Origin of the sequence: Seonamhaeicola sp. (assembly GCF_028281565.1) — a bacterium.
GTDB lineage: Bacteria > Bacteroidota > Bacteroidia > Flavobacteriales > Flavobacteriaceae > Seonamhaeicola.
On sequence record NZ_JANQJQ010000013.1, the window covers coordinates 1 to 115,343 of the forward strand.

Genomic DNA, 115,343 nt, shown 5'->3' on the forward strand with positions numbered 1-115,343 from the left:
AAAAATAGATAAAAATTAGATTGTCATAATCTAAAGAATTTGTATATTTGCACCTCGATTTTAAGCAACAAAAATTTAAAGTTATATATAATGTCAAGAGTTTGTGAACTTACAGGGAAGAAGGCCATGGTTGGAAACAACGTGTCGCACGCATTAAATAGAACTAAGCGCAGATTTAACGCAAACTTAGTTAAGAAACGTTTTTATATTCCGGAAGAAGATAAATGGGTAACTTTAAAAGTTTCTACATCGGCTTTAAAAACTATTAACAAAATAGGTATATCTGCAGCAATCAAAGAAGCTAAAGCTAAAGGATTTTTAAAATAATAGCTGCATTTAAAAGTATTAAGAAATGGCAAAGAAAGGCAACAGAATTCAGGTGATTTTAGAATGTACAGAGCACAAAGCTTCTGGTCAACCGGGAACTTCAAGATACATTACTACAAAAAATAAAAAGAATACGCCGGATAGAATGGAACTTAAAAAATTCAATCCTATCCTTAAACGTATGACAGTTCATAAAGAGATAAAATAATTAAGTCATGGCAAAGAAAGCAGTAGCATCGTTACAAACAGGATCAAAAAGGCTAACAAAAGCCATCAAAATGGTTAAATCGCCTAAAACAGGAGCTTATATGTTTGTTGAGTCTATCATGGCTCCGGACCAGGTTAATGACTTTTTAAACAAAAAGTAAACACAAGCTTTTCTTAAAATATTACAAACTGCTTTCTAATTTAGAAAGCAGTTTTTTTATGGTTATATTTGAGCGTTTTTCTGCCAAAATTGCAGTAACTATTTGTGGTAAAGAAATTGCTATCAGATAAACATATCAACGAATAAACGTATAAAGAGTAAATGAGTCTTTTTAAAAAAATATTTTCTTCAGAAAAAAAAGAAACACTGGATAAAGGATTAGAAAAATCCAAAACAAGCTTTTTTGGTAAACTGAGTAAAGCCGTAGCCGGAAAATCTAAAGTAGATGATGAGGTTTTAGACAACCTGGAAGAAGTGTTAGTGACCAGTGATGTAGGTGTAAATACTACCTTAAAAGTTATAGAACGTATTGAAGAGCGTGTTTCGAGGGATAAATATCTTGGCACAGACGAATTAAATCAAATTCTTCGTGAGGAAATAGCCGGTTTATTGAGTGAAACCAATGTGGGCGAAGAAACGGAGTTCACCGTTCCAAAAGATAAAAAACCATACGTCATTATGGTAGTTGGGGTTAATGGTGTTGGTAAGACCACTACCATTGGTAAACTGGCGCATCAGTTTAAAAAACAGGGTTTAAAAGTGGTTTTGGGAGCGGCAGATACCTTTAGGGCTGCCGCAATAGATCAGTTACAGGTTTGGGCCGATAGGGTAGATGTACCTATTGTAAAACAAAGTATGGGGAGTGACCCGGCTTCCGTAGCATTTGATACCTTGCAGAGTGCTGTTACACAGGATGCCGATGTGGTGATTATTGATACGGCGGGAAGATTGCACAATAAGGTGAATCTTATGAATGAGCTTACCAAAGTAAAACGCGTGATGCAAAAGGTGGTTGAAGATACGCCAAACGATGTCCTCTTGATTTTAGATGGCTCTACCGGACAAAATGCCTTTGAACAAGCCAAACAATTTACGGCGGCTACCGAAGTAACATCATTGGCCGTTACCAAATTGGACGGAACCGCCAAGGGAGGTGTGGTTATCGGTATTTCTGACCAGTTTCAAATTCCGGTTAAGTATATTGGTGTAGGTGAAGGTATTGAAGACCTACAGGTGTTCAATAAATACGAGTTTGTAGACTCTTTCTTTAAGTAATTACTTTTAAAAATTTTGTAGCATTTTATCTATATTTACTTTGTTAAAGTGATTACCTTATCTATGAAAAACTCCATGCTGTTTGGCCTGCTCTTTTGTGTGGCCATTATAAATGCCCAAACCTCAAGTTTATTAAATTTAGCTTCCGGAGACATGCAAATGTTTACTCCAATTTATGAAGAAGATAACAATATTTATGGCTATTTCTCTCTTTTTAAACTTGATCAGCTAAGTAAAAATGAAGAGAAGTATGAATATGTCATACTGGATAAAAACCTGAATAAGGTAGCCAATGGTGAATTTGTTGATACTGAGTATGCCGGAGTTTATTCAAGGTACTATATGCCGGATAAAATTGGAGATAACCTTATTTTAACCAAGAGTTACGCGAATATGAACGGTTCTGTAGCTTTTACTTCAACCAGGATGTTATTGCTTAATGATAATACCATTCAAAAACCTTTTTATTTTGAAGATCAAAATTTGAAGAAAGGATTCAGGCCTGTTGAAAAGCTGAAAAAAGTGCAGAGGAACGTAAAATTTGTAAATGTTCCTATTGGTGTGAATAATGGCTATGTGGTTATTGAGTTAAGGAAGAAAATGACGAAAGAATATCCAAACAACATCTATTATTATAATCTGGACCACGAAAAAATCTGGGATTATAGTTTTGGAGATATTCAACGAAAGTCGGCCTATGGTTTAGAATCTTTTGACGAAGAGGTACTTTATTTTTCCTATACAACAAATGATCATAGAAATACCAATGTAAAGCTTTTGAGGTTTGATGCCAGTTCGGGGGAAGTAACTTTTGATTATTTATTGGAAGATATCCATTCAAAGTATAATTATGATTATACACTTAAAAGAATAAATGATAAGACGGTTTTAACGGGAAAAATAAGCCCTTACAGTGTAACAGGGTATGACTATAATAAAGCTGTCGGGTTGTTTAAAATTGTGTTGGATGCCCAGGGAAATGAAGTGTTTAAAAAGCACTTTTTATGGGAAGAGGCCGGTGAGTATATTGAAATGAGCAGAACAGGCCGACTGGAAGCCGGTTATAAACTCAGAGTTAAATCGTACTTTATTTTCAAAGACGAAAGTATAGTGGTGTTGGCTGAAAAGTTTAAGATTGGGCAAAACCTGTTGTTAGGAGCCATTGCAAAAACTACCGATTTCGTTTTAATGGAGTTTGATGAAAAATTTAATCTGAAGAATGCTCAGACCATAAATAAGGATTTAAGTAAATTTTCGTCTTCGGATTTCTTGTTTGCCCAATATTTAAATGATGAAAAAGACGCTGTTTTCTTTTATCAGGACTATCAGAAAGATTCAGAAACCAAAGACAAAAACTGGATTTTAGGAATTGTTTCCATTGTTGGAGGACAAATTAATCATGAAAAAATACCTATGTCTTCAGATGAGTTTTTTATTCATCCGTATATAGCGAAAGAAGGCTATATCCTTTTAAGGGAATTTAATAAAAATTCAGATTTTGACGAGATAAGACTAGAACAACTGAATTTAAATTAGGGTAAATAATAATCAGCTATTTTTTCTATTTCGTCTAATTTTAAATTCCACATAAAGCTAAGGAAGTTTTGATAGCTTTCACTTTGTTCATTTGGAGCCAGTCTGTCAATATATCTGTTCAATCTATAATTTTTCTTAGCGTCGTAAATAGCCTTAAAATTAACTCCCAGCCAATTTCTATAATAGGAGTTATCAATATTATCCTCCAGTCTTTTTAGGATCAAATAGGTGCTTAAGCCATATTCATTAAGGAGATACAGGTTCTCAACAGAGGCTTGTCTGGCAATGCCTTGGAGTTTGTAAAATGTGCTGTCTGTAGGTTTACCAGGAGATGCTTCCTTTAATTCTGAAAAAGAAGCCTGAAGCTTTGCAATGCGTTGTTCAATTTCCGGATGATCTTTTAAAGAGTCTCTATCTATTTTAGATTTATAATGATTGTAGTTATAATCATTAAAATCTTCCTGCTTTAACCATTTATTATTAAAAGCCAGTGTTGGGAGGTCAAACAACTTTCTGTAAATTAATGAGTCAACCGTTATTGAGGGAACGGAGTCGTATTTTTGTAATAATCGCAACGAATTAACGAATTCTGACTTTGGAGCGTTAGTATTTTTATATAAAATATACCCTAAGGAATCTGCTTCGATCTCTTGTTGCCTTCTTTCTTCTCCTTCGGCATATAATAAGTCTTTTAGTAAATTAAAGGAGCGTGTACCTCTTTTGTATTTTTTTGCCGTTATGGACCTGGATTCATAAGAGTTCCTGGATAATACCGTTGTATTGATCTCAGCCCGCTTTTCAATACTTTCTTTTGTATGCTCTAAAACTTGATGAGCCACTTCATGAGAGATTACCGATAGCAATTGATGCTCATTTTCCAAAAATGAGAACAATCCAATATTAAGGATCAGGGTGCCATCACCTATACTAAACGCATTTGGCATTGGGTTCTTAGCAAGGTACAAATTAACCGCTTCGTCATTTAACAGTACGTTGTTACTTTTTAAAACTAAAGCTAAACTATCAACATAGCTTTGAAAATCTTTCTCAAATAATAACTTTTTATTTTTAATAATCTCTAAAAAACTCGCTTGGGATTCCTTGTAAAAGCCTTGAACTTGTTTGCGCATGGCACCTTTGTATGAGACCTTTAAACCCTTATTGAAATGTTCATATTTAGTTTCAAATTGAGTCACTAAGCGTTTTCTTTTTTCATAATCTGTAGTGTCAATTAATTGTAGGTTTTGTGAAAAAGAAAGGGAAGTGATAAAAAGACCAATTAAAAAAAATGTGTATTTCATGTATGAGATTTGTTATTCAAAAATAGTAAATAATTGCGTGCTCTCCGCGTAATAGTATTTGAATAGAGCAATAGTAATAAAGGTAGTTTATAGCCGAAACCTGATTAGCTGAAAATTATTAAATTTGTTTAAAGCCATGGATGTATTATGAGTTTCACCATATATCACAATCTTGTCATAAATGTACCGTCTGAACAGGTGTTTGATGCGGTGTCTAAACCGGAACACTTAAATAACTGGTGGACACTCAAAAGTTCCGGTAAGGCCGAATTAGGTCAGGAATACAATCTAAACTTTACCGATACATATGACTGGTATTGTGAAGTTTCAGAATTGAAACACAATGCGTCCATTCATTTCAAAATGACCAGATCTGATACAGATTGGGATCCCACAACCTTTGGTTTCGATTTGGAAGAAACAGAACATGGGACATCCGTTAAATTTAGTCATGCAAACTGGCAAGAGACCAATGATCACTTCAAAATAGCATCTTTCTGCTGGGCCATGCTTTTAAACGGTTTAAAGAATTACCTGGAAAAAGGGATTATTATTCCTTTTGAGGACAGAAACTAACGGATTAACTTATTAAGCTTTCCCCACAATTCATTATCAAAATTACTGGGCCCAAATCTTGTTTTTTTGGCTTTATCACCCATCCTCACTATCACAAGGTTTTTACTCGGTATTACATATAATTTTTGGTCATTCTTACCCAAACCGGCAATAAGATCGTCAGGCGCGTTCGGTATGAGTTTGCCATTGAATGCTTTGGTTAATACAGGTAATCTATAACTATCCTTACCGTTAAGCCACCATAGATAGCCGTAGCTTTTGTTAAGGTTTTGAGACGTATTTGTCATGTCACGGAAATAATCAGCATCTTTTAAAATGGGTGTGCCATCCCAAACGCCTTTATTGAGGTTTAATAGCCCGAATCTGGCCATACTTCTGGCATTACTGTAGTAAGGTTTAGCGTATCCCAATCGTTTCCATTCGCCTTGCATACCTATTTTGTCACGTAATTTTTCATTAAAATAACTTTCAAAACTTTTACCTGCGGCCCCTGCAACGATGGCGTGTGTTTTGGTATACCCGGCATTATGGTAATACCAAAAGCTACCGGGATCGTTTTTGTATTTTAAACAACGGGGTGCCGTACAATTTTTATTAAAAACAGTATAATCCAGGCCTGTGGTCATGGTTAGGTGATGCCAGACGGTTATGCTGTTTTCCTGCTCGCCGGTTAAACTGGACCAGCTTGTTCCCAGGTAATCGCTTGACGGATTATGAATATTTAAATGGCCTTCATTCTGTGCAATACCGACAGTAAAAGCTGCCAGGGTTTTGGCGGCAGAATACCAGGGTGAATTGGTTGTGGCGTCAGCACCATTACCATACCATTCAACAACAATCTTCCCGTCTTTTAATATCATAAAGGCTTTAGTGCCTTTCTCTTCAATATACTCTAATAAGGGTTGAAGTTGTGGCACATGCCATCCCGTTTCAGTTATATCTGCTGTTTCCCAAATATCAGAATCTATAGGAGGAAAATATAAATCACCTTGATTATCACTTTGCGAAAAAGCATTAGCTAACCCCATAAGGATTAAAGTGAAAGATAGAAACGTTCTTTGCATAATATAACTTTTAACTTAAGACACACGAATATATTAAAGGTTTAACTTCAAAATATGCTATAGTATATCATAAACCATTCCGTATCTTTGCGCTCACATTTAATCACGGTATGAGAACTAAAACTCTAAAGAAAAATAAGATCAATGTTGTAACGCTTGGCTGTAGTAAAAATGTTTACGACAGCGAAGTTTTGATGGGCCAGCTAAAAGCCAGTGGTAAAGAAGTTGTTCATGAAGAAGAAGGTAACATAGTAGTGATCAATACCTGCGGATTCATTAATAATGCTAAAGAGGAGAGTATTAATACTATTTTAGAGTTTGTCCAGAAAAAAGAAGAGGGCGATGTTGACAAAGTGTTTGTAACAGGCTGTTTAAGTGAGCGTTATAAACCGGATTTGCAGAAGGAAATCCCTGATGTAGATCAATATTTCGGAACTACTGAACTTCCGGGACTATTAAAGGTTTTAGGGGCCGACTATAAACATGAACTTATAGGAGAGCGTTTAACAACCACGCCAAAAAATTATGCTTATTTAAAGATTGCCGAGGGTTGCGACCGGCCGTGCAGCTTTTGTGCCATCCCCATCATGCGTGGAAAACACAGAAGCACGCCTATTGAGGATATTGTTACTGAAGCTGAAAAATTAGCGGCTAAAGGTGTTAAAGAACTCATACTTATTGCACAGGATTTAACCTATTACGGATTAGATCTATATAAAAAGCGAAACTTAGCAGAACTCCTTGAAGCATTGGTTAAAGTTGAAGGTGTAGAATGGATTCGTTTACATTATGCCTTTCCAACCGGATTTCCAATGGATGTTTTGGAAGTTATGAAACGCGAACCAAAGGTTTGTAATTATATAGATATACCTTTACAGCATATCTCGGATACTATTTTAAAGAGCATGCGCAGGGGAACTACCAAAGAGAAAACTACGAAATTGATTCAGGAATTTAGGGAAAGGGTGCCTGAAATGACCATAAGAACCACCTTAATGGTTGGGTATCCAGGTGAAACAGAAGAAGATTTTCAACTGCTTAAAGCATGGGTCAAAGCCATGCGCTTTGAGCGTTTAGGCTGTTTTACTTATTCGCATGAAGAGAATACCCATGCCTATACCTTGGAAGATGATGTGTCTGAAGACGTTAAAATAGCACGTGCTAATGACATTATGGAGATTCAATCGCAGATTTCATGGGAATTGAACCAGGAAAAAATAGGGCAGACCTTTAAAGTGGTTATCGATAGGAAAGAAGGTAATTATTTTATAGGAAGAACCGAATATGATTCCCCTGATGTGGATAATGAAGTTTTAATTGATGCCACTACCACTTATTTAAAAACTGGTGAATTTACTACGGTTAAAATCACAGAAGCGGAAGATTTCGACCTTTACGGCGAAGTTGTAAATTAGTAGTTCTAAAAGTAGTTTCTATTGTCACCCTGAGCGCAGTTGAAGTATCGAAGTGTATACAAAGATTGAGCTATAATTTCACAAAAGGTTTATTTTATAGGCTTAGCCTATGGATTTCTGCTTTCGCTGGAGTGACAAGGATTTTTTCTAAATAATCCAACTTCTGTCATTCCTGCGAAAGCAGGAATCCACAAACAAAGTTGTGCTTTTCAAAGTGAAGTTGAAAAGTCAACTGTTTACTTAGCAATTTCTTATTTTTGAGCAAATGCATTTAAAAGACTTTTCAATTTTTTTAAAAACCATTAGTTCAGAACCACTTTATGTGTTAGATGCCTCCATTTCTAATTCTAAATATATCCTTATAGATTTATCCGAAACTAATGAAGCATTAAATCATGTTGATGTGTCTTCCACTTCAAAGTTGGGAACATTTGTAAATAACCTCATTAAAAAACATAATGCTACGGTAGCCTATGGTGGGTATTTGGAAGTGAGAAACATTTATAAAAGAAGCCGGCATTTTAATAAACAGGCTCAGGAAGAACGCAATATTCATTTAGGGATTGATTTGTGGTGTGGCGCTGAAACACCTATTTATACACCTTTGGATGCCATGGTACATAGCTTTAATAACAACACCAATTTTGGGGATTACGGGCCAACTATTATACTGCAACATACAGTAAATGGGGAGGTTTTTTATACACTTTATGGACATTTAAGCTTAGAGTCTTTTCACAATTTAAAAGTCGGACAAACCTTTAAAAAAGGCCAGCAAATAGCAACTTTGGGAGATGAAACCGTAAACGGAAATTATCCACCGCATTTGCATTTTCAAATTATTAAAGATTTGCAAGGTACAGAAGGTGATTATTCGGGGGTTTGTTCTAAAAAAGACCTGGATTTTTATTCAAAGAATTGCCCGGATCCTAACTTACTTTTAAAATTGAATATTTAATTGGGACTACCAAAGCAAGGGCCTTATTCTTTGTAGTATATTATGAAACGTCTCAAGAAGCGCGTTTGAAACACGTATTTATTCTTCCTCTTCAATAATATACAGTTCCTTGTAGTGCTCAGGAAAAGGAGCAAAATAATTGTCGGGACCAAGTGAACCGGTAATATTATTGAATTCTTTTAGGGGATGGCCGTAATCTTTATTATTAGAGTCCGTAACTACACTGCTGATATCGTTCCTATAGCTTTCATTTAAAAATTCTTCAACACGTTCTGTTCTAACAAGATCGAACCATCGAAGAAACTCACCGGCAAATTCCCAGCCTCTTTCCTGAAAAGCTAGCTCAACCAAATCACCGGAATGTACATCTACAGAAACATTTGGTTCATCAGGAGGGAGTAATTCCGCGCGTCGCCTGATTTTATTTAGAGCCTCCCAGGCTTCGGGCGAGCTGTTTCCTGCCCTGGCAGAGGCTTCGGCAAAAATAAGCAACACTTCAGCGTAGCGCATCATATAGGTGTTTCTGTCATTTTCGTGTGTCTCTCTAGAAATGTCTCCTTTTCCTGTAATTTTTGCAAACAGCGGGTCTTTTTGTTCCGGAAAGTTCACCCAATTTAGGGTTGGCCCGCCCGGGGGATTTGAATAAGGGTCGTTGAGTTCAAAGTCAGTAATATAAGTGGCATTTTTTCTGTGATTATCAGGAAAGGTTTCAAAAAACTTTATTTCTGCAAAGGTTTGCCCCCAACCGCCAAGTTCTGTTGGAATACCTATTTTCCCCGTTTTATAGTTGCCACCTTGCGGACAAGCGGTACAATGTACAACGGTATAAACAGATTCCTTATTAAACCTGTGTTCAATGGTCCATAAATCATCTAAATCGTTTACAAGGCCGAACCCATGGTCGCCATGAGCATCAATTACCTGTTTAGCCGTGGAAGCAGCCAGCTCATATTTACCGACATCTTTAACCGGATAACCTGCCCAATCCAAATATAATCTGGAAAGGAATGCCCTGGCGGAACCTTTATTGGGCCTTGGAGCACCCATTTCCGAACCGGGATAAATGGCAGGCAGCAGGCTGGCAGCTTTTAAATAGTCACTTTCAATATGGCGGTAAACATCAGCCGTGTTTGATATGGCCTTATCTATATCTATTTCAGTACCTAACTGCAGAGGTATCGTTTTAAAAACTCTAACCAAATGGTGGTACAGAACCCCCCGTATAAAATAAGCCTGGCCTAATAAGCGATCCTTATCTTCGGCATTGGCAACTTCAAATCCATTGGCATTGTACAGCATATTATTAATGTCAATAATGATATCATAGCTCTCTCGCCATATGGCATCTGTCCTGGAAAAACGATCCCATTGCTCTCGTTTGTCCATACCCCAATAATCTGCAATACTGGAAAGGCCAAAGGTTGTAATATCATCACCGGCCCAACTCAAAACAAAATAAGTGTTCCACTTGACCATATGGGCCACATCGACATGTAAGGTGTCTATGGCCGTTTCTAGATCTGTAATACTCTCAAAACCGAACTTCGGTACGACCTCATATTTCTCGATATCATTATTAGAACAGTTAAAGAAAAGTAAACTCAGCGTGACTATTGAAAAGAAAAATAACCTGGGTTTCATACTTTTGGAAGGGTTGGTTTTTGAAATAGGATTTAGCCTTCAACCAAGTTAGTAAAAATCAGGGAAATATAAAATTGCTAACCCTTTGACTTTAGTAAGCAAGCTTGAACCATTTTATTTTTTCATCAACCTTATCGGTGTTGGTGATGACAGGTTCCTTTTTAGTAGCATGTTCCCTTCGAAAGCGTTCTAATCTTACTTTGTTGTATCAATACATCCACTGTAAAACGGGTGAAATTCAAATAGTTCCACCTTAAACGTACCTCCGACAACTGACGAATCCTGTTTTGTGATTAATTCAGCTTTTTCGGCATCTTCTGCCTTTAGGATCATAAACCCCAAATTAGAATATCGGCCACCCACTAAAATTTTTCCTTGTTTTCTTAACCTTTGAAGATGACGTGTATGTGCTTTAAAATAGGCTTGTTCGGAAGTAGCTATGTTTTCATTCCATGCGTCCCCTTTAGAGTAGATCATAGCAAATAGCTTATCATTTTCTTGCGTGTATCCTATGTTTGAAAAGGCTAAGATTATTATAAAAGCGGATAGTAATGTTCTCATAGTTAGCATGGTGTTAATGAGGTTATTCATATGATGACAGCGGTCTAAGAGCACCTGATGATCAAAATATAGTACTTTTGTGTGGTAATTTACCAAATTAAAATGAAAAACGGCCGGAGTTAGTACCCGGCCGTTATTGCTTTTATACTATGTTAACGGTAGTTATTTTACTTTATACCAATGATTTTTTAAGAAAGAAGAAAAAGTAGTTCCGTCCATGGCAATATCAAAAGATTCTATAAATTCTGTTTCCGATTTTTTTTCGATTATTACTCTTGCTTTCCAGTCACCGGGATTATTTTCTATTTCACGTGTTATAAATACTAATTTGTCAGGAGTAGAGGAAGGGTCCAGGACAAATATATTTGTAAATCCTTCCACATTAAATGACCTGTAAATGATGGACGAATTATTTGAGTTATAACTAAAGACCCCGAAATCACGATGGACTTCTCCCATGGGTTTTTTTTCAGTTTTGGGAAAAGTAGATTGGTTTTTTTCAACAATATAGTTGTTGTTTAATTCGTAGTTATATGTTCTAAACCCAATGCCGTCACCGGCAACTCCGGATTCTACACCTTGCCAATTCCCAATTAAGAAATCGAACTTGCTAAAATGTGTTTGACTATGTGTTAAAACGGGCAGCATAAGAATGAAAGCGCCAATAAAATAATTTTGCATAAACGTACCTTTAATATTGATAGTGGTACAAAAGTAGCCTTAACACTTTAGAAAGTATTGTAAAAAATAGACATTCAAAAATCTGCAAAGCAGATATTATTATGTTGGTAATATGCTTTTGGGGTTAATCCTGAAAAAGCTTTAAAATCTCTTATAAAATGTGCCTGGTCGTAATAACCCAATTCATAAGCTAATTGAGCCATTGTTTTATTTTCATACTCTTGTAAATGATGACATAAGTAAAGAAAACGTGTTGTTCTGGAAAATGTTTTCGGAGTAGTTCCTACGGCTTTCAAAAATTTTCTTTCAAGTTGTTTTAAATTTAAATTTACTTTGTCGCTCACTTGTCTCACTGAACATTGTCCTTTCAGATCTCTGATCAGTTTAATGGCATCATCAATGGCATGGTCATCTTTCCTGTACTTAGACAAACACTTTGACAAAAACAGCTGGATGATATTCACTTTTTCATTGTTATTGACATTTTTAATTTGTTGCAAAACATTTTTATAGTCATCACCCCATAAATGATTTAATTCAATGGTATTATCTATGAATTCATTTACCGGTTTTTCAAAAAAATGATGTGCTCCCCAGGGATAGAAACGAACCGAAACAAAGCCGATAGCTCCGTTTGATTCAATTTCAATGAATTTTTGCATTTGTGAAATGGCAAATCCTTGTGGCTGTATTAATGTCTCACCCGCTGCGTTGTACGTAATAAAAGGATCCCCAAAATGAAAAACAATTTCTACAATACCATCCGGTAGTATTTTTTCTCTTGGATAGTGATCATCAGGTGACTCAGATTCTGCAATCCAAATCAACTGAATATAATCGGATAAAGGTTCTATGGGTTGATATTCCTGATAGATCATTAAGCGTTTTTATTTTTTTCGATATTTATAACTGCAGCCTTCTATACAAACAGGGCCACTTGTTGGCGTTACAATAAAAGAGTCTGATTCAAAAGTCAAATTGTAGGTAATAAACCCCTGCTCATTTTCCAGTTCCGCTTCAAACCCATTACAATTATATTTGAGGAATAATTCATTTTGTTCTCTCGAAAAAGTTCCGGTGGTACATTCCGTAAATCTATCCGAGTTGAATGTTCCATTTTCAAAAAAAGTCAATGTCTCTCCATTTTCCACATCTACCCAGTATTGAGGGCCTCCGGCACTTATATAGGCTTCGGTCAATTTCCATGCTCCAGTCAATTCTGAATTGATAATGTCATTTGTTTCATCTGAACCACAAGAGATAAGTCCGAAAAACAAAACAGGTAAACACATTAGGTTTCTCATAATAATTTTCCTTTTTCAGTTAGATGTTTAAACCTCTTAATGGTTGCGTTTTAGTGTTGCCAACGGACTGAATAAAGAGCGTTTTTAATGCGCTTTATTTTTCACTGATCCCATGGATTGTATGAACCAAAATTCCATAGGTACCCTTCCGGATCTTGACAGCTATACCCTCGGCCACCATAGTCCTCATCCTTTATATCTAATACTATTTTTGCTCCGGCAGCAATGGCTCTCTGATAATGTGCATCAACGTCTTCAACAACAATATATGGGGCTTGTGTATTAAATCCGTTAAGCGCTTTAGGGGTCCTTAATAATTTACCGTATTCATTATCGTTTTCGGACCCTAACATGATCATAGCATTATCAAAACTTAACTGGGCGTGGGTGATGGTTCCGTTTTCTCCCGGGACTATCAAATGTTTTTCAAATCCAAAAGCCGTACATAGCCACTCTATCGCTGTTGGAGCGTCTTTGTAGCGCATTGTTGGAATGATTACAGAGCCGTTTGGTTTCATTTTATTTCAATTTTGTTATGGCTTTAAGCTTACACACAATGGTGTGGTATAACCGTCAGTTACAGAACTAAAGATAGTGTTTTTCAGTTTAGGGCTAATGATAGTATTTACGAGTATGCTAATGTTTACTGTCAATATGAGTAATTGCAGATACGTTGCTGTACCCAGTTATTATTTTATAAATTGTTTTATTCTTTTCTCCCTCTTTTTCGAATAGTTTTAACTCTATACCTTTTTTTAAATCTCTACTCGCTGTAGCAGAAGAAATATCTTTAAAAACATTCATATAATCTTTTCGAGTGAATTGTAATTTGTTTAATGACACAAAATAGTCTAATCTGTCTTTTTCAGTCAATGTTCTATTATTAAAGTCTAATAAATCACTAAGTGATAAGTGAATTACAGTCAACATATATTCAATAAACTTTGTTGATTTCCCCTCTTTATCTGATGACGATAATGCTTTATAATATTGTTTTTGGTCATTACTAATAATAGTCTCAAAAGGTAAGAACTCAAAAACCGGATATTTATCCATTAATATTAAGGTTTGCCACAGTCTTCCCATTCTACCGTTTCCATCAATAAAAGGATGAATAAATTCCATTTCATAATGAAAAACACAACTTTTAATTAACTCAATTTCATCTGATTTTTTTAAATAACCAAATAGGTTTTTCATTAAAAAAGGAACATTGTCAAAAGGAGGCGCTAAATGCTCAACTTTTGAACCTTTTACAATTCCAACGCCTTGCTTTCTGTATTGTCCTTTGTTTTCAATTAGCCCATGCATCAAGGTTTTGTGAGCTTTTAAAAAGGACTTTTCACTTTTTGAATTGTAATCTTTTAATCTGTCATAAATCTCAATAGCGTTTAAAACTTCGATTACATCTTTTTTTGGTCCAATAACTCTTTTGTTTTCTAAAAGCGCAGTAATTTGACTTTCGGTCAGTGTGTTTCCCTCAATTTTCAATGAAGAATGAATTGTTTTTATTCTATTCTGTTTTCTCAATTTAGGAGGCGGTCTATTTAGAAAACTTGCATTTACTTCTCCGATTTTTTCGGAAATCGAAGAAGCTAATTTTAAAATTTCAGGTGTTATTTCGTAAGGAGGAGTTGTCATATTGATACTATCATTTGATACTATCAAAAGTACAATCATTAATCGGAACTATCAATTTTTTCGGAATCTTTATAATTGGGTACACCGTTTTTGTATAAAATTAGTTGCGGTTTTGTGTCTAAGTATTTTCAGAAGCGGTGCCCTAAGCTTGCCGAAGGGTAGGTGTGAATAAGCAATTAGTTAAAGCCATTGTTGTAGTGCGTTTTTCTTTTAATTATTTACATAACCCTGGTCCCAGGTTTTTTCGGGGTCATGATTTCTCAAATCGCAATTGAAGTCAGCTACTGCTTTGAGGTTCATTAGTACCGAAATCCACCCTGCATGTACCTCGGAAAAGTCACTTTCGGATACATTTTCATTCATTAAGGTTAAATCTGTTCCACCTTCTACGGAAGGTCTCAAAGTAAATTTTACCAAACTATCAAAATACTCAAGGTGAAACTCTTTGTGAGGCCTGGATACAAGTATACGACCATCATAGGTTTGTCCATTTGGAAAAGAGAAGTGAATGTTGTTCTGATCTTGTGTTGCTTTTTCAGTCCAGAATTTCATCCTTCCTTCAGGTGTATTGAGTAAATCAAAAACCACCTGTGGTTTAGATCTCAGATTTAATTTCCAGGTAATTGACTTCATTCACGTTTTGATTATTAATGAACTACAACGGTTCTTATAACCGTTCATTACGGGTTTAAAGTTAGTGTTTTTCAGTTTACCCTGAGCTTTGTCAAAGGGTAGTCGAATCCGTTGTAATTGAGACTATACAGTATTACCCAACGTTTTTTATTTAGCTTCTATTAATTTATTAAAATCCGTTTCTTTAAAGATGTCTGATATTGACTTTTTGTACTTTTCTCTAATATGTTTTTCGACCAATTTATTGTAACATTCCATTTCGGATTCTATTATACATCCCATTGAAAAGTATTCAATTTTATATTTAGATTTTAACAATTCTTTTGCTCCTATTATAGAGCCTAAACCAAAATGAAAATATTTAAGTTCATCTTTTTTTAAGTCAGTTTCGAATTGTTTTTGCATTTCTTCGCAAGTTTCAATTTCAGCATATTCAGCGTACACTTTATTAATCTGGACATATTCATAGATTTGGATAAATAGATATAAATTTAAAGCGAAACAAATTCCAAACGTTCCTAACATAATTTTCGTTAATACGTTCCGCCAATTTTTATTAGAAAAATATAGTCCAACACATAAAATTCCAATTCCGAAGAACCATTTAGAATATTTCAGTTCTACCGGGTCAAAACTGGTTTCCGTCAATGCATTATTGTGGTTATAATACAACAATGCAATTCCAAGAATTACCAAAATTAGAAGTATATATTTTGTTTTAGTCTTCAATCTACCTAATGTTGGGTAACCGGTTCGGCTATGATTTGTTACAAGGTTCGCTGCAATAGGAACGCATAGATCCACAGGATTTGTCCTGCTTAAGAAATTATGATTAAAAGTAAGAAAAGTTCTTTAGAATAAGCACTCAAACCGCAATGAATTGTACATTTTGTTGGCTGTAGTTTTTAATATATTCTTACTATTTCATTAACTGTTCTACACCAATTTTTGATTTGCCCATTTTCATTAAATTCCAAATGGTAAATGATATTTTGGTATTCATAGTTTTCGTGAATATTTACAAAAATCCGTGCACTTGTTCCATTTATTTCTTTATTAGGTGCCGTAATAAATAATCTTGGGTAATTACCTTTTCCGCTTCTTTTTATTTTAAACTTCTTTTTGTCCAAATTAGAAAAATCAAGCTCAAATTTATCTGAGTCAATATGCCATTGATTTTCCACATAGTCCTCTATTTCTTTGAATTGCTTATTGCTTTTCCAGGTTATTCCCAAACAGCGGGGATTTGAAAATACATACCCAGATAAATGAAAGTCCGTTACATAAGGGTACACCTTTATTTTCTTTTTTGATGGGAAAGAGTCTATTATTGTTGCTTTATAAAAGTCAAACGCAATTTGTTCATAAAATGGGTATTTAGTTTGCGATACTCCAATTGTACAATTGATTAGGAAAGTAAGAAGTATAACTTTTTTCAAATCACTTTTTTTATTCAGTCCCAATATAATGGGGTTAGTGTTTATGGAAAAGTCAAAATGAGTAAATGCTACTTTTCGTTTAGTTAATTGTCTGTCCAGATTGCAACCAATGGTCTCAGCCACTTGATTTATAAATTAAACTTTGATTTAAGTTGTTGCCAGAATGAATTATAGCCATTGTTCGCTACAGTTTTTTAGCCACGATTTTGCGCTTTTTGTTCATCAAACCGCTTTTCAATGCGCTCAACCGGATTTTTCTTTGAACCAAATTTTCTGTGATAGGGAAGAGGTCCATCATATTCTTTGTCAACATCATCTAACATCATATCCCTAAACCAAGAGTTTATTTTTTTAAATATGTTTTTCATTTTACTTTTTTCGAACTCTCAATTTTTCAACTTCCTCAATGGAGAGCCCTGTTGATAAGGCAATGGTTTCGTTATCAACGCCATTTCTTTTTAACTCTTTGGCTATTTCAACAGTTTTCTTTTTATTGGCAATGTCAGTAGCTTCTTTTTTTAATCGTTGCTCCAACACATATTTAGGAACGTATTTGGTGCTTTTTTTCAATTCGTCCAAAAGCCCGGTATCTGCAAAACTCAAATAACTTTTTGTGGAAATGATCAAATGGTCCAGCACCTCAGTGTCCACAATAATGCCTACCTGAATTAATCTGTCGGAAATATCTTTATCGGCTTCAGATGGTTTTAGTTCGCCGCTTGGGTGGTTATGGCATAAAATGATTCGCACGGCTCTTTTTTGCAGGGCAAAGCTAAAGACCTCCATGGGTTCCGCCAGTGCTTTATTTACGGTGCCTAAACTGATAAGTTCTATGAAAAGGATACGATTGTTGTTTTCCAGCCCAATCACCCAAAAATGTTCCCTGTTCTGATCAATTTTGTCTTCACGAAGCAAGATCTTTTGCATAATGCCGTAGATGTCATCGGAATTCAGGATCTTAATTTTTTCTTCTTCTGTCAGTTTGATGTCCATAACGTAAATGTAAGACTTTTTTTAGAACCTAAAACCACACTGAATTATAGCCGTTGTTAGGCACAGTTTTTTATTTGTTATACCATGAGTAAACTAATTCAGTTAATTCCGCCACATCGTTTTCATTTAAAGAGAGTCCATATGTGGTAATTAATTCACTTGAGATTACTCTTTTTATTTTTTCTAATTCGTAATCATTTTGCAAGCCAAGAATTAGCTTTTCACTTAACTTTTTAAAAGAACGACTGTTGCCAGATGGCATAATGTTCGTCTGATATAGCATTTTACTCAACGCATTAATATTATGTTTATCAAGAATTTTCATTCAGTTTCTTTTAGGTGCTTTAAATAATTAGTTAAAAGGCCTCTTATTTGTTCAGATGCGACTGGATTAGCAGAATGTACTTTAAATTCCAAATTTCGTAAATCAAGTCCAGATTCATAAACTAACCATTTTGCACAAGCCAATCCATCTAGCGCTACATTTCCGTTTTTATCAAGTCCGAGGTCATTATCAAAACTTATAAAATTCGGTAGTCCGTTTTCTTTAATGTATGTGACGAATTGGTCATAAGTTCGAACTATGTCAAATTCAGATTCCATTGATTTGTCATATATCATTTCGATAGTCCTTACATCATCTAAAAACAGTTTTTTCATTGTTTGTAAGTGTATTGGTTTTTATTTTTTAATCCGTTTATATTTAGCTCCTCTTCTTAATTTTTCCTTCGAATTCAAATAATAAAAAAATAATCTATTGTCGGATAATTTTACTTTCCAACTATAATCGGTTTTATTTCCGTTTCTGTATTCTGTCAGAACATAAAACTTACCACTATATTTGATTCTTCCCGAACTTACTTCAGGTTCGAAAGATTTATAGGATTTCCATTCTCGTTTTCTTATCGTTCTCCAATCCTTTCGGGTGAAAGTTGAGTCCGAATGAATGGTTATTTCTGAAACTTGATAGGAGTAAGTCGGGCCATAGTTATGGTCGTGAGCCAAAAAAGTACGATCAGTTTGGCCAGAAGCATGGGCTAAACAAAAAACAAGGATGAAAGTTAAAATTTCGTATTTCAATTATAAGTGTTTTAAAGGTTGTTGCTAAAGATCTTGGCTATGAGTAGTTATTCGGGTTCGTACTTAATTTTGTAAGTACACACCAAACTGAAAATCTGTAGCGGTTTTCAGAAGTAAGCGAGAACAAGCAAGTACTTATAGCCATTGATGTAGCTAGTTATTATAATAATTCTAGATTTTTATTTAATTTAAAGAATGTAATATCTTCATCCTTATTTTCACATACAACAATAACGTCACCTTGTTTGTCGATTTTAATTCCATAACCAGTAAGCCTATTATCGGGGTTAGAATTTTGAAAAGAATGCACATGATTTGTGTAAGAATTTAAATATTCTCCATTTGAATCAAATTTAGCAACACCAAGATAACCTGGCCCCCATACAATATCTTTTGTAGCATAGCCAGTAAAATATATGTTATTTTGATTATCAAGGGTTATGTCATAAATCTTTCGAAAAGTATAATAAGGAAGGAAATTCTCTAAATTGTCTATAGCCTTTGTCCATAAAACATTACCTTCTAAATCTAATTTAGTTAAAAAAGCTTCATGAGAAACAGACCTTTTGTTGTAAACGCAATATATACCATCTGTTCCTTTCCTTGAATAAAAAAGTACAGGATGGAATAAATCTGTATCTAATTCATTAATACTTGATTCCCATAGAATATTGCCCGAAGTATCAATATTTATAACAAATGGTTGTACTTTATTATACCCCATATCAAATGATTGCTCATCGTTTGCCAAAAATTTCGCAGAAGTTATTAAGAATGAATTTTCATCATATTTCTCAATATTATACCCTAAGGAGAAGTCTGCTAAGGTTTTATTGAAGATAATATCCCCATCTAGAGATATTTTACCAACATTAGTTATTAGGCTTGCAGCTCCATAACTCCATGTTTTATATGGCATTGCTATATAAAAATAATTATTCTGTAATTTAATGATATCTACAATTTGTACGTCAGAATAATCACCTACTAGTGTTTTGAACCATATTTTCTCTCCTTTAGAAGAATATTTGGCAATAATACATTGAGAATTATTCAAAGTACCAAAGATTAAAATATTGTTATTCTCTACTAATTTAGAAGATAGTTCGCCTCCATATATATTACCGTCAAAACTTAACTCGTCTGGCAATTCAAAATATTGTTTTGATAAAGTATCATTTGTGTTTAAAATGAATTTCCCCCATTTTTCATTCTTATTAATTCTTGTAATACCTGCAACAATATATTCATTTAAATCATTAACATGAAGTTTGAGATACATCAGAGCTTTTATCCTTTCTGGATCTAGATTTTCATGCTCAAGTACAAACTCTTTTTCTCCTAATATTTTTATTTCAGGCTCAGGTTCTGACGTAATTTGACTTAAACTTTCGTCATTTTTACTGCAAGAAAATAGAAAGACTGTTATTATAATAAATAAATTTAATTTTGTCATTTTTTATCTTATTTTAATTAGCTACAACTGGTTATAACTGTACATATATCACGTTTATCCCCCAACTAATCCGGGATAAATAAAGATTTACATTTGTTTTATACATGTGCTGAAATTAGCTAAATTTTCGTACAAAGTCAAGTTTATCCAAATGTATATACAAAAAACTCCCGATAATTCATTATCGGGAGTTTTTTGTCATTCTGAGCGCAGCGAAGAATCTCAATTATATAAAATGCTTCACTATGTTCAGCATGACATTATTCATCAACCAGAACCCAATCACCTTTGGCAATTAAGGGTTCGGCCTGTTTGTACTTTAAGGTTTTGTTTTCACCGTTAATGACGTGTTTGATAGTCACACGGTCATTACGTCCAATTTTTGGCTTGTCGCGTACAATGGTTTCTACTACCTGTTGCTGGCGTTGTGTGTTGCCGGCAGCCCTGTTTTGAGCCGTACGCTCATCCAGGTTAGGAATTTCCTCTTTGGTAGTCTGAACCTTTTCCTGTTTTCTGGCCCGGGCCTCCTGGATATTATTTTGCGTTTCCTGAGGTAGTTCCCCTTTAAATAAGAACGAGATCACATCTTTATTCACCTGGTCTATCATGGCTTTGAACAACTCAAAAGCCTCGAACTTATAGATCAATAACGGATCTTTTTGCTCATGAACCGCCAATTGCACCGATTGCTTTAACTCATCCATTTTACGCAAATGCGTTTTCCAGGCATCATCAATAATGGCTAAGGTGATGTTCTTTTCAAAATCGGTTATTAATTGTTTACCATTGGTTTCATAAGCTTTTTCAAGGTCGGTAACCACATTTAAGCTTTTTACACCATCGGTAAATGGTACCACGATGCGTTTGTATTTATCACGTTGGGTTTCATACACATTTTTGATCACCGGGAAAGCAATGTCTGCATTGCGCTCCATTTTTTCACGATAATGCTCAAAGGCTGCTTTGTAAATGATCGAGGTTATTTCCTGCTCTGATAAACTACCAAATTCTGCCTCGGTAATAGGGGAGCTCATGGAGAAATAACGGATCAATTCAAATTCAAAATTCTTATAATCATTAGCGCCTTTATTGGTTTGAGCAATACCTTCCGAAGTATCGAAGATCATATTCGCTAAATCCACACGAAGGCGTTCGCCATGCAATGCGTGACGGCGACGCTTGTAAACTACCTCACGCTGGGCATTCATCACATCATCATATTCCAATAAACGCTTACGAACCCCAAAGTTGTTTTCTTCTACTTTTTTCTGGGCACGCTCAATAGATTTGGAGATCATGGAATGCTGGATCACTTCACCTTCTTTTAGGCCCATTCTATCCATCATTTTGGCAATACGTTCACTACCAAAGAGTCGCATTAAGTTATCTTCCAACGACACATAGAATTGCGAACTACCCACATCTCCCTGACGACCGGCACGACCACGCAACTGGCGGTCTACACGGCGTGAATCATGACGCTCGGTACCCACAATGGCTAAACCTCCGGCTTCTTTAACTTCATCGGTTAATTTAATATCCGTACCACGGCCTGCCATATTGGTGGCAATGGTTACCTGTCCGCTTCTACCGGCCTGGTCCACAATTTCGGCCTCTTTTTTATGTTGTTTTGCATTCAGTACGTTATGAGGAATTTTTCTAATGCTTAACATTTTTCCTAATAACTCTGAGATCTCAACCGACGTTGTACCGATCAATACCGGGCGACCTGCCTTAGATAATTGGGTCACTTCATCAATGACGGCGTTATATTTTTCACGTTTGGTTTTGTAAACTAAATCCTCACGGTCATCTCTTGCAATAGGTTTGTTTGTTGGAATTTCAACCACATCCAGTTTGTAGATCTCCCAGAACTCACCGGCTTCCGTAACCGCCGTACCCGTCATACCCGATAATTTGCGGTACATTCTAAAGTAATTCTGCAGGGTTACTGTAGCAAAGGTCTGGGTAGCATCTTCAATCTTTACATTCTCCTTAGCCTCAATAGCCTGGTGTAAACCATCACTATAACGACGTCCGTCCATAATACGGCCCGTTTGCTCATCCACGATCATCACCTTATTGTCAATAACAACATACTGCGTGTCCTTTTCAAACAGCGCGTAAGCCTTAAGCAATTGGTTTAAGGTATGAATACGCTCGGATTTCACGCCAAATTCTTTGAAAAGCTCTTCTTTAAGGTCGGCTTCCTCTTCAGGGGATAACCCCTGGCTTTCAATTTTTGCAATTTCCATCCCGATTTCAGGCATTACAAAAAAGTTAGGATCGTCTTTACCTGATAAGTACTCAACTCCTTTATCGGATAGTTCTACCTGGTTATTTTTTTCATCGATCACATAGTATAATTCGGCATCAACCTTAGGCATTTCACGGTTGTTATCTTGCATGTAGAAGTTTTCGGTTTTCTGCAAGAGCATTTTAACACCTTCTTCTGATAAGAACTTGATAAGGGCTTTATTCTTTGGCATACCACGATAAACACGCAACAACTGGAAACCACCTTCTTTACTGTCGCCTTCCTTGATCAATCTTTTTGCTTCGGCTAAAACACCGGTTAAATATTTACGCTGAACACCTACAATACTATCAACCTTTGGTTTTAGTTCGTTGAATTCATGGTGGTCCCCTTTTGGAATAGGGCCGGAAATAATTAACGGTGTACGGGCATCATCAACCAATACGGAATCCACCTCATCTACAATAGCGTAGTGGTGTGGGCGTTGTACTAAATCATCCGGCGAATGCGCCATATTATCACGCAGGTAATCGAAACCAAATTCGTTATTGGTTCCATAGGTAATATCCGCGTTATAGGCTTTTTTACGCGCTTCAGAGTTAGGTTGGTGGTAATCTATACAATCCACACTCAATCCGTGAAACTCAAAAATAGGGGCCATCCACGCGCTATCACGTTTTGCCAGGTAGTCATTCACGGTTACCAGGTGCACCCCTTTACCGGAAAGGGCATTTAAGTATACAGGCAAGGTGGCCACCAGGGTTTTACCTTCACCCGTTTGCATTTCGGCAATTTTACCCTGATGCAAGGCAATACCTCCAATTAACTGCACATCATAGTGGATCATGTCCCAGGTAATAGGCTTCCCGGCTGCATCCCAGGAATTGGCCCAGGTGGCATCATCACCTTCCAGGGTAATATAATCCTTGGTTCCTGAAAGTTCCCTGTCAAAAGTGGTAGCCTTTACGGTAATGGATGTATTGTTTACAAAGCGTTTAGCCGTTTCTTTCACCACGGCAAACGCTTCTGGTAATATATCGTTTAAAACGTCTTCAGTAGTGGTGTATACATCATCGTGTAATTTGTCAATATCCTGGTAGATATCTTCACGTCTGTCAATGTCTTCGGTATTTTCAGCTTCTTCCGTAAGCTTTGTTATCTGGTCGTTCAGATCTTTAGTAGCTTGTGCTATTTTATCTTTAAACTCGGCTGTTTTATGTCTTAGTTCGTCATGCGATAACTCTTCTAAAGCAGACTCAAAGGTTTTTACTTTTTCAACAAGTGGCATTAAAGCCTTAACGTCCTGTTTAGATTTGTCTCCTACAAATACTTTTAAGACAGAATTTAAAAAACTCATGGTTTTATGTTTTATATATTTTAACCGGGTTTCCCCGGGATGTTTTTGTTTACTTTTTGGTGTATCCTGAAACGTATTCAAAGATACATTTTGTTTGGTGTTTTGGAGCGTTCAGAATAAAAAAAAAGCCTCGAACAGAGACTTTTTAACTATGCTTTATGCTTTTATTTAATATTCATCTTCATTCCAGAGATAATCTTCATCTGTTGGATAATCAGACCAGATCTCTTCAATAGAATCATACGAATCTCCTTCATCCTCTATAGACTGTAAATTTTCAACAACTTCCAAAGGAGCACCGGTTCTAATGGCGTAATCAATTAATTCGTCTTTGGTAGCCGGCCAGGGGGCATCACTTAAATAAGATGCTAGTTCTAAAGTCCAATACATTTCTTATAGGTTTAATTTTTTTGCAAAAATAATTTTTTAGTTTAAACGTGCAAGAAAAAATTGAATTATTTCATTTTCCTTTTATCATTAATTAAAAGAGCGTATTCTGAGGCCTTCTAAACGTTTGCTATTTTACTTTTACAAGGTTCATACTTTTGCAAATAAATTTTTGGGCGTTCCCTTTCAGGTCGGGCTTTCCACTATATCTTTCTGCGAAGCAGTCCCGAACTTGTTTCGGGATCTCACTGCAGGTTAGTTTCCTCCCGGAACAAGAAGTTTCTCATTTGTAAGGTTTCGCACAAAGGATGCCGTTACAATCCCTAACGCGAACCTGTCTGCGATATTCAGTTTCAGAACTTCACGTTTCAAACTTCGGTCTTCAAGCTTCAAGCTTCAAACTTACCGTTTCTCAGGAATCCATTTAACTTCATTTGCTTGTAAGTCCTGTGTCAACTTTCGTGCCAATACAAAAAGGTAGTCAGAAAGGCGGTTTAAGTATATTAAAGCGTTAGATTCTATAGGGTCTGTTTCGTTAAGGGCAGTCGCTAAACGTTCGGCTCTGCGGCAAACACAGCGTGCTACGTGACAGAATGACACCGTTTGATGTCCGCCGGGTAATACAAAATGGGTCATTACGGGTAACACTTCGTTCATGGCATCCATTTCATGCTCTAACTGCTGGATATCGTCATTAGAGATCTTATCGATGTTTAAGCGTTCCTTGCCGCTTTTTAAAATGGCCTTTTCCGGATCGGTAGCCAGAATAGCCCCTATAGTAAAGAGTTTGTGCTGAACGTCAATAAGCACCTCTTTATAATGTTGGTCAATATCCTGATCTCTGATTAAGCCTATATGAGAATTTAGTTCATCAACCGTTCCATAACTCTCAATACGAATATGATATTTTGGTACACGTGTGCCGCCGAATAGTGCTGTGGTGCCTTTATCGCCTGTTTTAGTATATATTTTCATGCTACGCAAGTTAAAAGTTAAAAGTTAAAAGTTAAAAGTTTTTTGAGCCTAATCTCTTAATAATAGCTAAAGGACTTAACAACTAAACGATCATACTCTTATCGTAAAGTGTTCTTTAGCCTGTTCTTTTCTAAAAAACACAAACCCCCAATAGAAGGTATCGATGGTAACCGTTACTTTAGGGTGTTGTTTGATGGTTTCCCAGGCTTCGGTCATGCCTTTGGACCAATAAATATCGTCAAAGATAAATACGGTATGGTTGTTAGCAGCAGGTAAAAGCGTTTCAAAATAATTTAGGGTAGCCTCTTTTTGATGGTTGCCGTCAAAGAAAACAAGGTCGTAGCGGTTCTTTGTTAAATTGGGTAAAACAGTATTAAAGTTCCCCGTTTTAATTTCAATATTCGATAATTCGCTTAACCTGTTTTTTGAAAACTCTGAAATATTTGAGCAGCCTTCTATGCTTATAATGTTTGCGTCCGAATGTCCCAAACTTAAAGCTTGTGTTGCAATGCCTAGCGAGGTGCCAAGTTCTAAAATGTTATTCGGTTTAAAATAGTTCGATAATCTAAATAAAAGTTTAGCCCTTTTTAGAGTAGTCCCGGATGTTTTGGCTATATCACAAACGCGTCGTTCATTGTCTTTAGTTTTTTTTGAGCCCGGGCCTAAATCGTTGACATTTATAAGGTTTTTGTTTTTTAGAAGTTGCGTGCGGTATTCTTTGAGGTTATCATATTCCGAATACTTCTGCCTGTCATAAAAGCACTTTGTGACTAAATCATAAACAAAAGGGGAGTGCACGCCATGTTGGTTGGTGGATTTGAATAAGAATTTTATGTATTGAACGACTTGATACATATCTTAAGTTCCGAGTTCCGAGTTCCGAGTTCCGAGTTTAGGGTTTAAAGTTTCAATGTCCTAATATTTTAAATCAAATCTCATGCTTCGATCTTCCGTCTTCCGTTTTCCGTCCTCGGTCTTTGGTCTTCTGTCCTCGGTCTTCTGTCTTCCGTCCTCTGTCTTCTGTCCTCGGTCTTTATTTTGCACCTTAGTGAGCACATCACCCTTCCAGTTTTTCAGATAACTCAAACCAACGCTCTTCTTTAGCTTCAATAGTCTCAATAATACCCTGAAGTTCTTCAGACAGTTTATTGATATCGTCTTGTGATAAATCGGGATTGAGAAACTTATCTTCCAGCTGCTTTTTATCATAAGCCAAAGACTTTAGTTTACTTTCAATATTCTTAAGTTCTTTTTCTTCGTTATAGGACAATTTTGAGGCTTCGTTCTGTTTCCAGGACTGTTTTTCCTTTTTGTCTTCGGAAGCTTTCGGAACTACCGGCTGACTATCCTCATAAACGCGATAATCCGTGTAATTTCCAGGAAAGTCTTCAATAATACCATCGCCCTTAAATACAAATAAATGGTCAACAACCTTATCCATAAAATACCGATCGTGCGATACTACAATAATACACCCGGGGAAGTCCAAAAGAAAACTTTCCAATACATTTAGAGTGACAATGTCCAGATCATTGGTAGGCTCATCAAGAATTAAAAAGTTGGGGTTTTGAATTAAAACCGTACATAAATATAAACGTTTGCGTTCACCTCCGCTTAGTTTTTCAACAAAATCATATTGTTTTTTTCTGCTGAATAAAAACCGTTCCAATAATTGTTGTACACTGATTTGCCGTCCTTTTTTTAAAGGAATATAATCGCCAAACTCCCTGATAACGTCAATAACTTTTTGCTCTGGTTTAATAGTAATACCATCCTGCGTGTAATAGCCAAACTTAACAGTATCCCCTTTGACTACTTTTCCGGAATCCGGTTGCGCCGTTTGAGTTAAAATATTTAAGAACGTGGTCTTACCGGTACCGTTTTTACCAATAATACCAATACGTTCGCCCTTTTTGAAGGTGTAGTCAAACCCTTTAAGAATGGTTTTATCTTCAAACGCTTTGGAAACATTATGGAATTCAATGATCTTGCTGCCTAAGCGCTCCATATTAAGTTCTAACTGAACCTGATACTCTTTCCTGCGTTGATGGGCTTTATGTTTTATTTCGAAGAAATCGTCAATTCTGGATTTCGATTTGGTGGTGCGGGCTTTGGGTTGCCTGCGCATCCATTCCAACTCCTTTTTAAAGAGTTGTTTAGTCTTTCCGGCTTCCACAGCTTCACGCTCTTTTCTTTCATCCCGCTTTTCCAGGTAATAAGAGTAGTTCCCTTTATAGCTGTAGAGTTTACCCTCATCCAATTCAATGATCTCATTGCAAACACGCTCTAAAAAATAGCGGTCGTGAGTGACCATGAACAACGTGATATTTTCTTTGGCAAAAAAGGCTTCCAACCATTCGATCATTTCCAGATCCAAATGGTTTGTAGGCTCATCAAGAATAAGTAGATCGGGTTTGTTAATTAAGGCATTAGCCAGCGATAACCGCTTTTTTTGCCCGCCGGATAGCAAACCTACTTTTTGATCCAGTTCTTCAAGTTTTAATTTGAAAAGTATTTGCTTGTATTGCGTTTCAAAATCCCAGGCATGATGTTGCTCCATAGCCTCAAAAGCCTTTTGATACCCTTCGGTGTCTTCAGGATTTAAAAGGGCTTGTTCGTAATTGCCAATTATTTTCAGGATGGGATTGTTTCCTGTGAAAATGGTTTCCTCAATAGTTAGATTATTATCGAATTTAGGATCCTGGGATAAAAAGGAAACCTTAATACCTTTTCTGTAAATAACATTGCCGGAATCAGGTTCGTCATCACCGGACAGTATATTTAAAATAGACGTTTTTCCGGTGCCATTTTTGGCAACAAAGGCTATTTTCTGGTCTTTATGGACACTAAGGGACAGGTCTTCAAAAAGCACCAATTCACCAAATGATTTCGATATGTTTTCTACTGTTAAATAATTCAAAATCCTGCTTTTTGCAAATAAAGAACAAAAAACTATAAAATCCGATTAAAGTTTTATTATTCACGATGAAAAACTATATTTGCGATAACTCAAATTGCTTTGAATGAAACATCAATTTTGGTTTTGTATTGCATTGTTTAGTTTGTTACTCAGTTCCTGTATTACAAATAAAGACATTGTTTACCTCCAGGATAAAGGAACCATTGCCAATGATTCGCTTCAGATTAAAGAACTTTCCAAGCCTTACAGGGTTCAGGTAAATGATATTTTAAGTATTAATGTAAAAGCACTGGACGAGGAACTAGTCAGCATTTTTAATCCTGTTGGAGCCACTGGAGTAAATGCGGCTCAACAAGGTCAGTCTTCACTTTATTTTAACGGGTTTACTGTTGATTTACATGGCAACATAAAGTTCCCTATTTTAGGTGAAATAAATGTTCTTGGTTTTACAATTAAAGAAATTGAAGAGAAGGTTAAAACCGAATTATTGAATCAATATTTTAAGGAAACGGCTGAAATATTTGTGACCGTTAAGTTAGCCGGATTGAGATATACGGTAACCGGAGAGGTTGGGGGAACAGGTGTTTATACCTTATATCAGGACAGGGTCAATATTATTGAAGCCCTTGCTAATGCCGGTGATATTAAAACAACCGGTGATAGAACAGATGTTTTGGTAATCAGGCAATATCCTGATAGTCAGAAGATCCACCATATAGATTTGACCGATGTTGCAGCTATGAAATCGCCTTATTATTTTATTCAACCAAATGATATGATTTTGGTGAAACCTTTAAAACGTAAAGCTATAGGAGCGGGAGAAACAGCCTCTCAAACCATAACCACTGTGGCTTCTATTTTTTCGGTGTTAGTGTCTACTTATTTCTTAACTCGAAATCTTTAATGGTAAAATTATGACAGACGAGTTTGAAATATCCGAATCTGGTTCAAGTTTTGATATCAAAAAGTTTTTATTCAGGGCTTTAAGCTATTGGAAGTTGTTTGTATTACTTCTTGCCGTGGCTATTTTTTATGTGTATCAAAAGAATATTAGAGAGGAGTTTTCCTATCGCCTTGGAACTAAAATATCTGTTGAAGACGATAGTAACCCCCTGTTTACTTCAAATGCCAGTTTAACCTTTAATTGGGGAGGCGTTACGGCCAAGGTTCAAACCATGGTGGTAACCCTTAAATCACGTTCGCATCATGAAAAGGTAGTAGAGCGCTTGGAGTTTTATAAGAGTTATTTAAGACAGGGTAGATTCAGAAAGCAAGACATCTATAAATCAGCACCTTTTAGATTTAACCATGATTATAACTTTGCTCAACTAATAGGGAAACCCATTAAAATAACTTTTTTAAGTGATGATACGTATGAACTGGAAATTGAATTTACAGGTAATACGGCAGCAGCTCAAAATTATGTGACAAAAAAAACAGAAACAGTTGATGTAGCTCCCGGCATTTTTAAAAGGCAATTTAAAATAGGGGAGGCTCTAGAATTACCCTTTTTAAAAGGAACTGTTGTTTTAGCTGAAAACCGTACAGTGACCCCTAACTCAAGCTATTTTGTTCAGTTTAATAATTTTGACGGTGTAGTTGCCAGTTATAAAGGAAGAACATCGGTTTCTAACGCTGCTAATTCCCCTATTCTGGATATTGCTTTAATAGATAAAAACACCGAAAAAATTGTTGATTATTTAAATACGGTAGTAGCTGTTTTAAGAGAAGATCAATTGAATAGAAAGAATCAATACGCTACAAATGCCATTAAATTTATAGATGAGCAAATATCCAGAGTGAAAAATGAATTAAGTAAAAATGCGGAAGACTTAAATGATTACAGAAAAAAGAATAAATTCTATAGTTTGGATGATGAAAGTGTCTTATTGAATCAAAAATTAACAGAGTTGGATTCGGAAAAAGAAGGCATAAACAGACAGTTAAACTATTACTCTAATCTTGAGAATTATTTGGCTGCCAGTAGTTCATTCACGGAAATTCCGGCACCTTCAATTGCAGGCATATCAGATGGCAATATTTTGAATAATGTAGCAAAAATTAATGAACTTTCTGTTCAAAAATCTAAGCTGCAGTATTCAGTGAGAAGCGACGCCACTATTTTTAATGATTTAAACAGACAAATCGAAGGCCTAAAAAATGTGTTGCTTGAAAATATTAAGGCGGCAACTGATGTTTTAAACAGAGAACTTAAATTAGTAAATGGCAGATTGAGCAGGGTTGAATCTCAGTTCAGTAAGTTGCCGGAAGATCAACAACGTTTGATAACTATTGAGCGCCAATACTCTTTGAGTGAGCAAACTTATAATGTGTTTTTGGCTAAGCGTGGTGAGGCAGAAATTATAAAAGCATCAAATGTATCTGATATTTTAATAATAGATTCCGCAAAGAATACCGGAGCTCAGGTTTTAGGAAGGAATTTAAATATCCGTTACATTTTTGCCTTCTTTGCAGCCTTGCTCGTTCCGTTGTTATTGGCATTTATACTTACTTTTTTAGATAATAGTATCCATAGCCCTATGGATATTGAACAATTATCACCTATTCCAATTTTAGGGGTCATAGGTAAAAACCCTTTGAATGATAACTTAATTGTTCATAGAAAGCCAAAGTCGGCAGTGGCGGAAGCCTTTAGATCGATTCGTTCTAACCTTCAATATTTTTATAAATCTAAAAATTTAGAAGGCGCTAAGACACTTTTGGTTACGTCTTCAGTAAGTGGGGAAGGGAAAACATTTTGTTCCATTAATATTGCGACGGTTTTTGCTTTAAGTGGAAAAAAGACGGTATTAGTTGGACTGGATTTGAGAAAGCCTAAGATATTTGGCGACTTTAATATTAAAAATGATATCGGCGTAGTTAATTATTTAATAGGCCAGGAATCTTTGGATACTGTTGTTCAAAAAACCGATGTGGAGTTTTTAGATGTCATTACTTCGGGACCAATTCCTCCCAACCCATCGGAGTTACTAATAAATTCCAGGCTTGGTGAATTAATAGGGATTTTGAAAAAGCAGTATGATTATATTGTTTTAGATACGCCTCCTATGGGTCTTGTAGCTGATGCTATGGAGTTGTTTGATTACGTGGATACCTCTTTATATATGGTAAGGCAAGACTACACTAAAAAGGGGATGCTGAATTTCATTAACGAAAAATATAAAAACAAACAAATACAAAATATAAGTATTGTTTATAACGGCTATGATCAGAAAGCTAAATACGGATACGGTTATGGATACGGTTATGGATACGGCTATGGTTATGGTAATTATGCCAATGGGTATCATGATGACGTAGGTCCAAAAACAAAGGTTTTAGCAAAATTGAGATCTGTTTTCAAAAAGTAAGCCTGCTAATATTTAAATTTAATAGTAAAGTTTTTGAATAAGAATAATACAAACGAGTGGCTGTTTACCATTTCCTCTAAACGAAAACTTATCGATTTCAATTTTAAAGAGGTATGGCGTTACAGGGATTTGTTACTGCTTTTTGTAAAGCGGGATATTGTAACAATATATAAACAAACCGTATTGGGACCTCTTTGGTATCTAATTGAGCCCCTGTTCACATCTTTGATCTTTACTTTAATTTTCAACAACGTAGCGAATATTTCCACAGGAGCTGTACCACCATTTTTATTTAATTTGGCCGGAATTACCATATGGAACTATTTTAAGGTATGCTTTATGTCTACTTCCAATACATTTTCTGCAAATGCGGGAATTTTTGGAAAAGTGTATTTCCCACGTATCATAGTGCCATTATCTGTTGTGATTTCCAATTTACTCAGGTTTGCAATTCAATTGCTTGTTTTTACCTGTTTCTTTGTTTATTACTATAATCAAGGGTATCAAATTTCCTTAAATAACCATACTTTTTTATTTCCTCTTATAATAATTGTCATGGGTATGCTAGGCCTGGGCTTAGGCATGATAATTTCCTCTTTAATAACAAAATACAGGGATTTAAAGATATTGATAGGATTTGGATTGCAATTACTGATGTATCTTTCGGCGGTCATGTATCCTGTTTCTTATTTTAAGGAAAAGTTACCGGATTATGCTTGGATTATAGAATACAATCCATTAACGTTTGTCATAGAAAGTGTTCGGTACATGTTGTTAAACACGGGTAGTTTTAATATAAATATGTTTATCTATACAGTTGTCGTTACCTTAGGCATCTTTTTTATGGGCATAATTATGTTTAATAAAACAGAAAAGAATTTTATAGATACAGTTTAAGTATAGTTGTTTTGTAGTGGATGACGTAATTCTAAAAATAGAGAACTTAAGTAAACAATACCGATTAGGATTGGTTGGTGCTAATACCATTAAAGATGATCTAAAACGTTGGTGGTATGGTATAAGGGGAAAAGAGGATCCTTTTCTTAAAATAGCAGAAGAAAACAATAGAAAGGAAAAAGGAGGTTCTAATTATGTATGGGCACTTCAAGATATAAATTTTGAAGTAAAACAGGGGGAAGTACTTGGAATTATAGGTAAAAACGGAGCCGGTAAATCAACCTTGCTAAAAATATTGTCAAAAATTACCAGTCCCACAACCGGAAGTGTAAAATCTAAAGGAACAGTTGCATCATTGTTAGAAGTAGGAACGGGTTTTCACAGTGAACTTACCGGTAGAGAGAACATATACCTGAATGGGGCTATTTTAGGAATGACTAAGAAGGAGATTGCTTCAAAAATAGATGAAATCATAGAATTTAGCGGATGCCAACGTTATATCGATACCCCGGTAAAGAGGTATTCATCCGGAATGACCGTTAGGCTGGCATTTGCTGTAGCAGCTTTTCTAGAACCTGATATTTTAATAATTGATGAAGTTTTAACCGTAGGGGACGCAGAATTCCAGAAAAAGGCTATTGGTAAAATGCAGGATATAAGTAAAGGTGAAGGAAGAACCGTTTTATTTGTGAGTCACAATATGGCTGCCGTGGAAAGTCTGTGTACCAGAGTTCTTCTTTTAAGGAATGGTAAAATTTTTAGTGAAGGAACTCCAACAGAGGCTATTAATACTTATCTAAGTAGCTATTCATTTTCTAAACGTATTCAGGATTTTGAAGCAGAAAACAATATTCCAACGCAAAATGGTATATCATTGTATTATGCCGCAGTTGAAAATGCCAGTGCCTCAAAAAAAACAGAAATAATAGATATAACATCAGATATTGATATATGCTTTAGAATAAAGAATGATACAAAAGAGTCAACATTGTCAGTGGGCTATGATTTGAAAAATACGCGAGATCAGGTAATATTTGGTTCAGGAAGCAAGTTTGAATGCCCAGTAAATAAGGTCTCTGAGGTGTCCTGTAGGATACCGGCACAATTTTTAAACGATGACGTATACCAGATACATTTATATGTGCATTCTGCCAGTATGATTACTTTATTTTCCGATACAGAAATATTAAGTTTTGAGGTTAAAGATGTAAAAAGAGAATCAGGTTATTTGGGTAAAATAAATGGTCTTATAAGGCCTAATTTTGATTGGAGTTTAAAAACGTATTAACTGTGTTTATGAAATGGTTTAATAAACTATACGAAAAAAAAATATCTGCCACAGGTTTATCAGTTTTCAGAATAACTTTTTTCTTAAATCTGTTTTTTGAAGTACTTCATTTGTTTAAGTACAGACACCTTTATTTTGATTCAATTCCTTATATAGAATTAAGTTCGGCGAATGAGTCTCTTTTTATTTTAATTTGGCTCGTGGTGTTAGTGTGTATTGTATTGGGGCTGTTTACCAGAGTACTAACAATAATCAATTACATATTTTGTGTAACCATACTTTCTTCATTCACAGATTTTGAATATCATATGCATTATGTATATGTTGGAATTAGTTTTATAGCCATTTTGTTGCCTTTGTCCAGGTCGTTCACTATCCAAAATATTTTTTTTAAGGAAGGACAAAGAGAGCAAAAAGTTTCAGTACTATATTATTATCTGCCTGTAGTGGTTGGTATTGCATTTGTTTATTTTGATTCGGTTTTTCATAAAATAACATCTCAAATATGGATAAACGGTTTAGGAGTTTGGTTTCCTGCCTCTTTGCCACAAATAACCATCATTAATGATCAATGGCTGTTAAACCAAAAAGGATTCATGTTGTTTTTAGGATATTTAACCTTTGTTTTTGAAGCCTTGTTTCTTTTCGTATTTTGGATGAAAAAAATGAGAATACCAATGTTTATAATTGGTATGGGGTTACACGTGGGAATTTTGCTAGAGTTTCCAATACCGAATTTTGCCTTTGGGATGATGACATTGTATACACTGATGTTGCCTGTATCCTTTTGGGATAGATTAAAAAGTAAAATAAGTATTTTTAAGCCCAGAGAACATCTTTATTCTATAAAGCAAATATTTAACCTGGATAAAAAGTCAGTGTTGATGACCGTATTTATCATACTGACATTCTTTCAAATCAATGTTACTTTACAGTCTCCTTTCATTAGACCACAGCTTTATAAGTTAATAGGGAAAATTGGAATAGAAGATTATTTTGATCCGGTATCTTACCCATTAATGAACTTTTCAACAAAAGCATTTGGTATTACAAAACATCCTGTATTTATGGATAATCACTTTAAGGGATATAACCATATTTTATCGATATCTTATGTTGACAATTCAAATGGAGAAACGTTATTACCTATTATAAATGAAAAGGGTATGGTTGGTACCTATTTAAGAGGGAGTGTTTGGGTTAACTGGTCCTATAGGGTTAATAGCCCTGAAGTTGATCAAACACAATTAAAAAATGGGCTATTTGCTTATAGCGCATATTGGGCCCATAAAAATAACATTGATTTAACTGATGCGGTTTTTAAAGTTAAAGTCAAGAAAATAGAATTGCCAAACTGGAAGTGGGAGGAGGATTATTTAACAAAACAATTACATAAACCATGGCAAAATGCAGGTTCTGTTTTGTGGAAGGATAAGAAGCCGGAATTAACCTTGATAAAGCCTATTGAGGAATTTTAAATGTTGGTTTAGTAGGGAATAAAGATTATAACAGGTTTAATGGGGTGCAATTTATGCAAGCTTGGGAGTTTTAGTTCATATTATAAACGAATATGATAAAGTATTGATATATAATTTTTTACTCTATGGAATGACCATATTTTTGACTATTTTGGTCAGTCATATATCGTTTAAATATTTTGAAGGATATTTTTTGAAACTTAAAAGGCAATTTTCTGTTACCAAACCAAATTTTAAAACTTAACCGTTTTTGTGAAAAAGAAGTTATTAGTATTACAATCAAACTACGTTCCCTGGAAAGGCTATTTTGATGCTATAAATAAGGCAGACGTATTTGTGATCTATGACGAGATGCAGTACACAAAAAATGATTGGAGAAACAGAAATGTAATTAAAACAAAACAAGGACTCCAATGGTTGACTATTCCTGTAAAAATGCATTTTGGACAAAAAATTAATGAAGCAGAAGTTAGTCAACAATTTTGGTATGTCAAACATTGGAAAACTTTAGTACAGAATTATAGCAGAGCGTCCTATTTTAAAGAGATAGAAGCTTTATTGCGGCCATTGTATGCAAATCTCATTTCCAATAACTTATCTGAAATTAATTTGGCGTTTATAAAACGAATAAATGAATATTTAGGGATTACAACTAAAATAGTAAGAAGTAGGGAACTGGTTTTTAGTGGTGATAAAAATGAGAGGCTAATTCAAATATGTCAGCAATTAAGTTGTAATCATTACATTTCCGGGCCGGCAGCTAAGTCTTATATGGATATACAGTTATTTGAAAGCAATAATATTTCAGTTGAGTTTTTAGATTATTCGGATTATAAGGAATATAGACAAATGTTTGGCAACTTTGAACACCATGTTAGCATATTGGATTTGTTATTTAATGAAGGGCCAAATGCCTTGAGCTACATTGAAAATAAGATATGTTAATTAGTACAAATATTAAAAAATAGAGGTGGATTTTCAAGAGATAAAGAAATATTATAAGGATAAATTTGAGTCTTTCGGGCATACGGCACAAGGTATGGATTGGAAAGACAAAGCATCCCAATACTTGAGGTTTGAAATCATTTCTAAGTACATGGATTTTAACAGTAGCCCTACTATTCTTGATGTAGGATGTGGGAGTAGTGAATTTTTGAATTTTTGTTTAATAAACAAGTTACAATGTAATTATAAAGGCTTAGATATAACCGAAGAAATGGTGGCTTCCTCTAATAATAGATTTGGTCCTAATACCGCCGTTTTGGGTGATCTGTTTACTTTTCAATCCAATGAGCAATTTGATTATGTTATTGCTTCCGGAACATTTAATGCAAAATTAAATTCAGATAATGAAAACTGGAAGCTCTTTTTTTATGACAATCTGTTGAAAATGTTTGAAAAAAGTAAAAAGGGAATTGTGTTTAATTGTATGTCTGAGCATGTAGATTGGACTTATGATAGGCTTTATTACCCAAATATCTCTAACTTAACTGCGTTTATTGTAGAAAAATTATCAAGAAAATTTGTTATTGATCACTCATACGATTTATATGAAATGACGGTCTATATCTCTAAGTAAATATGGAAAAATTACTAATTATTGGGACGGGTGATTATGCTGATATGGCATCTTATTATTTGTCCGAAAAGTACCGAATAATTGGCTTTGCCGAAGAAGCAGCCTATAGAACTCTTGAAGAGTTCAAAGGATTGCCAATAATGAATTTTGAAGATATCCATAGCTTATATAGCCCTAATGATATTAAAGTATTGGTTGCGGTTGGTCCTAATAAAGTCAATTCTGTAAGAGAGCGATTGTTTTTAGAAATAAAGGAAATGAAATACGAATGTATTACCCATATACATCCAAAGGCATATGTTTGGGATGAGCAAGCCATAGGAGAGAACTCTTTTATTTTTCCTAATGTAACGGTTGAACCTTATGCTACGGTGGGTAAGAATTGTGTTTTGTGGAGTGGTGCTATATTATCGCATCATTCAAAATTAATGGATCATAGTTTTATGGCTCCGGGTTCAACAGTGTCTGGTAGAACAACCATTAAGAATAATTGCTTTTTAGGAATAAATTCAACAATTAGAGATAATCTGGTTATAGAAAGCCATTGTATAATTGGCGGCGGGGCTATAATTAAAAAAAATACAGTGCCTAATGGTGTATATTCAGATATTGGGACAGCGTTGTATAATACAAACAGTAAGAACACAAAAGTATAGTATTTGATGTTGATACCATTCAATAAGCCTTTTTTAACAGGAAAAGAAACGCTGTATATTGAAGAAGCCGTGGCTTCTGGAAAAATTTCAGGTAATGGAGATTTTACCAAGAAATGCCAAACTTTTTTTGAAAGAAAGTTTAAAATAAAAAAGGCATTGTTAACATCCAGTTGTACTGATGCTTTAGAAATGTCTGCTATATTACTGGATATAAAAGAAGGAGATGAAGTCATTATGCCTTCTTTTACTTTTGTATCAACCGCAAATGCTTTTATACTTCGTGGAGCAAAAGTAAAATTTGCCGACTCTTATTTTAATAGCCCCAATATAAATGCCGATTGTTTGGAAGATTTGATTACTTCTAAAACTAAAGCTATTGTTGTTGTTCATTATGCCGGTATTGCCTGTGATATGGATGAAATAATGCGTATTTCTAAGAAGCATGATTTATTTGTTGTTGAAGATGCTGCTCAGGCTATTGATAGTTTTCATAAAGAAAGACCTTTGGGGAGCATTGGTCATTTAGCAACATTTTCATTTCATGAAACAAAAAATATTATTTCGGGTGAAGGAGGGTTACTAGCCATAAATGACGAACGGTTTATAGAACGGGCAGAAATTATTTGGGAAAAAGGAACAAACCGTTCAGCTTTTTTTAGGGGTGAGGTTGATAAATATGGATGGATTGATATTGGCTCATCATTTTTGCCGTCAGAAGTTATAGCAGCTTTTTTGTGGGCGCAATTAGAACAATTGGATACCATTCAAGATTGCAGAAAGCAAATTTGGAATACCTATTATAATGGTTTAAAAAGCCTGGAACAGCAAGGTAAAATTAAGTTGCCTTACATACCTGAATACGCAACAAATAATGCGCACTTGTTTTATATATTATGTAGCACTAATGAAGCGCGTAATTCACTAATAGGGCATTTAAGAAAGAACAAAATTCATGCAGTATTTCATTATTTAAGTTTACATAAATCGCCTTATTTTTTGAATAAACATGACGGTAGGGTTTTACCATATTCAGATAGTTATTCGGACGTACTATTGAGACTCCCTTTGTTTTTCGACTTAGAATTAGAAAAAGTCCGTTATATTGTTTCTAAAATAAAAGATTTTTTTGATGAGGTCTAAAATTCTGTTTGTTGTTTCAGATTTTTATCATGGCGGTGCCCAGCGTGAAATGTATGAAATTGATCGTGCCCTTAAAAGAGAGAATATTGAGATTGTTATATTGTGTCTTCTGGATTTAAAATCTTCGCGGCATTTTTCTGATTATTTCTATGAAAAGCATGTGGCTTTAAACACAAAAATTATTTTTTTAAAAGACATTATAAAACCTTATAAAAAAACAATTTTTAATAAACTGTTAAATAAATTAGGGTTGTTCAGTATTAATAGTACAAATGCAAACGTATTAACTACTTTTTTAAAGGATTATAAAGAAGTTTTTTTTATGGGTGAATACACTTATAAAAAAATAGAGCACTACATTCTAGCTGATTATAATAGAAGGAAAAATATATTTATAATGAGTGCCAGATTTCAGGGGGAACATTATCGTAATATCAACAAAAATAACAAGTATAACTTTATTAGTCCTTTTGATACAAAAGAACAAATAGAATATGAGTTTGAAGGGTTTACAGATTATAGTCATATTCATTTTCCTTTGAGTTTGTCAATTGACACATCAATGAATAAATGGTCTTTTAAGAATAATCAAGTAAAAAGGATTGGCATATTTACCAGATTAAGTAAATCAAAACCTTTGGATCCGTTTTTTTATGCATTTCATTTACTATTAAAAGATATGCCTGATACAGAATTGCACGTGTACGGTGCCGGAGATTATAAAGAAGCTGAATATGATAGGTACATAAATCATTTGGATTTGCATAAAAATGTTTTTTTCAGAGGGCATCAAAAAGATATAAAACAAACTTTAAATGCTGATGACATAGATTTGGTCTGGTTCCAAGGGTATTTAAATAGACCGGCTGGCTATGCCGGACAAGATGTAATCATTACCGGTACACCAATACTGCTTTGGGATTTTTATTTAGGAGAAAATAAAAACCTAAATAATATGGATTATGTATATCCGCACTTTAAAGATTTAAGTTCATTTGCCTTGGCTAGTAAAGCTGTTCTACAGGACCAAAAATTAGCGAACCAAATAGCGCAGAAACAATTTTCAGATATTGTAAATACAAGGGATATAAACAAAAATATTGAAAGAATAAAGCACATATTTTCATAATTATGGCTAATGATTTTATAGATATACAACTAACTTATAGGAATCTGGACAGATATTATATAAGGACATCAATATTTGAGGCACTAAAACGTCATATTCCTTTCTTTAAAGGAGCGTTATTAGACATTGGCTGTGGAAAAATGCCATATAAAGCGTATATTTTGAAAAATTCGGAAATTACTGATTATGTTGGGTTAGATATAGAGACTGCTTTAATTTATGATGCCAAAGTAAAACCGGATGTTACGTGGGATGGGAAAACAATGCCCTTTAAAGATGAAAGTTTCGATTGCGCCTTTGGTACAGAGGTTTTAGAGCATTGTCCGGACCCCGAAATAGTGTTAAAAGAAGTAAATCGTATTTTAAAACCCGGTGGTATGTTTTTTTTCACAGTGCCTTTTTTGTGGAATTTGCATGAAGTGCCAAATGATGAATTTAGATATACACCATTTTCATTAGAACGTTATTTAAAAAAAGGAGGTTTCAAAGATATCGATATAAAAGCTACCGGAGGTTGGCATGCGTCTATGGCACAAATGCTGGGACTTTGGGTTAAAAGAAGTGAAATGTCTGATTTTAAGAGAACTGTTTTTTCAAGGGTTTTAAAACCAATAATGAGATATTTGATTAAGCATGACAAGCCAGCTAATGTTATATTTAAAGAAGGGCAAATGATAACAGGGTTATATGGTACGGCAAGAAAATAGAATAGCAATTATATCGCCGGCTGAAAACGCCTATTCCGAAACGTTTATACAAGCTCAAAAGAATGGATTAAGAGGTAAGGTTTTTTATTATTATAATGGAGAACTACCCGGATATCTGGAAGGTTTTGGAAGTTTGTTAAACAAAAGGGATGGTTTGATTTTTAAAGTAAAACGAAAGTTAAAGTTGACCAAATTTAACGTTCATGAGAATGCTTTTATAAAATCATTGAAGGATAATAAAATTCAAGTTATATTGGCACAATACGGCCCAACAGCCCATCGAATAGCCCATATATGTTCCTATTTGAAAATGCCACTCGTAACACATTTTCATGGTTATGATGCAAGCGTAGACCAGATTATTGACAGTTATAATTCATATAAAAGAGTTTTTTCACAGAGTTTTAAAGTCATAGCTGTTTCAAAAGTTATGGAGCGTAAACTTTTAAGTATCGGATGTCCAAAAGAAAAAATAGTATACAATGTATGTGCTCCTAGAAAAGAGTTTGAAACCGTAGTGCCAACATATAGCAAAAAGCAATTTTTAGCAGTAGGAAGGTTTACAGATAAAAAAGCCCCATATTACACAATAATGGCATTTAAAAAAGTGTTGAAAAAACATCCGGATGCTAAGTTATTAATGGCAGGAGATGGGGTATTACTTAATATGTGTAAGAACTTAGTTAACCATTTGAAATTAGAAGATAATGTAGTTTTTTTAGGAGTAATTACACCCAAGGAATACATAAACCTGCTTGAAGAATCTTTAGCTTTTGTCCAACATTCTATAGTGGCTGATAATGGTGATATGGAGGGGACACCCTTATCTGTTTTAGAAGCCAGTGCAGCAGGTTTACCTGTAATATCAACATACCATGCGGGTATACCGGATGTAATTGAACATACTAAAACGGGGTTGCTTTGCAAAGAACATGATATAGAAACTATGGGTGAGCATATGCTAAACGTTTTGGATAATGTGGCATATGCCAGGCAATTAGGGTTAGAAGGCAAAAGAACGATTAAAAAGCAATTTAGCATGGAACGCCATATTAATAGGCTGGATGAAGTACTATTTGAAGCCAGCAAAAGTATTGTTTGAAAAATAGCTAAGCAAAATTGGCAATTGAAGTAAATATGAACCCTTTAATTTCAATAATAATTCCCACTTACAACAGAGCATCTTTTATAGGAAAGACCTTAGACAGCATTTTGGCCCAAACTTATAAAAACTGGGAATGCATTATTGTGGATGACGGTTCTACAGATAATACAGCCAAAGTAGTTGCTACTTATTGTGATAAGGACGATAGATTCCAATACCATTCCAGACCGGATAATAGAACAAAAGGAGCCAATGCCTGTAGAAATTATGGGTTTGAATTAAGTAAAGGAGATTATATTAATTGGTTTGACAGTGATGACATAATGATGCCACAAAAGCTGGAACTTCAAATTAATGGATTACATAATTCTAATTTTGACTTTTCAATTTGTCAAACTTTAATATTCGATGTTGTAAAGAATAAAGAAAAGGGGTTAAGAGCGCCAAAATTAAAATCTGACAACATTTTTGAAGACTACATAACCTATAATATATTTTGGCTTACCGGGGCACCTGTATGGAAAAAAGCGTTTTTAAAAAAGTATGATCTGAACTTTGACGAAGAATTACAGCAGGCTCAGGATTACGATTTTCATATGCGTGCATTGTACGTTTCTGAAAATTATATCGAGAATGAAACACCTTTGGTTCAATTTAACATTCATGAGGACAATATGTCTAAAACCATATATGACGATCCTCAAAAGACATTCTCAAATATAAAAGTCAAGTACAATATTCTTAAGAAATACGGTGCAACTTTAAGCAAAGACGTCAAAAAAAATACCTTAGAAGAATTAACAAAACTTTACAGCTATGTTATAAGGGAACGACACAAGAAAATATCATATAAAACCTGTAAATTTATACTTTCGCTTTATAAAGAAAACAAAGCGTTGTTTTCACTAAATAAATTTAAAACATCGGTTTATGCAATGGTTCCTTTGTTTTATGTGTATTTAGGAAAAGGGTTCAAGTTAACTAAGCTGGCTAATCAAATTATTTCTAAATAATGCCCCTGATATCTGTTGTACTTCCGGTTTATAATGTTGAGACTTACATAAGTGACGCCATTACTTCTGTATTGAATCAAACGATCCAGGATTTTGAGATCATAGTGATCGATGATTGTTCAACAGATAATACCTTGTCGGTTGTAAAGTCTTTTGAAGATAGCAGGATAAGGATCATTGAAAAACCAAAAAACAAAGGCTTGATTGATAGCCTGAATATGGGATTTAGCGAAGCGGAAGGTCAATTCATCGCACGTATGGACGGTGATGATATAAACGTTCTAAACCGTTTTGAGAAACAATTAAAGATATTACAGAACCGCCCTGATATAAAAGCTTGCGGATGTTGGTTACAATGTTTTGGTGCCAGTTCAAAAATTATAAAGCATAAAAGGGAACATGAACAGATTCAGGCACAACTATTACTGGGTAATCCCATGAGTTTAGGGGCTACTATGTTAAATCGTGAGGCCTATAAGGCGTATAACTTTGACGCAAGTAAAGAACATGCAGAAGATTATGATTTTTGGGCAAGATCGGCCTGGGATTGCAAAATGTATAATATTCAGGAGGTTTTATACCATTATAGAACTCATCAAGACCAAGTTTCCAGCTTATATAATGACATTCAAAAAAATCAGGACATTGGCATTAAATTGAGCCTATACCATAAGATAGGTTATGATAAAACCGAGTTTTCCGATGCGTTTTTAAAAAAAATGTTGTTTTCAAATGAGCAAATCTCCATAACCGACTGTAAACAATTCTTTAAGTGGTTGAGTCAAATATCGAGAGTTAATAAAAAACAACAAATTTTTGGACATAAAGAACTTTTAGACGTTGTTGAGCAGTTAAAAAGAAAATTTGTTTTTGATATCTTTTTCACGAATAACAGGGAAGGAATCCATTATGAAACCCGGAAGCAGATTTTAGGTGTGTTACCCTTTAAGCAGAAGTTATTCATTGTAAGGAAAAAACTGAAAGAGCGGGTTTCTTTATTAAGAAAACGAGAAGTAACAGGATAAACCTCTGAAAGGATGAATTTTAATAAAAAGAATGTATTATTGGTTTTTCAGGGAGGCAATCTGGGAGGTGCTGAAAGGCAAGGGTTGGGGTTGGCTAAATTCCTGGCCGATAAAAAAGGCTGCAAAGTTGATATTCTATTTATTTATTCAAATGTACTTTCCCAAGAGTTTAAAGAAGTATTAAAAAACTCAAATATTAATAAAACCTATTTTTTTGGTGAACCTTATATGTTTTTAAAGCGGGAAGTTTCCATTAAAAATTTAAAGAGGTTAAAATGGTCTTTACAGTATTTGTTGAAGCTAAGAAAAGGTTTAAAAGCATCTAAGCATCAGGTCATTATTCCTTTTCAAAATACGCCTTCTAAAATTGCCTATTATTTATACAAATTATTGCCAACTGCTAAATATGCATTTTGGCATCAGCTGGGATTGGATATATTAAAACATGATGTATTGGAAAGTATAGCGGTTAACAATATACCGTGCATTATTGGTAATGCCGAAAACTGCTTGGATATTTTTAAATATGACTATAAAGTTAAGAGTCATAAATTAAACCTGCTTCCTCAATATGTAAGTTTACAAAAACAAAACAGAGATGTATATAAGATAAAAAAATCGTTTAAAATACCTTCAGATAAATTTATCTTTGGTATGATTGCTCACTTTAAGAGTTTTAAATACCATGATTTGTTATTAACTGTATTTGAAAGCATAAACCAAAAGTACCCCAATACCCATTTAATTCTTATGGGAAATAAGGAGCATGATAATGAAACTTTAAAAACGTATAACCAGTTAAATAAGCATATCTTTGATAAAGATTTGCGATCCAACGTTTCGCTGCTTAGTAACTGGGACGTCTCAGATGTTTTGAATATCCTGGATGTAGGCATGTTACTATCTTTAACAGAAGGGACGCCCAATGTGGTCATGGAGTATATGCTCTACGGATTACCTGTAATATGTTCTAACCATCCCGGTTGTGTACATTTGTTGAAAACATCAACACTTTTGGTTGATAATAAAGCGGACGAAATTTACAGCGCTATGGAACGTATCATAGAATCAAAAACTTTATACCAAAAAGAATCTGAAGCTAATTTGGAACGCATAAAAAGATTCAATGTTGAGAATTACGTGAAAGATCTTGAAAACATCTTAGATAAAAGTTTTAATTAAATGCTCCAAAGAAATGATCATTTAATAAGTATTGTTTTACCATGTTACAATGGTGAAAATCATTTGCGGGACGCTATTGAAAGCTGTTTATGTCAATCCTATGAAAATTTCGAATTGATCATAGTCAATGATTGTTCTGTTGATGACACACTAAATATAGCAAATCACTTTGCGGAGAAGGATAACAGGGTCACGGTCATAAATAATAAAACTAATAGAAAGCTACCGGCAAGCTTAAACATTGGTCATATAAAAGCTAAAGGTGATTTTGTTACCTGGACTTCAGATGATAATAAACTGAACCCAAATTTTTTAGAGCGTTTATTAGAGGATCTTTTGAATACTGAAGCTGATATTGTTTTTTCTAATTACAATGTCATTAATGAACAGGGAAATTTTATAAGAGCACATAAAACAGGGCCCATAGAGCATATATTATTCGGGAATAAAGTGGGCGCTTCGTTTCTTTATAAAAAGAAAGTATTCGATGAGTTAAACGGCTATGATGAATCCCTGTTTTTATTAGAAGATTATGATTTTTGGTTAAGGTCAAGCCTAGAATTTAAATGGGTTCATGTAGATCAAGTTCTGTATCAATATAGATTACATGCCGAAAGCTTAACTGCCAACATTGAATTCAAGAAGGAGTCAAATGCAAAGCACAAAAAAGGAGCTTTAAAAATGTTTAAAAAGATTTCGGATACGTTATCTTGGAGCGCGGAAACCCTTGATCTGTTAACAGATCACTTTTTAAAAGAATCCGTGTCGGTGAATGACTACCTCAATAATAAGCAAAACATTGATGCCAATATTCTGTCTTTTAAATCAGATTATTTTAATGAAGATGAGTTAATATTTGGTTTAAACATGCTATTGCGTAACCATCTGTTATCCGATAATTGTAATCAAAACATTAAAACTCTTTTTAAAGTCTTAATAAGAGAAAAACTACTTTTGTTTCACAAGTCGTATAGTAAAAAAGCCACTTTTAAATATGTTCTTAAAAGTCTATTTAATGTAGCATGAGCAACAATTCCCAACTAATAAGCATCATAATGGCAACATATAATAGAGAACATTATATAGTTGAAGCATTGAATACCATTAGAAAACAAACCTATACAAACTGGGAATGTTTAATTATTGATGATGGATGCACTGACAATACGGAAAATAAAATAGCATCAGTTTTAAAGATAGATTCGAGATTTAAGTTTTTAAAAAGACCTCATACGCACAAAAAGGGACTCCCCGGTTGCAGAAATTACGGGCTTGAAATGGCCAAGGGTGATTATATCATTTTTTTTGATGATGATGATATGGTGCATCCTTTGAATTTAGAGATCTGTTTATCGGCATTAGCAAAAAACAGTAAGGCCTCTTTTTGTAATTATAAAAAGCAATCGTTTACAGGAACATTTGATTATGAAATAGATCTTGGCTTAGATTTTAATTATAAAGAAACCGATAGTACGTTATTAGAAGACGTAGTCACGCAGGTAGTACCTTTTGCTTCTTGTACAGTGTTATGGAAAAGGAATTGTTTTGAGGAAAACAGGTTTAATGAAGATTTAATGTATGCTGAAGAATGGGAATGCTATCAACGAATTCTAAGTGAAAGGATTATGGGAATAATAATAGATAAGGTCCTTTATTTTAACAGGAAACATGAGGCCTCCAATACAGGCCAGTTTTGGAGTAATGCTCCCGCAAGAGTAAATTCTAAAAAGAGTGCCATAGAATTGGTAACTTTTAATTTAGTAGAAAAAGTGTTGCTAACCCCAAGATTGTTTAAATACTTAGTAAATTTAGCCATTGGATTTAGAGATCTTAAATTGGTGAAAAACGTTCTTAAAATATCTAAAGCCAATAGGAGATCAAGATTGTTTATCACTTTTAAATATTGGCTTTTTCCTGTTTGGGTTTTTTATAAGAATAAAATAAAAAAGACATAAAAAATTGAAATTACTTCTATTAAAAACTATTAAACATATCCCTTTTAATTTTTTTAAGATCTTCTTATATAGGAACCTATTCGGATACCAAATAGGAAAAGGGGTTAGAATAGGAAAAGTTATTATTAGATGTAAAAAAGTAAACATTGCCAATAATGTTTACATAGCAAATAATAATGTGTTTTCTTGTGATGAAATTAGTATAGGTTCTAGTACCAGTATTCACTCGGGAAATACATTTATTGGAAAAGGAAAGTTTGTTATAGGAGCTAATTCCAGGATCATTAACAATCATTATTTTGATTTATGGAACTCGATAGAAATAGGCAATAATACTTGGATTGCCGGTAGAAACAGTGAATTTTGGACCCATGGCTCCATAAAAACTAAAGTGAGTAAAGATCTGTCAATAAAAGTTGGGAACGATGTTTATATTGGGGCATCATCAAAATTTGCGCCTGGGACAAAAGTCGCCTCTTTAAATTTAATAAGCCTGGGAAGCATGGTTTCAGGTGATTTTAATGAAGAAAAAACCATAATAATGGGAAATCCAGCCCGTGTGGTTAAAGAAAATATTGACTGGAGAGAAAATTGGTAGTAAGTTAATGAGTAAAAAAATAATTGTAGTAGTAGACTCAATTGATGTAAACGATAGCAGTGGTTCCAAAGCTAATGTCGCTCTTATAAATAACTTTGTTCATCTTGGTTACCATGTTTTGGTTTATCATTATACCCGAAAGCCAATTGAAATTCAAAATGCAACATGCATAGCTATTAAGGAAAAAAAGGATAACTGGTTATATGTCCTTAGTAGAATACAAAGAGTAATTCAGAGGGTCTTAAAAATAAACTTAGCTAAATATTTAGAGCCACTGTTTGGATTCTCTTTTACTTTTTATAATGATGTAAAGAGTATTAAAGCAGAATTAAAGAAGCTTGATGCCTCAAAAATAGATATGGTTTTAACGCTTAGTAAAGCAGCTAGTTTTAGACCACATTATGCCGTAAATAAATTGTCTGAAATGCATGTTAAATGGATGGCATATATTCATGATCCTTACCCATTTAGCAGATACCCTAAGCCTTACGATTGGAAAGAACCGGGACATAGGATAAAAGAGCGCTTTTTTAAGGAACTGTCTAAAAATGCTAAATATTCTGCGTTTCCAAGTTTGTTGTTACAAGAGTGGATGGGATCGTTTTTTGAAAATTTCAATAAAACAGGAATAGTTATTCCACATCAGATCATAAATTTGGATTTAGAAGGATTTAAACCTAAAATCAATTTTGAAAGTGATAAGTTCAATATTCTGCATGCCGGGAGCTTACTCAAGCAGCGTAATCCGGAAAACTTGATTATAGGATATCAGTTATTTTTAGAAAATAATGTCGAAGCTAAAGAAAATTCCAAATTGATCCTTTTAGGAAGTGCTGATTATCACAAGGATATGATAGAAGATTATGCTAAAAGTATCCCACAATTACAAATAAACTTGTCTAATATCCCTTTTAAGGATGTGGTTTGGCTTCAAAGCAAAGTGTCCGCAAATGTTATCCTGGAAGCAGATGCTAAAATGAGCCCTTTTTTACCAGGTAAATTTCCTCATTGTGTATCAGCAAATAGACCAATTGTTCACTTAGGTCCCGAAAAGAGTGAAACTAAAAGGTTATTGGGAGATGCGTATGTTTATAGTGCTGGGGTCAATGATATAAAAAAGATTTCAGAAATACTGGGGCAGCTTTATAAAAAATGGACAAATAATAACGGGGTTTTAGTGTTTGACAGGTTAGATTTAATAAATTATTTAGGAGAAAATTATTTAAAAGAACAAATTGAAAAAAGTCTGCATGAACATTAAATACAGCATATTAATTTCTACAAAAAACCGCTTACAGGATTTAAAGATTACTTTAAAGGCGATTAGTCATTTAATTGACAGAAAGGATGTTGAATGTTTTGTTTGTGACGATGGTTCTACTGACGATACATCACTTTTTGTTGCAAATAATTACCCTGATATTCAGTTGATTACCCATGAAAAAAGTAAAGGCTATATATACAGCAGGAATTTAATGCTGAGTTTAACAAAAGCACCGTATGCTATCTCTTTAGATGATGATGCCCATTTTATTACTGAAAATCCTTTAGAACAAATAGGTGCTTATTTTAAAAGTAATTCAAGTTGTGGTGCCCTAGCATTCAGGCTATATTGGGATGAAGAACCTCCAAAGCATACTAAGACAAATGATAAGCCCCAGCACGTTAGAAGTTTTGTGGGCTGCGGCCATGTTTGGAATATGGAAGCCTGGAAATCAATTCCTGATTACCCGGAATGGTTTGTTTTTTATGGAGAGGAAGAGTTTGCATCTTACCAATTGTTCAAAAATAAATGGGAGATACATTATCTTCCATCAGTTTTAGTAAACCACCGGGTCAATATAAAAGGGCGTAAAAGAAATAAAGATTATAGGATCCGTTTAAGAAGATCATTACGATCGGGTTGGTACCTTTATTTTTTGTTTTATCCCCATAATACAATTCCCAGAAGGTTTTTTTATACGTTGTGGATTCAAATGAAAACCAAAGTATTTAAAGGTGATTTTAAAGCTTTTTTAGCCATTTTACAGGCCCTTGGTGACATAGTTGTTAATGTTCCACGTTTAGTAAAAAATGCTAACAGATTATCAAAAAAAGAATTTATAGAATACTCAAAACTTTCGGAAACCAAATTATATTGGACTCCAAAAGATTTATAACACAAAGACTTAACAAAATTGAAATTAGATATAAGGACATTTAATAATAGAGCAGAATTTGCAAAAGCAATGTTGGATAAATATATATCGCATGCCCCAAAGAAAGTTGTAAGCGATGTAGGCGCAGGATTTGGGCATATGAAATCACATATTGAAGGTTTGAAAGCAAAATGGCAGCCCTTTGATTATATTAGGAAAATTGATGAATCTGTTATTTGGAATTTAAATGACGCGGCCCCGGAAGATGTTGATAAAGCCGGAATGGTTATATTTTTAGAAGTTTTAGAACATTTAGATAATCCTTTACTGGGGATTCAAAATATTTCTAACCATATGGAGCTCAATGGCATTTTGATTTTGACTACGCCTAATCCACAATCTAGCAAAAATACCTTAAGTTTGTTTTTAAGAGGATCGCTTTATGCTTTCCAGGAAAAACACATAAAGGAGAACCATGTTTTTACACCGTGGAAACATGTAGTATATGAGTTTTTAAAAAGAAGTGGTTTTGAGGTATTGGAATATGCCATTGTGGATATGCAATATAAAAACAATAAAACGTCTTCTTTAAAGGATTGGTTCAAGTCTAAAATAGAGTCTTATATAGAGTATAAAAACCCATTGGCTAAAGGAATGAGCTATGGTATCGTTGCCAGAAAAACAGAACAATGAGCGTAAAATTAATTGCAGAAATAGGGCAGGCACATAACGGAAGTTTACATAAAGCTCATGATTATATTGAGGCCATAGCAACTACCGGAGTAAATGCCATAAAGTTCCAAACTCATATTGCAGAGGCCGAAAGTAGTATTTATGAGCCTTTTAGGGTGAAGTTTACAGATAAGTACGCCACCAGGTTTGATTATTGGAAAGCCATGCAGTTTACACTTGAACAATGGCAAGAGTTAAAGGCGCATTGCGATGATGTTCAGATAGAGTTTATGAGTTCACCTTTTAGTAATGCGGCGGTTGATTTGTTAGAAGAAGTTGGAGTGGCTTGCTATAAAATTGGTTCGGGGGAAGTCAATAACTTTTTATTATTGGAAAAAATAGCCCAAACAAGTAAACCGGTTATTCTATCTTCCGGGATGAGTTCTTACGAGGAGTTGGATAAAACAGTAGATTTTTTGAAATCAAAAGAAGTTGTGTTTTCAATCATGCAATGCACTACGGCTTATCCAACGCAACCAGAACAATATGGACTTAACGTTATTCAGGAACTGAAGGCAAGATATGGTGTTCGAGTAGGGTTTTCAGATCATTCAGCCAGGGCAGAAACCGCCATTGCAGCAGTGGCTTTAGGTGCTGAGATTTTGGAGTTTCATACTGTTTTCAGTAAAAACGATTTTGGACCCGATGTAAGCTCTTCATTGACAATTAATGAGATTAAAGCGCTTACAGAAGCGGTACGTAATATTGAAAAAGCACTAATAAGTCCGGTTGATAAATTTGATAATTCTAAGTTTGCAGAACTCAAGTCAATTTTTGAAAAATCATTATCCATTAATAAAGATTTAAAGGCGGGGCATGCCATTCAATTTTCAGATTTAGAAGCAAAAAAACCGGCAAATAAAGGAATACCGGCTTCAATATTTAAAGAAGTGATAGGTAAAAGACTAGTAAAGGATATGAAACAATGGGATTTTTTAACCGAAGATGATATTAAATGAACAAAAGAAAAATTTGTGTTGTAATTACGGCAAGGCCTTCATATAGCAGGATAAAAACCGCTTTGATAGCAATAAAAAAGCATCCTGAATTAGAATTACAATTAGTTGTTGCCGGATCTGCATTGTTGGACAGGTATGGAAATGCCATTGATTACATAGAAAATGATGGGTTTAAAATAGACGCGAAGGTTTTTATGGTATTAGAGGGCGAAAACAAAACCTCCATGGCTAAAACTACCGGTTTGGGTGTTATGGAATTAGCCAATACCTTTTATAATTTAAAACCTGATGCTGTGGTTACCATTGCAGACCGTTTTGAAACCCTGGCAACATCAATAGCCGCGTCGTATCAAAATATCCCTTTAATCCATATCCAAGGTGGAGAGGTTACAGGGAACATTGATGAAAAAGTACGTCACGCCAATACCAAATTGGCAGATATTCATTTGGTAGCTTCAGAAGGTGCCAAAGCCAGAGTTATAAGGATGGGTGAGGACGCCAATTATGTTTTTAATACGGGTTGCCCTTCCATTGATATAGCACATGCAGTTAGTAAATCTTCCAATTTAAATTTTGACCCTATTGAAAAATACGGAGGTGTTGGAAACAGAATTAACTGGCAGGACGGCTATATTGTGGTTATGCAGCATCCTGTTACTACAGAATACACAAAGGCTAAGGAAAATGTTTTGGCAACATTGAAAGTGGTGCATAAATTGGGCATTCCTGCTTTCTGGTTTTGGCCAAATGTGGATGCCGGTGCAGATGGTACTTCAAACGGGATCAGATCTTATAGAGAAATTTATAAACCGGAGAATATCCACTTTTTTAAAAATATGATTCCGGAGGATTTTCTTCGATTGCTTATTAACAGTAAGTGTTTGGTGGGTAACTCCAGTGTTGGTATTAGAGAATGTGCTTATTTAGGAGTGCCTGTTGTTAATATCGGAACGCGTCAAAACGGAAGAGCACGAGGCGCTAATGTTATAGATGTTTCTTATGATGAAGCTGATATTGAATCAGCTATTTTAGACAGAATAGAGCAAAAAAATCCTATGGTAAGCGATTCTATTTATGGTGAGGGCAATTCGGGAGAAAGCATTGCCGATATTTTAGCTGAAATTGAATTGCGATTTCATAAAACCATTTCGTATTAATGCAAATTTTAGGACTCATACCGGCCCGGGGCGGCTCAAAATCCATTCCTAAAAAGAATATAAAAATTCTTAAAGGTAAACCCTTAATTCAATATACGGTTGAAGCAGCTAATGATTCAAAGAAACTGACGCGTTTAATTTTAAGCTCTGATGATGAAGCCATTATTAAGGTGGCTAAACAACTAAAGGTTGACGTACCATTTGTAAGGCCTAAACACCTGGCAGAAGATAGTTCACCAACTTTAGGAGTTATTCAGCATGCCTTAAAATTTTACGAAGAACAACATATACACTTTGATGCCGTATGCCTGCTGCAAGTTACAAGTCCTTTTAAAACGGGAGCGTTTATTGATAAGGCTATAGATAAGTTTGTAGAATCCGGTTGTGATGCATTAGTTTCAGTCCAAGAAGTACCTAATGAGTATAATCCGCATTGGACTTTTAAAGAAACTATGGATGGGCATTTAGAATTGGTTACCGGTGAGGAAAGTATAATTTCCAGACGTCAGGACTTACCCAAAGTATATCATAGAGACGGGCTTATCTATATAACAAAAACCAATGTCTTATTGGAACAAAATTCATTGTACGGCTCAAAATTGGCTTATATAAAGTCACCCTTAGATCATACCATTAATATCGATACTATGGATGATTGGGAACGGGCAGAAGCATTTTTAAATTCTAAAAACACTTAGAATGTGCGGAATTGCTGGCATTATTGGCGCTGAACACTTTCAATTTCAAATAAATAACATGTTGGAATCTCAGGCGCACAGAGGACCTGATTTTACCGGAACTTATTTTGACAATGGCTTTGCCACCTTAGGACATAACAGGCTTTCTATTATTGATTTATCTTCGAATGCTAATCAACCTTTTACAGATACTACCAGGAGATTTACTATTGTTTTTAATGGCGAAATTTATAATTATTTAGAGCTTAGAGACAGTTTAAAAGACGATTATGATTTTAAAACCTCGTCTGATACAGAAGTACTATTAGCTGTATTTATTAAATATGGCAAGGCGTGTTTAAAAATGCTAAATGGTATGTTCTCTTTTGCCATTTGGGATAATTTGAACAAAGAACTGTTTGCTGCCAGGGATAGATTTGGTATCAAACCGTTTTATTATTCACACTACAATAAAAACCTGATTTTTTCCAGTGAAATTAAAGCAATCCATAAAGTTGGGATTGAAAAAGTTCCAAATGAGTACGTGTGGTCCGGTTATTTCGTAAATGGTAGTTATGGGGCACCCAATGAAACATTTTGGGAAGGTATTAACCAATTGCCGGCAGGGCACTTTTTAGAATATTCCAATGGCAGCATAAAAGTTGAAGAATGGTATGATTTTGTTGCCAGGGTACAGGAACAACCTAAACTAACAAACTATCAGGACGCTAAAGCCATTTATACTAAGTTGTTAATTGATAGTATTAAATTAAGATTCAGGGCTGATGTTCCGGTAGGATTCAACGTTAGCGGTGGATTAGATAGTTCGGCCCTTTTGGCTTTGGCCAATATTTCTCAAAAAGATATTTCAAAAATAGAGGCTTTTACGTTTTATACCAATGATGAGAACTATGACGAATTACCATGGGTTGAGCAAATTATTGCCGCTTACAAAAATCCGTTAAACAAAATTCTGCTGTCTTCAAATCAAGTATCGGAAATATCGAAAAGTATATCCGATTTTCAGGACGAGCCCTATGGAGGGATCCCTACCCTGGCGTATTCCAGGTTGTTTGCTTCGGCATCAAAAAAAGGCGTAAAGGTATTATTAGATGGTCAGGGCATGGATGAGCAGTTAGCCGGTTACGATTATTATAGGAATACATCAAATGCCACCATACAAGGTGTTGGTAAAAGCCCGTTCAGAAAAAATATGCTAAATAATGTCTTTATGGGGCTTGCTTTAAAAAAGGACTATCCAAAACCTTTTAATTCGTCAATAAAAAATACACAATACAGGGATTTGTTTTATACAAAAATACCCAGGGCATTACGTTTTAATGATAGGGTGTCAATGGCGCATTCAACGGAGTTAAGAGTGCCCTTTTTAGATTACAGATTGGTTGAGTTTGCATTTTCATTACCTATGGAATTCAAACTAAAAAATAACCAGGGGAAGCAGCTTTTAAGAGATGTTATTTCTAAATATGTAGATGAAAAAGTTACCTACGCCCCTAAACGCCCTTTACAAACACCTCAGCGAGAATGGCTGGGCGAAGATCTGAAAGAGTATGTTCAAAATTGTATGAACAGCATTAAATCTTCAAAATATAAAGCATGGTTTAACGAAAGAGAATTGGATTTGGAGTGGCATAGGTATTTGGCAGGAGATAATCAATCAAGTTTTCATATCTGGCAGTTGGTTAACTTCTCATTGTTAATGACTTAACAGCTTATGTTTTATTGCTAAAAATGGTATCTTTAAGGTTTTAAACTAACAACAAAAAATTGCAAAAAAAAGAATCAAAATTAGCTCTTGTAATTACAGACGGAGTTGGCTTTAGAAATTTCATTTTAAGTGACTTTTTAAAATATGCAAACCAGGCCTTTAATGAGGTAGTTATTCTATCCTGTTTACCAAAATCCATTTATAAAGAACATACGGAGTTAAGGGTTGTTGAGCTAAATGTTTTTGTAGAAACTTTTAAAACATGGTTCTTCAGAAAGGCAAAAGAAATAGCGCATCTCAAATTACATAAAAAAGAAAATTTTGGTATCCTGGATAATTTAAATGCCAATTACTCAAGGTTTAAAACCAGTAGAGGATATGCTACGCGATTCATCTACAGACTTACGGCTTTGTTTCATAGTGAGTCAAATATCCAACAGTTCCAGAGGTTGCAAAATGTTACATTCAGGCATCATAAAATAACTAAGGAATATGTATCAATATTAGAAGAAGAACAATTTAATATGTTGTTCTTTACCCACCAACGGCCTCCTTATATAGCACCTTTGGTGTATGCAGCAAATCGAAAAAAAATAAAGACGTCTGCATTTATTTTTAGTTGGGATAACCTGGCTTCCAAAGGAAGAATGGCTTCGAACTTTGATTATTATTTAGTGTGGAGTGATTTGATGAAACAAGATTTGTTAAAATTTTATAAGGCAATCAAAGAGGAACATATTAAAGTAGTTGGAACACCCCAGTTTGTGCCCTATGTCATGGAAACATATAAAATATCGAAAACAGACTTTATTGATCAATTCGATTTAGATCCAAATTTAAAAACGATCTGTTTTAGTTGTGGGGATATTTCAACAAGTAAAAATGATGAACTTTATATTGAAACTATGGCTAATGCCATTTTAGAGAAGACAGTGGAGCCCGTTAATTTTATTGTAAGAACATCGCCGGCTGAAGACCCCGTTCGTTTTGAAGAACTGGTTGAAAAATTCCCTTTTATAAAATGGAATTTCCCAAAATGGAAACAAGTAAGGCCCAATCATCAGGAATCCTGGTCGCAACGTATTCCAACAGTGGAAGATGTTAAACAATTAAGAGCCTTATTAGAATATTCCGATTTGAATATTAATATGCTTTCAACGATGAGTCTTGATTTTATGATGTTTGATAAACCTGTTATTAATCCGGTATTCGGAAATGCTGATAACGGATTATATGATGACCAGCGCTTTTTGGGTTATGAGCATATTCAGCATTTGGTCAATAGCAAATCAACCAGAGTTGTAAAGAACAAGGAACAGTTGCTGGAGGCCATATCTGCTTATTTATCAAATAATTCAGGTACAAAAAACAGAAAGGCATTCATTGACCAGCAGGTTGGAGTACCTTTAGAAGAAACCAATAAACAACTGGTAAAAAGTTTAGCCTCATGGGTGTAGATAGAAAGCAAATTGCCGTCATATGTAATTATAAATTACTTCCGGACAGGGTAGGGGGCATGGATTATTTTTTCTGGGCATTTGATAAGAAATGCAAAGAAAATAATGTGGAGGTCGATTGGTTTTTTCCTAATTATTCCAACCATGATTCCTACACGGATTTAAATATTATTTCGTCGAAACAGGAGTCTGCTTTTGAAGTTTTTGTCCTTAATAGTCTTGAAAAAGATTATAGCCTCATTTTTACACACTTCGTTGAACTTTGTACATCGTTTTACTGTAAACTTAAAAAACAAACAGCCGCTAGGGTCATTGCTGTAGATCATAACCCAAGGCCTTTAAAGGGCTATCCTTTAAAAAAAAGGATTAAAAAGCGTTTGAAAGGTTGGTTATACTCAAAATGCATAGATCAGTTTATAGGAGTTTCCACCTATACAACCCATGAAATATTGAAAGACTTTGGTAGCTCCTTAGAGCAAAAAACTTCAGTAATTTATAATGGGATTTTTATAGATCATATACAAACCAATACAGATAGAAGTGATAAGTTTCCTAAGTTTTTAGTGGCTTCACATTTAAGGGAATCTAAAGGTGTTCAAGACCTTATAGAAGCGGTTGGTCTGCTACCCGAACCTGTTAAAAGTAAACTTACCATTGACGTTTACGGTGAAGGACCCTATGAAGATGTGCTTAAAGCAAGAGTTAATGCACTTTCATTGACTAAAGTATTCGCATTTAAAGGAAGTGTTTCAAATCTTAATCAAATATATGGTCAGTATGACTATATGTTACAGCCTACCCATATGGAGTGTTTTAGCTTGTCAATTTTAGAGAGTTTAGCGGCAAATGTTCCGGTAATAACTACTAATGTGGGTGGTAATGAAGAAGCAGTTACTCATGGGGAGAATGGTTACATCTTTAAGGCAAAAGACATCTCAAAATTAAAAGATATTATTGAGGACGTCTTTTCAGGTGAAAAGTATATAAAAGTAAACACAAGGACATTAATTGAAGCATCCTTTTCAATTCGGAACATGGTTGAAAATTATTTTAAACTTATATCATGAAGATTGCATTTTTAACTCCGGAGTTCCCGCATGCCAAGACAACCCCTTCAGGAGGTATTGGTGCAAGTATTATGAGTTTATCAAAGGGCTTGATAAAGCTTAAACATAGCGTTTCGGTTATTGTTTACGGGCAGGATAAAGATGATGTTATTGAAGAAAATGACCTTGTAATACACAAAGTGAAGAATGTGAAGTTTAAAGGACTATCTCTTTATTTAACACAGAAGAAGGTCCAACGTCTGATTAACCAAATGCATGCTTCAGGAAATATAGATATTGTTGAAGCACCTGATTGGACCGGATTTACGGCTTTTATAAATTTAAGATGTCCCTTAATTTTAAAACTTCATGGAAGCGATACTTATTTTTGTTATCTGGATAGACGAAAGGTAAAACCCAAAAACAGATTCTTGGAGAAAAGCGCTTTAAAAAAAGCTAATGACATTATTGCCGTTAGTGATTATGTGGGCAAATTAACCAATCAGGTTTTTGATTTAGACCTTAAGTTTAGGGTGATACCAAATGCCATTGATGTAGAATTATTTCAGCCGAAACAAGATAAAGAGCATGCTGATAGGATTTTATATTTTGGAACATTGATACGGAAAAAAGGTGTTTTGGAAATACCCGAAATATTTAATAAGATCGTTCAACAGCAATCGGAAATAGAACTTATTTTGGTAGGGAAAGATGCATCGGATATAAAAACAGGAGCAAGTTCCACCTGGAACCTGATGAAAGCTAAATTTAGTGAGAAAGCCAGTAAACAGGTTAGTTATTTAGGGCAAGTGCCTTACTCGGAAATAAAAGACTATATAAATGCTTCCGATTTATGTATATTTCCGTCATTTGCTGAAGCACTTCCCGTGTCCTGGTTAGAGGCTATGGCGATGAAAAAACCTATTGTTGCTTCCGATATCGGCTGGGCAAGTGAAATGATAGTCCATGGAAAAGAAGGCTATTTGGTTGACCCTAAAAATCATCAGGCCTTTTCGGATGCTATTTTAAAGATATTAAATGATACCGCTTTGCAAACCACTTTGGGAACAGCTGCTAGAAGTAAAGTAAAGAACGTGTTTGATATAGAGGTTGTTGCCCAAAAGAATGTAGATTTTTATAAAACAGTACTTGAAAATGCCTGATCAGCAATTAGTTTTAAAAGAATATATAACCAAATCTAATGAAACCCTGCTATACGTTGGTAAGCCGAATTTGGAGCTACTTGATGATTTGGCATCTACGCCGGGTGATGTATGGCATAGTGCTTTAGATCAGGGATTTAAAGATTGCTTTCAGGAAATTAAATACCAAACAGCGGTGTATTGGTGGTTTTTAAATGATTTTGAGGGTCGTGAAGTTTGTGTAAACTGGCGAATTAATATACATGCGTTTGTAGTTAGAAAAAGCGTTTGGGAAGTCTTCAAAGATTCTATTTTTATATATGAGAACCTTTTGGTTTCGGGCTTGGATTTTGGCTTCAACCTGTTGCGTTACCAGGGCGGAATACCTTTATACATAAAAGATCTTTTCCCAAATGTCAGGCAAACTAATGTTGAAATTTCAACATCTGACAGATATTTATTCTACCTAAAGAATTTTAAGAGGCACCATAGTTATTATATGCTTTTAAGAAAAGGTGTTTTTCGCTTTTTCAAGGAGTTAAATGCTCTAAATAAGGCTAAAACCAAAATAAGGACAGGAGGCACGCTTCAAACTTTTGTATCATTAAGGGCATTAAAGCCACTATCAGGTAGTCCGTCGGTTAGTTTGGTAATACCAACAATGAAGCGCCAAGCGTTTACGGAGTTGCTATTGCAAGATCATAATGCCCAAACCTGTTTAATTAAAGAAGCGGTCATTGTAGATGCAACGCCCGAAAGTGAGCGAGACGATAAGTATTATCAACAGGAAAATTTCAAATTTGATATTAAAGTAAAATGGCAAACTACAAAAGGTAGTTGCAGAGCAAGAAATGAAGCCATAGCCATGTGTACAGGTGATTATATCATTTTTGCAGATGATGATATACGAATATTGCCCGATTTTGTTGAAAATCATTTAAGGTTTTTACAAACATATCAGGCCGAAGCTGCCAATGGGTTAGACATTATGGCTTCTCATCAAGCCCAGGATTTGACTGATTTGAAACAACGTTTAGACGATTTGGGAGAAGAAAGATGGAAAGGCGGCGTGTCTCAATCATTTAGTAATGCTAACTCTATAGTTAAACATAACCTGGTAGAACAGCTAGCAGGCAATGATATTAACTTTGATGGAGGCTATGGAGAAGACTCTGATTTTGGGTTACGTATTTTAAAAGCCGGAGGGGTTTTGTTACATAACCCGTTTTCACCTAATTTACATTTAAAGCCGCCTCAGGGAGGTTATAGGTTTTGGGGCCAGCAGGCTAAAATAATAGGGAAACAACGCAAAACCCAACCCTGGGAGCTTGATAACCCGGTTAAATTTGTAAAACCGGTCCCAAGCCCTACAATTACCTATGGCATATTAAAGCATTTTAATAAAGACCAAATTAAGGAATGGAGACATAAACATTTTTTCATCTATTTATTTAAAAATGATAAAAAAGCATTGCCGTTGAGATTATTAAAGTTGCCTTATAAACAGTTACAGTTTACAAAGTCGCTTCAATATGCGAAACGCTTAATAGCATTAGGCCCAAGATATCAATAACATGACCTTTTCATTAATTATCTGTACATATTTGAGATCCAAACCCCTTTTAGAATTATTGAATTCTGTAAGGACGCAAAGTATGTACCCTAATGAGATTTTGATTATTGATAGTTCTACAGATAATGAGACTGAAACGATTTTAAAAGAAAACAGTTTCAAAAACCTCAAATACTTCAAGGTAGGGGATGAACACCGGGGTTTAACAAAGCAACGCAATTATGGCATTACTAAGGTTGATAAGGACTCAGAGGTTATTTGTTTTTTAGATGACGATGTTGTATTAGAAACGGATTATTTCCAAAATCTTATAGCTACCTATGAAGGAAAACCCAATGCCATAGCTGTAGGTGGTTATATTACGAACGAAGTCCAATGGAGTATTTCGGATAAAAATAATAACCCGTCAAGGTTTTATTTTGATGGTTATATGAGAAATGAACCTTTTAGGTTTCGGGTGAGACGTATATTTAATTTATTGCCCGATATGGCCCCAGGGTTTATGCCAAGTTTTTCCCATGCCAGAAGCATTAGCTTTTTACCACCTTCCGGTAAGGTGTATCCCGTTGAATTCTTTATGGGCGGTGTTTCTTCGTATAGGAAGGATGCATTTAAGAAAATTAATTTCTCAGAGTATTTTGATGGATATGGTTTGTATGAAGATTTAGATTTTTGTTTAAGAGCCTCTAAATTTGGGGCATTGTATGTTAATACACGGGCACAATTAGAACATTTTCATGAAGCAGCGGGGAGGCCTAATAGGTATAAATACGGCAAGATGGTCGTTAGGAATGGGTGGTACGTATGGCGCATAAAGCACAATCAGGTAACTATTAAAACTAATTTAAAGTTTCATGCAACAACATTATTGCTTATGGGTATTCATTTTATTAATGCCTTTCAAGGCTCCAATAAAGTACAATCATTTACTGAGACGCTAGGAAGATTTTCTGGTTGGATATCTTTATTTTTCAATAAACCAATAAAAAAATAATGAAGTTAGAATTTTTAAAGAAAAACCTAATTAATCCAATATCAAAAGAAGATTGTGCCGCTATTGAGCCGTCTGAAATTGTTTTTAACTGCGGTCATAAATATGAGACAGTCAACAATATTCCTGTAATAATTGATGAGTCAAGAAGTATATTCAGTGTATGTGATATATTAGAAAAAGTACCTACAGCACAAAATTCTAACTATAGGAAGGACAATTTAAAGAATATAATTAGAAAAAAGGTTTTACCATCACTTTCTAAGGATTTTGGATTCAGGAAGCGCTATGAGCAACTTGCTGATAAATTTAAAGGAAAGAAAGTTCTAGTTGTTGGTGCCGGTGATAAGGTAGCTTTTTATAATAAGACATTTAAAGATTCGTTAGTCATTACTTCAGATGTTCATTTGCAGTTTAATCCGGATATTGTATTTGATGCCCACCACATACCTTTTAAAAATGAAAGTTTTGATTTGGTATTAGTACCTCAAGTTTTAGAACATACCTTTAGACCATGGGAAGTTGCTAATGAGCTTCAGCGTGTTACCAAACTTTATGGTAATTTGTTAATTGAAACCCCTTTTAATTTTCCGTATCACAGTCCCCCATACGATTTTTTTAGATTCACTTTTACTGGTCTAAGAAGTTTGTTTCCTTATTGCGCTTTAGAGAAATTTGAAGCCAATGAAGGAAGCGCAAGTGCCGTAGCCACTTTTAATGCGCAATTTTTAATAGATTTATTTTCTAATAGATACCTCAGGATGCTTATGTTATTTGTTTCAAGATTTATGTTTGGTTGGATAAAATATTTAGATGTTTTTAAAAAAAGAACGGCCTATTTGAGTATGTTTTCACCCATGGGGCTAAGCATGATTTTCAAAAAGGATAATTTAAAAAGGGGGGATGTTGAATTACTAAACGACTCTTATAAACTTAAGCAATAAATGGGGTTTCTCGTATTAACACACGTTGTACATAAAAAAAAAGGAAATGACTTTTATGGTTATGCACCCTACGTAAGAGAGATGAATTTATGGTTTAAATATGTAGACCGTGTAGTCGTGGTTGCTCCCTTGTGCAATGAAGCCCCTTCCAATATAGATTTAGCCTATAATCAAGAAAATCTGGATTTTGTAAAAATACCTGAAATAGCTTTTATATCGGTTAAAAGTGCTATAAGGGCACTTTTTAAATTGCCAATAATTTTCTTTAGCATATTTCAAGCCTGTAGAAAGGCAAGTCATATCCATTTAAGGTGTCCAGGAAATATTGGTTTGCTTGGTTGTTTGGTTCAAATGCTGTTTCCTTCTAAAATTAAGACCGCGAAATATGCCGGTAACTGGGACCCTAATTCCAAACAGCCACTAAGTTATAGGATTCAGAAGCGTATTTTAAGCAATACCTTTTTAACAAAAAGAATGAAGGTTTTGGTGTATGGCAAATGGAAAAACCAAAGTAAAAACATAAAAGCTTTTTTCACTGCAACATATACCGAAAACGAGATTGAACCTATTAAAAAAAGAAATTATTCAGAAAAGTTGAACTTTATTTTTACCGGTAGTTTAGTAGAAGGGAAAAGACCACTACTTGCTATTAAAGTCATAGAGCAATTAAAGGATATGGGAAAAGATGTGACTTTAGAGCTATTCGGCGATGGCCTTTTAAAACAACAGTTGCAAACTTATATAATTGCGAATAAGTTACAAGAGCACGTTAAAATCCATGGCAATAAGCCTAAGTCAGAAATAAAGGAAGTTCTAAAGCGGGCCCATTTTTTAATGCTAGCGTCAAAGTCGGAAGGTTGGCCAAAAGCAATAGCGGAAGCTATGTTTTTTGGAACCATTCCTATTGCTACTAAAATATCCTGTGTACCCTATATGTTAGATGAAGGTAAAAGAGGGATTTTAATTGATCCGAACGTGGAGCATATAGTTAATAACATATTAAATTGTTTGTTAGGGGCGGATTTGTTGATTGAGATGTCTGAATTAGCGGCACAATGGTCGCAAGAATATACTTTGGATTTATTTGAATCTGAAATAAAAAAACTGCTTATCTAGTTATGCGCGTACTTCAATTGGTAGATTCTTTAGAACTTGGAGGAACCGAACGGGTAGCGGTAAATACCGCTAATGCCTTATCTCATAAAATAGATAAATCCTTTTTATGTGCTACTCGGAAAGAAGGATTATTAAAAGAAAGTCTTAATGATAAAGTTGAATATTTATTTCTTGACAAGAATAAGACCCTTGATTTTAAGGCCATTAAAAGGTTGAAAGGGTTTATTAAAGTCAATGAAATAGGTGTTGTTCATGCGCATTCCAGTTCATTTTTTTTGGCGGTCCTAGTAAAGTTGTTTCGTCCTAGGCTTAAAATAATATGGCATGATCACTACGGTAATAGTGAGTTTTTAGAGCAAAGAAGGTCTATGGTCTTGTCTATTATATCTGTTTTTTTCTCTCACATTATAAGCGTAAATGAGCTTTTGAAGAATTGGGCAGAAGACCATCTTAAATGTGCAAGAGTAGACTATTTACCAAATTTTGCAATTCCAGATAATAACAAGCCATTAACTAAATTAAAAGGAAATGAAGGGAAAAGGATTGTTCATCTGGCTAATTTAAGGCCTCAAAAAAACCATAAAACGTTGTTGAAAGCTTTTAAAGCGGTAATTGAAGTTTATCCCGATTGGACCTTGCATTGCATCGGCAAAGATTTAGAAGACAAGTACAGTCAATCCTTGAAGTCCATGGTAGATGAATTTCAACTAAATAATAAGGTGTTTTTTTATGGAAGTAGACAAGATATATCACATATACTTAAAGGCTGTGATATCGCCGTTCTTTCCTCTAAATCAGAAGGTTTACCCATAGCGTTATTGGAATATGGTTTTGCAAAATTACCCACTGTGGTAACCAATGTAGGTGATTGTAGCAAAGTTATTTCATCATCCAACGAAGGATTGATTATTAATAAAGCTGATATAAGTGCCTTAACGGAAGCTTTAGTTAAATATATTAGCGATGAAAGACTTAGAAGTAAAAAGGGGAGAAATTTGTTTTTGAAGGTGAATGAATTCTATTCAGAAAATGCAATAATTAATAAGTTAATAAACATATATAAGCTTCACGTAGTATGAGACTATCTCTATATTTTAAGCTACTTTTATTACATGTGTTATTAGGTTTAGCTGTTTTTGTTTTTAAGCCCTTAGCTACGCTGTATTTTTTGTTTATTACGTTTTTCTGTCTTTATAAAATTATAAGAGTTTCAAAAAAGAATAAAGCTTTCTATGTTTTATTAGCCTGCGCATATATTGTAGGCATTGAGGTGTTTTTAAGGATGAATGGAGGGACATTTTTTTATGAGGCCAGTAAGTATTTAGTAATTGTTTTCATTTTATTAGGAATGTTTGGCGTTAGCTTTACTAACAAAGCATTAATATATGTGCTTTATGTATTAATGCTGATACCTGGGATTTTTGTGGCTGTTTCAGAAATGGGGTTTGAAACTGATATCCGCAGAGCCATAGCCTTTAATTTAAGCGGGCCGGTATGTTTAGGGCTTGTAGCGATCTTTTGTTACCGTCGCAGAATAACATTTAATCAAATTAAAATAATTCTCTTAGGATTTTTGCTACCTCTGATAAGTATGACCGTGTATTTATTTCTTTATACGCCTGATATTAAAACGGTAATTACAGGAACAGCTTCAAATTTTGCAACATCAGGCGGGTTTGGCCCCAACCAGGTAGCAACCGTTTTAGGATTGGGAATGTTTGTTTTATCAGCACGTTTTTTCATGTCAAAAGATACTATCATGCTAAGGTTTATAGATTTGGGTATTTTAGGGTTGATGGGATTTCGGGCTGTCGTGACTTTTAGTAGAGGTGGGGTTATTACTGCTTTAATAATGATCTTAGGCTTTCTAATGTTATACTATTTAAAGGTTAACAGGCAAAAGAAGCTTAATATTAGATTGTCAATTTTTTTCTTTTTGGGAGTAGTTTTGTTTACCTGGTTTATAAGCTCTATTCAAACCAGTGGTTTTATTGATAAACGATATGCTAATCAGGATGCTGCAGGGCGTTCTAAAGGTGATGTGACAACAGGTAGAGCCGATTTATTGACTTTTGAATTTAAGGAGTTTATAAATAATCCATTTTTTGGAATTGGTGTTGGTAAGGTAAAAGAGGTTCGTTTTAATGAAACAGGCATTGAAGCTGCTTCTCATAACGAGATGAGCCGAATTGTTGCAGAGCATGGTTTGTTCGGTATTTTTGCATTTCTTATTTTACTCATAGTACCGTTAATTTTGCGTTTAAAGAACAAGTCGAATATTTTTTTCTATTCGTTTTATGCGTTCTGGCTATTAACAATAAATCATTCGGCAATGCGCATTGCGGCTCCGGCTTTTGTTTATGGCTTGTGCCTATTAAATATTGTTTATGAAACATCAAGTGGAAAGAAAACACTGCAAAGTCAACAATTATCATCTTGATGTTACATGTGACATTTGAGAAACAATAACAAAGAACACATGAAACGAGCATTAACAAATTTTAAAAATTTCTTAATAAAAAGGTAATGTTTAAAATTTTTAATGTGAGAACGGAGTGGTTGCACACGTTCTCAATTTTATAATTAACATATTATCAGATAATTACTAAAATTTAAACGTGTGAAAAATCTCCTGTACATAGGAAACAAGTTACAGCAAACTAATAAAACGTTGACTACCATTGATACCCTGAGCAAAAATTTGCAAAGGGAATCATACCATGTTATTTCAGCTTCAGGTAAAAAGAACAAGCTCTTTCGGCTGTTTGATATGTTGTATCATATTGTAAAGCATAGAAAAACTACGGATTATGTATTAATAGATACCTACAGTACTTTAAACTTTTATTATGCTTATTTGTGTAGTAAGTTATGCGTCTTTTTTAAATTGAAGTACATACCCATGCTACATGGAGGTAATTTACCGGAGCGATTAAAGTCATCTCCTAAATTATCAGCATCAATTTTTAACAAAGCTCACGTCAATATCGCTCCATCACTTTATATTAAATCCAGTTTTGAAGATTCTGGCTTTGAGAACGTGGAATGTATACCGAATGCTATCGAAATAGAAAATTACCCTTTTAAAAAAAGACATTTTGATAAAGTAAAATTATTATGGGTACGTTCGTTTTCAAAAATTTATAATCCAACATTAGCGATAAAAATCGCAAAGATTTTAAAAGATAAGCATATGGACGTTGCGCTTTGTATGGTAGGACCTGATAATGATGGAAGTTTAGACGAAGTAAAAACCCTGGCAAAGAAGTTAAATATTACAGTTCGTTTTACAGGCAAATTACCAAAAGAAGCATGGATTAAACTATCGGAAGACTATAACATTTTTATCAATACAACTAATTTTGACAATATGCCGGTTAGTGTTATTGAAGCTATGGCTTTGGGCCTGCCTGTGGTGTCCACAAATGTAGGAGGTATGTCTTTTTTAATAGAGGATGGTGTTGATGGCATTTTGGTAAGACCAAATGATGAACGGGCATTTGTGGAGGCTGTTAATAAGGTTATTAGTAGCATAGAAGATATAGAGAAAATGACACTTTTAGCTAGAAAAAAGGTTGAAAATTTTGATTGGGAAATTGTGAAGCACCAATGGATTTCAGTTTTAAAATAGTAGCTTAATTAAATTCCTTGTATCTTTACAACCCTAATTTCCCAGTCTGAAATAAAATGCCTAAAAGCAGTATCCATTTCAATATATCAGAGCGTAAAGTATTACTGCGTATTTTTGATATCGTTTTTGTCCTGTTTGTACTTTATTTTGTGGGGGATACCTTTGAATTTGACTACTTTTCCATAACTAGGGAAAACTGGAGATGGGTTTTCGTATTGATCCTTTACATTTCAATTTTTGGCTCTATTTTCGAGCTATATGACTTACAGAAATCAAGTAAAATAGAAAAGATATCAACCAGTATTGTTTTTACAGTATCAGTTACGGTTTTATTCTATTTTTTAACGCCGTTTTTCACACCGATTTTACCTGATAACCGTTTACAAATCGTTTATTTTTATTTCGCTATTCTTTTTGCATTGGTTTTATGGCGATTAGCGTATATTACCTTTATAGTATCACCAAGGTTTTATAAAAAGGCCCTTATAGTTGGAGAAATTTCAAGTATTGAGACTATCATTGAAGCTTTCAAACTTGCCGATCCTAATTATAAGATCGTTGGGTTTGTTAATTGTGAGCTAAGTAAAAAAGAAAATATAAAGTTTAATGGAATAAAAGAATACAGTCCGAAGCAGTTAAGGCAAATTGTAAAAGACGAATACATATCTGAAATTGTAGTTGCCAGTTACAATTCGGAAACCATCACGTATGAGATATATTATGCTCTTATTTCGCTTTTGGAAGACGGGGTACCCATCAGGGAATATACCCAGGTTTATGAAGATTTAACCCAACGTATTCCAGTGCAGTTTGTTGGTAGGGATTTTTATAAATATTTCCCTTTTAGCCGAAGCAACCAGAACAAAATGTATCTCTTCTTTCACCGTTTGTTTGATATTTTAATCTCGATTGTGGGACTTGTTTTTGGTGTTGTGTTTTTCCCCCTGATTTTACTTGGAAATATTATAGCTAATAGAGGGCCGCTTTTTTACACACAAGAGCGTATTGGAAAAAACGGACGTCGTTTCAAAATTATCAAGTACCGCACTATGATAAAGAATGCAGAAAAGGATGGTGTGGCATGGGCCAAGAAAAAAGATTCAAGGATAACGCTGTTTGGAAGATTTTTAAGAAATACAAGGCTGGATGAGATTCCACAGTTTATAAACATTTTGAAAGGAGAAATGAGTTTGATCGGTCCAAGACCGGAACGTCCGTATTTTGTGAAAGAGTTGTCTCAAATGCTTCCTTTTTATGAAACACGACATATCGTAAAACCAGGACTTACAGGTTGGGCACAGGTTAAAACAAGATACGGCTCTTCTGTAGACGATAGTTTACTTAAACTGCAATACGACTTGTATTATATAAAACACCGAAGCTTTTTACTGGATTTAAACATTCTCATCAAGACACTTAGTACAGTGATTTTCTTTAGAGGGCAATAGACTTCTTATAATAAGAAACCAGATAAAAATATCTGATAAGTAAAGCTATTAACAGTGGAATCAACCCTATAGCGAAGACCTGCACGCCAATAATCCAGTGCAATGTCAAAAGACATAGCATAATTATCAAAAACTTTAAATACTTAATAAACCAGGTTTTGACTTTTTTCTTTGGAAGCTGCCCGATCATTAAAATATTTAAAACAAAAGCCCATAGCAGATTATAGTTTTGGTGGGTGCCGGTGTGGTCTGTTGCAAACCAAAGAAATAAAATACATATACCCACTACTCCGGTGAAGCTAAATAAAAAAACATCTATCCAAACCGTTTGTTTTTTCGCTTTAGAATCTTTGTAGGTAATAAATAGAATAAACAAAGCCATGAGCCCTAAAATAAACAACGGACTACTAAAAAAGTGGTTGGCTGTTTTGGTTGGCCTTTCAGTGAAAATAATGTTATTTTTCTTAACCAATGCGGTACCATCTTTTTTAGTTGCAGTATCAAAGAATTTATAAATATTTTCAGGTAAGAACATATGCTCTTCAGGAGTAGCTTCTCTATCAATTACGGCGCCTAAAGCTATATCAATACCTAAACTTCCCCAGGTATTTTTATTTACATTGTCATAAATTAGATATCTGAATGTTTTAGGACTGAAATTTTCGGGATTATTGAACTCAATGTTATTATCCGTAGAAACTTTGGCTACATCTTTAATTCGGGTAGCACAATTATCAAAGAAGAATTCGTATAAGTAGCCCCGGTTTTCAGGCTTGTAATTATTAATTAGATAGTCGTAGAGTTTTTGTTTTTCACTTTGTGATAAATTTAAAACCTGCTCTTTAACTGTTCTGTTGAAATAAACATATATCTGGCAAAACCTGCTGAAATCATCTTTGCTAAGCAGGTAATTGAGTTTACCGCGGGCAAATTTTAAATAAAAATTAGGGGCATCAAAATCATACTCGCCATAACCATATACCACATCAAGACTGTTATTCGGATCATTTATTCTGAAGGCACTATGACCAAACGAATCAACTAAAGGGATACCAGGGCCAACAGTTAAAACACTAATTTCGGCTGTATTTGAAAGAGTAACTTGTTGTGCATAAGCAAATGAAGAAAAGACTAAAAAAAGAAAAAGCAGTTTTTTTAACATTACCTAAAGATACTAAAATCGAGTTTTAATGAAAATACATTAGAATACAGGGCCACACTTTGGTCACCGATATCAGTAAATGCATAATCTATTTGAATACCATTGTATTTAAAACCTACGCCAAAACTTGGTTGAAAGGTGAGTTGCTCCGTATTATCTATCTGTAATTCATTTTGAAAATTACCCATACCGGCACGCAAGTAAACCATATCAATATACCCAAATTCAAAACCTAGGGCAGGATTGATACTGGCAAAAGAGGTTGAAATAATATCGTTATTTTCTTCAAACCTCACATTTAAATTAACTGCCGCCAATAAGGTGTAATCAATGTTAAAATCGAATTGTTTAGAAATACCAATTTGCAGTTTTGGGATGGTGATTTCCGTACTTTCGGGTAATTCCTGGTTTTGGCCTTCAACAGCATCTCTAATTTTTTCAAATTCACCTTCGTCAATAGCCCAGGCATTGAATGTGGTGGTGATATCACGAGCCATAACTCCAAATTTCCAGTTGTTATTGGTTTCAAACTGAATGCCCGCATCCAGGCCAAACCCCCAGGACGAAGCAAAATCTCCAATAACACGACGTATTACTTTCGCATTTACGCCGTAATTTAAACCTTGAACCGGAAGTTCCCTGGCATATGAAAATGTGAGTCCGTAATCTGCGGTAGAGAATAGGCTAATCCTGTCATAGTTAATATTCCCTTGTTCATCAATTAATTGCGTGGTATTCAAAATATCATCAACTGCAAACCGAATTAAGGAGATACCAATCGCACTTCTATTATCTAAGGGCATAGCATAAGCGGCATAATCATAATTGGCAATATTGGCAAAATAGCTGGAATGCATCAAGGCTAACTGGTTGTCTTCCAGAGCCAGAAGTCCGGCAGGATTCCAGTAGCCTGAGTTAACATCAGCGGTGTGCGAAGTAACGGCACTGCTCATGCCTAAAGCGGCGGCATCAACACCAATATTCATAAACTCATTAGAATATTTTCTAGTGGTCTGACTGAACAAAGTAACCGATAGTAAACAAAATAAGGTGCTTAGGTAAACTTTCAATCGCAATTTTTTTACAAATATAAACCTATAAACTGTAAAATATAACAGATATTGTTCAATACTTGTTTAAGACTAAAATTGTTTGTTAATTTGGATTCCCGCCTGCGCGGGAATGACAGTTATAGTGGAAACCCCGACGCAAAGCGTCGAGGAATTCTTTTTAATTAAAACTCTTACATGAAGCGATATATCCCGAATGCCCTGACACTGTTAAACCTGTTTAGTGGAAGTATTGCTGTTATTTTTGCTGTTAATGACAACTTTGTTTCCGCAGCTTTTTTTGTGTTTCTGGGTATTTTCTTCGATTTTTTTGATGGCTTTGCCGCAAGAAAATTGAACGTACAAAGTGAATTAGGATTACAATTAGATTCTTTAGCCGATGTGGTGACCAGTGGTTTGGTGCCGGGCATTATAATGTTCAAATTGTTAGAGCTTGTAGAATCTGATTGGGAAGCGGTTGATTTATCCAGTGATTTTAGCATACCATTAGTACCTCTTTTAGGATTAGCAATAACACTTGCATCCGCATATCGTTTAGCAAAATTTAATGTGGACACAGAACAACAAAACTTTTTTAAAGGGCTGCCAACACCGGCCAATGCCCTGTTGATTGTCTCATTACCTTTAATTCTGGAGTTTCAGAACAATGATACCATAAATGCCATAATTCTTAGTAAATGGTTCTTAATTGCTGTAACAATTTTAAGTTGTTGGCTACTAAATTCTGGTATAAGGCTTTTTGCCTTAAAATTTAAAGATTGGGGGTTTAAAGCCAATGCAACACGGTATATTTTTATAGTGCTATGTGCCGTATTGTTAATTGTATTGCAGTTTGCGGCCATTCCGTTAATCATAGTATTGTATATCGTTATGTCTGTTTTAGACTCTGTAACATCAAAATAAAATCTCATGGTTGAAAATATTTTCACGCTTTTAATGCTTATTCTGCTTCAAATTGTTTTAGGGTTTGATAATTTACTTTATATCTCTTTAGAAAGTAAAAATGCCCCGGCGGATAAACAGTCGTATGTTAGAAAAGTAGGGATACTTTTAGCCATTGTATTTCGTATAGCATTACTGTTTATCCTTTTAGAAGTGATAAGTTATTTCCAGGACCCAATCATTCATTTACCATGGGTTGATGTAGCCGAAGGCCATTTTAATATTCATAGTTTAATTGTTTTGGGAGGTGGGGTTTTTATCATCTATACGGCTATGAAAGAAATCTGGCATATGATAGGTATCCATAAGGTTGACACGGATGTTGAAGACCATGGAAAAGGTTCTGTTGCCAAAGTGATTACTATGATCATTATTATGAATTTGGTGTTCTCTTTTGATTCTATTTTAAGTGCTATGGCATTGACCAGTGTGAAATGGGTAATGGCTACTGCTATAATTGCCGGTGGATTATTAATGATCTGGTTAGCAGATAAGGTATCAAACTTTCTTGCCAAAAACAGGATGTATGAAGTTTTAGGTTTGTTTATCCTGTTTATTGTAGGTGTTATGTTATTAACCGAAGGCGGCCATTTAGCACACTTAAAACTGTTAGGAAATGAAATTACCCCAATGAGTAAAACAACATTCTACTTTGTAATAGCCATATTAGTTGTTACAGATATTGTTCAGGGGCGTTATCAAAAGAAACTTATGGCAGAGCAGGAAGAGCTTCAGGATGGTAAGGATCAAAATTAATATTTCTGCTTTTTAAAATATCCCCTTGAGGGGATTATAGGGGTGTATTCTAATCTAACTTTTAAGTAACACCTCCCTTCATCCCTCCTCAAGGAAGGAACATATTTTTGGGATTCTTGCCGAAGTTTATCTTGAGCCCTTCGTCTCGGCTCAGGACAAGCTAAAGTTGAAGGCAGGAATGACAGATAAATTAAATGATAAAAGGAAAAATTACCTAGTCCCTAATCTTCTTTTTTCTAAGCTCAAAGTTTTGACCTAAATACACTTTACGTACCATAGCATCATTGGCCAATTCTTCAGGGACACCAGCTTTAAGAATGCTCCCTTCAAACATCAAATAAGTTCTATCAGTAATAGCAAGGGTTTCTTGTACATTGTGATCTGTAATTAATATCCCGATATTCTTTTTAGTAAGTTGCGCTACAATACGCTGAATATCTTCAACCGCTACCGGATCTACACCGGCAAAAGGTTCATCTAAAAGAATAAAGTTAGGGTCGGTAGCCAAAGCCCGGGCAATTTCTGTTCTTCGTCGTTCACCACCCGACAATAGATCCCCTCTGTTTTTTCTAATATGCCCTAAGCCAAACTCCTCAATTAGGGATTCCATTTTATACTGCTGCTCTTTTTTACTCAGTTTGGTAAGCTGTAATACACTTAAAATGTTATCTTCAATACTTAATTTTCGAAAAACAGAAGCCTCCTGGGCCAGATAGCCAATACCATTTTGAGCACGTTTGTACATAGGGAACTTGGTAATCTCAGTATTATCCAGAAAGATTTGCCCTCCATTAGGCTTAATCAACCCCACTATCATATAAAAGGAGGTTGTTTTACCTGCACCGTTAGGCCCAAGTAATCCAACAATTTCTCCCTGGTTGACCTCTAAAGAAACATCTTTTACCACTTTACGTCCGCTATAGGACTTCATTAAATTTTCGGCTCTCAAAATCATATTTGCAATAACGTAAATTTTAATTAATTATTGGCTTCCAAAGCATCCCAAAACTCATAAGCTTTTCTTAAATGTGAAATGACTATAGTACCACCAACCAAAGTGGCAATACTTAAAGCCTCAACCACCTGTGCTTTAGTTAAGCCTTCTTTATGGCAAGTTTCCAAATGATATTTTACACAATCATCACATCTTAACACCATTGAAGCCACTAAAGCTAAGAGTTCTTTGGTTTTCACATCTAATGCGCCTTCCGTAAAAGCATTGGTGTCCAGATTAAAAATGCGTTTGATTATTTTGTTGTTATCGGCAAGAATTTTGTCATTCATTCTCGTGCGATACTCCTTAAATTCATTAACGATATCAGACATTTTGAGCTTCTTTTCGTTTTTGATTTCTAACCACGATTTTAGAAATATAAATACTTACTTGGTATAAGACTAGTATTGGAATAGCCACTATAATCTGACTGACGATATCCGGTGGTGTAATAATTGCTGATAAAATTAAAACCACTACCAGGGCATATTTCCTGTATTTCTTAAGGATTTCCGGGGTTACCAACCCGATTCTTGTAAAGAAATAGATGATGATTGGTAGTTCAAAAATGAGTCCGGAGGCCAAGGCCGAAGAGCGAACCAAAGCAATGTAAGAACTAATATCAATTTGGTTATCAACAAGATCTGCAACATTATAGTTTGCCAAAAAGTTAATAGATAAAGGCGTTACAATATAGTAGCCAAAAAGAACCCCTAAAAAGAACAAAAGTGATGAGATTATAATAAAACCTCTGGAATGTTTTCTTTCGTTTTCATGTAAACCGGGACTTATAAATTTCCATAATTGGTAAATGACATAAGGAAATGAAATAACAAAACCACCTAAAATAGCGGTCCATATATCTGCCGAAAACTGGCCTGCCATGGTTCGGTTTTGGATCATCATAGGGACTTCTTCATTACAAAAAGTAGTATCAACACCAATATAAGTAGCACCTCTGCATAGAAATTCATAAGTAGGGAAACTCATGTCTAACGGTGCAAAAATGATGTCTTCAAAAATGAACCGGCTGAAAATAAATGCCAGTGTAGCTACAATGACTACTGCTAAACAAATTCTGATTAAATGCCACCTTAAATCTTCAAGATGATCTAAAAAAGACATCTCGTTTACGTTTTTTTTCGCCATTATATAATGCCTTCTTTTATTAAATCGTGCAGGTGAACAACACCCGCATATTTTCCGTTTTCTTCAACAAGTAACTGTGTGATTTCATTCACTTCCATAATATCTAAGGCATCCACAGCCATGGTATCATTAGCTACACGTTTTGGATCAGCACTCATGATATCTTTAGCGGTTAATGAAGAAAAATTATCTCCGTTGCTCAACATCCTTCTTATATCACCATCGGTGATGATACCAATGATTACTTCATTTTCAACTACCGCAGTAACACCTAATCGTTTTTCTGATATTTCAACAATAACATCTTTTACATTGGTGTCTGCAAACACTTTTGGTTTTTCATTGACAGATGAAATATCCTGAACTCTTAAATACAATTTCTTACCTAAAGATCCGCCGGGATGATATTTGGCAAAGTCGTTACTGGAAAAGCCTCGCATTTCCAATAGACAGACCGCCAGTGCATCACCAATAACCAATTGAGCCGTGGTGCTCGTGGTTGGTGCCAGGTTATTCGGGCATGCTTCCTTTTCAACATAAGCATTTAAAACATAATCTACTTGCTGCCCCAAGTAAGAGTCTTTATTCCCGGTTATAGCTATCATTTTGTTTTTGGCACTTTTAATGAGTGGCACCAATACTTTAATTTCCGGCGTATTTCCACTTTTTGAGATGCAAATAACTACGTCGTCTTTTAAAATCAGTCCCAGATCACCATGAATAGCATCACCGGCATGCATAAATATTGCCGGCGTACCGGTTGAGTTTAAAGTAGCCACTATTTTGTTGGCAATAATGGCACTTTTGCCAATACCGGTTATTATGACCCGTCCCTTGGAATTGTAGATAAGTTTTACGGCCTCTTCAAAGTCACTGGTAATCAAATTTGAAAGATTAAAAATAGCTTTGCTTTCGGCTTCTATAGTTTGTTTAGCAATTTGTAAAATAGATTTTTCGCTATTCAAAATTTATGTGTTTTTAGTTGATGCTTTTAAAGATTTTCTTATCTTTAAAGGTATTCAAATTCAAATTTTGTTGTAATTTGGATTTTCGTTACAAAAGTACATGAATTTTTTTCATTTGGAAATTCATAAAAGCCAATTGAAAAATTTATATGGACTGGTAAAATGGTTACTGAAGTGAAACTAAATTTTGTAATTTTTTGGGAACAAAATTTAGTTTTTTGCGGAAGAAAACTAACGAAAAAATATGAGGGTTCTTCAAAGTACACTAATTAATTATTCGGATGCATTTTGAGTATTTAGTGTGTTTTTAAAGTAGGTTAATTAATATTTAGTTAATTCATGTTAATAGCAAAAAGTGACTTGCATTCTGCTCTTAAAAAATATTTTGGGTTTAATAAATTCAAAGGATTGCAAGAAGATGTTGTTGAAAGTATTTTATCAAAAAATCATACGTTTGTAATAATGCCAACAGGTGGCGGAAAGTCGCTTTGTTACCAACTTCCGGCTTTAATGCAGGAGGGTACGGCTATTGTGGTGTCTCCGTTGATCGCCTTAATGAAAAACCAGGTGGATGCCATTAGGGGCGTTTCAAATGAAGAAGGCATAGCGCACGTTTTAAATTCATCTTTAAATAAAACCGAAGTAAAACGGGTTAAAGAAGATATTATTAATGGCGTAACAAAGTTGCTCTATGTGGCTCCGGAATCTTTAACAAAAGATGAAAACGTAGACTTTTTAAAAACGGTAAGGGTATCTTTTATGGCTATTGATGAGGCGCACTGTATTAGTGAGTGGGGGCATGACTTTAGACCGGAATATCGAAATTTACGCCATATTATCAGTAGAATCGGTGATAATATCCCCATTATTGGTTTAACGGCCACAGCTACACCTAAAGTACAGGAAGATATCATTAAAAATCTTGGTATTTCAGGAGCAAGAACATTTAAGGCATCGTTTAACAGGCCTAATTTGTATTATGAGGTCAGACCAAAGACCAAGAATGTAGATGCCGATATTATTCGATTTATAAAGCAAAACGAAGGAAAGTCCGGGATTGTCTATTGCTTAAGTAGAAAACGCGTTGAAGAATTGGCCCAGGTGTTACAGGTAAATGGCATTAAGGCGGTTCCGTATCATGCCGGTTTAGATGCGAAATCAAGGTCCAGTCACCAGGATATGTTCTTAATGGAAGATATTGATGTGGTGGTGGCCACCATTGCGTTTGGAATGGGAATAGATAAGCCGGATGTTAGGTTTGTTATCCATCATGATATCCCGAAAAGTATTGAAAGTTATTATCAGGAAACCGGACGTGCAGGACGTGACGGAGGTGAAGGGCATTGTTTGGCCTTTTATGCTTATAAAGACATTGAAAAATTGGAGAAATTCATGTCTGGTAAACCTGTGGCAGAACAGGAAATTGGTCACGCCTTGCTACAGGAAGTGGTGGCGTTTGCCGAAACCTCCATATCCAGAAGAAAATTCATTTTACATTATTTTGGAGAAGAATTTGATACTAAAACCGGGGAAGGTGGTGATATGGATGACAATGTCAGGCATCCTAAAAAGAAACATGAAGCCAAAGATGATGTTATTGTGCTTTTGGAAACCATCCAGGATACCAACGAAAAATATAAATCCAAGGATTTGGTAAATGTTATTGTAGGCAATGAGAATGCGCTTATTAATTCCCATAAAACCAACGAGCAACCATTTTTTGGAAGAGGTAAAGACAAAGACAAAAAGTATTGGATGGCACTGTTAAGACAAGTGCTTGTGGCCGGTTATCTTAAAAAAGATATTGAAACCTACGGTGTTATTAAATTAAATGACGATGGTAAGGCATTTATAAGCAGACCGATATCATTTATGATGACCGAAGACCATGTTTATGAAGGCGAACAAGAAGACGGCACCATTATTACAGCATCCAAAGGAGGCGGTGCGGTAGCAGATGAGACGCTGATGAATATGCTTAAAGACCTTCGTAAGAAGAATGCCAAAAAACTGGGTGTACCACCATTTGTTATTTTTCAGGACCCATCCCTTGAAGATATGGCACTTAAGTACCCAATTACATTATCAGAACTTGGAAATGTTCATGGTGTTGGTGAAGGGAAGGCCAGGAAATACGGAAAAGATTTTGTTGAGCTCATAGCTAAATATGTTGAAGAGAACGATATTGTCCGTCCGGACGATTTAGTGGTGAAGTCAACAGGGAGTAATTCTACCTTAAAGTTATACATCATCCAGAATATTGACAGAAAGTTGCCTTTAGATGATATTGCGTCTTCAAAAGGTATGGAAATGGAAGAATTCATTAAGGCTATGGAAGCTATTGTGTATTCAGGAACCAAGTTAAATATCAGTTATTGGATTGATGAAATTCTTGACGAAGACCAGCAGGAAGAAATTCACGAGTATTTTATGGAATCTGAGTCGGATGCTATTGATGATGCCATTGAAGAGTTTGATGGTGATTATGATGATGAAGAACTTCGCCTATATAGAATTAAGTTTATTAGTGAAGTAGCTAATTAGTACTCAGTAATCAGTAGGCAGTAATCAGTCTTGGTTTTCTGTCATCAGTCATCTTTCTTTAAAAACTTCTAACATCTAACTTCGTTCTTCTAACTTACTTTTCTATCTTTGCACTTTCTTAAAAATTAGAACAATGCAAGACGGATTATACGCAAAATTCAACACGACGAAAGGCGAAATTTTAGTTGCTTTAGAATACAAAAAAACGCCGGGAACGGTAGGTAACTTTGTCGCTTTGGCAGAAGGTAATTTAGAAAATGCTGTAAAGCCACAAGGAACACCTTATTATGACGGATTAAAATTTCACAGGGTGATTCCGGATTTTATGATTCAGGGTGGATGCCCCCAGGGAACCGGAACAGGAAATCCCGGATACCAGTTTGATGACGAATTTCACCCGGAATTAAAGCACGATGGCCCGGGCGTTTTGTCAATGGCTAATGCAGGTCCCGGAACTAACGGAAGCCAATTTTTTATAACTCATGTGGAAACCCCATGGTTAGATAATAATCACACTGTTTTTGGTAAGGTAGAGCACGGACAGGAAGTGGTTGATGCCATTGCTCAGGACGATGCCATTGAAACTTTAGAAATTGTTAGGGTTGGAGCAGATGCAGAAGCCTATAATGCCGTTGAAGCTTTCAGAACATTTGAAGGAGCCAGAGAAAAAAGAATAGCAGAAGAAAAGGCTAAGGCTGAGGCAGAATTGGAAAAACTGGCAACCGGTTTTGAAAAAACAGATAGTGGTTTAAGATATCAGATCATTCAAAAAGGAGATGGTATAAAAGCTGAAAAAGGGAAAACAGTTTCGGTTCATTATAAAGGGCAATTAGCAGATGGGACCGTTTTCGATTCATCTTATAAAAGAAACCAGCCAATTGATTTTCCAATTGGTGTTGGCCAGGTCATTCCGGGCTGGGACGAAGGCATTCAATTATTAAGCGTAGGTGATAAAGCACGTTTGGTAATTCCAAGTCACTTAGGCTATGGAAGTAGAGGAGCCGGTGGGGTTATTCCACCTAATGCTACATTGATTTTTGATGTTGAATTGATGCATGTGAAATAAGCAGGGAGACATCCCTAATAGTAGTATATCGGAACGTGTGAATCGCTTGCCCTGAGTGAAGTCCAAGGGTATTAAAAATTACAATATTCGAGCACTTCTTTTGAAGTGCTTTTTTCTGCCTAATTTTCGTGCTTATTTAAAGCTTTTTTACAGTGTTTATCGGATATTTTTCACCTTTTTATTTAGGAGATATAGTTTTGCAAGTATGGTTAGTGTAAAAGATTCAAGTTTTTATACAGAGGTTTTAAAGGAACTAAATTATCCTTTTGCTACAGCATTTATCTTTAAAGGCTTTGTAGTTGTAGAAATTAACGAAGGTATTGAATATACCTGGGATAATCACGGAAAGTTAATGGCCCAGGATGTCGCTTATTTTTTAGGAACCGATGGAGGCAATTTAATTTATATTTCTAACAGGATGCATTCCTATTCGGTTGTTCCCCAGGATTGGCTTAAATTTTTCAGGTCCGACTATCGCTTAAAAGAATACTATGTTGTAAGCCCTAACCGTAAGGGAACATTCAATTTAATAATTGAAAGCCTGTTTTTTAAGAATAAGATAAAAAGTTTTCCCTCTTTATCAGAGGCCGTAGTATCTGCCAAGAATAGTACTTTAAAAGAAGAAGTAAATAATTAGAACAGTCACTTTTAACAAGAAGATGCTGTTCTAATTATTTAAGTTTTGAGTTGTTTACTAGTGTTTCTTGAACACAGGCTTATGATGTCTTTCTATTTTAAAAACATAGGCGTAGTTACCTTTCTTTTGGGGCGTCTTTATAACTAAGCCGTGCCGTGTAAGCGACCAGTCTAGTGGTTTATCGTCTCCAAGAAGCGAAATGCTTTTAATTTCAGATTTATAGAAGCCTCGGTAAACGGGGGTATCCAGATCTTCGGGAGTAAAGTGAAGGGTTTCGCCGTCGTAGACGAAATAACCTTCAAACTCTTCTGTTTCTAAGAATATTTCTGCTCCATTTTGTGTATAGTATCCACTATTGACCTTGGTTTCAAAATCGCCACCCGTGGCTATGACTTTTTGGTTTTCCTTGAATGATAATTTAACAGTCCCCAGGTCTTCAACCTTTACCTTAAAATCATGACCTGCAATTGTGGCTACATCTTTGTAATCATTTGGGTTAATGGTATTGTATTTTTCAATACCAGTAGCAACATCGGGATCGTCACCACGTAATACGGGGATAATGGCATAGTCTCCTGGCCAATCCAGAAATGTTGCATAGAGATTGTCCCCTTTAACCGTAAAACGAATATCTTCAGGGGTATAGATCTGGTCAGATTCATTAAATCCTATTTCACCCACTTCTTCAAGATTTGTTGGTCCAACACTGGCAATGAACCAAGGCGATGTGCCATATATGGCCTCTCCGTTTGTTTCTAACCATGTCCCCATGGCAAGTAACACCTCCTTGGCACCCTCAGGGATGGTACCGTCGGGTTTGGGGCCTACATTAAGTAATAGATACCCGTTTTTACTAACACGGTCCACTAAATTATCTATTAAGCGGTTGGGTGTTTTAAAGGTTAGGTTTTCTGCCCAGCCCCAAGCGCCGCGATCATCAACGGAATTATCGGTTATCCATTCATTATAGGTTAATTGATCTTCCTGGCCCAATTCTAAATCCCGCACGCCAGAACCTGGTATCAAATCATGGCCTTTATAGGTTATAACAACCTCTTTGTTTTTATTTAGGGCATCATTGTAATAGTATGTCATAAAGTCCTTGACATAGCCCTCGGCAATATCATCTAAAGCAAAATCGAACCATATGAAATCCGGCCCGTAATTGTCAATTACCTCAATGATTTTATGATACCATTCGTCCAGGAATGCCTCATTGATCTGATCTCCAGGTTTGTGATATTGACCGTAAAGATCGGCGTATTTGGGGTTGCTGGTGTCGTATCTTGCATCGCTTACGGGGTACCAAAACCAGTTAGCAGCATGATGAAATGCCGTAACAAACTTCATGTCCTTTGCCTTAATGGCTTTTTCTAGTTCGCCTACAACATCGCGTTTGGGGCCCATTTTGGCCGCGTTCCAATTGGAGTATTGGGTATCCCACATGGCAAAGCCATCATGGTGTTCTGCCACTGGTCCTGCGAATTTAGCGCCCGACTTGGCAAATAGCTCAGCCCATTCCTCGGCATCAAAATTCTCGGCGGTAAACTTGAGGATTAAGTCCTTGTAGCCAATACTGTCTAGGGAGCCGAATTTACCCTCAAAGTGCTTCCTGGCCTCCGAATGGGGGTTCCGGTAAAGTTCATTGGAATACCAAGTGGTATTAGATCCATGGGCATGAACCGCATATACGCCCCAATGGGTATAAATTCCAAATTTGCCCTCTTGTAGCCATTTGGGGACTTGTACCCGTCTTAGGGATTGCCAATTTGATTCGTACTTTTGCGCATAGGCGGAAAAACAAAAAAAGCAACTAAAGACCAGGGCTTTTAGTAAAATTAGTTTCTTCATTTTAGGAGTTATTAATAAGTGATGCAATATAGTTTTTAAAGTTAAGAAAGTATGTTAATGTTTTCTTAATGTATATTTTTTAATCTGCCGTAACCTTAAAAAAATAGTAGTTGGATTTAGCTGGCAACTAATTAATATTTATTTTTAGTGGTCTATAAAAACTTATTCATGATAGATTCCAACACTTTAGAAAAATTAAAATATCCGATTGGGCAATTTGAATGCCCATCGCCAATTACCCAGAAGCACATTAAAGCTTGGATTAGCATTTTAGAACAGTTTCCAATTCGTTTCGAGGCCTTGGTAAAGCACCTGTCAAAGGAACAATTAGATACGGTTTACAGGCCCGGTGGCTGGACCATCCGGCAAGTGGTTCATCATGTGTCAGATAGCCATCATCACAGTTATACGCGTTTTAAATGGGCGTTAACAGAAGATAAACCGTTAATCAAGGCTTACAAGGAAGCAGATTGGGCGGAATTACATGATAGCAAAAGTGCTCCCATTCAAATGTCATTAGAACATATAAAAGCAATACATTATAAGTTAGTGCATTTGTTGAAAGGCTTATCCGGAGAAGATTTAAACAAAAGCTTTATTCATCCGGAAACCAACTCTGAGGTTTTACTGTCATACAATATTGGTAATTACGCATGGCATGGTGAACACCATTATGCCCATGTTGAAAGCGTTCTTAAACGAAAAGGCTGGTTATAAATGATAAGGGAGTTTCAACCAAAAGATACGCAGCAGCTTCTGGATATTTACAATTATTACGTTTTGAATTCTGTGGTTACTTTTGATGACAAAGTACTGTCCTTCGAAACATTTCATGAAAAAGTAACCAGGATCAATTCAGAATACCCTTTTATAGTTTTTGAAGAAAACAATACTATTTTAGGGTATGCCTATGGTAGCCGATTTAGGCCTAAACCGGCTTACAAGCATACTGTTGAATCAACCATATATTTAAAACATACGGCTCAGGGACGGGGAATAGGTACTGCATTATACGCCAAATTGATAGCACTTTTAAAAGAAGAAAAATTTCATATCGTATTAGGTATTTTAACACTTCCTAATAAGGCCAGTGAAAAACTTCATGTAAAGCTTGGATTTAAAAAAGTAGCCCACCTGGAGGAAGTTGGCTTAAAATTTGGGGCATGGCAGGATGTAGGTGTTTTTCAGCTTAAATTAAGTTAACTCCAGTCAGCTCTGGGGCATTTCTACAACCTAACTTTAATAAATATTGAAAACTCTATAATAGTTTTGGCTCTCCTCTTAAATTTAAGAGGAGAATGAATTTCAGTTTCTTTTAGAAACTGGAAGAAAGAGGAGTTTTATTGATAACCCTCCGAATCCCAATAATAATCAGGATTCACCTCCCTTTAAAAAAGGGGAGGAGCTAGGTATTAACACTAAACCTTCCACTTGATATTACAACCAATACTTGGTTTTTGTAAAGCCGTATTTTCCTTACCTTCAACCAGACAGTCTAAAGCGTGTCTTAGATCATTTCCGTTTAAAGGTTTACCATTTTCAGGCCTGGAATCATCTAACTGCCCTCTGTAAACCAGTTCTAAATTTGTGTTAAAAACATAAAAATCAGGCGTACAAGCGGCGTCATAGGCTTTTGCTATAGCTTGCGTTTCATCATATAAATAAGGGAACGGATAGCCTTCATTTTTCGCATGGGCTTTCATCTTTTCAGGGCTGTCTTGCGGGTAGTTAATCACATCATTGCTTGAAATAGCCGTAAAACCAATACCTTTTTCGGTATAAGTTTTAGCAATAGCAACAATTTCGGAGTTCACATGAATCACAAAAGGGCAATGGTTGCATATAAACATTATGACCGTTCCGTTAGGGCCTTTAATAGCCTCTAAAGTTTTAACGGAATCTGAAACGGTATCCTGAAGTGAAAAATTTGGTGCGATTGTTCCCAGAGGGAGCATATTTGAAGGGGTTCTTGCCATAAGTTACCTGTAAATATTATTAGATTTCAACAGTTCAAATTTACAAATAATATTTACAGGATCACCTATATGTGTAGCAAGTGTTATTTATCAATTATTGGGGTTTTTTCAATGAATTGTGCCGCTCAATAGCCCATTTAAGTTTATCTTCAAGAGTCATAAGATTATCTTCAAGTATATGTGGGCTTATTGCCGTTCCATCTCTCAGTGATATAATGCTATTGGGCGCATTGAACCACTCCGGATAAACTTTTTTTATTTTCGCCAATTCGCCTCTATTGACATTAATACAATGTTTTAAACGTTTAACAGAAGCTTGGGCCGCTTTATATTGTGCCAACGTATAAGCGTTAGGGGCGTTTTCCATATCAGAAATCTCCTTTTCGGCTTTTTTTAGGAGGGTTTTACACGATTCAATTTCATTAAACAATTTTTCAACTCTTTCTTGACTAGGATATTGGTTAGTTTGTGCTTGAACGATAGAAACAAGACAGAATATAAAGGATATTGATATAGTTTTTAAAAGTTTCATTTTAACATGGCTTTAATGTGTTAGTCCCAACTCTTTTTTCTTTTTCTCTAAGCGTTGTTGAATGACTTTCATCCGTTTAGAATAATGCTCATTTGATGCGCATGAAAGCGCAATATTTTGCCATGCTTGCATAAATTGGGTACTTTTTGTCAAAGTTTTTGAGTATTCAGGTGAAGATACCAGTTCAATAGGGTTGTCTTTATGCTTGGCCATTAATGCTAAAAAATCATTGGCCCAAGTCTCATAGGTGTTTAAGAAATCATCGCAGTCTTTAATCCCTTTTGAGGAAGCGGTTGGGTTTTTAGGCTCCAGCGCTTTATGAGATTGTATTTCCTGAGTGTTTTTAATTGGATTGGACTCACTTTTTTTACAACTCATATTAAAAAGTACCAAACAAATAATAAGTGCTAATTTGATTTTCACTGTAGTTGATTTTTAGGTAGAAAAGGTTGAAACCTTTTCTACCTTATTTGCGTTTTAATTGTTGAGAACAAATTCAACACGTCTGTTCTGTGCCCATGCTTTTTCGTTATTGCCTTTCACCAGGGGACGTTCTTCGCCATAGCCAATTGTTTTAAGCCTTTTGATGTCAATTCCTTTTATTACTAGGTAATTCATAACGGCTTTGGCCCGATTTTCAGAAAGTCTCTGATTAGATTCATTACTACCGTTAGAATCTGTATGTCCTTCAATTATTACCGACGTATTTGGATTTTGATTTAACAATTGGAAGATTTTATCAATAGCTGGATAGGAAGCGGGTTTGATAAAATACGAATCTCTATCAAAATGGATGTCATGGACAATTATTCTACCATCTGTTACGAGGCGTTTGTATAAAGCCAGACCAGAACCGCCAATTTTAAAGTTATTTATCTTTGCACTTTCCCACTGCGGTCTTGTTGAGCCGGGAGATCCAACATAAACTTCTAAAAAGTCGAACGTATACTTTTCTATGTCCGGGTCGTTTATTAGTTGAATACCATCGTAAAACGCTTTTAAGTTTCCTTTGTTAAAGGATATCTGGATGGTATGCCAACCTTCAGGTCCTTTGCCTGGCAACCTCGAAGTAACATCACTGCCACTGCTTATGCCAAACCAACTAATTCTTATGTCATGATTTTTATATGGATTTTTGGAATTTTTTAGATTGATATTGTACCATTCATTGCCATTTCCATGAAAATAAACTTCAAGTTCAATTTTGAATGATTGGCCCAGATAAGTATCTTCTTTAAACGTTGGTTTAATGGTTGCGGAATTGGAGATCCATTCTACTACATTATAATTTTTTCCAAACAAGTGCACCTGTTTGTTTTGAACAGAACCGCTTACTTGGGTCCATTTACTTGGAAATTCGCCTGCCCGCTCATTGTTAAAGTTATCAGAAAATAAAATATTTCCACTAATGAAGTTAGATAGGGGCGTTCTATTTTCTGTTTTAATGCCTTCTTCATTTTCTTGTTTATTATTTTTATCCTTTCCCTCAATTTTTTCAATGCCTTTGTCTATAGTTTTGTCAATGACCTTTTTACTTTTATTTTTTAAAATGCCGCCAATGTTTTGTGCAGAGGCATTTGTTGCGATGCAAAAGAGTAGCACATAAACGCATAGTTTAATGATTTTAATAGTCTTCATTTTTACTTTTTTTATAGTTATTGTTTGTCCAAATATCTGTTTTATAGATATTTACGTCAATCGCGTATATGAGGTATTTCTTAAATGAAGATCAGGAGCCTTAAATCAATTTTTGCTTAAAAGCTTTATAAATGGCTTCGGCTCTATTATTTACGCGAAGTTTTGAGTATATGTTTTTAATATGCGTTTTAACCGTGTATGGACTTAAAAAAAGTTCTGTGGCAACTTCCTTGTAATTAAATCCTTTGCTTAGTAATTTAATTACATCTGTTTCACGTTCAGAAAGGGGATTTTCTATTATTCTAAATGAGTTCACAATTTTTCTTGCTATCCGACCGCTCATAGAAGAACCGCCTTTATAAACTTCTAGTATATGTTTTAATAGTTCCGCAGGGTCTGTATCCTTTAGCAAATAGCCAGATGCCCCAGCACAAAGGGATTCAAAGATTGAGTCATCATCAGATTGAACGGTTAGCATTATAATATCAAGTTCTGGACATTTTTGCTTTATGTATTTTGTTGCTTCAATACCCGATTTTCCAGGTAGGGCAATATCCATTAAAACAATATCTATTGGGAGGTTTTCTATTGAAACCATTGCAGATTCAGCATCAGGGAATGCATAATTACAAGTAAAGCCTTGAGAGCCATTAATAATAAGCGTTAAGGTTTGACGAATCTCATTATCGTCTTCTACAATGGCAATATGTACATTTTGGTGAGTCATTAATCGTTTAATTTACAATTCTTTTTCGATGTTAGCCTCACCCAAATGGGGTATTTTTTTTAGATGAATTTTTGTACCATCTTTAGATGATTTTACTTCTAATTCTGCATTTATACTTTTAGCCCTTTCTTTCATATTCTTTAAACCCCTGCCTTTAGATTTTTTTTCTAAATTAAACCCGATACCATCATCCGTAAGTTCTAAATTAAAATAGGTTTTGTTTATTGATACTTTTAAAAGAATGTTTTTACCCTGTGAATATTTTGAGCTATTGTTCATAGCTTCTTTAAAAATCATTATGAGATGTTTTTTAGTTTTTGGATCTATGCTTACGTTTGGTGGCACCTTATGAAAGCCACGAATACCAAAGTTGGTATTGCCATTATTGAAAATATCTTCACCATAATCTTTAAGCCTTTCCAATGAGTCATTGAGACTGTCTTTTTTAGGATCGATAATCCATAACATATCCCTAAAACCAATAGAAAGGTCTTTTACATTTTCCCTAATCTTGCCTAGCCATTTCATGGAATCTTCACTGTTATCCAAGCTCCGCTCGGCTAGCGTTAAGAACATAGATATTTTTGTAACCGAAGATCCCAATTCATCATGAAAATCTGCTGCGTTTTCTTGTCTCATAAGCTCTCTTTCCGCAATCAAAGCATTTTCCAATTTAGCTTTTTGCTCTACTTCCCTTATGCGTTTTCTAATTTTTAGTAAATAAAAGTAACGTATACTACCAAGTATTAGAAGTGCATAAATAATGTAAGCAATCGTGGATTGATAAAAAGGAGGTGAAATGGAAAGTTCTATTACAATGGGGTTTTCGGACCAATTATTCTGGTTATTGCTGCCATCTAAAATAACCTGATAATCTCCTGGGGGTAAATTATAATAAGACAATTGACCCACATGGTCTGTTTCAACCCATTTTTCCTGAACTGGTACTATTTTGTGCCTGTAGATATTGTTTTTTGGAGTGGTAAAATCCAGAACCGAATAATTAATATGAATTGAATTTTCAAAATGCTTAAGTTCAATATTTTCATAATTGGTCATTTTATCAATTAGACCAAAGTCCTTAGTGTTTTTCTTTGTGGTTCTAAAAGATGTTATTGCCATATTAAATTTGTTAAACGCTTTTACTTTTGTTTGTGGAGCAATAACACTTAACCCGTTTCTACAACCAATAAAAACATAATCTTGTTTGTCAATATAGAGCGCGTTTCTGTAAGTTATATTATCAGCTAGACCATTGTTTTTAGTGTAGTGCGTAATATTGGTCAGGCTTTTCTTTTTAGGACTGAATTTTGCTTTTATGACACCATTGGTCGTAGCAATCCATAAGTAACCTTTGCTATCCTGATTGAGTCCCAATATATATTCAGAAGGCAAACCTTCTTTACGTCCCAATTGCAGAAAAGTGTCCGTTTTAGGGTTGTACAGATTAAGGCCTTTTTGTGTACCAATCCAAAGGTTTCCCTCATGATCATTAAATACCTGTTTAATAGTGTTGTTGCTTAAAGATTCATAGTTGTTTCTTTGGCTAGTATAATTAGTAAATGTTTCTTTACTGGGACTGGATACAAGCTTGCTAACACCATAAAAAGTCCCAATCCAAAGGTTGTTGTTTCCATCAACGTCAATATCGGTAGTATATGCATTTACTAAACTGTTAGGGGTATTGGGATCAGATCCAAAGACTTCTATTTCGGTATTATCCAGTGATCCGTTTAATAGCGTAAGTTTAACTAATCCAGCATAATTACATACCCAGAATGTGTTTTGGGATGCTTCATGAATATCAAAGCTCCAATTATGTGGTAAACCGTCTAATTTGGTAAAATGTTTAAATTTTCCTGGGGCGAAATTTTCATCTAATTGGGTAACACCCAGGCTTCCTTCTGCACCAATCCATAGTCTGTTTTTACTGTCTATATATAGATTTCTTGAAAATTGTAATTGTTCGTTTTTAATATGGATATATTCTTTAGGACACTTTCCTTCTATAATATCACTTTTCTTAAATCTGTATAAATCCCCTGGTGTTGTAACCCATAGATTTCCGCCATGATCCTCTGCAATCGCGTACACACTGAGGCCGTATTTAAAGCAGTCAGGAAGATACAAAGCCGGAAAATTTATTATATCCCGCTTAAATTCTGTGAGTTTATACAAGCCATTGGTATTTGGTATCCAAATATTGTTCTTGTCGTCTTGAAAAACCGACATTGAATTTCCAGACATATTTAGCATATGGCCTTGACTACCAATTACCTGTTGTTCAATTAAGTAATCTCCTTCTACTTTATATTTTTTAAAGTAATTTTTCCAAGTTGCAATCCATATATAGTTTTCATGGTCCACCATAACCCTGTATATGTGGTGGGTGGCTGTAACAATATTTGAGTTACTGTAAAAGTTGTCAATTAAAATTCCAGAAGGTGCGCTAAAAGTTCCTTTTAGTAATCCCAGGTTGGTTTCAATCAGCAAAAATTGGCCTTGAAACTCTTTTATTCCTGAAATAATGATTTCTCTAGGATTTAGTCCGTGGGAATACGTGACATTGGTTTTTTTGAAGGACAGGAAGTCGTTTTTAGAATTGATATAAATATTGCTTCCGGAAGTTATATAAATGGTATTGTTTTTAGAACAGCTAATGCCATCAATTTTTTTTAATGGAATGGATTCATCAATTAAATTTGGGATGGCAACAGGGGTCCTATCAAATTTGTTAATATAAAAGACCCCTCCATAAGTATTTACCCAAACATTTTGGTTATTATCCGTAATAATGTTTTTTATATAATTTTCTTCATCTGTCGGTGATTTTTTTAGTTGGAAATAAGAAACCTTATTTTCCTTTACAGTATGTAACCCCTTGGGGGTACCTACCCAAATGGTTCGGTCTGAAGTTTCATTAATTGCAATTATTTTATTGTCCCTTAGCCCAGTGGTATCTTTTAATGTGGAAAAGAAAGGTTTAAAGTTTTGTCCATCAAATTTATAAAGGCCGTTATTACCGGCTATCCATAAAAAGCCATTGCTGTCTTGAATGACATCCCTAACTATCCTGGATGGTAGTCCGGTATCGTCCGCATACCTTGTAACCTCATATATATGCTGGGCGTATAAACTATGGTGGAAAGAAATAAATCCCAATAGTAAAATATAAAAAAATGCATTTCCAAAATTCATATGAAGTAAAATTTCTTTTACCTTTTAAAATTAGCTATTTATATTCCAATTTCTATAAGCCTTTTGAGGTATTGTTAAGTAGCGTGCTTAATTTCTTTTTTTTATATTTAAAGATTAATGAAAACTATAGTATTCGAAGATTTTACAAAAATTGATTTAAGAGTAGGAACCATTATTGAAGTTAATGACTTTCCGGAAGCCAGAAATCCTGCTTACCAACTAACCATAGATTTTGGAGATTTAGGAGTAAAAAAGTCTTCAGCTCAAATTACAACGCTATATAAAAAAGAAGATTTATTACACAGGCAAATAGTGGCAATTATAAACTTTCCCAAAAAACAAATAGCCAGATTTATGAGTGAATGTTTGGTTTTGGGAGCCGTCAATGGTAAAGATATTATTCTCCTAAACCCTGAAAATAAAGTAAAAAACGGGAGCGTTGTGGCTTAATGTATGCAGGAACTCGATTCGGTAAAAATAAATTTTGACAATAGTGGGCTGTGGGTGCTAAATATTGCCTTAGCCGTAGTCATGTTTGGAGTAGCATTAGGCATTACTCTAAACGATTTTAAAAACCTGTTAAAACAACCCAAACTGGTTTTAGTCGGTGTTTTGTCTCAATTCATTTTTTTACCCTTAGTCACTTTTTTAGTGGTCATACTTATAAAACCGCAACCTAGTATTGCTTTGGGCATGATCATGGTGGCCGCTTGTCCCGGAGGCAATATTTCCAATTTTATGACGCATTTGGCGAAAGGAAACACGGCCTTATCAATTAGTTTAACAGCCTTTGCAACTTTTTTTGCTATTTTCATGACACCGTTTAATTTCCAGTTTTATGGAAGTTTATACCAACCTACAGCTCAACTATTAAAAGAAGTTGAATTGAATCCGTTTGAGCTAATAAAGTTGGTAACTCTAATTCTGGGTATTCCATTGTTTTTTGGTATGCTTGTAAGGCGTTACAATGAAAAATTAGCTTTAAAGCTTGCTAAAATTTTAAGGCCACTGTCCATTTTTATTTTTGGAGCCATAATTGTGATAGCGTTCTCTAACAATATAGATGTTTTTAATGCCTATATTCATCATGTATTACTGTTGGGGATCTCTCACAATATAGTGGCCATTTTTTTAGGGTTAGTTGTGGCTAAAGTATCGAGATTGTCATTTAAAAACCAAAAAACTATTGCTATAGAAACGGGGATTCAAAACTCCGGATTAGGTTTGTTACTTATTTTTACGTTTTTTAATGGTTTGGGAGGTATGGCCATTTTAGCTGCTTTCTGGGGTATTTGGCATATTATTTCAGGATTGCTTTTGGCGTTTTACTGGTCTAACAAACAAGATTGACTTATCGAATTTGAAAAAACTTTGGTTACATAGCGTACGTACCTATTTAAGGCTGGGAATGTTTTTTTACTTTAAAAAAGTAGTCATTCACCATATTGAAAATGTTCCTAAAGATAAACCGGTGTTGTTTTTGGGAAACCACCAAAACGCCCTTTTAGATGCCCTTTTAATTGCTGTTTACGGACCCAGATTTTCTTTTTTTCTTACCAGGGCAGCGGTGTTTAAAAAGAAGTTTGTAAGTAAGTTATTGAAGAGTTTGCAAATGCTTCCGGTGTATAGAATTAGAGATGGATGGAATAATTTAACAAACAACAATGCCATTTTTGAAACCTGCTCGGAATTATTGAAAGACGGAGAGGCTATTGTCATTTTTCCGGAAGGGAACCACAATTTGGCAAGACGTGTAAGGCCGCTTAGTAAAGGCTTTACAAGAATAGTCTTTGATACTTTAAACAAATATCCTGATATGGATTTGCAATTGGTTCCCGTTGGGTTAAATTATAAGAATGCCCTTGGTTTTCCAGATAGTACTGCTATGTTTTTTGGAAAACCCATAGCAGCGAAGCGCTTTGTTTCCGAACGTAAAACCGAAGGAGTTATTAAGCTGAAAGAAAGCATTCAATCGGAGTTAATGAAATTGACAACTCATATTCCACAGGAGCACTATCAGAATGATTTAAAACGATTATTGGCATTACAAGTTGATTTTTTAAAGCCTCAGGATGTTAATACATGTATTAAAAGCGGATTTACTAATTGTGAGCAAAAAGCGAAGTCCAATATAAATGGTTTAAGAACGCTTTTTAAAGGATTACTTATTTTCAATTTGATCTTACCTTATACCATATGGAAACTAATCATTGAACCAAAAATAACGGAATTGGAGTTTAAATCGACATTTCGATTTACTGTGGCCTTAACCCTGGTGCCTTTTTGGGTTTTATTGCTAACCTTTGTCCTGTTAGCCTATTTTGGCTGGTTTATAGCTTTGGGATACTTTAGTCTAACTTTAGTTTTGGCACTTTTAGCAATTAAATTATAATAAAAAAGCCGCTATAGAATAGCGGCTTTTGATAATTTCCTTATGAACACTATATATCGTCAAAGTCAACATCAGTAAAACTCTCGGTAGTTTTTAAAGTGTCTTCTGTTTCAGATTTGGCACTGGTATACTCTTCACTATTATTATGTTCCTTCTTGAAATCTTTTTGGTGACGTTCACTAATGACTTCATCTCCTCTCTGATCAATAATATAGTCAGTCATTTCCGCTAAAATATCTTTAAACTCAGCAAAGTCTTCTTTATAGATATATATTTTATGTTTTTTATAGTGGAATGATCCATCATCATTTGTAAACTTTTTACTTTCGGTAATCGTTAAGTAATAATCATCTGCTTTGGTAGCTCTTACGTCAAAAAAATAGGTGCGTCTTCCGGCCCTCAGTACCTTAGAAAATATCTCTTCTCTCTCCATCATATCATTGTTATTCATAGTTAAATAAATATTTATTTGAATTATCGTTTGTGTATCAAAAATCTAAAAAAAACAGTTACTAACCAACAAATTATGAAGTTTCTTTTTTAAATGTTCTTTTTTGTTGCATATATTTAAAAATTTTGAACAGATAAATAATTGATACAGAGTTTATTTTGAAGTGGTTTCACTGATTTGTTTCAGGTACAAATGTTTGTAGTAACCATCTGTGTTTATAAGTGTTTCGTGTGTTCCCTCCTGTACTATTTTGCCTCCATCCAATACAATAATTTTATCGGCATTTTTAGCCGATGATACTCTGTGGCTCACAATGATCGAGGTTTTGCCTTTTGAGATTTTTTCAAGGTTTTTTAAGATTTTCTCTTCAGTTTCAGTATCTACAGCCGAAAGACAATCATCAAATAATAATATTTTTGGCGATTTTATAATAGCCCTGGCAATAGAAACACGTTGCTTTTGTCCGCCCGAAAGGGTGATGCCACGCTCACCTAAAACAGTTTCATAGCCATTATTGAATTTTACAATATTCTTATGTACCTGAGCGTTTTTGGCTGCTTGAATGACTTCGTCATCGGTAGCGTCTTCTTTACCAAATTTGATATTGTTCTTTATAGTGTCTGAGAATAGAAAAGCATCCTGAGGCACGTAACCAATACTGTCTCTTAAATTGTATAAATTATGATCTTTAATTTTGGTATCATTAACCAAAATAGTGCCCTCATCTATATCGTAAAGCCTTCCTATCAGATCTAAAACAGTTGATTTTCCTGAGCCTGTTTTCCCTAAAATAGCAAGTGTTTCACCTTCTTTTATATAAAAACTTATGCCTTTTAAAGCTTGGATATTGGTGTCATCATAAGTGAACGATACATTATTAAAGGCAATATCACCGCTAATTTCTGTTGAAATGTCAACGGTATTTTTAATTTCAGGTTCAATCTTTAAAAACTCATTGATACGCTTTTGCGACGCTTCTGCCTGTTGCACAATAGACGTTACCCAGCCAACTGTGGCAACCGGCCAGGTGAGCATATTGACGTAAATGATAAATTCCGCAATGGTGCCCAAACTTTCAATTTCGCCATTTATATATTGCATACCACCAATGTAGATGACCAATAAGTTACTGGTGCCTATCAGTAAAATCATCATGGGAAAAAACCAGGCCTGTACTTTGGCAAGATTAACTTGTTTATCTTTACTTTCATTGGCAAGTGATGTAAAGCTTGATGCTGTTTGAGGTTCAATACCATAAGCCTTTATAACTGAAATGCCACTGAATGATTCCTGTGTAAACGTTGATAGTTTAGACAAATATTCCTGTACTATGGTACTTCTTTTATGAATTTCCTTGCTCAGTTTATATATAATGACTGAGAGTATGGGAAGCGGCAAAATAGTATAAAGGGTCAGGGTAGGAGCGGCTTTAAACATATAAATTAGTGCCACAACAAACAGTGCTACAGTATTGATACTGTACATAATGGCCGGACCTGCATACATGCGTACTCTGCCTACGTCTTCAGTAATGCGGTTCATTAAATCACCGGTTCTGTTTTTCTTATAGAAGTTTAAAGACAATCGCTGGTATTGCTCATAAATCTCATTTTTTAAGTCAAACTCAATATAACGTGATACATTAATAATGGTTTGTCTCATAAAAAAAGTAAGTACCGCAGCAATCAAAGCGGCTCCAATGATCCAGAGAATGGCAATGGCTAATTCAGATTTAAAAACATCTTTTGTAATAGCGTCATTGGCAAATCGTTCAATGGCAACAAAGATCTTTTTTACATATCTGGGGGTATAAAGCAAAAATATTCTGGCAGCAACGGTAATGATGCTACCTAATATAAGGTGTGTTTTATACTTTAAAAAATATTTATTTAAATGCTGTAGTTCTTTCATTTAAAACCAAATCAACAAGAAAACAAATATAACGTATATAAAACTATAATTAGCTTTAAAGCGGCTTAGTAATTGTTAAAAATATTCTAAAGTTATGTTGACAATAATATAAGATTGAAAATAGAGTTCCTTTTTAAAATAATATTATTTTTGCAGCGTAAAAAGCAGTAAATGTTTTACTCTATTTTAATTTAAGTTCTTTGTAATTATGCTAAACAGGAGACATATTCGTGTAAAAGTAATGCAGACTTTATATAGCTATAAAGGAAGTGAAAGTGATGATTTTAGTAAAGATCAAAAGTTTTTATTGTTTAGTATAAGTAATATGTACAATCTTTATCTTTTATTAATCTCATTACTTCTGGAGGTTAGAAAAAGAGCTGAAAAAGATTTGCTAAAGAAGCAGCAAAAACATCTTGCCACTGCTGAGGACAGAGACCCTAACAGAAAGTTTATAAACAATCAATTGCTTCAACTTTTAAGTAACAATTTAGAGTTGAAGCACCAGTTGGAATCTCATAAAATAAACAATTGGGAACTTGATAACGAATACGTTGATGTCATCTTTAAAGCGGTAAGGTCCAGTGAATTATATAAGGACTATATGCAAACGAGGGTTTCTGATTTTAAAGAGGATAAGCAATTTGTTATAGATATGTTCAAAGAGATTATTGCACCAAACGACAAGCTTTACGAATATATTGAAGACAAAAACCTGACCTGGCTAGATGACCTTCCAACCGTTAATACTACCATTTTAAAGCTTTTAAGAAAAGCTAAAGCAAATTCGGACCCATCTCATTTTGTGCCTAAACTCTATAAAGAAGATGAAGACAAACAATTTGCGATAGACCTGTTTAAGAAAACCTTATTGAACAGATCTGCCCTGAACAAGGAAATTGATAAAAAAACCAAAAATTGGGATGCCGACAGGATTGCAGATGTTGACTATACTTTGCTTCAAATGGCCATTTGTGAGTTGCAAAAGTTTTCGTCTATACCCGTGAAAGTGACCATTAATGAATACTTGGAAATTGCCAAAGAATATTCAACGCCAAAAAGCAGCATTTTTATTAATGGTATTTTAGATAAACTGGTAAAAGAATACAATGATTCCGGAGCCTTGAATAAAATAGGCAGAGGTTTGTTATAATTTCTTGTTAAGTTGTTTTTGAAAAGTTTTTAATCGGTTAAATAATTATTACTTTTACTGCGATTAATAGATAAATAGATTTAAAATGAAGAAAATATTTTTAGGTTTAAGTGCTTTATGCCTGATTGTCTTTACTTCTTGTAAAGAAAATGCAGCTAAAAAGATTGATGAAAAAAATATAGCAGCTGCCGCTGAAAGAGATGCTAAAGCATCTAAGTTTCCTGTAATTGAGTTTGATAAAACCGAGCACGATTTTGGTGAGATAGAAAAAGGAACCAAAGTATCTACGGTATTTAAATATAAAAATGTTGGAGATGCCCCCTTAGTGATAACTGAAATTAAAAGCTCTTGCGGTTGTACAGTTCCCCAGGATTGGAGCAGGGAGCCATTGGCTTCTGGTGGTTCCGGAGAGTTTACAGTAACGTTTAATGGCAGTGGTACTAACAAAGTTTCAAAAACCATTACAGTTACCGCTAATACTGAAAAAGGAAAAGAAACTGTTAAAATAACGGCATTTGTAAAAGATCCAAATGCTATTAAACCAGCTGTTAACCCGGCACAATAAATTATATAATGGGAGAAGGAGGAATCGGGGCATTTATGCCATTTATTTTAATGTTTGTGGTAGTGTATTTCTTTATGATTGCACCACAGATGAAACGCGCTAAAAAGGAAAAGAAATTCGCTGCAGAACTTAAAAAGGGAGACAGGGTCATTACCAAGAGCGGTTTGCACGGAAAAATTTTAGAACTCAATGACAAAGACGGTACCTGTATTATGGAGACTATGTCAGGCAAGTTAAAATTAGAGCGTTCTGCTATTTCCATGGAAATGAGCAATAAGTTAAATGCACCTGCAAAATAAAGGCAAAACCTATATTTTATAAAAAAAGGCTTCCAAACGGAAGCCTTTTTTACGGTTTTTAATCTAATAAATCTTCAACGGAAAGATACCGCTCGCCAGTGTCATAGTTCATTGTTAAAATGGTTCCGTTAACATTACCCACAGACAGGTGTTTTCTAACCGAGGCCAGAGAGGCTCCGGTAGAAATTCCAACCAAAATCCCTTCTGTTTTGGCTATGTTCTTAACTTCTTCAAAAGCCTCTTCTTTGGTGATCTTATATACGCCATCAATGATATCAATGTTGAACACCTCCGGAACAAACCCCGGGCCGATACCCTGTAAAGGATGTGGGCCCGGTTCTTCACCGGATATTACGGCAGAATCAGACGGTTCTACAGCATATACTTTTAAATGGAGAAATTTCTCTTTCAGGACTTCAGCCATTCCGGTAATATGTCCTCCGGTACCGACACCAGTAATTAAATAATCTATACCTTCAGGAAAGTCATTTGTAATTTCCAGGGCCGTAGTCTTTCTGTGTATTTCCGGATTTGCCTGATTTGTAAATTGAGAGGGCATCCAGGCCTTATCATTGTTTGCAACTAATTCATCAGCCTTGGCTAAAGTGCCTCCCAGGCCTTCTTCTTTTGGGGTAAGAACAAGATTTGCACCATAGGCAGCCATTAGGGAACGGCGCTCAACAGACATAGATTCCGGCATTACCAAAGTAAGCTTATAACCTTTTACAGCAGCTACCATGGCCAGGCCAATACCCGTATTTCCCGAAGTGGGCTCTATAATTTCGGTATCTTTTGTAAGGATGTTTCTTTTTTCGGCATCTTCAATCATAGCCATGGCTATTCTATCTTTAATGCTACCGCCTGGGTTTGCTTTTTCAAGTTTCATCCAAACATTTGCATTCGGAAATAACTTATTTAACTTTACAACAGGGGTGTTACCTATACTTTCCAGGATATTATTGAATTTCATAAATTATGGTTGGTTATTGGTTAGTTTTAGCAGTTTTTGTATTTATCATGTAAACCAACACCTTGTAAAATCATGGGTGTGATTTTTTCTAAACGGTTTTGTTTGGTGGCCTCCCGTTTGGCAGTTTGGATGTATTCACAATACTCACGTTGTTTATAAGGGGTTAAAGACTCGAAACGGTCTTTTAACTCTTTATGTGTTTCAAACAAATTATTTAATTCATCAGGGATAACAGTTTCCTTTTTAGTTCTGTCCGGTTTAACCTCCTTGCCTAGTTTCTGGTTCTCAATGGCTTCTTTTATATATTGAAGCACAATGTTTTTATCCACGTCATCTATGGAAGCAAAGTTGAGTTGACGCATGGCCTTGGTTTTTCCTTCTTGCGCATTTCTAAGTAATTTATGCTCATCTTTAAGAAAGACCCCGTTAAAAAACCAAAGCCCAAAATGTTCTTTAAAGGCGCCTATACCACAGACATTTTTTCCATTTATGGTATAGGTTGGAATACTCCATTTAAGTGTCTCTTCCAATTCAGTTGATATTAATAGGGATCTTAAGAGCGAAAGGGCTTCAGACCATTTTGAATTAATCTCTATGTATTCTTCTACGGAACTTACTTTTTTCATGTCATAGTTTTAATCGTGGTACTAAAGTTATGAACTTAACTTTTTAAACAAAAAAAATAAGGCTCAATATTTGAGCCTTATTTTAATATTATAAAAAGAACATTTTTATTTTTTGCCTCTTAACTTTTTAACTCCAAATGCAGCAGCCCCCAATAATAAAATACCTAAACCACCATCTAATGGGATGGAGTCTGTCCTATTTCTCTTCCTCTTTTCGGGTAAGTTGTTTTCGTTGTTGTTGTCCCATGCATTCTTCCAAAATTTCTTCCACCATTTTCTGTTTTTGCGCTTGACTTCGTCTTTGTTTTTGTTGTCTTTCCACCATTTCTTCCACCATTCGGACCAGCTATTTGTTAAAGCATATGTATGAGTTGAAGCAGTGATGGTGCTTAAAGGAACATGGTTTAATTTGATTGAGTTTGTACTGGCTGAAGCAGTATTGGTGTTACCACATAAGATAAAAACAAATACTATGGTAACCATTCTAAACGTTTTAACGAAAATATTACCCTTGATTTTCATTTGTAAATTGATTTAATGGATTAATAGCTATTCAAAAATATAAAACATACCCTGCCAAAAGATTTTTAGGGAACAGAACGTTAGTTCTGTTTGTCTCTATAGTTATTGAATTTTGTCTGTAAAATTCAATAATAACAATATTGTCTTGATTTTTAGTTTTTTGTGTTTATAAAAAAACTCTTTTCCAGAATGAGCCTTTTTATTTGATGGCAATTAGTAAGAACTAAAATGTATTTATTATTAAAAGCTTATTTTCGGTTTCTAAGTTTTCTAACTCCAAAAGCCGTTGCACCTAATAATAAAATACCTAGACCACCATCTAATGGGATAGAGTCTGTCCCCTTTTTCTTCTTGTTCTTGTTCTTGTTCTTCTTCTTATCCTTGTTCTTCTTGTTCTTCTTCTTCTTATCCTTGTTCTTCTTGTTCTTCTTCTTCTTGTTTCCGAACCAATCCCAAAATGTTAGAGCATACGTATGACTGGAAGCAGTCATGGTACTTAGAGGAAGATTGTTTAATGAGTTTGAACTGGCCGAAGCGGCATTTGCGTTGCCACAAAGTATAAATACTAATACTATGGCAATAATTTTAAATGTTTTAACGAAAACATTACCCTTGATTTTCATTTGTAAATTGATTTAATGGATTAATAGCTTATCCAAAAATATATAAAACATATCCTACAAAATATTTTTTTCGATTAAAACACAATTTTCCACGCTAAAAATTTTATGGAAATTTAAATTGGAAATTTGCCGAAAATTTTGGCTTTTTATCGAGGGTAAAATAAGCTAATTAAGCTTCTTTTTGTAATGCAGCCAGTTCAACAATCTTACAAATGACCTCGGTAGCTTTGATCATACTTTCCACAGGAACATATTCATAACGTCCGTGAAAATTATGTCCGCCAGCAAAAATATTAGGACATGGTAACCCCATATAACTTAATTGAGACCCGTCGGTTCCACCTCGAATAGCCTTAATTAAAGGTGTAATACCCAAGGCTTTCATAGCTTCCTCGGCAATGTCAACAATATGCATCACGGGTTCTACTTTTTCTTTCATATTAAAATACTGGTCTTTTATTGTGGCAGTAACCGTCTCATTTCCATATTGCAAGTTTAGTTCGTCGGTTAGCTTTTGCATCACGTCTTTTCTGGCTTCAAAGTGGCGACGATCATGGTCACGAATGATATATTCTAAAACCGTTTCCTCAACGGCCCCTTTCATATTATGTAAATGAAAGAACCCCTGATAGCCTTCGGTATGCTCCGGTGTTTCCATTCTGGGTAATGAGTTTATAAACTCAGTTGCTATATACATGGAATTTATCATTTTGCCTTTGGCATATCCGGGATGTACTATTTTGCCTTTAATTTTAACAACAGCCGATGCCGCATTGAAGTTTTCATACTCCAATTCACCAATTTGACTTCCATCCATGGTATAAGCCCAGTCTGCCCCAAATTTTTTAACATCAAACTTATGAGCGCCTCTGCCAATTTCTTCATCCGGTGTGAAACCGACTCTGATCTTGCCATGTTTGATCTCAGGATTATTGATCAGGTATTCCATGGCTGAAACAATCTCACAAATACCTGCTTTATCGTCGGCTCCTAAAAGTGTGGTACCGTCCGTTGTAATAAGCGTTTGCCCTATGTAAAGCCGAAGATCTTCGAAGTAATCCGGAGATAATACAATACGTTCTTTTTTATTAAGCAAAATGTCACCACCCAGATAGTTTTCATGAATTTGTGGTTTAACATTAGCACCGGTGAAATCCGGGGAGGTATCAAAATGTGCAATAAACCCAATGGTTGGTACATCATGATCAACATTGCTTGGCAAGGTTGCCATGATATAAGCATTCTCATCAATATTAACATCCTGCATCCCTATAACTTTTAGTTCTTCGGCCAGCTTATTGGCCAGGTCCCATTGTTTTGCCGTACTGGGCGTTGTTTCAGAATGCGGATCAGATTCCGTATCAATAGTCACATAACTTATAAATCGTTTGATGATATGGTCTTTTGAAATCATTTTTTGAATGAAATTAGTGTGTTAAGAATGCGATAAAAAGTACCCCAGGTAGGGCTAACCAAAAGTACAATTATTAATTTTTTATTTAGATTATTTCGGAGTATTTTTGCACAAATAAAACAGATGTATAAACTACTGCTTCGCCCTATTTTCTTTTTATTCGATCCTGAAAAAATACATCATTTTACGTTTTCTTTAATAAAATTCACCTCTAAACTACCTGGTTTATCATCGTTATTAAAAGGTTTGTATACCATTGAAGATAAACGCCTGGAACGCCATGTATTGGGACTTACTTTTAAAAATCCGGTGGGATTGGCGGCAGGGTTTGATAAAAATGCGGTGTTGTACAATGAGTTGGCCAATTTTGGATTTGGCTTTATAGAGATAGGCACAGTAACGCCTAAAGGACAACCCGGAAATCCTAAGAAACGTTTATTCAGGCTTAAAGACGACCATGGCATTATCAACCGAATGGGGTTTAATAACGAAGGGCTGGAGGCTGCCATTGAGCAACTTAAGAAAAATAAAGGAAAGCTTATCATTGGAGGAAATATTGGGAAAAATACTGAGACAAAGCCAGAAGATTATACGGCAGATTATTTAAAGTGTTTTAAAGCTTTGCATCCTTATGTTGATTATTTTGTATTAAATGTAAGTTGTCCTAATGTAGGGAGTCATGCCAAGTTAAATGACAAAGATTATCTTGAAGAATTGATTAATGAGGTTCAAAATGCCAATGCTGGTTTTGAAAAGCAAAAACCAGTACTTTTAAAGATTGCCCCGGACTTAAATGATGGCCAGTTAGATGAGATAGCAGACCTTATAAAAGACACTAACCTCGATGGTGTTATAGCCAGTAATACATCGGTTGACAGAGCCGGTTTAAAAGCTTCTGAAGAACAATTGGAAGCCATTGGAAATGGAGGTTTAAGCGGACAACCCATTAAAGATAAGAGTACCAGGGTGATTAAACATTTGGCAGATAAAAGTAATAAGGCTTTCCCGATCATTGGTGTTGGCGGCATTCATTCTGCTAAAGATGCTCTGGAAAAAATTGAAGCAGGAGCCGATTTGGTTCAAATCTATACAGGGTTTATCTATGAAGGCCCCAAATTGATTAAAAGTATTAATAAAGCTATTCTTAAAACTACCTAATAAACCGTTTAGTTACTTTAGAATTTTTACCGGTTATAGTTAACAAGTAAGTACCACTGGCTAAATCACTAACATTGATAGGTCGCGCTGTAACCTCGCCTGATGAAAAGGTTTGCCCAACCAAATTAGAAATCTCATAGACCAGGTGGTCTTTGTTTTCATCTGTAGTTTTTACAAACAATAAATCGTCCTTTACCGGATTGGGGTACAATCTGACGGTTTCGTCAGATATAGGGACACTTATAGTTTTTAAGAAAACGGCATCAATAGCAATATCGCCATCCCAACCAGGCCCTTTAATGGCTCTGAATCTTATATTAATAGTTTCACCGGTGTAAGATGACAAATCAATATTTTTAGTCAGGAAAGCTTCTGTTTGCTGCTGTTGTTGGCTGCCAATAAGTGGCGGAATGACATCTAATATAAACCCTGACGCTGTTTTAACATCAACATGTAATTCTCCAATATTTTCTCCAAACATATGGTAAGCAAATTCAATTTCGGAATTTTCATAAACAACATCAATGCAGGGCGAAATGAATTCAGCGACATCTCCCGGGTTTCCTTCAGAAGCTTCAGCATAAATATACTTTCCTAAAACACCATCTTCTGTATGGTCATTCAAAGGTCCTGTGTTTTCCGATGGGGTTTCCCCATGATTTACTAACCAATTATAACCGGTTTTAGAGATATCATTCGTTGTCCAGCCATGGTCTCCGGCTATTTCAAAATCATTAAAGTTCTCATCAAATAAAGCGTCTGTTGTAACGCCAACCTTTATAAGCCCGGAATAGGTCTTACTAATGGTATTTGAATTATCAGATACAGTTAATGTCACATCATAAACTCCGGAATTAAACGTATGGGTTGGGCTTGGGGCTGTATAATCCGTGATACCATCAGAATCCATATCCCATTCCCAATTCATGATGCCGGAACAGGCACTACTGAAATTTACTGTCAGGTTGTTTTCACAGGTCTGGCTTATATCAACACTAAAATCGGCATGAAAAGAAGGGCATGACAAATAGTGTTTTTGGGTCATGTAAAAGGCATACATTCTTGCCAGTTGTTGGTCGGAAAAATGCGATCTGCAAGCTTTTAACGAATAAGACATGATATTGCCGGTATCCGGGGTAAATGCATGCCCATGAGCATCAGTAACTGTGCCTGTGTATTCACAAAAATTATTAACATTTTCATGAGAAAGTTGTGGGTCCGCAGGTGTGTCACAAATACCATCGCCGTCGGTATCACAATTACTGCCGTCAACTAATTCCGTTGTTAAAGTATCATTATCAGGTCCATGCGTGTGCAATAATGAGAAAACATGCCCCATTTCATGAGCTAAAGAAGACACGTTGGTAGCACAATCATTTTTTACAACAATAAAGTCCTTGGTTCTTTCATTGTTACTATAACCGCAAATACTCTCGTCAGAATCATTTTCCAGGTATTCCGTAAAATAAATGTTTATTACCCCTGAAACATTGTTTTCCTCAATTAACGGTGCTTCGTTACCCTTTCTAAAATGACACAAGGCATCATCATCAATATAATTAATAGCGCCGCAAAGAAAGAATTCCAGGTTGGAGCCCGTAAAAGATTGATTTAAGTTTTCGATAGCTTTATCCAAATCTGATTCAGATAAACCACCGCTTCCGTTTGAGTACCTTATAATGTGGGCTTTAATGGGAATAGCATTAACCATTTTGGTAGGCACATCATTTTTATTGAACTTATTGGATAGAAATTTTTGTTCAACAGGAAATAATTGCGGTTTAATATCATTAAAGAACGTTAGTTGTTCTGAAGAAAACTGAGTACCACAATGCGCATCGTTATTTTGAGAGGGAAGTAAGCCTATTGACGATAAAAATATCGAAACGAAAATATATATAAACCTACTAATAAAGAATTTCATTGGGGCGAAACGTTTGCCCAAATGTATATCTTATAGCAAAGGCTAGCTAATAAAAACGTTTAAGCGTAGGATTTTATGGGTATATTAAAATTTAGCTACTTTATAATGAGTTTTTTAGTAAGACTTTCATCGTTAATAGCATTTATTTTTAATAAATAAATACCGGAATTTAAAGATGATATATCTAATTGAAAGTCGGAAACATTATTTCTAACCGGGAAAATTTTACTGCGCTTTCCAATGGCATTATATATCTCAATAGTTCTTAATTGAATGTTCTTTGAGTTAGAAATAATGATATGGTCCCTGGCCGGATTAGGGTAAAATGATAATTGCCCCAGACGGCTATCTATAGTATTTAAAACCGATTTCAAGGTTATTGTGATAGTTCCTATTTTTTTCTCATTAAATGGTGTAGTGTTAGAACGACTGGTAATAACGCCTTGTGGTGTTGTAGCCGGGTTACTTAAAGAATACCCGGTGCCATCTTCGGTTCCTGCATCATAGGGAAATAGATCTATAGTTACCGAATTTACCCAGGAGCCTCCATTTCTTAAATCATAACTGTTTATTGCTATAAACCAATCCGGGCTTGGAGCAATCATTGAAGCCAGCGTTAACAATGGATAATTTTCGCTTACTTGTAGGTCACTAATGGATATGGTGCCTTTTCCGGAACCTAAGCCACCGCCATTTATAAATTGGTCGGCATCAGCATTTGAAGTAACTTCAGTCTGAAACGTTCCATAAGCACCGGTTTCGGCAACAGATTCAATGCCCGGTGTAGCTGCTTGCCCCATTTCCAAAAAAGTGTTTGCTGTAGCATGCGTGGCCCCCACTAAAGAGGACCAATGGGCACCTCCGGGTAAATCTATAGTGCTACAACCATTTGTGGGGTCATTAGTGGTTGAATCCCAAATACTTTCAAAAACAATATCATAAGTGGCCACACTTTGACTGAATAATAAGGGAGAACATAAAATGGTAAGTATGAATAAAGAAGTAATTTTTTTCATGGTAGATTTTAGTTGATGTTTATTTTTATGTCATGATAATTGTAATTGCCTTACAAAAATTAATAGTATTTTTATCCTTGAAATAGATCAGTGCATGCCTGAAAAAATTAAAATCATTGAGTGCCCACGGGATGCCATGCAAGGCATAAAACAGTTTATTCCAACGGAACAAAAGGTACAGTACATTCAGGCTTTATTGCGTGTTGGTTTTGATACGATTGATTTTGGAAGTTTTGTATCGCCAAAAGCCATTCCTCAAATGGTAGATACGGCCGAAGTACTGGGGCAATTGGATCTAAGTAAGACCAGTAGTAAATTATTGGCTATAGTAGCTAATGTTCGGGGTGCACAAAATGCCTGTTTGCATCCTGAAATTAATTATCTAGGGTATCCGTTTTCTATTTCGGAGAACTTTCAAATGCGTAATACCCATAAAACCATTGCACAGTCGGTAGATATTTTGAAAGCTATTCTAGAGTTGGCCGATAGCTCTAATAAAGAGGTTGTGGTCTATATTTCTATGGGATTTGGAAATCCGTACGGTGATCCGTGGAATGTTGACATTGTAGGAGCGTGGACCGAACGGTTGCATGAAATGGGGGTTAAAATTTTATCCTTAAGCGATACCATTGGGAGTTCCACTCCGGAAAGTATTACCTATTTATTTTCAAACTTGATTCCTAAGTACCCCAACATAGAATTTGGGGCACATTTACATACAACACCCAGTACCTGGTTCGAAAAAGTGGAGGCTGCTTTTTTAGCCGGTTGTAAACGTTTTGACGGCGCCATTCAGGGTTTTGGTGGTTGTCCTATGGCAAAAGACGAACTTACAGGTAATATGCCCACAGAAAAGCTCCTTTCATATTTTACTTCAAAGCAGCTTAATAGCTTAAATGCACTTAGTTTTGAAAGTGCTTTTAACGAAGCTTCCAAAATTTTTAATAACTACTATTAGAAAATAAAGAATTTCCTAGAATGAGCATTCCCCAAGGAAGAGCCTCAGGGAATGCTTTTTGATTAAAAGCGCTATTAAAATAAATAGCACTTTAATATTTCTATATTTTAGAATCTTAATTCGAAACCACCATAAGCACCAAATGGGTGTCCTGGTCTAAGGCCTGCAGGAACTCTGGAAACAGCATAAGTTTCATCTAATAAGTTAATAATTCTACCAGATAAGCTTATGTTTTTTGAAAGGTGATATTTACCAGATATATCTATGATAAAGTTAGAATCGACCAATTCATTACTGGGTATAGTACCATTGCCCGCTTGCGTTCTAAACTCTCCGTTGTAACGCCCATTTAAGTTGAGTTCGTACTTTGCGTGTTCCAGCGAAGCGCCAAAGTTAAATTGATGTTTCGGAATGTAAGGAAGTTCATCACCTTCATTAACCTCACCCCAAAGACTGTCGTCACTTCCAAAACTGTTCAAAAACTCAGTATTGGTTAATGTATACCCAAATGTTAATGGTAATTTTAATTTATTGTTTTTAGCTAATAAATCATAGTTTAATAAAAATTCTATACCGTTTACAGCTACCTCACCGGCATTAAATTGATCTAGAGAGCCAGTACCTCCGGTAGCCGCTAGATCGTTACCAAGTAAATTGCTATAATCATTATAGAAACCAATTAATTCACCTTGTATTCTTCCTAAAGAAAAACGAGAACCAAGTTCATAGTTGATACTCTCTTCTGCTTTTTCACCTTCCTGATTACCAGGAGGCGAAAATCCTTTGTGTACACCGCCAAATAAGGAGACTTGTTTCGAAAGTTGATAACTAAAACCAATACCAGGTATAAATACATCTACCTTATTTTCTCTGGTAGAAAGGTCATTGCCTGTTCTGCCAAAATCAGATGTTCCGTAGTTATCTCTTTGAAGCGTAATGTTTTCATATCTAATTCCAGGTGTTAAAGTTAAATTATTGTACTTCATTTTGTGCATAACATATCCGGCAAAAGCTTTGGCACTACTAATTCTGTTTGCTTCCGAACCTTCAGGAGCATCAAAGGTTAGATTCATAGCACCATTAATGATGTTGTAACCGTCTTCCCATTGAAAACGATCTTCCTCATCATAATGATATCTTAAACCAATTTCCAGATCATGAAAAGTATTATTACCATACCAGTGATAATCCAGCTTGGTTTGAATACCTTTAGATAAGTATTTTCTATTGTTAGCTTTGACAAGTAGTTCATCATTATTTGAATTGACAACGCCCTTTAAGATTGAAAAATGATCTGGATATGTTGCAGGATTTGAAACTACTTCTGCTATTTTTTGTTTATCTCCATTAAAAATAACATCATCCAGTTTGTACCAATTTCTTGTAGTACGATTGTAGTAACCGTCAGTTGTGATTCTAAAGTTTTTATTCAAGTTTAATGTATGGCTTACTTGTAATTGAATATGGTCTGCATTCATTTTATCTATTTGAGAAGCAGCATATCTACTAAAGGGAGATATATTGAAATCCTCTTCAGAAAGCCCTAAATAAGTTTCATTGGATACTTCGTCATAATAGTGAAACTTAAATTCTAAAGCTTGTTGTAACAGAGCATCTTTATTGCTGTGTATCCTAAATTTAGCAACTACATCGTCTATATTAAATCCTGTATTACTTCCATTAGGTAAATTTTTAAAGCCATCAGAATTGTAATTAAGATATTCAACCATATATCCAATGTTCGTTTTATTATCCCCGACTTTGGCATGAATTAAACCTGTATTAAAGCTTCCTAGGCTAGCTCTAACATTTCCTTTAAAGGAATCCGGTATTTTAGTAGAAACCATATTAATAGCTCCACCTGTTGTGAATGGTCCATATTGAACTTGACTACTTCCTTTTAGGATCTCTACAGCTTCCATTCTGGCTACAGAAGGAAAATAGTAAGCAGCAGGAGCACTATAGGGAGCGGGAGCAATGAGGATACCGTCTTCCATTAATGAGATTTTAGCACTTCTTTCAGGTGACGTACCCCTCAAACTTATATTAGGTCTTAAACCAAATCCGTCTTCCTCATAAAAAGTTACTCCAGGTACAGTTTTTAATACACGATTAATATCTGTATAACTTTGTTTTTTTAGTTCATCTGGTGAAATATAATAAGCGGAACCCGTTCTATTTTTGGCTACATACTTGTTTCCAAAAATAGTGCCCGACTTAATAATCACTTCGTCAAGTTTTTGAATAGAATCTTTAGTTTTTTCTTCAGGGTGTTCTTCAGGGTTTTCTTGGGAGTTAATATTGCCAATTGTAGCTATACCCAGTAACAAAAATAAGGTCAGTTTTTTCATTTATTTAGACTAATTAAAAATAATTATTGTTTCTGGTATGCAAATCTATATTGTATATTTAGTTTTTCAAAATTTATTTAGAATAAATAAAAATAAAGTTTTTAAAATTCTGTTTATCAGTTATTTATGATTCTATTTTTTGTATGATGTTCTTTTTTTGTAGAGAATTACGTACAATTCTTTGTCTTAAATTGATGTGTTTTTTGATTTATGGTTACTTAGATAAATTACTTTGAAGTCTATTTAGTAATTTATAGGTTTAATTTTAGCTTGGTGATTATCACTTTTTAAGCCTAAATTCATTTATAAATTGTATATTTGCACGCAATTATAACGTAATTGCACCATGACTGCACATCAAAATAAGATAGTAGGAGAGGGTTTAACCTACGATGACGTCCTTTTAGTTCCGGCATTTTCAGAAGTACTTCCGCGCGAAGTAAATATCCAAACCAAATTCACACGTAACATTACCATTAATGTGCCTATAATTTCGGCCGCAATGGATACGGTTACAGAAAGTAAGATGGCCATTGCCATGGCACAGGAAGGTGGTATTGGCGTTCTTCATAAGAATATGACCATTGAGGCGCAAGCTAACAAAGTAAGACGTGTAAAACGTGCGGAAAGCGGGATGATCATGGATCCGGTAACCTTACCAATGGATGCTGTGGTAAGAGATGCAAAACGCGCTATGGCGGAACATGGTATCGGGGGGATTCCCATTGTTAATGATGAAGGTACCTTAAAGGGTATTGTCACTAACCGGGATCTTCGCTTTGAGCACAAAAATAAAAGGCCCATCGTTGAGGTAATGACCGGTGAAAACCTCGTAACCGCTCCGGTTGGAACGTCGTTATCGGACGCCGAGATCATTCTTCAAAAACATAAAATTGAAAAATTGTTAATAGTTGATGATAACTATAAACTTTCCGGTTTAATTACGTTTCGGGATATTACCAAGTTAAGCCAGAAGCCCATTGCCAATAAAGATAAATACGGACGTTTACGTGTTGCTGCTGCCATAGGTGTTACAGCGGATGCTGTGGAGCGTGCCGAAGCTCTGGTAGGGGCGGGTGTTGATGCTGTGGTTATTGATACGGCCCATGGGCACACCAAAGGCGTGGTTACCGTTTTAAAAGAGATAAAAGAAAAATTCCCGGAATTGGATGTTATTGTTGGAAATATAGCAACGGGTGCTGCCGCCAAATATTTGGTGGAAGCAGGAGCCGACGCTGTGAAAGTAGGTATTGGTCCCGGATCCATCTGTACGACGCGTGTAGTGGCCGGTGTTGGTTTTCCACAATTTTCTGCGGTTTTAGAAGTTTCTGCAGCCATAAAGGGAAGCGGTGTTCCTGTAATTGCCGATGGTGGTATCAGATATACAGGCGATATTCCTAAAGCCATTGCGGCCGGTGCGGATTCGGTTATGCTAGGATCGTTGCTGGCGGGAACTAAGGAATCGCCTGGAGAGACTATCATATATGAAGGTCGTAAGTTTAAATCCTATCGTGGCATGGGCTCTGTGGAAGCTATGAAACAAGGTAGTAAAGACCGTTATTTCCAGGATGTGGAAGATGATATTAAAAAATTAGTACCGGAAGGCATTGTAGGACGTGTCCCTTATAAGGGCGATCTATATGAAAGCATTCACCAGTTCATAGGTGGTTTACGTGCCGGTATGGGGTATTGTGGTGCCAAAGATATTGAAACGTTAAAAGCGCATGGGCAATTTGTAAAAATTACAGCCAGCGGCATCAATGAAAGTCATCCACATGATGTGACCATTACCAAAGAATCCCCTAATTATTCAAGATAGATACATAGCAAGAATCAAATAAAAAACTGTCTAAAGAATATTTGAAATTGTCATTCTGAATTTATTTCAGAATCTCATTTTACTGATTATTAGAGACTATGAGAACCTGAAACGAGTTCAGGTTGACAAAAATTTAGTTTTTTAGACAGCTTTTTTAGTTTTTTATGTGATATTATTTATTGCACGCCTTTTTGTTTGTTTATTTCATCTTGCAATTGACGTCTTACTTTTTGTTCGCGTTCCAGAGCAATTCTACGGTGCTCGTCAAACTCTTCTTCAATTTCAGCAAGGTTTTGTTTTGCCAGTTTGGTAACGGCATTACTGTTTTTAAACCTATAAATAAACAAGATAAGCAGTGCCAGTAAAGCAGCTATAATGGTCCACATAAGCATATTATAACCGGTTTTACTCATCTGCATACCAAACAGTGCCATACTGTCTTTTTCCTTATTGGTATTATCTAACGTGGTTTGCGTTTGTGTCAAATTGCTCTTTAACTCATTAATTTCTTTATCCTGACTTGTTATAGTGGCATTTGAATTAGATAATTCTTTCTTCAGCGTATTAATGGAATCTATAGTATGTCTTTGTAAGCTAAGAAACATACTGCGCTTAACGGCTTCATAAGCTTGCCCGTTAGTGCCCTTGAAATTACCGGATTTTCTTAGTACAAACTCGAATTTTTCGTTTATAGAACCATCGTTTATAGACTGTGATTGCTGACTTTCCTGCGCATTTAATGATGTAAACGAAATAAATAGAAAAAGGAAAATAAAAGTAGATAGCTTAAAGCGATTCATTTATGATTGGTTTAAATGGATTAATTTGGTTTCTACGAAGTTAAAAATTTATATTTATATAAAGCCTCACTTGGTGAGGCTTTTGTATATACGATTAAAATTCAATATCAGATGTCTTCTGTTAATAATAAGTATAACGTCTTACTTTGGCAATATATTTTGCAAGTCTGATCACCTGATGACTATAGCCATATTCATTATCATACCAAATATATAGAATCGCATTTTTTCCGTCAGATCTTACAATAGTTGCTTTGCTGTCATAAATGGAGGGTGCTGAACTACCAACAATATCACTGGAAACCAATTCATCACTGAGCTCGTATTTAATTTGCTCCACCAGATCACCTTCCAGGGCATATTTCTTTAAAATAGTGTTTATACCGTTTAAAGTGGTTTTCTTTGCCAGTTCTAAATTTAAAATGGCTAAGGAGCCGTTTGGAACCGGAACCCGTATGGCATTTGATGTCAATTTCCCTTTTAAACTTGGTAAGGCTTTAGCAACGGCATTACCGGCACCGGTTTCGGTGATAACCATATTTAATGCTGCTGCACGGCCGCGACGGTATTTTTTGTGAAAATTATCTACCAAATTCTGATCGTTCGTATAAGCGTGAATGGTTTCCAAATGACCAGATTTTATACCATAAGAATCTTCAATAGCCTTTAAAACAGGAGTAATGGCATTGGTAGTACAGGACGCTGCCGAATATATCTTGACTTTATCCGGGTTGTTCTCTTTATGATTAACGCCATATACAACGTTGGGTACTTCTTTACCCGGAGCTGTCAATAAAACCTTTTCTATACCTTTGGCTTTTAAATGCCTGCTTAACGATTTTTTATCTCTAAAAGCACCGGTATTATCAATGACCAATGCTTTATTGATATTGAATTGTGTATAATCTATATCCTCCGGAGCATTGGATGATATGACCTTTACCGTGGTACCATTGATTATAAGGGCGCTATTTTTAACATCTATGGAAACCGTTCCGGGAAAATCACCATGCACAGAATCATTGCGTAACAAAGACGCTCTTTTTTCAAGAATAGTTTCATCAATGGTACCTCTGGTCACAATAGCTCTCAAACGCAATTGACTGCCCTTACCGGTTCTTACCATTAATTCCCGGGCAACCAGCCGTCCAATTCTGCCAAAACCATAAAGCACCACATCTTTGGGCTCAATGCCATTGTTCTTATCTGCATCTTTAAGCTTTCTGGCAACAAAGGCCGTAGCGTTGGCATGTTTATTGTCATCCAAATGAAATTCATAGGTCAGTTTACCGATATCTAATTTAGCAGGAGGAATGTCCAGGGTTTTAATGGCTCTTGCAATTTCAACAGAATCAAAAATAGAAATGGGTTTTTGAACAAATTTACCCGCATAATCATGCAAGTTTAAGATCTGACTTACGTTTCTGTCGATCAATTGATTTCGAAAAAGAACCAGTTCAATGGACTTGTCGTACCAAAGGTCACTTACTGTTTTTATAAACTCAACAGTAGCTCTTCTGCGGTCTGCCTGAAATGCCAGTTCTTTTTCATAAGTTTCATTAAAGTTCATGCTTAAATGGTTTAGTCGTGTGTTTAAGTTTGTGGCAAAATTATCATATTTCAAACGTTTTCGTAGCACATTTTAACAAAAAAATAACCCCTTTAATTTTACTTAAAGAGGTTATGCTACTTATTTACGTTTTTAAGGAAATCTATCTGAAATTAAAATGGTCTTTTTCGCCTTTGGAATTAATGAGTTCTATTCTTAACCCGTCATAATCAGACTTGTTTTTGAGAGCACTTTGAACATCATCAACAGAATTTACTTTAATGCCGTTAATAGACGTGATAATGCTTCCTTCTTCAACACTGTTTTTTTTCCAGTAGTCTGCATAGGTTTCATCCAAACTAATGATTTTTACACCGTTTGAAGCTTTGAGCTTTTTCAGGTCTTTTTCTTTGGCATTTTTAACTTCACCAACTAAGGGCATTGTATAAGTTTCATTTTTTAATAACGTTACAGGAACCGTATTTAGCTTGCCATTTCTGGCATAGGTAACGTTTACAACATCGTATGGTCTTTTAGAGTTTATTTGACCGGTAAGATCTGCAAATTTAGAAATCTTGATATTATTGATCTTTTTAATGATATCACCTTCTTGTAATCCGGCTTTATCCGCTCCAGAATCTTCAACAACATCGGCAATGTAAACACCTTCGGTATCATTAATGCCCAGCTCTTCTGAAGCCTTACTGTTTAAAGTGCCTCCTCTGATCCCTAAAATACCGTTCTGAACATTACCGTATTCCATAATATCTTCAATAACCTTTCTGGCAATATTACTTGGAACCGCAAATGAATACCCGATATAAGAACCTGTTTGCGACGTAATGGCAGTGTTAATGCCAATGAGTTCGCCATTCGTATTTACAAGTGCACCACCGGAATTTCCAGGGTTTACGGCCGCATCTGTTTGAATAAAAGACTGAACATTACCCGGGTTTCCGGAAATATCTCTTGCCTTGGCACTAATAATACCGGCAGTTACTGTTGATGTTAAATTAAACGGATTTCCAACGGCTAAAACCCATTCGCCTATTTTAGCATTGTCAGAATCACCAAACGTTACATAAGGTAAATCTTCATCAGGTTCAATTTTTAAGAGGGCTATATCGGTTTTGGCATCGGCACCTATCAATTTGGCTTCGTATGTTTTGTTGTTATTCATGGTCACCGATAATTCCTGAGCGTTTTTTATAACATGATTATTTGTGATAATATAACCATCGGCATTGATAATAACACCTGATCCTGTCCCTAATTGCGGGCGTTGAGAACGTCTTCCGTAAAAGAAATCTTCAAAAGTCATTTGCCCGGAGGTCATTGACAGATTTTTTACGTGCACAACAGCATTCACCGTATTTTCTGCGGCCGAAACAAAATCCGGAGCTTCGGTAGTATTATATAAGGTGCTTAAATTACTTGTAGGTAAAAAGGTAGGTGTAGTTTGCGTGTTATCAATAACTACAGTGTTTTCTTTTTCTAAAAATAATTTGTAGGCTCCAAGTGTTAAAACGCCGCCTAAGGCCGAAATCAGTACTAACGATAAGATCTTCTTCATAATTTTTCAGTATTAAGTTTTATTTAAAAATGACGCCTCGAATTTTTAATTTGAGGTTTCCTTTGAAATTGTCATTCCCGTGTGCCACACTGAACTTGTCGAAGTGAAGACGGGAATCCTTACAACGATTAAAATTAAATATTTATTGAGTTATGATTTTTGTTTTAACGGTATTTTAACGCCAACTTTAACTCCTATTTAACAATCAATAAAACGGTTTTATATTCATATATTTGTTCTCTGATTATGCAGCAAACTTTTTATAAATATCAAGGAACGGGAAACGATTTTGTGATGATTGATAATCGTCAATTAACGTTCGACAAAAATAATACCAAACACGTCGCTTTTTTATGCGACAGACGTTTTGGCATAGGGGCGGATGGTCTTATTCTATTGGAAGATCATGATACTTTGGATTTTAAAATGGTTTATTATAATTCTGATGGAAATGAAAGCACGATGTGTGGCAATGGCGGACGTTGTTTAGTAGCTTTTGCGAGACAGCTCGGTGTCATTGAAAATAAGGCTGTTTTTGAAGCTATAGACGGTTTGCATCACGCCTTCATTGAAGGTGATATAGTCAAATTACAAATGCTGGATGTTGACGTCGTGGAGAAACATGAAAACCATGTGTTTTTAGATACCGGATCTCCTCATCACGTTCAATTTGAGGAGGCTATTGAAACCTTTGATATTAAAATCGAAGGCGCCAGAATCAGATATGGTGCACCTTATAATGACATTGGTAGCAATGTGAATTTTGTTAAAAAAATAACAGATGATACCTTTACCGTTAGAACCTACGAACGTGGCGTTGAAGACGAAACCTTGTCTTGTGGTACAGGAGCCACCGCAGTAGCTTTGGCTATGCATGCTATTAAAGAAACCAATGATAACCTGATCAATTTAAACGTACAGGGCGGTGAGTTAAAGGTGTCTTTTGATGTTGAAAACGGCGTCTACAAAAACGTATGGCTTATTGGTCCGGCAAAATTTGTGTATCAAGGGACGATATGACGACACTTAAAGGAGAACATATCTACTTACGTGCTTTGGAACCGGAAGATCTGGAGTTTGTTCATGCGGTTGAAAACGATGAAACCATCTGGGACATTAGTAGCACACAAACCCCGTTTTCCAAATTCATAATCAAACAGTATATAGAAAACGCTCATAAAGATATTTATGAGGTGAAACAATTACGATTGGTTATATCAAGTTATAAGGATGTGCCCCTTGGAATGATAGATATTTACGATTTCGATTTTAAAAACAGCAGAGCCGGTATTGGTATTTTAATAAAAGATAGTAAAACCCGGGGGAAAGGTTATGGTACCGAGGCGCTTAAATTATTGGTGTCTTATTGTTTTGCTCATTTGGGCTTACATCAGTTGTATTGTAATATTTCTGAAGAGAATGAAACCAGTATTAAGCTTTTTAAAAGCCAGGGATTTAAGCAGGTTGGCCTTAAAAAGGATTGGAACTACGTGAATAGTTCTTATAAAAACGAGTATTTATTTCAGCTCATAAATAAACAAGATGTACATTAAAAAAATTCTTTGGGCCGTTGCTTTGCTAGGATTAGCGGTTGCAGGTTATTTCGCCTACTATATCTATTCCGCTATGATGGCACCTAATACGGCATTTAATAATGAAGAAGCCTATATCTATATCAGATCAACCGACACTTACAAAGAGGTTAGGGAACAGTTAGAGCCTTTGTTAAAAGATATAGATAAGTTTGATGCTTTGGCAAAACAGAAAAAGTACATCAGTAATATTAAAGCCGGAAAGTTTGCCATAAAGAAAGCTATGAGTAATAATGATATTATTAACTCTATCAGAAGTAACAACTTACCGGTGAAAGTATCATTCAACAATCAAAATTCGCTGGAAAAACTGGCTGGTAGAATAGCGCTTCAAATTGAAGCGGATAGTGTTGCTTTATTAAATGCCATGAAAGATCAGGCGTTTTATTCTGAAAATAATTTTAAAGATGAAACAGCTTTAGGGATGTATTTACCTAATAGTTATGAGCTTTTCTGGAATACCTCGGCAGAAGCGTTTAGAGACCGTATGTTAAAGGAATACAATCGTTTTTGGAACGAATCGCGTTTAAGTAAAGCTAAAGGGCTCGGTTTATCGGAAGACGAAGTCATGGCGCTGGCTTCCATTGTATATGAAGAATCAAAACAACCAACGGAGCAGCCA

111 protein-coding genes (1 of these 111 running past the window's edge) are annotated in these 115,343 nt (G+C 35.2%); 63 read left to right on the plus strand and 48 right to left on the minus strand.

All coding sequences use genetic code 11. The features are described from left to right. The first annotated feature begins 90 nt into the window (after positions 1–90). The 5 genes from rpmB to Q0983_RS05360 all read left to right on the plus strand — a co-directional run bounded on the left by rpmB (position 91) and on the right by Q0983_RS05360 (position 3,346). Entirely contained in the window at positions 91–327 is a 237-nt protein-coding gene (gene rpmB / locus Q0983_RS05340; protein ID WP_148544369.1) for a 50S ribosomal protein L28, read from the plus strand. A 25-nt stretch (positions 328–352) separates the two neighbouring features. After that, positions 353–535 carry a 50S ribosomal protein L33 gene (rpmG, locus tag Q0983_RS05345; RefSeq protein ID WP_133354867.1) on the plus strand — a complete coding sequence of 61 codons (183 nt, stop codon included), beginning with the start codon at positions 353–355 and terminating at the stop codon, positions 533–535. Positions 536–542: 7 nt separating this feature from the next. Next, positions 543–695: a DUF4295 domain-containing protein gene (locus Q0983_RS05350; protein ID WP_076697604.1), complete on the plus strand. Its 153-nt coding sequence runs from the start codon at positions 543–545 to the stop codon at positions 693–695. Positions 696–856: 161 nt separating this feature from the next. Next, the gene (ftsY, locus tag Q0983_RS05355) at positions 857–1,810 is read left to right on the plus strand and encodes a signal recognition particle-docking protein FtsY (protein WP_299549902.1); all 954 of its coding nucleotides are present in this window, start codon (positions 857–859) and stop codon (positions 1,808–1,810) included. 63 nt (positions 1,811–1,873) lie between these two features. Next, complete coding sequence (locus Q0983_RS05360) at positions 1,874–3,346, plus strand: DUF6770 family protein (RefSeq protein WP_299549905.1); 1,473 nt, start codon at positions 1,874–1,876, stop codon at positions 3,344–3,346. Here Q0983_RS05360 and Q0983_RS05365 read toward each other — a convergent pair. Further along, positions 3,343–4,647: a M48 family metalloprotease gene (locus Q0983_RS05365; RefSeq protein ID WP_299549908.1), complete on the minus strand. Its 1,305-nt coding sequence runs from the start codon at positions 4,645–4,647 to the stop codon at positions 3,343–3,345. The genes Q0983_RS05360 and Q0983_RS05365 overlap by 4 nt on opposite strands. Before the next feature lie 147 nt (positions 4,648–4,794). Between Q0983_RS05365 and Q0983_RS05370 the strand changes: the two genes are divergently transcribed. After that, positions 4,795–5,223: an SRPBCC domain-containing protein gene (locus Q0983_RS05370; RefSeq protein ID WP_299549911.1), complete on the plus strand. Its 429-nt coding sequence runs from the start codon at positions 4,795–4,797 to the stop codon at positions 5,221–5,223. Here the strand turns inward: Q0983_RS05370 and Q0983_RS05375 are convergent. After that, entirely contained in the window at positions 5,220–6,287 is a 1,068-nt protein-coding gene (locus Q0983_RS05375; protein WP_299549913.1) for a serine hydrolase, read from the minus strand. The genes Q0983_RS05370 and Q0983_RS05375 overlap by 4 nt on opposite strands. A 110-nt stretch (positions 6,288–6,397) precedes the next feature. Here Q0983_RS05375 and rimO point away from each other — a divergent pair, with 110 nt between their 5' ends. Continuing rightward, complete coding sequence (rimO, locus tag Q0983_RS05380) at positions 6,398–7,702, plus strand: 30S ribosomal protein S12 methylthiotransferase RimO (RefSeq protein WP_299549916.1); 1,305 nt, start codon at positions 6,398–6,400, stop codon at positions 7,700–7,702. Positions 7,703–7,967: 265 nt separating this feature from the next. Beyond that, positions 7,968–8,660, plus strand: a complete 693-nt coding sequence (locus tag Q0983_RS05385) for a peptidoglycan DD-metalloendopeptidase family protein (protein WP_299549919.1) — start codon at positions 7,968–7,970, stop codon at positions 8,658–8,660. Between the two features lie 78 nt (positions 8,661–8,738). On the opposite strand, the gene Q0983_RS05390 is transcribed toward Q0983_RS05385, so the two are convergent. The 20 genes from Q0983_RS05390 to Q0983_RS05485 all read right to left on the minus strand — a co-directional run bounded on the left by Q0983_RS05390 (position 8,739) and on the right by Q0983_RS05485 (position 27,985). Then, on the minus strand, positions 8,739–10,301 hold the full coding sequence (locus tag Q0983_RS05390) for a RagB/SusD family nutrient uptake outer membrane protein (RefSeq protein WP_299549923.1): 1,563 nt from the start codon (positions 10,299–10,301) through the stop codon (positions 8,739–8,741). A 195-nt stretch (positions 10,302–10,496) separates the two neighbouring features. Further along, positions 10,497–10,862: a YciI family protein gene (locus Q0983_RS05395; protein WP_299549926.1), complete on the minus strand. Its 366-nt coding sequence runs from the start codon at positions 10,860–10,862 to the stop codon at positions 10,497–10,499. Between the two features lie 162 nt (positions 10,863–11,024). Next, complete coding sequence (locus Q0983_RS05400; protein WP_299549929.1) at positions 11,025–11,543, minus strand: hypothetical protein; 519 nt, start codon at positions 11,541–11,543, stop codon at positions 11,025–11,027. Positions 11,544–11,617: 74 nt separating this feature from the next. Continuing rightward, positions 11,618–12,421: a helix-turn-helix domain-containing protein gene (locus tag Q0983_RS05405; RefSeq protein WP_299549932.1), complete on the minus strand. Its 804-nt coding sequence runs from the start codon at positions 12,419–12,421 to the stop codon at positions 11,618–11,620. A gap of 9 nt (positions 12,422–12,430) precedes the next feature. Next, the gene (locus tag Q0983_RS05410; RefSeq protein WP_299549935.1) at positions 12,431–12,847 is read right to left on the minus strand and encodes a hypothetical protein; all 417 of its coding nucleotides are present in this window, start codon (positions 12,845–12,847) and stop codon (positions 12,431–12,433) included. Between the two features lie 101 nt (positions 12,848–12,948). After that, positions 12,949–13,365, minus strand: coding sequence for a VOC family protein (locus tag Q0983_RS05415; RefSeq protein WP_299549938.1), 417 nt, complete (start codon positions 13,363–13,365; stop codon positions 12,949–12,951). Positions 13,366–13,483: 118 nt separating this feature from the next. Next, on the minus strand, positions 13,484–14,527 hold the full coding sequence (locus Q0983_RS05420) for a Fic family protein (RefSeq protein ID WP_299549941.1): 1,044 nt from the start codon (positions 14,525–14,527) through the stop codon (positions 13,484–13,486). A 171-nt stretch (positions 14,528–14,698) separates the two neighbouring features. Beyond that, positions 14,699–15,121: an SRPBCC domain-containing protein gene (locus Q0983_RS05425; RefSeq protein WP_299549944.1), complete on the minus strand. Its 423-nt coding sequence runs from the start codon at positions 15,119–15,121 to the stop codon at positions 14,699–14,701. Between the two features lie 147 nt (positions 15,122–15,268). Then, positions 15,269–15,850, minus strand: coding sequence for a hypothetical protein (locus tag Q0983_RS05430; protein WP_299549947.1), 582 nt, complete (start codon positions 15,848–15,850; stop codon positions 15,269–15,271). A 176-nt stretch (positions 15,851–16,026) separates the two neighbouring features. After that, entirely contained in the window at positions 16,027–16,683 is a 657-nt protein-coding gene (locus Q0983_RS05435; RefSeq protein ID WP_299549950.1) for a hypothetical protein, read from the minus strand. Positions 16,684–16,754: 71 nt separating this feature from the next. Then, positions 16,755–16,928 carry a hypothetical protein gene (locus Q0983_RS05440; protein ID WP_299549953.1) on the minus strand — a complete coding sequence of 58 codons (174 nt, stop codon included), beginning with the start codon at positions 16,926–16,928 and terminating at the stop codon, positions 16,755–16,757. 1 nt (position 16,929) lies between these two features. Next, on the minus strand, positions 16,930–17,553 hold the full coding sequence (locus Q0983_RS05445; protein ID WP_299549956.1) for a JAB domain-containing protein: 624 nt from the start codon (positions 17,551–17,553) through the stop codon (positions 16,930–16,932). Between the two features lie 70 nt (positions 17,554–17,623). After that, positions 17,624–17,878: a hypothetical protein gene (locus Q0983_RS05450; RefSeq protein ID WP_299549959.1), complete on the minus strand. Its 255-nt coding sequence runs from the start codon at positions 17,876–17,878 to the stop codon at positions 17,624–17,626. Further along, the gene (locus tag Q0983_RS05455; RefSeq protein WP_299549962.1) at positions 17,875–18,213 is read right to left on the minus strand and encodes a cyclic-phosphate processing receiver domain-containing protein; all 339 of its coding nucleotides are present in this window, start codon (positions 18,211–18,213) and stop codon (positions 17,875–17,877) included. The genes Q0983_RS05450 and Q0983_RS05455 overlap by 4 nt, the downstream gene beginning before the upstream one ends. 580 nt (positions 18,214–18,793) lie before the next feature. Further along, positions 18,794–20,089, minus strand: a complete 1,296-nt coding sequence (locus tag Q0983_RS05460) for a hypothetical protein (RefSeq protein ID WP_299549965.1) — start codon at positions 20,087–20,089, stop codon at positions 18,794–18,796. A gap of 260 nt (positions 20,090–20,349) precedes the next feature. Then, on the minus strand, positions 20,350–23,703 hold the full coding sequence (gene secA, locus Q0983_RS05465; RefSeq protein WP_299549968.1) for a preprotein translocase subunit SecA: 3,354 nt from the start codon (positions 23,701–23,703) through the stop codon (positions 20,350–20,352). Between the two features lie 168 nt (positions 23,704–23,871). Next, positions 23,872–24,093 carry a DUF2795 domain-containing protein gene (locus tag Q0983_RS05470; protein WP_019387375.1) on the minus strand — a complete coding sequence of 74 codons (222 nt, stop codon included), beginning with the start codon at positions 24,091–24,093 and terminating at the stop codon, positions 23,872–23,874. Between the two features lie 399 nt (positions 24,094–24,492). Next, positions 24,493–25,065 carry a cob(I)yrinic acid a,c-diamide adenosyltransferase gene (locus Q0983_RS05475; protein WP_299549971.1) on the minus strand — a complete coding sequence of 191 codons (573 nt, stop codon included), beginning with the start codon at positions 25,063–25,065 and terminating at the stop codon, positions 24,493–24,495. Between the two features lie 90 nt (positions 25,066–25,155). Beyond that, the gene (locus tag Q0983_RS05480; RefSeq protein WP_299549974.1) at positions 25,156–25,920 is read right to left on the minus strand and encodes a class I SAM-dependent methyltransferase; all 765 of its coding nucleotides are present in this window, start codon (positions 25,918–25,920) and stop codon (positions 25,156–25,158) included. Between the two features lie 202 nt (positions 25,921–26,122). Next, positions 26,123–27,985, minus strand: a complete 1,863-nt coding sequence (locus Q0983_RS05485; protein ID WP_299549977.1) for an ABC-F family ATP-binding cassette domain-containing protein — start codon at positions 27,983–27,985, stop codon at positions 26,123–26,125. Positions 27,986–28,088: 103 nt separating this feature from the next. On the opposite strand from Q0983_RS05485, the gene Q0983_RS05490 reads away from it, so the two are divergent. The 36 genes from Q0983_RS05490 (at position 28,089) to Q0983_RS05665 (ending at position 67,848) form a co-directional block, all read left to right on the plus strand. After that, positions 28,089–28,889, plus strand: a complete 801-nt coding sequence (locus Q0983_RS05490; protein WP_299549980.1) for a polysaccharide biosynthesis/export family protein — start codon at positions 28,089–28,091, stop codon at positions 28,887–28,889. Positions 28,890–28,899: 10 nt separating this feature from the next. Then, positions 28,900–31,356: a tyrosine-protein kinase gene (locus Q0983_RS05495; protein WP_299549983.1), complete on the plus strand. Its 2,457-nt coding sequence runs from the start codon at positions 28,900–28,902 to the stop codon at positions 31,354–31,356. Between the two features lie 33 nt (positions 31,357–31,389). Further along, complete coding sequence (locus Q0983_RS05500) at positions 31,390–32,253, plus strand: ABC transporter permease (protein ID WP_299549986.1); 864 nt, start codon at positions 31,390–31,392, stop codon at positions 32,251–32,253. A gap of 16 nt (positions 32,254–32,269) precedes the next feature. Continuing rightward, a complete protein-coding gene (locus Q0983_RS05505; RefSeq protein WP_299549989.1) occupies positions 32,270–33,541 on the plus strand; it encodes an ABC transporter ATP-binding protein in 1,272 nt (423 codons plus the stop codon). 8 nt (positions 33,542–33,549) lie between these two features. Continuing rightward, positions 33,550–35,019, plus strand: coding sequence for an HTTM domain-containing protein (locus Q0983_RS05510; protein WP_299550007.1), 1,470 nt, complete (start codon positions 33,550–33,552; stop codon positions 35,017–35,019). Positions 35,020–35,271: 252 nt separating this feature from the next. Beyond that, entirely contained in the window at positions 35,272–35,964 is a 693-nt protein-coding gene (locus Q0983_RS05515; RefSeq protein ID WP_299550009.1) for a WbqC family protein, read from the plus strand. 25 nt (positions 35,965–35,989) lie between these two features. After that, on the plus strand, positions 35,990–36,598 hold the full coding sequence (locus Q0983_RS05520; protein WP_299550011.1) for a class I SAM-dependent methyltransferase: 609 nt from the start codon (positions 35,990–35,992) through the stop codon (positions 36,596–36,598). A gap of 2 nt (positions 36,599–36,600) precedes the next feature. Then, complete coding sequence (locus Q0983_RS05525; RefSeq protein ID WP_299550014.1) at positions 36,601–37,254, plus strand: acetyltransferase; 654 nt, start codon at positions 36,601–36,603, stop codon at positions 37,252–37,254. Between the two features lie 6 nt (positions 37,255–37,260). Continuing rightward, the gene (rffA, locus tag Q0983_RS05530; protein WP_299550017.1) at positions 37,261–38,394 is read left to right on the plus strand and encodes a dTDP-4-amino-4,6-dideoxygalactose transaminase; all 1,134 of its coding nucleotides are present in this window, start codon (positions 37,261–37,263) and stop codon (positions 38,392–38,394) included. Beyond that, complete coding sequence (locus Q0983_RS05535) at positions 38,384–39,523, plus strand: hypothetical protein (RefSeq protein ID WP_299550020.1); 1,140 nt, start codon at positions 38,384–38,386, stop codon at positions 39,521–39,523. Before rffA ends, Q0983_RS05535 begins: the two co-directional genes overlap by 11 nt. A 2-nt stretch (positions 39,524–39,525) precedes the next feature. Next, the gene (locus Q0983_RS05540; protein WP_299550023.1) at positions 39,526–40,230 is read left to right on the plus strand and encodes a class I SAM-dependent methyltransferase; all 705 of its coding nucleotides are present in this window, start codon (positions 39,526–39,528) and stop codon (positions 40,228–40,230) included. Next, on the plus strand, positions 40,211–41,332 hold the full coding sequence (locus tag Q0983_RS05545; protein ID WP_299550027.1) for a glycosyltransferase: 1,122 nt from the start codon (positions 40,211–40,213) through the stop codon (positions 41,330–41,332). The genes Q0983_RS05540 and Q0983_RS05545 overlap by 20 nt, the downstream gene beginning before the upstream one ends. Positions 41,333–41,367: 35 nt before the next feature. Further along, a complete protein-coding gene (locus tag Q0983_RS05550; RefSeq protein ID WP_299550030.1) occupies positions 41,368–42,348 on the plus strand; it encodes a glycosyltransferase family 2 protein in 981 nt (326 codons plus the stop codon). Next, on the plus strand, positions 42,348–43,373 hold the full coding sequence (locus Q0983_RS05555) for a glycosyltransferase family 2 protein (RefSeq protein WP_299550033.1): 1,026 nt from the start codon (positions 42,348–42,350) through the stop codon (positions 43,371–43,373). Before Q0983_RS05550 ends, Q0983_RS05555 begins: the two co-directional genes overlap by 1 nt. A 12-nt stretch (positions 43,374–43,385) precedes the next feature. Continuing rightward, positions 43,386–44,555 (plus strand): glycosyltransferase family 4 protein, encoded by a 1,170-nt coding sequence (locus tag Q0983_RS05560; protein ID WP_299550035.1) that lies wholly within the window; start codon positions 43,386–43,388, stop codon positions 44,553–44,555. After that, positions 44,556–45,581, plus strand: a complete 1,026-nt coding sequence (locus tag Q0983_RS05565; protein WP_299550037.1) for a glycosyltransferase — start codon at positions 44,556–44,558, stop codon at positions 45,579–45,581. Positions 45,582–45,610: 29 nt separating this feature from the next. Beyond that, entirely contained in the window at positions 45,611–46,510 is a 900-nt protein-coding gene (locus tag Q0983_RS05570; protein ID WP_299550039.1) for a glycosyltransferase family 2 protein, read from the plus strand. A 4-nt stretch (positions 46,511–46,514) separates the two neighbouring features. Next, positions 46,515–47,108, plus strand: coding sequence for a hypothetical protein (locus tag Q0983_RS05575; RefSeq protein WP_299550041.1), 594 nt, complete (start codon positions 46,515–46,517; stop codon positions 47,106–47,108). A 7-nt stretch (positions 47,109–47,115) separates the two neighbouring features. Further along, a complete protein-coding gene (locus tag Q0983_RS05580; RefSeq protein ID WP_299550043.1) occupies positions 47,116–48,369 on the plus strand; it encodes a UDP-glycosyltransferase in 1,254 nt (417 codons plus the stop codon). Continuing rightward, positions 48,359–49,267: a glycosyltransferase gene (locus Q0983_RS05585; protein WP_299550045.1), complete on the plus strand. Its 909-nt coding sequence runs from the start codon at positions 48,359–48,361 to the stop codon at positions 49,265–49,267. The genes Q0983_RS05580 and Q0983_RS05585 overlap by 11 nt, the downstream gene beginning before the upstream one ends. Before the next feature lie 18 nt (positions 49,268–49,285). Beyond that, on the plus strand, positions 49,286–49,939 hold the full coding sequence (locus Q0983_RS05590) for a methyltransferase domain-containing protein (protein ID WP_299550047.1): 654 nt from the start codon (positions 49,286–49,288) through the stop codon (positions 49,937–49,939). Next, positions 49,936–50,937 (plus strand): N-acetylneuraminate synthase family protein, encoded by a 1,002-nt coding sequence (locus tag Q0983_RS05595; RefSeq protein ID WP_299550048.1) that lies wholly within the window; start codon positions 49,936–49,938, stop codon positions 50,935–50,937. The genes Q0983_RS05590 and Q0983_RS05595 overlap by 4 nt, the downstream gene beginning before the upstream one ends. After that, positions 50,934–52,094: a UDP-N-acetylglucosamine 2-epimerase gene (neuC, locus tag Q0983_RS05600; protein ID WP_299550049.1), complete on the plus strand. Its 1,161-nt coding sequence runs from the start codon at positions 50,934–50,936 to the stop codon at positions 52,092–52,094. Before Q0983_RS05595 ends, neuC begins: the two co-directional genes overlap by 4 nt. Beyond that, a complete protein-coding gene (locus Q0983_RS05605; protein WP_299550050.1) occupies positions 52,094–52,792 on the plus strand; it encodes an acylneuraminate cytidylyltransferase family protein in 699 nt (232 codons plus the stop codon). The genes neuC and Q0983_RS05605 overlap by 1 nt, the downstream gene beginning before the upstream one ends. A gap of 1 nt (position 52,793) precedes the next feature. Then, entirely contained in the window at positions 52,794–54,500 is a 1,707-nt protein-coding gene (gene asnB / locus Q0983_RS05610) for an asparagine synthase (glutamine-hydrolyzing) (protein WP_299550051.1), read from the plus strand. Positions 54,501–54,559: 59 nt separating this feature from the next. After that, positions 54,560–55,957, plus strand: a complete 1,398-nt coding sequence (locus Q0983_RS05615) for a hypothetical protein (protein WP_299550053.1) — start codon at positions 54,560–54,562, stop codon at positions 55,955–55,957. Next, positions 55,948–57,024 carry a glycosyltransferase family 4 protein gene (locus Q0983_RS05620; RefSeq protein WP_299550056.1) on the plus strand — a complete coding sequence of 359 codons (1,077 nt, stop codon included), beginning with the start codon at positions 55,948–55,950 and terminating at the stop codon, positions 57,022–57,024. The genes Q0983_RS05615 and Q0983_RS05620 overlap by 10 nt, the downstream gene beginning before the upstream one ends. Beyond that, positions 57,021–58,166: a glycosyltransferase family 4 protein gene (locus tag Q0983_RS05625; RefSeq protein ID WP_299550059.1), complete on the plus strand. Its 1,146-nt coding sequence runs from the start codon at positions 57,021–57,023 to the stop codon at positions 58,164–58,166. The genes Q0983_RS05620 and Q0983_RS05625 overlap by 4 nt, the downstream gene beginning before the upstream one ends. After that, complete coding sequence (locus Q0983_RS05630; RefSeq protein ID WP_299550061.1) at positions 58,159–59,718, plus strand: glycosyltransferase; 1,560 nt, start codon at positions 58,159–58,161, stop codon at positions 59,716–59,718. The genes Q0983_RS05625 and Q0983_RS05630 overlap by 8 nt, the downstream gene beginning before the upstream one ends. A 1-nt stretch (position 59,719) precedes the next feature. Then, positions 59,720–60,712 carry a glycosyltransferase family 2 protein gene (locus Q0983_RS05635; protein WP_299550064.1) on the plus strand — a complete coding sequence of 331 codons (993 nt, stop codon included), beginning with the start codon at positions 59,720–59,722 and terminating at the stop codon, positions 60,710–60,712. Next, entirely contained in the window at positions 60,712–61,653 is a 942-nt protein-coding gene (locus tag Q0983_RS05640) for a methyltransferase domain-containing protein (protein ID WP_299550066.1), read from the plus strand. Before Q0983_RS05635 ends, Q0983_RS05640 begins: the two co-directional genes overlap by 1 nt. Beyond that, positions 61,654–62,769 carry a glycosyltransferase gene (locus Q0983_RS05645; RefSeq protein ID WP_299550069.1) on the plus strand — a complete coding sequence of 372 codons (1,116 nt, stop codon included), beginning with the start codon at positions 61,654–61,656 and terminating at the stop codon, positions 62,767–62,769. 2 nt (positions 62,770–62,771) lie between these two features. Then, positions 62,772–63,848, plus strand: a complete 1,077-nt coding sequence (locus tag Q0983_RS05650; RefSeq protein WP_299550072.1) for a glycosyltransferase family 4 protein — start codon at positions 62,772–62,774, stop codon at positions 63,846–63,848. After that, positions 63,845–65,209 (plus strand): O-antigen ligase family protein, encoded by a 1,365-nt coding sequence (locus Q0983_RS05655; RefSeq protein ID WP_299550074.1) that lies wholly within the window; start codon positions 63,845–63,847, stop codon positions 65,207–65,209. Before Q0983_RS05650 ends, Q0983_RS05655 begins: the two co-directional genes overlap by 4 nt. Before the next feature lie 180 nt (positions 65,210–65,389). Then, positions 65,390–66,400, plus strand: coding sequence for a glycosyltransferase family 4 protein (locus Q0983_RS05660; protein ID WP_299550077.1), 1,011 nt, complete (start codon positions 65,390–65,392; stop codon positions 66,398–66,400). A gap of 56 nt (positions 66,401–66,456) precedes the next feature. Further along, entirely contained in the window at positions 66,457–67,848 is a 1,392-nt protein-coding gene (locus tag Q0983_RS05665) for a sugar transferase (RefSeq protein WP_299550080.1), read from the plus strand. Here the strand turns inward: Q0983_RS05665 and Q0983_RS05670 are convergent. Both Q0983_RS05670 and Q0983_RS05675 read right to left on the minus strand, forming a co-directional pair. Continuing rightward, positions 67,835–69,010: a DUF4105 domain-containing protein gene (locus Q0983_RS05670; RefSeq protein WP_299550083.1), complete on the minus strand. Its 1,176-nt coding sequence runs from the start codon at positions 69,008–69,010 to the stop codon at positions 67,835–67,837. The genes Q0983_RS05665 and Q0983_RS05670 overlap by 14 nt on opposite strands. Then, positions 69,010–69,996: a PorV/PorQ family protein gene (locus Q0983_RS05675; protein ID WP_299550472.1), complete on the minus strand. Its 987-nt coding sequence runs from the start codon at positions 69,994–69,996 to the stop codon at positions 69,010–69,012. The genes Q0983_RS05670 and Q0983_RS05675 overlap by 1 nt, the downstream gene beginning before the upstream one ends. Positions 69,997–70,257: 261 nt before the next feature. Here Q0983_RS05675 and Q0983_RS05680 point away from each other — a divergent pair, with 261 nt between their 5' ends. Together Q0983_RS05680 and Q0983_RS05685 are read left to right on the plus strand one after the other, a co-directional pair. Next, on the plus strand, positions 70,258–70,983 hold the full coding sequence (locus Q0983_RS05680; protein ID WP_299550086.1) for a CDP-alcohol phosphatidyltransferase family protein: 726 nt from the start codon (positions 70,258–70,260) through the stop codon (positions 70,981–70,983). Between the two features lie 6 nt (positions 70,984–70,989). Further along, complete coding sequence (locus Q0983_RS05685; RefSeq protein WP_299550089.1) at positions 70,990–71,778, plus strand: TerC family protein; 789 nt, start codon at positions 70,990–70,992, stop codon at positions 71,776–71,778. A gap of 214 nt (positions 71,779–71,992) precedes the next feature. On the opposite strand, the gene lptB is transcribed toward Q0983_RS05685, so the two are convergent. The 4 genes from lptB to Q0983_RS05705 are packed head-to-tail and all read right to left on the minus strand — an operon-like array spanning position 71,993 to position 74,886. Beyond that, entirely contained in the window at positions 71,993–72,733 is a 741-nt protein-coding gene (lptB, locus tag Q0983_RS05690) for an LPS export ABC transporter ATP-binding protein (protein ID WP_299550092.1), read from the minus strand. 23 nt (positions 72,734–72,756) lie between these two features. Then, a complete protein-coding gene (locus Q0983_RS05695; RefSeq protein WP_299550095.1) occupies positions 72,757–73,104 on the minus strand; it encodes a carboxymuconolactone decarboxylase family protein in 348 nt (115 codons plus the stop codon). After that, positions 73,097–73,921 carry a twin-arginine translocase subunit TatC gene (gene tatC, locus Q0983_RS05700; RefSeq protein WP_299550098.1) on the minus strand — a complete coding sequence of 275 codons (825 nt, stop codon included), beginning with the start codon at positions 73,919–73,921 and terminating at the stop codon, positions 73,097–73,099. The genes Q0983_RS05695 and tatC overlap by 8 nt, the downstream gene beginning before the upstream one ends. After that, positions 73,921–74,886 carry a KpsF/GutQ family sugar-phosphate isomerase gene (locus tag Q0983_RS05705; protein ID WP_299550101.1) on the minus strand — a complete coding sequence of 322 codons (966 nt, stop codon included), beginning with the start codon at positions 74,884–74,886 and terminating at the stop codon, positions 73,921–73,923. Before Q0983_RS05705 ends, tatC begins: the two co-directional genes overlap by 1 nt. A 339-nt stretch (positions 74,887–75,225) precedes the next feature. On the opposite strand from Q0983_RS05705, the gene Q0983_RS05710 reads away from it, so the two are divergent. The 3 genes from Q0983_RS05710 to Q0983_RS05720 all read left to right on the plus strand — a co-directional run bounded on the left by Q0983_RS05710 (position 75,226) and on the right by Q0983_RS05720 (position 79,133). After that, positions 75,226–77,430, plus strand: coding sequence for an ATP-dependent DNA helicase RecQ (locus Q0983_RS05710; RefSeq protein ID WP_299550104.1), 2,205 nt, complete (start codon positions 75,226–75,228; stop codon positions 77,428–77,430). A gap of 133 nt (positions 77,431–77,563) precedes the next feature. After that, positions 77,564–78,496: a peptidylprolyl isomerase gene (locus Q0983_RS05715; RefSeq protein WP_299550107.1), complete on the plus strand. Its 933-nt coding sequence runs from the start codon at positions 77,564–77,566 to the stop codon at positions 78,494–78,496. 205 nt (positions 78,497–78,701) lie between these two features. Further along, the gene (locus tag Q0983_RS05720; RefSeq protein WP_299550110.1) at positions 78,702–79,133 is read left to right on the plus strand and encodes a hypothetical protein; all 432 of its coding nucleotides are present in this window, start codon (positions 78,702–78,704) and stop codon (positions 79,131–79,133) included. A 57-nt stretch (positions 79,134–79,190) separates the two neighbouring features. Here the strand turns inward: Q0983_RS05720 and Q0983_RS05725 are convergent, their stop codons facing one another. After that, positions 79,191–80,984: an alpha-L-fucosidase gene (locus Q0983_RS05725; RefSeq protein WP_299550113.1), complete on the minus strand. Its 1,794-nt coding sequence runs from the start codon at positions 80,982–80,984 to the stop codon at positions 79,191–79,193. Between the two features lie 168 nt (positions 80,985–81,152). Here Q0983_RS05725 and Q0983_RS05730 point away from each other — a divergent pair, with 168 nt between their 5' ends. Together Q0983_RS05730 and Q0983_RS05735 are read left to right on the plus strand one after the other, a co-directional pair. Beyond that, positions 81,153–81,701 (plus strand): YfiT family bacillithiol transferase, encoded by a 549-nt coding sequence (locus tag Q0983_RS05730; protein WP_299550115.1) that lies wholly within the window; start codon positions 81,153–81,155, stop codon positions 81,699–81,701. After that, on the plus strand, positions 81,702–82,187 hold the full coding sequence (locus Q0983_RS05735) for a GNAT family N-acetyltransferase (protein ID WP_299550118.1): 486 nt from the start codon (positions 81,702–81,704) through the stop codon (positions 82,185–82,187). Between the two features lie 215 nt (positions 82,188–82,402). Here Q0983_RS05735 and Q0983_RS05740 read toward each other — a convergent pair whose 3' ends face one another. The 6 genes from Q0983_RS05740 to Q0983_RS05765 form a co-directional block, all read right to left on the minus strand. After that, positions 82,403–82,960 carry a thioredoxin family protein gene (locus Q0983_RS05740; RefSeq protein WP_299550121.1) on the minus strand — a complete coding sequence of 186 codons (558 nt, stop codon included), beginning with the start codon at positions 82,958–82,960 and terminating at the stop codon, positions 82,403–82,405. 94 nt (positions 82,961–83,054) lie between these two features. After that, positions 83,055–83,492, minus strand: coding sequence for a hypothetical protein (locus Q0983_RS05745; protein ID WP_299550124.1), 438 nt, complete (start codon positions 83,490–83,492; stop codon positions 83,055–83,057). A gap of 12 nt (positions 83,493–83,504) precedes the next feature. Further along, complete coding sequence (locus tag Q0983_RS05750) at positions 83,505–83,915, minus strand: hypothetical protein (RefSeq protein ID WP_299550128.1); 411 nt, start codon at positions 83,913–83,915, stop codon at positions 83,505–83,507. Positions 83,916–83,969: 54 nt separating this feature from the next. Further along, a complete protein-coding gene (locus tag Q0983_RS05755) occupies positions 83,970–85,130 on the minus strand; it encodes an OmpA family protein (RefSeq protein WP_299550131.1) in 1,161 nt (386 codons plus the stop codon). A 100-nt stretch (positions 85,131–85,230) separates the two neighbouring features. After that, positions 85,231–85,857: a response regulator transcription factor gene (locus Q0983_RS05760; protein ID WP_299550134.1), complete on the minus strand. Its 627-nt coding sequence runs from the start codon at positions 85,855–85,857 to the stop codon at positions 85,231–85,233. A 12-nt stretch (positions 85,858–85,869) separates the two neighbouring features. After that, positions 85,870–89,055, minus strand: a complete 3,186-nt coding sequence (locus tag Q0983_RS05765) for a sensor histidine kinase (protein WP_299550137.1) — start codon at positions 89,053–89,055, stop codon at positions 85,870–85,872. A 117-nt stretch (positions 89,056–89,172) separates the two neighbouring features. Here Q0983_RS05765 and Q0983_RS05770 point away from each other — a divergent pair, with 117 nt between their 5' ends. The 3 genes from Q0983_RS05770 to Q0983_RS05780 are packed head-to-tail and all read left to right on the plus strand — an operon-like array spanning position 89,173 to position 91,447. Continuing rightward, the gene (locus tag Q0983_RS05770; RefSeq protein ID WP_299550140.1) at positions 89,173–89,505 is read left to right on the plus strand and encodes a tRNA-binding protein; all 333 of its coding nucleotides are present in this window, start codon (positions 89,173–89,175) and stop codon (positions 89,503–89,505) included. 3 nt (positions 89,506–89,508) lie between these two features. Further along, a complete protein-coding gene (locus tag Q0983_RS05775) occupies positions 89,509–90,405 on the plus strand; it encodes a bile acid:sodium symporter family protein (protein ID WP_299550143.1) in 897 nt (298 codons plus the stop codon). 10 nt (positions 90,406–90,415) lie between these two features. Continuing rightward, complete coding sequence (locus Q0983_RS05780) at positions 90,416–91,447, plus strand: lysophospholipid acyltransferase family protein (RefSeq protein ID WP_299550145.1); 1,032 nt, start codon at positions 90,416–90,418, stop codon at positions 91,445–91,447. 49 nt (positions 91,448–91,496) lie between these two features. Here the strand turns inward: Q0983_RS05780 and Q0983_RS05785 are convergent, their stop codons facing one another. Then, positions 91,497–91,898: a PUR family DNA/RNA-binding protein gene (locus Q0983_RS05785; RefSeq protein ID WP_299550148.1), complete on the minus strand. Its 402-nt coding sequence runs from the start codon at positions 91,896–91,898 to the stop codon at positions 91,497–91,499. A gap of 153 nt (positions 91,899–92,051) precedes the next feature. Continuing rightward, positions 92,052–93,809 carry an ABC transporter ATP-binding protein gene (locus tag Q0983_RS05790; RefSeq protein WP_299550151.1) on the minus strand — a complete coding sequence of 586 codons (1,758 nt, stop codon included), beginning with the start codon at positions 93,807–93,809 and terminating at the stop codon, positions 92,052–92,054. A gap of 241 nt (positions 93,810–94,050) precedes the next feature. Here Q0983_RS05790 and nusB point away from each other — a divergent pair, with 241 nt between their 5' ends. From nusB to yajC, 3 genes are all read left to right on the plus strand, one after another. Continuing rightward, a complete protein-coding gene (gene nusB / locus Q0983_RS05795) occupies positions 94,051–94,962 on the plus strand; it encodes a transcription antitermination factor NusB (protein ID WP_299550154.1) in 912 nt (303 codons plus the stop codon). Positions 94,963–95,047: 85 nt separating this feature from the next. Further along, complete coding sequence (locus Q0983_RS05800) at positions 95,048–95,527, plus strand: DUF1573 domain-containing protein (protein ID WP_299550157.1); 480 nt, start codon at positions 95,048–95,050, stop codon at positions 95,525–95,527. An 8-nt stretch (positions 95,528–95,535) separates the two neighbouring features. Further along, positions 95,536–95,826: a preprotein translocase subunit YajC gene (gene yajC / locus Q0983_RS05805; protein WP_299550160.1), complete on the plus strand. Its 291-nt coding sequence runs from the start codon at positions 95,536–95,538 to the stop codon at positions 95,824–95,826. A gap of 58 nt (positions 95,827–95,884) precedes the next feature. On the opposite strand, the gene cysK is transcribed toward yajC, so the two are convergent. The 5 genes from cysK to pepT form a co-directional block, all read right to left on the minus strand. After that, positions 95,885–96,796, minus strand: coding sequence for a cysteine synthase A (cysK, locus tag Q0983_RS05810; RefSeq protein ID WP_299550162.1), 912 nt, complete (start codon positions 96,794–96,796; stop codon positions 95,885–95,887). 26 nt (positions 96,797–96,822) lie between these two features. Next, entirely contained in the window at positions 96,823–97,422 is a 600-nt protein-coding gene (locus Q0983_RS05815; RefSeq protein WP_299550164.1) for a YdeI/OmpD-associated family protein, read from the minus strand. Positions 97,423–97,527: 105 nt separating this feature from the next. Continuing rightward, positions 97,528–97,944 carry a PID-CTERM protein-sorting domain-containing protein gene (locus Q0983_RS05820; RefSeq protein ID WP_299550166.1) on the minus strand — a complete coding sequence of 139 codons (417 nt, stop codon included), beginning with the start codon at positions 97,942–97,944 and terminating at the stop codon, positions 97,528–97,530. Positions 97,945–98,192: 248 nt separating this feature from the next. After that, positions 98,193–98,567 (minus strand): PID-CTERM protein-sorting domain-containing protein, encoded by a 375-nt coding sequence (locus Q0983_RS05825; RefSeq protein WP_299550168.1) that lies wholly within the window; start codon positions 98,565–98,567, stop codon positions 98,193–98,195. Positions 98,568–98,736: 169 nt separating this feature from the next. Beyond that, entirely contained in the window at positions 98,737–99,981 is a 1,245-nt protein-coding gene (gene pepT, locus Q0983_RS05830; RefSeq protein ID WP_299550170.1) for a peptidase T, read from the minus strand. A 123-nt stretch (positions 99,982–100,104) separates the two neighbouring features. Here pepT and Q0983_RS05835 point away from each other — a divergent pair, with 123 nt between their 5' ends. Further along, positions 100,105–101,139, plus strand: a complete 1,035-nt coding sequence (locus Q0983_RS05835; protein WP_299550172.1) for a quinone-dependent dihydroorotate dehydrogenase — start codon at positions 100,105–100,107, stop codon at positions 101,137–101,139. On the opposite strand, the gene Q0983_RS05840 is transcribed toward Q0983_RS05835, so the two are convergent. Next, positions 101,132–103,063 carry a T9SS type A sorting domain-containing protein gene (locus Q0983_RS05840; RefSeq protein ID WP_299550174.1) on the minus strand — a complete coding sequence of 644 codons (1,932 nt, stop codon included), beginning with the start codon at positions 103,061–103,063 and terminating at the stop codon, positions 101,132–101,134. The two genes, Q0983_RS05835 and Q0983_RS05840, sit on opposite strands and share 8 nt — an antisense overlap. 95 nt (positions 103,064–103,158) lie before the next feature. Continuing rightward, positions 103,159–104,079: a spondin domain-containing protein gene (locus tag Q0983_RS05845; protein WP_299550176.1), complete on the minus strand. Its 921-nt coding sequence runs from the start codon at positions 104,077–104,079 to the stop codon at positions 103,159–103,161. Between the two features lie 94 nt (positions 104,080–104,173). Here Q0983_RS05845 and Q0983_RS05850 point away from each other — a divergent pair, with 94 nt between their 5' ends. After that, positions 104,174–105,037 (plus strand): hydroxymethylglutaryl-CoA lyase, encoded by an 864-nt coding sequence (locus Q0983_RS05850; protein ID WP_299550178.1) that lies wholly within the window; start codon positions 104,174–104,176, stop codon positions 105,035–105,037. A 107-nt stretch (positions 105,038–105,144) separates the two neighbouring features. Here the strand turns inward: Q0983_RS05850 and Q0983_RS05855 are convergent, their stop codons facing one another. After that, positions 105,145–107,388, minus strand: a complete 2,244-nt coding sequence (locus Q0983_RS05855; RefSeq protein WP_299550180.1) for a TonB-dependent receptor — start codon at positions 107,386–107,388, stop codon at positions 105,145–105,147. 346 nt (positions 107,389–107,734) lie between these two features. Here Q0983_RS05855 and guaB point away from each other — a divergent pair, with 346 nt between their 5' ends. Then, complete coding sequence (gene guaB / locus Q0983_RS05860; protein ID WP_299550182.1) at positions 107,735–109,207, plus strand: IMP dehydrogenase; 1,473 nt, start codon at positions 107,735–107,737, stop codon at positions 109,205–109,207. A gap of 176 nt (positions 109,208–109,383) precedes the next feature. Here the strand turns inward: guaB and Q0983_RS05865 are convergent, their stop codons facing one another. The 3 genes from Q0983_RS05865 to Q0983_RS05875 form a co-directional block, all read right to left on the minus strand. Further along, entirely contained in the window at positions 109,384–110,007 is a 624-nt protein-coding gene (locus Q0983_RS05865) for a tRNA (guanine-N1)-methyltransferase (RefSeq protein WP_299550184.1), read from the minus strand. Positions 110,008–110,128: 121 nt separating this feature from the next. After that, positions 110,129–111,577, minus strand: coding sequence for a glyceraldehyde-3-phosphate dehydrogenase (locus tag Q0983_RS05870; RefSeq protein WP_299550186.1), 1,449 nt, complete (start codon positions 111,575–111,577; stop codon positions 110,129–110,131). Positions 111,578–111,719: 142 nt separating this feature from the next. Further along, on the minus strand, positions 111,720–113,129 hold the full coding sequence (locus Q0983_RS05875; RefSeq protein WP_299550188.1) for a trypsin-like peptidase domain-containing protein: 1,410 nt from the start codon (positions 113,127–113,129) through the stop codon (positions 111,720–111,722). A 246-nt stretch (positions 113,130–113,375) separates the two neighbouring features. On the opposite strand from Q0983_RS05875, the gene dapF reads away from it, so the two are divergent. The 3 genes in view from dapF to mltG are tightly spaced (each overlapping or abutting the next) and all read left to right on the plus strand, a layout consistent with a single transcriptional unit that may run on beyond the window. Further along, entirely contained in the window at positions 113,376–114,149 is a 774-nt protein-coding gene (dapF, locus tag Q0983_RS05880; RefSeq protein WP_299550190.1) for a diaminopimelate epimerase, read from the plus strand. Beyond that, positions 114,146–114,682 carry a GNAT family protein gene (locus Q0983_RS05885; RefSeq protein ID WP_299550192.1) on the plus strand — a complete coding sequence of 179 codons (537 nt, stop codon included), beginning with the start codon at positions 114,146–114,148 and terminating at the stop codon, positions 114,680–114,682. The genes dapF and Q0983_RS05885 overlap by 4 nt, the downstream gene beginning before the upstream one ends. Continuing rightward, positions 114,672–115,343 carry the 5' portion of an endolytic transglycosylase MltG gene (mltG, locus tag Q0983_RS05890; RefSeq protein ID WP_299550194.1) on the plus strand. 372 nt of this gene lie beyond the right edge of the window, so the window shows 672 of its 1,044 coding nt (coding positions 1–672); its start codon is at positions 114,672–114,674; its stop codon lies beyond the right edge, outside the window. The genes Q0983_RS05885 and mltG overlap by 11 nt, the downstream gene beginning before the upstream one ends.

What these genes read in the sequence shown, in the direction of transcription:
- rpmB (WP_148544369.1), top strand. Translation starts at nt 91, where the DNA reads ATGTCAAGAGTTTGTGAACTTACAGGGAAGAAGGCCATGGTTGGAAAC.
- rpmG (WP_133354867.1), top strand. Translation starts at nt 353, where the DNA reads ATGGCAAAGAAAGGCAACAGAATTCAGGTGATTTTAGAATGTACAGAG.
- Q0983_RS05350 (WP_076697604.1), top strand. Translation starts at nt 543, where the DNA reads ATGGCAAAGAAAGCAGTAGCATCGTTACAAACAGGATCAAAAAGGCTA.
- ftsY (WP_299549902.1), top strand. Translation starts at nt 857, where the DNA reads ATGAGTCTTTTTAAAAAAATATTTTCTTCAGAAAAAAAAGAAACACTG.
- Q0983_RS05360 (WP_299549905.1), top strand. Translation starts at nt 1,874, where the DNA reads ATGAAAAACTCCATGCTGTTTGGCCTGCTCTTTTGTGTGGCCATTATA.
- Q0983_RS05365 (WP_299549908.1), bottom strand. Translation starts at nt 4,647, where the DNA reads ATGAAATACACATTTTTTTTAATTGGTCTTTTTATCACTTCCCTTTCT.
- Q0983_RS05370 (WP_299549911.1), top strand. Translation starts at nt 4,795, where the DNA reads ATGAGTTTCACCATATATCACAATCTTGTCATAAATGTACCGTCTGAA.
- Q0983_RS05375 (WP_299549913.1), bottom strand. Translation starts at nt 6,287, where the DNA reads ATGCAAAGAACGTTTCTATCTTTCACTTTAATCCTTATGGGGTTAGCT.
- rimO (WP_299549916.1), top strand. Translation starts at nt 6,398, where the DNA reads ATGAGAACTAAAACTCTAAAGAAAAATAAGATCAATGTTGTAACGCTT.
- Q0983_RS05385 (WP_299549919.1), top strand. Translation starts at nt 7,968, where the DNA reads ATGCATTTAAAAGACTTTTCAATTTTTTTAAAAACCATTAGTTCAGAA.
- Q0983_RS05390 (WP_299549923.1), bottom strand. Translation starts at nt 10,301, where the DNA reads ATGAAACCCAGGTTATTTTTCTTTTCAATAGTCACGCTGAGTTTACTT.
- Q0983_RS05395 (WP_299549926.1), bottom strand. Translation starts at nt 10,862, where the DNA reads ATGAGAACATTACTATCCGCTTTTATAATAATCTTAGCCTTTTCAAAC.
- Q0983_RS05400 (WP_299549929.1), bottom strand. Translation starts at nt 11,543, where the DNA reads ATGCAAAATTATTTTATTGGCGCTTTCATTCTTATGCTGCCCGTTTTA.
- Q0983_RS05405 (WP_299549932.1), bottom strand. Translation starts at nt 12,421, where the DNA reads ATGATCTATCAGGAATATCAACCCATAGAACCTTTATCCGATTATATT.
- Q0983_RS05410 (WP_299549935.1), bottom strand. Translation starts at nt 12,847, where the DNA reads ATGAGAAACCTAATGTGTTTACCTGTTTTGTTTTTCGGACTTATCTCT.
- Q0983_RS05415 (WP_299549938.1), bottom strand. Translation starts at nt 13,365, where the DNA reads ATGAAACCAAACGGCTCTGTAATCATTCCAACAATGCGCTACAAAGAC.
- Q0983_RS05420 (WP_299549941.1), bottom strand. Translation starts at nt 14,527, where the DNA reads ATGATTGTACTTTTGATAGTATCAAATGATAGTATCAATATGACAACT.
- Q0983_RS05425 (WP_299549944.1), bottom strand. Translation starts at nt 15,121, where the DNA reads ATGAAGTCAATTACCTGGAAATTAAATCTGAGATCTAAACCACAGGTG.
- Q0983_RS05440 (WP_299549953.1), bottom strand. Translation starts at nt 16,928, where the DNA reads ATGAAAAACATATTTAAAAAAATAAACTCTTGGTTTAGGGATATGATG.
- Q0983_RS05445 (WP_299549956.1), bottom strand. Translation starts at nt 17,553, where the DNA reads ATGGACATCAAACTGACAGAAGAAGAAAAAATTAAGATCCTGAATTCC.
- Q0983_RS05450 (WP_299549959.1), bottom strand. Translation starts at nt 17,878, where the DNA reads ATGAAAATTCTTGATAAACATAATATTAATGCGTTGAGTAAAATGCTA.
- Q0983_RS05455 (WP_299549962.1), bottom strand. Translation starts at nt 18,213, where the DNA reads ATGAAAAAACTGTTTTTAGATGATGTAAGGACTATCGAAATGATATAT.
- Q0983_RS05460 (WP_299549965.1), bottom strand. Translation starts at nt 20,089, where the DNA reads ATGACAAAATTAAATTTATTTATTATAATAACAGTCTTTCTATTTTCT.
- secA (WP_299549968.1), bottom strand. Translation starts at nt 23,703, where the DNA reads ATGAGTTTTTTAAATTCTGTCTTAAAAGTATTTGTAGGAGACAAATCT.
- Q0983_RS05470 (WP_019387375.1), bottom strand. Translation starts at nt 24,093, where the DNA reads ATGTATTGGACTTTAGAACTAGCATCTTATTTAAGTGATGCCCCCTGG.
- Q0983_RS05475 (WP_299549971.1), bottom strand. Translation starts at nt 25,065, where the DNA reads ATGAAAATATATACTAAAACAGGCGATAAAGGCACCACAGCACTATTC.
- Q0983_RS05480 (WP_299549974.1), bottom strand. Translation starts at nt 25,920, where the DNA reads ATGTATCAAGTCGTTCAATACATAAAATTCTTATTCAAATCCACCAAC.
- Q0983_RS05490 (WP_299549980.1), top strand. Translation starts at nt 28,089, where the DNA reads ATGAAACATCAATTTTGGTTTTGTATTGCATTGTTTAGTTTGTTACTC.
- Q0983_RS05495 (WP_299549983.1), top strand. Translation starts at nt 28,900, where the DNA reads ATGACAGACGAGTTTGAAATATCCGAATCTGGTTCAAGTTTTGATATC.
- Q0983_RS05510 (WP_299550007.1), top strand. Translation starts at nt 33,550, where the DNA reads ATGAAATGGTTTAATAAACTATACGAAAAAAAAATATCTGCCACAGGT.
- Q0983_RS05525 (WP_299550014.1), top strand. Translation starts at nt 36,601, where the DNA reads ATGGAAAAATTACTAATTATTGGGACGGGTGATTATGCTGATATGGCA.
- rffA (WP_299550017.1), top strand. Translation starts at nt 37,261, where the DNA reads ATGTTGATACCATTCAATAAGCCTTTTTTAACAGGAAAAGAAACGCTG.
- Q0983_RS05535 (WP_299550020.1), top strand. Translation starts at nt 38,384, where the DNA reads ATGAGGTCTAAAATTCTGTTTGTTGTTTCAGATTTTTATCATGGCGGT.
- Q0983_RS05540 (WP_299550023.1), top strand. Translation starts at nt 39,526, where the DNA reads ATGGCTAATGATTTTATAGATATACAACTAACTTATAGGAATCTGGAC.
- Q0983_RS05545 (WP_299550027.1), top strand. Translation starts at nt 40,211, where the DNA reads ATGGTACGGCAAGAAAATAGAATAGCAATTATATCGCCGGCTGAAAAC.
- Q0983_RS05550 (WP_299550030.1), top strand. Translation starts at nt 41,368, where the DNA reads ATGAACCCTTTAATTTCAATAATAATTCCCACTTACAACAGAGCATCT.
- Q0983_RS05555 (WP_299550033.1), top strand. Translation starts at nt 42,348, where the DNA reads ATGCCCCTGATATCTGTTGTACTTCCGGTTTATAATGTTGAGACTTAC.
- Q0983_RS05560 (WP_299550035.1), top strand. Translation starts at nt 43,386, where the DNA reads ATGAATTTTAATAAAAAGAATGTATTATTGGTTTTTCAGGGAGGCAAT.
- Q0983_RS05565 (WP_299550037.1), top strand. Translation starts at nt 44,556, where the DNA reads ATGCTCCAAAGAAATGATCATTTAATAAGTATTGTTTTACCATGTTAC.
- Q0983_RS05570 (WP_299550039.1), top strand. Translation starts at nt 45,611, where the DNA reads ATGGCAACATATAATAGAGAACATTATATAGTTGAAGCATTGAATACC.
- Q0983_RS05580 (WP_299550043.1), top strand. Translation starts at nt 47,116, where the DNA reads ATGAGTAAAAAAATAATTGTAGTAGTAGACTCAATTGATGTAAACGAT.
- Q0983_RS05585 (WP_299550045.1), top strand. Translation starts at nt 48,359, where the DNA reads ATGAACATTAAATACAGCATATTAATTTCTACAAAAAACCGCTTACAG.
- Q0983_RS05595 (WP_299550048.1), top strand. Translation starts at nt 49,936, where the DNA reads ATGAGCGTAAAATTAATTGCAGAAATAGGGCAGGCACATAACGGAAGT.
- neuC (WP_299550049.1), top strand. Translation starts at nt 50,934, where the DNA reads ATGAACAAAAGAAAAATTTGTGTTGTAATTACGGCAAGGCCTTCATAT.
- Q0983_RS05605 (WP_299550050.1), top strand. Translation starts at nt 52,094, where the DNA reads ATGCAAATTTTAGGACTCATACCGGCCCGGGGCGGCTCAAAATCCATT.
- asnB (WP_299550051.1), top strand. Translation starts at nt 52,794, where the DNA reads ATGTGCGGAATTGCTGGCATTATTGGCGCTGAACACTTTCAATTTCAA.
- Q0983_RS05620 (WP_299550056.1), top strand. Translation starts at nt 55,948, where the DNA reads ATGGGTGTAGATAGAAAGCAAATTGCCGTCATATGTAATTATAAATTA.
- Q0983_RS05625 (WP_299550059.1), top strand. Translation starts at nt 57,021, where the DNA reads ATGAAGATTGCATTTTTAACTCCGGAGTTCCCGCATGCCAAGACAACC.
- Q0983_RS05630 (WP_299550061.1), top strand. Translation starts at nt 58,159, where the DNA reads ATGCCTGATCAGCAATTAGTTTTAAAAGAATATATAACCAAATCTAAT.
- Q0983_RS05635 (WP_299550064.1), top strand. Translation starts at nt 59,720, where the DNA reads ATGACCTTTTCATTAATTATCTGTACATATTTGAGATCCAAACCCCTT.
- Q0983_RS05640 (WP_299550066.1), top strand. Translation starts at nt 60,712, where the DNA reads ATGAAGTTAGAATTTTTAAAGAAAAACCTAATTAATCCAATATCAAAA.
- Q0983_RS05645 (WP_299550069.1), top strand. Translation starts at nt 61,654, where the DNA reads ATGGGGTTTCTCGTATTAACACACGTTGTACATAAAAAAAAAGGAAAT.
- Q0983_RS05650 (WP_299550072.1), top strand. Translation starts at nt 62,772, where the DNA reads ATGCGCGTACTTCAATTGGTAGATTCTTTAGAACTTGGAGGAACCGAA.
- Q0983_RS05655 (WP_299550074.1), top strand. Translation starts at nt 63,845, where the DNA reads ATGAGACTATCTCTATATTTTAAGCTACTTTTATTACATGTGTTATTA.
- Q0983_RS05665 (WP_299550080.1), top strand. Translation starts at nt 66,457, where the DNA reads ATGCCTAAAAGCAGTATCCATTTCAATATATCAGAGCGTAAAGTATTA.
- Q0983_RS05670 (WP_299550083.1), bottom strand. Translation starts at nt 69,010, where the DNA reads ATGTTAAAAAAACTGCTTTTTCTTTTTTTAGTCTTTTCTTCATTTGCT.
- Q0983_RS05675 (WP_299550472.1), bottom strand. Translation starts at nt 69,996, where the DNA reads ATGAATATTGGTGTTGATGCCGCCGCTTTAGGCATGAGCAGTGCCGTT.
- Q0983_RS05680 (WP_299550086.1), top strand. Translation starts at nt 70,258, where the DNA reads ATGAAGCGATATATCCCGAATGCCCTGACACTGTTAAACCTGTTTAGT.
- Q0983_RS05685 (WP_299550089.1), top strand. Translation starts at nt 70,990, where the DNA reads ATGGTTGAAAATATTTTCACGCTTTTAATGCTTATTCTGCTTCAAATT.
- lptB (WP_299550092.1), bottom strand. Translation starts at nt 72,733, where the DNA reads ATGATTTTGAGAGCCGAAAATTTAATGAAGTCCTATAGCGGACGTAAA.
- Q0983_RS05695 (WP_299550095.1), bottom strand. Translation starts at nt 73,104, where the DNA reads ATGTCTGATATCGTTAATGAATTTAAGGAGTATCGCACGAGAATGAAT.
- tatC (WP_299550098.1), bottom strand. Translation starts at nt 73,921, where the DNA reads ATGGCGAAAAAAAACGTAAACGAGATGTCTTTTTTAGATCATCTTGAA.
- Q0983_RS05710 (WP_299550104.1), top strand. Translation starts at nt 75,226, where the DNA reads ATGTTAATAGCAAAAAGTGACTTGCATTCTGCTCTTAAAAAATATTTT.
- Q0983_RS05715 (WP_299550107.1), top strand. Translation starts at nt 77,564, where the DNA reads ATGCAAGACGGATTATACGCAAAATTCAACACGACGAAAGGCGAAATT.
- Q0983_RS05720 (WP_299550110.1), top strand. Translation starts at nt 78,702, where the DNA reads ATGGTTAGTGTAAAAGATTCAAGTTTTTATACAGAGGTTTTAAAGGAA.
- Q0983_RS05725 (WP_299550113.1), bottom strand. Translation starts at nt 80,984, where the DNA reads ATGAAGAAACTAATTTTACTAAAAGCCCTGGTCTTTAGTTGCTTTTTT.
- Q0983_RS05730 (WP_299550115.1), top strand. Translation starts at nt 81,153, where the DNA reads ATGATAGATTCCAACACTTTAGAAAAATTAAAATATCCGATTGGGCAA.
- Q0983_RS05735 (WP_299550118.1), top strand. Translation starts at nt 81,702, where the DNA reads ATGATAAGGGAGTTTCAACCAAAAGATACGCAGCAGCTTCTGGATATT.
- Q0983_RS05740 (WP_299550121.1), bottom strand. Translation starts at nt 82,960, where the DNA reads ATGGCAAGAACCCCTTCAAATATGCTCCCTCTGGGAACAATCGCACCA.
- Q0983_RS05745 (WP_299550124.1), bottom strand. Translation starts at nt 83,492, where the DNA reads ATGAAACTTTTAAAAACTATATCAATATCCTTTATATTCTGTCTTGTT.
- Q0983_RS05755 (WP_299550131.1), bottom strand. Translation starts at nt 85,130, where the DNA reads ATGAAGACTATTAAAATCATTAAACTATGCGTTTATGTGCTACTCTTT.
- Q0983_RS05760 (WP_299550134.1), bottom strand. Translation starts at nt 85,857, where the DNA reads ATGACTCACCAAAATGTACATATTGCCATTGTAGAAGACGATAATGAG.
- Q0983_RS05765 (WP_299550137.1), bottom strand. Translation starts at nt 89,055, where the DNA reads ATGAATTTTGGAAATGCATTTTTTTATATTTTACTATTGGGATTTATT.
- Q0983_RS05770 (WP_299550140.1), top strand. Translation starts at nt 89,173, where the DNA reads ATGAAAACTATAGTATTCGAAGATTTTACAAAAATTGATTTAAGAGTA.
- Q0983_RS05775 (WP_299550143.1), top strand. Translation starts at nt 89,509, where the DNA reads ATGCAGGAACTCGATTCGGTAAAAATAAATTTTGACAATAGTGGGCTG.
- Q0983_RS05785 (WP_299550148.1), bottom strand. Translation starts at nt 91,898, where the DNA reads ATGAATAACAATGATATGATGGAGAGAGAAGAGATATTTTCTAAGGTA.
- Q0983_RS05790 (WP_299550151.1), bottom strand. Translation starts at nt 93,809, where the DNA reads ATGAAAGAACTACAGCATTTAAATAAATATTTTTTAAAGTATAAAACA.
- nusB (WP_299550154.1), top strand. Translation starts at nt 94,051, where the DNA reads ATGCAGACTTTATATAGCTATAAAGGAAGTGAAAGTGATGATTTTAGT.
- Q0983_RS05800 (WP_299550157.1), top strand. Translation starts at nt 95,048, where the DNA reads ATGAAGAAAATATTTTTAGGTTTAAGTGCTTTATGCCTGATTGTCTTT.
- yajC (WP_299550160.1), top strand. Translation starts at nt 95,536, where the DNA reads ATGGGAGAAGGAGGAATCGGGGCATTTATGCCATTTATTTTAATGTTT.
- cysK (WP_299550162.1), bottom strand. Translation starts at nt 96,796, where the DNA reads ATGAAATTCAATAATATCCTGGAAAGTATAGGTAACACCCCTGTTGTA.
- Q0983_RS05815 (WP_299550164.1), bottom strand. Translation starts at nt 97,422, where the DNA reads ATGAAAAAAGTAAGTTCCGTAGAAGAATACATAGAGATTAATTCAAAA.
- Q0983_RS05820 (WP_299550166.1), bottom strand. Translation starts at nt 97,944, where the DNA reads ATGAAAATCAAGGGTAATATTTTCGTTAAAACGTTTAGAATGGTTACC.
- Q0983_RS05825 (WP_299550168.1), bottom strand. Translation starts at nt 98,567, where the DNA reads ATGAAAATCAAGGGTAATGTTTTCGTTAAAACATTTAAAATTATTGCC.
- pepT (WP_299550170.1), bottom strand. Translation starts at nt 99,981, where the DNA reads ATGATTTCAAAAGACCATATCATCAAACGATTTATAAGTTATGTGACT.
- Q0983_RS05835 (WP_299550172.1), top strand. Translation starts at nt 100,105, where the DNA reads ATGTATAAACTACTGCTTCGCCCTATTTTCTTTTTATTCGATCCTGAA.
- Q0983_RS05840 (WP_299550174.1), bottom strand. Translation starts at nt 103,063, where the DNA reads ATGAAATTCTTTATTAGTAGGTTTATATATATTTTCGTTTCGATATTT.
- Q0983_RS05845 (WP_299550176.1), bottom strand. Translation starts at nt 104,079, where the DNA reads ATGAAAAAAATTACTTCTTTATTCATACTTACCATTTTATGTTCTCCC.
- Q0983_RS05850 (WP_299550178.1), top strand. Translation starts at nt 104,174, where the DNA reads ATGCCTGAAAAAATTAAAATCATTGAGTGCCCACGGGATGCCATGCAA.
- Q0983_RS05855 (WP_299550180.1), bottom strand. Translation starts at nt 107,388, where the DNA reads ATGAAAAAACTGACCTTATTTTTGTTACTGGGTATAGCTACAATTGGC.
- guaB (WP_299550182.1), top strand. Translation starts at nt 107,735, where the DNA reads ATGACTGCACATCAAAATAAGATAGTAGGAGAGGGTTTAACCTACGAT.
- Q0983_RS05865 (WP_299550184.1), bottom strand. Translation starts at nt 110,007, where the DNA reads ATGAATCGCTTTAAGCTATCTACTTTTATTTTCCTTTTTCTATTTATT.
- Q0983_RS05870 (WP_299550186.1), bottom strand. Translation starts at nt 111,577, where the DNA reads ATGAACTTTAATGAAACTTATGAAAAAGAACTGGCATTTCAGGCAGAC.
- Q0983_RS05875 (WP_299550188.1), bottom strand. Translation starts at nt 113,129, where the DNA reads ATGAAGAAGATCTTATCGTTAGTACTGATTTCGGCCTTAGGCGGCGTT.
- dapF (WP_299550190.1), top strand. Translation starts at nt 113,376, where the DNA reads ATGCAGCAAACTTTTTATAAATATCAAGGAACGGGAAACGATTTTGTG.
- Q0983_RS05885 (WP_299550192.1), top strand. Translation starts at nt 114,146, where the DNA reads ATGACGACACTTAAAGGAGAACATATCTACTTACGTGCTTTGGAACCG.